82 protein-coding genes (2 of these 82 cut by a window edge) are annotated in these 115,343 nt (G+C 48.1%); 69 read left to right on the plus strand and 13 right to left on the minus strand.

Annotated elements, in window-relative coordinates:
• The 7 genes from GCU39_RS02435 to GCU39_RS02460 all read left to right on the plus strand — a co-directional run.
• Nucleotides 1-461 carry the 3' end of a cache domain-containing sensor histidine kinase gene (locus GCU39_RS02435; RefSeq protein ID WP_152392049.1) on the plus strand. Its footprint begins 1,321 nt before the window's first position, so only the last 461 of its 1,782 coding nucleotides appear in the window; its start codon lies beyond the left edge, outside the window; it ends in the stop codon at nt 459-461.
• A gap of 206 nt (nt 462-667) precedes the next feature.
• Nucleotides 668-1,990: an ABC transporter substrate-binding protein gene (locus GCU39_RS02440; protein WP_152392050.1), complete on the plus strand. Its 1,323-nt coding sequence runs from the start codon at nt 668-670 to the stop codon at nt 1,988-1,990.
• 119 nt (nt 1,991-2,109) lie between these two features.
• On the plus strand, nt 2,110-3,000 hold the full coding sequence (locus GCU39_RS02445) for a carbohydrate ABC transporter permease (RefSeq protein ID WP_152392051.1): 891 nt from the start codon (nt 2,110-2,112) through the stop codon (nt 2,998-3,000).
• Nucleotides 3,000-3,821, plus strand: a complete 822-nt coding sequence (locus GCU39_RS02450) for a carbohydrate ABC transporter permease (RefSeq protein ID WP_152392052.1) — start codon at nt 3,000-3,002, stop codon at nt 3,819-3,821. The genes GCU39_RS02445 and GCU39_RS02450 overlap by 1 nt, the downstream gene beginning before the upstream one ends.
• Nucleotides 3,822-3,859: 38 nt before the next feature.
• Nucleotides 3,860-6,922 (plus strand): beta-galactosidase, LacZ type, encoded by a 3,063-nt coding sequence (locus GCU39_RS02455; protein ID WP_152392053.1) that lies wholly within the window; start codon nt 3,860-3,862, stop codon nt 6,920-6,922.
• 29 nt (nt 6,923-6,951) lie between these two features.
• A complete protein-coding gene (locus GCU39_RS31330) occupies nt 6,952-7,149 on the plus strand; it encodes a hypothetical protein (protein WP_193726737.1) in 198 nt (65 codons plus the stop codon).
• 719 nt (nt 7,150-7,868) lie between these two features.
• Nucleotides 7,869-8,222 (plus strand): Ger(x)C family spore germination C-terminal domain-containing protein, encoded by a 354-nt coding sequence (locus GCU39_RS02460; RefSeq protein WP_152392054.1) that lies wholly within the window; start codon nt 7,869-7,871, stop codon nt 8,220-8,222.
• 91 nt (nt 8,223-8,313) lie between these two features.
• On the opposite strand, the gene GCU39_RS02465 is transcribed toward GCU39_RS02460, so the two are convergent.
• Both GCU39_RS02465 and GCU39_RS02470 read right to left on the minus strand, forming a co-directional pair.
• Nucleotides 8,314-10,026, minus strand: a complete 1,713-nt coding sequence (locus GCU39_RS02465) for a cache domain-containing sensor histidine kinase (protein WP_193726738.1) — start codon at nt 10,024-10,026, stop codon at nt 8,314-8,316.
• Nucleotides 10,004-11,572, minus strand: coding sequence for a response regulator (locus GCU39_RS02470; protein ID WP_152392056.1), 1,569 nt, complete (start codon nt 11,570-11,572; stop codon nt 10,004-10,006). The genes GCU39_RS02465 and GCU39_RS02470 overlap by 23 nt, the downstream gene beginning before the upstream one ends.
• 226 nt (nt 11,573-11,798) lie before the next feature.
• On the opposite strand from GCU39_RS02470, the gene GCU39_RS02475 reads away from it, so the two are divergent.
• From GCU39_RS02475 to GCU39_RS02495, 5 genes are all read left to right on the plus strand, one after another.
• Complete coding sequence (locus GCU39_RS02475) at nt 11,799-13,514, plus strand: extracellular solute-binding protein (RefSeq protein ID WP_152392057.1); 1,716 nt, start codon at nt 11,799-11,801, stop codon at nt 13,512-13,514.
• 21 nt (nt 13,515-13,535) lie between these two features.
• A complete protein-coding gene (locus GCU39_RS02480; protein WP_152392058.1) occupies nt 13,536-14,426 on the plus strand; it encodes an ABC transporter permease in 891 nt (296 codons plus the stop codon).
• Between the two features lie 15 nt (nt 14,427-14,441).
• A complete protein-coding gene (locus GCU39_RS02485) occupies nt 14,442-15,320 on the plus strand; it encodes a carbohydrate ABC transporter permease (RefSeq protein WP_152397053.1) in 879 nt (292 codons plus the stop codon).
• A 135-nt stretch (nt 15,321-15,455) separates the two neighbouring features.
• Nucleotides 15,456-17,123 (plus strand): glycoside hydrolase family 13 protein, encoded by a 1,668-nt coding sequence (locus tag GCU39_RS02490; protein ID WP_152392059.1) that lies wholly within the window; start codon nt 15,456-15,458, stop codon nt 17,121-17,123.
• Between the two features lie 40 nt (nt 17,124-17,163).
• Nucleotides 17,164-19,395, plus strand: coding sequence for an amylo-alpha-1,6-glucosidase (locus GCU39_RS02495; protein WP_152392060.1), 2,232 nt, complete (start codon nt 17,164-17,166; stop codon nt 19,393-19,395).
• Nucleotides 19,396-19,585: 190 nt separating this feature from the next.
• Here GCU39_RS02495 and GCU39_RS02500 read toward each other — a convergent pair whose 3' ends face one another.
• Nucleotides 19,586-21,190 carry a helix-turn-helix domain-containing protein gene (locus GCU39_RS02500; protein WP_193726739.1) on the minus strand — a complete coding sequence of 535 codons (1,605 nt, stop codon included), beginning with the start codon at nt 21,188-21,190 and terminating at the stop codon, nt 19,586-19,588.
• A gap of 239 nt (nt 21,191-21,429) precedes the next feature.
• Here GCU39_RS02500 and GCU39_RS02505 point away from each other — a divergent pair, with 239 nt between their 5' ends.
• The 4 genes from GCU39_RS02505 (at nt 21,430) to GCU39_RS02520 (ending at nt 25,296) form a co-directional block, all read left to right on the plus strand.
• Nucleotides 21,430-21,888: a hypothetical protein gene (locus GCU39_RS02505; RefSeq protein ID WP_152392062.1), complete on the plus strand. Its 459-nt coding sequence runs from the start codon at nt 21,430-21,432 to the stop codon at nt 21,886-21,888.
• A 72-nt stretch (nt 21,889-21,960) separates the two neighbouring features.
• Nucleotides 21,961-23,193, plus strand: coding sequence for a stalk domain-containing protein (locus GCU39_RS02510; RefSeq protein ID WP_193726740.1), 1,233 nt, complete (start codon nt 21,961-21,963; stop codon nt 23,191-23,193).
• A 67-nt stretch (nt 23,194-23,260) separates the two neighbouring features.
• Complete coding sequence (locus tag GCU39_RS02515; protein WP_227793420.1) at nt 23,261-24,262, plus strand: FecCD family ABC transporter permease; 1,002 nt, start codon at nt 23,261-23,263, stop codon at nt 24,260-24,262.
• Nucleotides 24,259-25,296, plus strand: coding sequence for a FecCD family ABC transporter permease (locus GCU39_RS02520; protein WP_227793421.1), 1,038 nt, complete (start codon nt 24,259-24,261; stop codon nt 25,294-25,296). The genes GCU39_RS02515 and GCU39_RS02520 overlap by 4 nt, the downstream gene beginning before the upstream one ends.
• A gap of 20 nt (nt 25,297-25,316) precedes the next feature.
• Here GCU39_RS02520 and GCU39_RS02525 read toward each other — a convergent pair whose 3' ends face one another.
• On the minus strand, nt 25,317-26,204 hold the full coding sequence (locus tag GCU39_RS02525; RefSeq protein ID WP_152392065.1) for a helix-turn-helix domain-containing protein: 888 nt from the start codon (nt 26,202-26,204) through the stop codon (nt 25,317-25,319).
• A gap of 130 nt (nt 26,205-26,334) precedes the next feature.
• Here GCU39_RS02525 and GCU39_RS02530 point away from each other — a divergent pair, with 130 nt between their 5' ends.
• Entirely contained in the window at nt 26,335-27,171 is an 837-nt protein-coding gene (locus GCU39_RS02530) for a phytanoyl-CoA dioxygenase family protein (protein WP_152392066.1), read from the plus strand.
• A gap of 272 nt (nt 27,172-27,443) precedes the next feature.
• The gene (locus tag GCU39_RS02535; protein ID WP_152392067.1) at nt 27,444-29,795 is read left to right on the plus strand and encodes a M13-type metalloendopeptidase; all 2,352 of its coding nucleotides are present in this window, start codon (nt 27,444-27,446) and stop codon (nt 29,793-29,795) included.
• Between the two features lie 63 nt (nt 29,796-29,858).
• Here the strand turns inward: GCU39_RS02535 and GCU39_RS02540 are convergent, their stop codons facing one another.
• Entirely contained in the window at nt 29,859-30,368 is a 510-nt protein-coding gene (locus GCU39_RS02540; RefSeq protein ID WP_152397055.1) for a GbsR/MarR family transcriptional regulator, read from the minus strand.
• Between the two features lie 238 nt (nt 30,369-30,606).
• Here GCU39_RS02540 and GCU39_RS02545 point away from each other — a divergent pair, with 238 nt between their 5' ends.
• From GCU39_RS02545 to GCU39_RS02560, 4 genes are all read left to right on the plus strand, one after another.
• Nucleotides 30,607-31,377: an HAD family hydrolase gene (locus GCU39_RS02545; protein WP_152392068.1), complete on the plus strand. Its 771-nt coding sequence runs from the start codon at nt 30,607-30,609 to the stop codon at nt 31,375-31,377.
• 46 nt (nt 31,378-31,423) lie between these two features.
• Nucleotides 31,424-33,904: a metallophosphoesterase gene (locus tag GCU39_RS02550; RefSeq protein ID WP_152392069.1), complete on the plus strand. Its 2,481-nt coding sequence runs from the start codon at nt 31,424-31,426 to the stop codon at nt 33,902-33,904.
• A gap of 33 nt (nt 33,905-33,937) precedes the next feature.
• Entirely contained in the window at nt 33,938-35,701 is a 1,764-nt protein-coding gene (locus GCU39_RS02555) for an S-layer homology domain-containing protein (protein WP_152392070.1), read from the plus strand.
• 211 nt (nt 35,702-35,912) lie between these two features.
• Entirely contained in the window at nt 35,913-37,103 is a 1,191-nt protein-coding gene (locus GCU39_RS02560; protein ID WP_152392071.1) for a multidrug effflux MFS transporter, read from the plus strand.
• 119 nt (nt 37,104-37,222) lie between these two features.
• On the opposite strand, the gene GCU39_RS02565 is transcribed toward GCU39_RS02560, so the two are convergent.
• Both GCU39_RS02565 and GCU39_RS02570 read right to left on the minus strand, forming a co-directional pair.
• Complete coding sequence (locus GCU39_RS02565) at nt 37,223-37,879, minus strand: L,D-transpeptidase family protein (protein ID WP_193726953.1); 657 nt, start codon at nt 37,877-37,879, stop codon at nt 37,223-37,225.
• 226 nt (nt 37,880-38,105) lie between these two features.
• On the minus strand, nt 38,106-38,324 hold the full coding sequence (locus tag GCU39_RS02570) for a glycine zipper domain-containing protein (RefSeq protein WP_152392073.1): 219 nt from the start codon (nt 38,322-38,324) through the stop codon (nt 38,106-38,108).
• A gap of 476 nt (nt 38,325-38,800) precedes the next feature.
• Between GCU39_RS02570 and GCU39_RS02575 the strand changes: the two genes are divergently transcribed.
• From GCU39_RS02575 to GCU39_RS02590, 4 genes are all read left to right on the plus strand, one after another.
• Nucleotides 38,801-40,129 (plus strand): ABC transporter substrate-binding protein, encoded by a 1,329-nt coding sequence (locus GCU39_RS02575; protein WP_152392074.1) that lies wholly within the window; start codon nt 38,801-38,803, stop codon nt 40,127-40,129.
• Between the two features lie 77 nt (nt 40,130-40,206).
• Nucleotides 40,207-41,118, plus strand: coding sequence for a carbohydrate ABC transporter permease (locus GCU39_RS02580; protein ID WP_152392075.1), 912 nt, complete (start codon nt 40,207-40,209; stop codon nt 41,116-41,118).
• Entirely contained in the window at nt 41,118-41,954 is an 837-nt protein-coding gene (locus GCU39_RS02585; protein WP_152392076.1) for a carbohydrate ABC transporter permease, read from the plus strand. Before GCU39_RS02580 ends, GCU39_RS02585 begins: the two co-directional genes overlap by 1 nt.
• A 40-nt stretch (nt 41,955-41,994) precedes the next feature.
• Nucleotides 41,995-43,161: a trans-sulfuration enzyme family protein gene (locus GCU39_RS02590; protein WP_152392077.1), complete on the plus strand. Its 1,167-nt coding sequence runs from the start codon at nt 41,995-41,997 to the stop codon at nt 43,159-43,161.
• A gap of 56 nt (nt 43,162-43,217) precedes the next feature.
• Here GCU39_RS02590 and GCU39_RS02595 read toward each other — a convergent pair whose 3' ends face one another.
• Nucleotides 43,218-43,910, minus strand: coding sequence for a FadR/GntR family transcriptional regulator (locus tag GCU39_RS02595; RefSeq protein ID WP_152392078.1), 693 nt, complete (start codon nt 43,908-43,910; stop codon nt 43,218-43,220).
• A gap of 158 nt (nt 43,911-44,068) precedes the next feature.
• Here GCU39_RS02595 and GCU39_RS02600 point away from each other — a divergent pair, with 158 nt between their 5' ends.
• Nucleotides 44,069-45,124, plus strand: a complete 1,056-nt coding sequence (locus tag GCU39_RS02600) for a bifunctional transcriptional activator/DNA repair enzyme AdaA (protein ID WP_152392079.1) — start codon at nt 44,069-44,071, stop codon at nt 45,122-45,124.
• Nucleotides 45,125-45,210: 86 nt separating this feature from the next.
• On the opposite strand, the gene GCU39_RS02605 is transcribed toward GCU39_RS02600, so the two are convergent.
• On the minus strand, nt 45,211-46,254 hold the full coding sequence (locus GCU39_RS02605; RefSeq protein WP_152392080.1) for a PocR ligand-binding domain-containing protein: 1,044 nt from the start codon (nt 46,252-46,254) through the stop codon (nt 45,211-45,213).
• A 305-nt stretch (nt 46,255-46,559) separates the two neighbouring features.
• Here GCU39_RS02605 and GCU39_RS02610 point away from each other — a divergent pair, with 305 nt between their 5' ends.
• From GCU39_RS02610 to dhaK, 10 genes are all read left to right on the plus strand, one after another.
• Nucleotides 46,560-48,326 (plus strand): sensor histidine kinase, encoded by a 1,767-nt coding sequence (locus GCU39_RS02610; RefSeq protein WP_152392081.1) that lies wholly within the window; start codon nt 46,560-46,562, stop codon nt 48,324-48,326.
• A gap of 13 nt (nt 48,327-48,339) precedes the next feature.
• Nucleotides 48,340-49,974: a response regulator gene (locus GCU39_RS02615; RefSeq protein WP_152392082.1), complete on the plus strand. Its 1,635-nt coding sequence runs from the start codon at nt 48,340-48,342 to the stop codon at nt 49,972-49,974.
• Between the two features lie 118 nt (nt 49,975-50,092).
• Entirely contained in the window at nt 50,093-51,439 is a 1,347-nt protein-coding gene (locus tag GCU39_RS02620) for an ABC transporter substrate-binding protein (protein WP_152392083.1), read from the plus strand.
• 102 nt (nt 51,440-51,541) lie between these two features.
• A complete protein-coding gene (locus GCU39_RS02625) occupies nt 51,542-52,417 on the plus strand; it encodes a carbohydrate ABC transporter permease (RefSeq protein ID WP_227793423.1) in 876 nt (291 codons plus the stop codon).
• Nucleotides 52,414-53,250, plus strand: a complete 837-nt coding sequence (locus tag GCU39_RS02630) for a carbohydrate ABC transporter permease (protein ID WP_152392085.1) — start codon at nt 52,414-52,416, stop codon at nt 53,248-53,250. The genes GCU39_RS02625 and GCU39_RS02630 overlap by 4 nt, the downstream gene beginning before the upstream one ends.
• Nucleotides 53,251-53,732: 482 nt before the next feature.
• Entirely contained in the window at nt 53,733-58,166 is a 4,434-nt protein-coding gene (locus GCU39_RS02635; protein WP_193726741.1) for a discoidin domain-containing protein, read from the plus strand.
• A gap of 47 nt (nt 58,167-58,213) precedes the next feature.
• Complete coding sequence (locus GCU39_RS02640; RefSeq protein ID WP_152392087.1) at nt 58,214-62,644, plus strand: discoidin domain-containing protein; 4,431 nt, start codon at nt 58,214-58,216, stop codon at nt 62,642-62,644.
• Between the two features lie 402 nt (nt 62,645-63,046).
• Nucleotides 63,047-68,662: an endo-alpha-N-acetylgalactosaminidase family protein gene (locus tag GCU39_RS02645; protein WP_152392088.1), complete on the plus strand. Its 5,616-nt coding sequence runs from the start codon at nt 63,047-63,049 to the stop codon at nt 68,660-68,662.
• A 306-nt stretch (nt 68,663-68,968) separates the two neighbouring features.
• Nucleotides 68,969-70,105: a glycerol dehydrogenase gene (locus GCU39_RS02650; RefSeq protein WP_152392089.1), complete on the plus strand. Its 1,137-nt coding sequence runs from the start codon at nt 68,969-68,971 to the stop codon at nt 70,103-70,105.
• 1 nt (nt 70,106) lies between these two features.
• On the plus strand, nt 70,107-71,870 hold the full coding sequence (gene dhaK, locus GCU39_RS02655) for a dihydroxyacetone kinase subunit DhaK (RefSeq protein ID WP_152392090.1): 1,764 nt from the start codon (nt 70,107-70,109) through the stop codon (nt 71,868-71,870).
• 68 nt (nt 71,871-71,938) lie between these two features.
• On the opposite strand, the gene GCU39_RS02660 is transcribed toward dhaK, so the two are convergent.
• Complete coding sequence (locus tag GCU39_RS02660) at nt 71,939-76,774, minus strand: S-layer homology domain-containing protein (RefSeq protein ID WP_152392091.1); 4,836 nt, start codon at nt 76,772-76,774, stop codon at nt 71,939-71,941.
• A 221-nt stretch (nt 76,775-76,995) separates the two neighbouring features.
• Here GCU39_RS02660 and GCU39_RS02665 point away from each other — a divergent pair, with 221 nt between their 5' ends.
• The 5 genes from GCU39_RS02665 (at nt 76,996) to GCU39_RS02685 (ending at nt 84,848) form a co-directional block, all read left to right on the plus strand.
• The gene (locus tag GCU39_RS02665; RefSeq protein WP_152392092.1) at nt 76,996-78,078 is read left to right on the plus strand and encodes a Gfo/Idh/MocA family protein; all 1,083 of its coding nucleotides are present in this window, start codon (nt 76,996-76,998) and stop codon (nt 78,076-78,078) included.
• A gap of 190 nt (nt 78,079-78,268) precedes the next feature.
• Entirely contained in the window at nt 78,269-79,132 is an 864-nt protein-coding gene (locus tag GCU39_RS02670) for an alpha/beta fold hydrolase (protein WP_152392093.1), read from the plus strand.
• 237 nt (nt 79,133-79,369) lie between these two features.
• Nucleotides 79,370-80,539: a metallophosphoesterase family protein gene (locus tag GCU39_RS02675; RefSeq protein ID WP_227793424.1), complete on the plus strand. Its 1,170-nt coding sequence runs from the start codon at nt 79,370-79,372 to the stop codon at nt 80,537-80,539.
• Between the two features lie 326 nt (nt 80,540-80,865).
• Nucleotides 80,866-84,048: a beta-N-acetylglucosaminidase domain-containing protein gene (locus GCU39_RS02680; protein ID WP_152392094.1), complete on the plus strand. Its 3,183-nt coding sequence runs from the start codon at nt 80,866-80,868 to the stop codon at nt 84,046-84,048.
• A 143-nt stretch (nt 84,049-84,191) separates the two neighbouring features.
• A complete protein-coding gene (locus tag GCU39_RS02685; protein ID WP_152392095.1) occupies nt 84,192-84,848 on the plus strand; it encodes a hypothetical protein in 657 nt (218 codons plus the stop codon).
• A gap of 79 nt (nt 84,849-84,927) precedes the next feature.
• Here the strand turns inward: GCU39_RS02685 and GCU39_RS02690 are convergent, their stop codons facing one another.
• The gene (locus tag GCU39_RS02690) at nt 84,928-85,527 is read right to left on the minus strand and encodes a nitroreductase family protein (protein WP_152392096.1); all 600 of its coding nucleotides are present in this window, start codon (nt 85,525-85,527) and stop codon (nt 84,928-84,930) included.
• Nucleotides 85,528-85,798: 271 nt separating this feature from the next.
• On the opposite strand from GCU39_RS02690, the gene GCU39_RS02695 reads away from it, so the two are divergent.
• The 17 genes from GCU39_RS02695 (at nt 85,799) to leuS (ending at nt 102,290) form a co-directional block, all read left to right on the plus strand.
• Nucleotides 85,799-86,695 (plus strand): aldo/keto reductase, encoded by an 897-nt coding sequence (locus tag GCU39_RS02695; RefSeq protein ID WP_152392097.1) that lies wholly within the window; start codon nt 85,799-85,801, stop codon nt 86,693-86,695.
• A 191-nt stretch (nt 86,696-86,886) separates the two neighbouring features.
• The gene (locus GCU39_RS02700; RefSeq protein ID WP_152392098.1) at nt 86,887-87,870 is read left to right on the plus strand and encodes an MFS transporter; all 984 of its coding nucleotides are present in this window, start codon (nt 86,887-86,889) and stop codon (nt 87,868-87,870) included.
• Nucleotides 87,867-88,142, plus strand: a complete 276-nt coding sequence (locus GCU39_RS02705) for a hypothetical protein (protein ID WP_152392099.1) — start codon at nt 87,867-87,869, stop codon at nt 88,140-88,142. The genes GCU39_RS02700 and GCU39_RS02705 overlap by 4 nt, the downstream gene beginning before the upstream one ends.
• Before the next feature lie 53 nt (nt 88,143-88,195).
• Nucleotides 88,196-88,546 (plus strand): stage V sporulation protein AE, encoded by a 351-nt coding sequence (gene spoVAE, locus GCU39_RS02710; RefSeq protein ID WP_152392100.1) that lies wholly within the window; start codon nt 88,196-88,198, stop codon nt 88,544-88,546.
• 220 nt (nt 88,547-88,766) lie between these two features.
• Nucleotides 88,767-89,720 (plus strand): AAA family ATPase, encoded by a 954-nt coding sequence (locus GCU39_RS02715; RefSeq protein ID WP_152392101.1) that lies wholly within the window; start codon nt 88,767-88,769, stop codon nt 89,718-89,720.
• Between the two features lie 9 nt (nt 89,721-89,729).
• The gene (locus tag GCU39_RS02720) at nt 89,730-91,022 is read left to right on the plus strand and encodes a DUF58 domain-containing protein (protein ID WP_193726742.1); all 1,293 of its coding nucleotides are present in this window, start codon (nt 89,730-89,732) and stop codon (nt 91,020-91,022) included.
• Nucleotides 90,985-93,207 carry a transglutaminase TgpA family protein gene (locus GCU39_RS02725; protein WP_152392103.1) on the plus strand — a complete coding sequence of 741 codons (2,223 nt, stop codon included), beginning with the start codon at nt 90,985-90,987 and terminating at the stop codon, nt 93,205-93,207. Before GCU39_RS02720 ends, GCU39_RS02725 begins: the two co-directional genes overlap by 38 nt.
• 108 nt (nt 93,208-93,315) lie before the next feature.
• Nucleotides 93,316-93,840 carry a YqeG family HAD IIIA-type phosphatase gene (locus GCU39_RS02730; RefSeq protein WP_152397057.1) on the plus strand — a complete coding sequence of 175 codons (525 nt, stop codon included), beginning with the start codon at nt 93,316-93,318 and terminating at the stop codon, nt 93,838-93,840.
• Entirely contained in the window at nt 93,837-94,973 is a 1,137-nt protein-coding gene (gene yqeH / locus GCU39_RS02735; RefSeq protein WP_152392104.1) for a ribosome biogenesis GTPase YqeH, read from the plus strand. Before GCU39_RS02730 ends, yqeH begins: the two co-directional genes overlap by 4 nt.
• A 57-nt stretch (nt 94,974-95,030) precedes the next feature.
• Nucleotides 95,031-95,894 carry a shikimate dehydrogenase gene (gene aroE, locus GCU39_RS02740; protein ID WP_152392105.1) on the plus strand — a complete coding sequence of 288 codons (864 nt, stop codon included), beginning with the start codon at nt 95,031-95,033 and terminating at the stop codon, nt 95,892-95,894.
• Between the two features lie 39 nt (nt 95,895-95,933).
• The gene (gene yhbY, locus GCU39_RS02745; RefSeq protein WP_018756787.1) at nt 95,934-96,224 is read left to right on the plus strand and encodes a ribosome assembly RNA-binding protein YhbY; all 291 of its coding nucleotides are present in this window, start codon (nt 95,934-95,936) and stop codon (nt 96,222-96,224) included.
• Between the two features lie 30 nt (nt 96,225-96,254).
• On the plus strand, nt 96,255-96,848 hold the full coding sequence (locus GCU39_RS02750) for a nicotinate-nucleotide adenylyltransferase (RefSeq protein ID WP_152397058.1): 594 nt from the start codon (nt 96,255-96,257) through the stop codon (nt 96,846-96,848).
• Entirely contained in the window at nt 96,832-97,404 is a 573-nt protein-coding gene (gene yqeK, locus GCU39_RS02755) for a bis(5'-nucleosyl)-tetraphosphatase (symmetrical) YqeK (RefSeq protein ID WP_152397059.1), read from the plus strand. Before GCU39_RS02750 ends, yqeK begins: the two co-directional genes overlap by 17 nt.
• Nucleotides 97,405-97,407: 3 nt before the next feature.
• Nucleotides 97,408-97,752 (plus strand): ribosome silencing factor, encoded by a 345-nt coding sequence (gene rsfS / locus GCU39_RS02760; RefSeq protein ID WP_152392106.1) that lies wholly within the window; start codon nt 97,408-97,410, stop codon nt 97,750-97,752.
• Nucleotides 97,749-98,660: a CvfB family protein gene (locus tag GCU39_RS02765; protein WP_152392107.1), complete on the plus strand. Its 912-nt coding sequence runs from the start codon at nt 97,749-97,751 to the stop codon at nt 98,658-98,660. Before rsfS ends, GCU39_RS02765 begins: the two co-directional genes overlap by 4 nt.
• Nucleotides 98,657-99,439, plus strand: a complete 783-nt coding sequence (locus tag GCU39_RS02770; protein WP_152392108.1) for a class I SAM-dependent DNA methyltransferase — start codon at nt 98,657-98,659, stop codon at nt 99,437-99,439. Before GCU39_RS02765 ends, GCU39_RS02770 begins: the two co-directional genes overlap by 4 nt.
• A gap of 409 nt (nt 99,440-99,848) precedes the next feature.
• Nucleotides 99,849-102,290, plus strand: coding sequence for a leucine--tRNA ligase (leuS, locus tag GCU39_RS02775; protein WP_152392109.1), 2,442 nt, complete (start codon nt 99,849-99,851; stop codon nt 102,288-102,290).
• Here the strand turns inward: leuS and comER are convergent.
• Nucleotides 102,271-103,116, minus strand: coding sequence for a late competence protein ComER (comER, locus tag GCU39_RS02780; RefSeq protein ID WP_152392110.1), 846 nt, complete (start codon nt 103,114-103,116; stop codon nt 102,271-102,273). The genes leuS and comER overlap by 20 nt on opposite strands.
• A gap of 231 nt (nt 103,117-103,347) precedes the next feature.
• Here comER and GCU39_RS02785 point away from each other — a divergent pair, with 231 nt between their 5' ends.
• The 6 genes from GCU39_RS02785 (at nt 103,348) to holA (ending at nt 110,465) form a co-directional block, all read left to right on the plus strand.
• Nucleotides 103,348-103,866, plus strand: coding sequence for a ComEA family DNA-binding protein (locus GCU39_RS02785; protein ID WP_152392111.1), 519 nt, complete (start codon nt 103,348-103,350; stop codon nt 103,864-103,866).
• A gap of 100 nt (nt 103,867-103,966) precedes the next feature.
• The gene (locus GCU39_RS02790) at nt 103,967-104,473 is read left to right on the plus strand and encodes a deoxycytidylate deaminase (RefSeq protein WP_152392112.1); all 507 of its coding nucleotides are present in this window, start codon (nt 103,967-103,969) and stop codon (nt 104,471-104,473) included.
• 103 nt (nt 104,474-104,576) lie between these two features.
• On the plus strand, nt 104,577-107,165 hold the full coding sequence (locus GCU39_RS02795; protein WP_152392113.1) for a DNA internalization-related competence protein ComEC/Rec2: 2,589 nt from the start codon (nt 104,577-104,579) through the stop codon (nt 107,163-107,165).
• Between the two features lie 168 nt (nt 107,166-107,333).
• Complete coding sequence (locus GCU39_RS02800) at nt 107,334-107,879, plus strand: RNA polymerase sigma factor (RefSeq protein WP_152392114.1); 546 nt, start codon at nt 107,334-107,336, stop codon at nt 107,877-107,879.
• 26 nt (nt 107,880-107,905) lie between these two features.
• The gene (locus GCU39_RS02805) at nt 107,906-109,141 is read left to right on the plus strand and encodes a zf-HC2 domain-containing protein (RefSeq protein ID WP_193726743.1); all 1,236 of its coding nucleotides are present in this window, start codon (nt 107,906-107,908) and stop codon (nt 109,139-109,141) included.
• 298 nt (nt 109,142-109,439) lie between these two features.
• Nucleotides 109,440-110,465, plus strand: a complete 1,026-nt coding sequence (gene holA, locus GCU39_RS02810; protein WP_152392116.1) for a DNA polymerase III subunit delta — start codon at nt 109,440-109,442, stop codon at nt 110,463-110,465.
• Nucleotides 110,466-110,521: 56 nt separating this feature from the next.
• Here the strand turns inward: holA and rpsT are convergent, their stop codons facing one another.
• A complete protein-coding gene (rpsT, locus tag GCU39_RS02815) occupies nt 110,522-110,794 on the minus strand; it encodes a 30S ribosomal protein S20 (RefSeq protein ID WP_018756772.1) in 273 nt (90 codons plus the stop codon).
• A gap of 190 nt (nt 110,795-110,984) precedes the next feature.
• Here rpsT and gpr point away from each other — a divergent pair, with 190 nt between their 5' ends.
• The 4 genes from gpr to lepA all read left to right on the plus strand — a co-directional run.
• The gene (gpr, locus tag GCU39_RS02820; RefSeq protein ID WP_152392117.1) at nt 110,985-111,992 is read left to right on the plus strand and encodes a GPR endopeptidase; all 1,008 of its coding nucleotides are present in this window, start codon (nt 110,985-110,987) and stop codon (nt 111,990-111,992) included.
• 357 nt (nt 111,993-112,349) lie between these two features.
• Nucleotides 112,350-113,618 (plus strand): stage II sporulation protein P, encoded by a 1,269-nt coding sequence (gene spoIIP, locus GCU39_RS02825; RefSeq protein ID WP_152392118.1) that lies wholly within the window; start codon nt 112,350-112,352, stop codon nt 113,616-113,618.
• A 23-nt stretch (nt 113,619-113,641) separates the two neighbouring features.
• Complete coding sequence (locus GCU39_RS02830; RefSeq protein ID WP_152392119.1) at nt 113,642-114,055, plus strand: DUF3679 domain-containing protein; 414 nt, start codon at nt 113,642-113,644, stop codon at nt 114,053-114,055.
• An 88-nt stretch (nt 114,056-114,143) separates the two neighbouring features.
• Nucleotides 114,144-115,343: the 5' portion of a translation elongation factor 4 gene (lepA, locus tag GCU39_RS02835; protein WP_152392120.1), read on the plus strand. Its footprint extends 615 nt past the window's final position; 1,200 of the gene's 1,815 nt are visible here — the first part of the coding sequence; it begins with the start codon at nt 114,144-114,146; its stop codon lies beyond the right edge, outside the window.

Consider the following 115,343-nt stretch of genomic DNA (forward strand, 5'->3'; position numbering starts at 1 on the left):
AGACCATCACAGTTGAGCAGGAACTTGTGAACTTGAAGCATTATGTGCTCATTAATCATGTACGTTATGGGGAACGGATCCGTGCGACATATTTCGTAGCCCCGGACTGTATGAATTGCCATGTGCCGAAGCTAATCATTCAGCCTTTTATCGAAAATGCCTTTTTCCACGCCTTTAATGTGAAGGGGGAAGGTGTGATTCATGTACTCATCTCCAAGACATCACAACAATTAATATGTGAGGTGATGGATAACGGGGATGGGATGGATATGCAGCAGCTTGCAGAAGCGAAATCGAAGAGACGTAAAGGATCTAGGCAGTTGTTCTCCGGCGTAGGTGTTGCCAATGTGAATGATCGCATTCGGCTTCTATACGGTGATGATTATGGCGTGACGATGACGAGTGAGTTAGGCGAAGGGACACGGGTGAGCATCACACTGCCAGTGATCGAAATCGAATAAAAATACCATTATCCAAACAAATGACAAGAGTATTTTTGTAACCGCATTCATACAAGTGATAAAACGACAAATCTGCACAAAGAAATTGCTAACAATCGTGAAGTGCCCGGTGCTACGATGATTTCAGAACTTCCGGTAAGCGTTTACAGATGAGATGAGCGACTGTCGGAAGGTCATGGACAACTAATGAAAGAGGGGCTGAAACCATGAAGAAGGCATTGGTATTATTCCTGACCTGCATGCTGCTGCTAACGGCTTGTTCTTCAGGAACCAAAGAAGCAGAGAAAGAAAAAGAGCCTGCTGCATCAGGCGGCACAACCAGCACGCAGGAGGCTGGTGATAAGGAGATTACGATTTGGGCGTGGGATCCGAACTTCAACATCGCTGCACTGAATGTCGCGAAGGAAGCTTATAATGCGAAGCATCCTGATGTCAAAATCAACATTGTCGAATACGCGCAAGCGGACATTATCCAGAAGCTCAATACAGGATTAAATTCGGGCACGACGAAGGGTCTGCCGAACATCGTTCTAATTGAAGATTATCGAGCGCAAGGTTTCCTGCAATCTTATCCAGATTCCTTCACAGACTTGACGGGTAAGATCAAACCAGAAGACTTCGCAGATTATAAAATCGGACCGACGAGCTTGAACGGGAAGCAATATGGTGTGCCTTTCGACTCCGGTGTAGCAGGGCTGTATGTCCGTAAGGATTATATCGAACAAGCGGGATATAAGCTGGACGATCTGAAGGATCTCGATTGGAAGCAGTATATTGAAATCGGGAAGAAAGTTAAAGAAAAAACAGGCAAAGACATGATTACGCTAGATCCGAATGACCTCGGCATTCTGCGCATGATGATTCAATCAGCGGGTTCTTGGTACTTGAAGGATGATGGCAAGACACCGGACCTGAAAGACAATGCAGCGCTTAAGAAGGCGTTTGAGCTGTACAAAGAAATGATGGATGCGAACATTGTCAAAGTCAATGCGGACTGGAGTCAATTCATTGCGGCGATCAACAATGGGGACGTTGCAACGGTTCCGACCGGCAACTGGATTACGCCTTCGGTCAAAGCGGAAGCAGCTCAATCAGGCAAATGGGCGATCCTCCCAATGCCGAAGCTGCCGGATACCAACGGCTCTGTCCATGCAACGAATCTTGGCGGAAGCTCCTGGTACGTTATGAACATTCCAGGCTCTGAGACAGCAGCAGATTTCATGGCTCAAACGTTCGGCTCAGATGTAGATATGTATCAGACATTATTAACTAAAGTAGGCGCTCTTGGAACATTGAAAGCGGCAAGTCAAGGCGAAGCTTACGCGAAAGCGGATGAGTTCTTCGGCGGTCAGCAGATCGTGACGGATTTTGCAAAATGGACGTCCGAAATTCCAAAAGTGAACTATGGCATTTCAACCTACGCGATTGAAGATATTCTCGTTGTTGAAGTTCAGAATTATTTAGGCGGCAAAAATATTGACCAAGTGCTTAGCGACGCGCAATCCCAGGCCGAAGCGCAGATTAAATAATCCAGCTCCAGGTCACCGTTAGATCGAAATGAACCATAACCCTAGGGCGCGTTGAGGCAAGTCGTTATGAAAAGCGTCCTAGGGTTTATTTATGTGGGCGGAAAGGAGCTCTGGCAACAATGAGAGCGGACAAACAAGGAGTTAGCATTCGCGCCAAAAACGCGTTTACGGGATGGAGCTTTATACTCGTTGCAGTTCTAATGATTATAGCTTTTTACTTCTATCCGATGCTTGAAGCACTTATTTTATCCTTCAAGACGGGGACAGGAGCGAATCTTTCTTTTACAGGCTGGTCGAATTACGAACGATTGTTAACGGATAAGACATTCTTGACTGCACTAACAAATACGTCGATTTATCTGATTATTCAAGTTCCGATCATGATTGTGCTGGCATTGTTCATCTCGGTGCTGCTGAATGACAACACGCTAAAATTCAAAGGTTTCTTCCGGACGGCGATCTTCCTGCCGTGTGTAACATCCCTTGTAGCCTACTCCGTCGTGTTCAAATACTTGTTCGGCATCAATGGACTCGTGAACACGATGTTAATGAAGCTGTCTATCATCTCTGCCCCGATTGAATGGATTACCGATCCGTTCTGGGCGAAAATCACGATTATTATCGCGATTACATGGCGGTGGACCGGCTATAATATGATCTTTTATTTATCAGCGCTTCAGAATATCGACAACTCGATCTACGAAGCAGCTCGCATTGACGGCGCATCGTCGGTGACGCAATTTTTCAAAATTACGATTCCGATGTTAAAGCCGATTATCCTGTTCACTTCGATCACCTCCACGATCGGTACGTTGCAATTATTCGACGAGGTGCTGAATATTACGAAGGGCGGCCCGGGGAATGCGACCCTCTCGATCTCGCAGTATATCTATAACCTATCGTTCAAATATACGGCTGATTTCGGGTATGCGGCAACCGTATCGTATTCGATCGTACTGCTCATCGTGGTGTTATCGATCCTTCAATTCAAAGTGGCAGGTGAAAAATAATGAAGGTTAAGCGCATATTTACTTATCTATTTCTCAGTATTACAGCGCTGGTGTCCATCTTTCCATTCTTATGGATTGTTATCAGCGCAACGAATAAATCCGTCGATGTGACCAAAGGAAGACTGCTTCCAGGCACGTATCTCGTTGAGAATTTTAAGAAATTGCTGGATACGACGGATCTGGGAACGGCCCTATGGAATTCGGCGAAAATTTCGATTCTGACGACGATTCTTGCCATTTTGTTCGCATCGCTTGCGGGCTACGGGTTCGAGATTTTTCGGAGCAAGATGAAGGATGTTGTGTTCAACATCCTGCTGTTGTCGATGATGATTCCTTTTGCGGCCTTGATGGTGCCTCTGTACCGGATGTTTGCCCGCATTTCGAATGCTGCGCCGATGATCGGGATCGATACGATGGCTGCGGTGATGCTGCCGACGATTACGACGGCGTTCCTGATCTTCTTCTTCCGGCAGAGTTCGAAGATGTTTCCGAAGGATATGGTGGAAGCGGGACGTATCGACGGTCTTAGCGACCTTGGCATTTTCTTTAAAATTTTCATGCCGACGATGAAAACGACCTATGCGGCTGCCGGCATTATCACGTTCATGTCCAGCTGGAACAACTATCTCTGGCCGCTGATCGTACTGCAGTCGCCTCAGCAGCGGACGATTCCACTCCTCATCTCGAATTTGGGTTCGGGTTATGCGCCGGACTATGGTCTTATCATGCTGGCGATCGTTATTGCAACGCTGCCGACGGCGCTGGTCTTCTTCTTGATGCAGAAGCATTTCGTCGCTGGTATGACGGGTTCGGTGAAATAGTAAAGTGAGTGAAGCATAGAACAGGAGGAGCGATAAAAATGAAGATCAAGACACCTACCTTAGATTGGCTGAGCGATGTGCATACCTTTGCGGTGAATCGGCTGCCCGCCCATTCGGACCATCGCTATTACCGGACGGAGGAGGAAGCTCTTAAAGATTCGGACATGTTACTTCGGCATAGTCTGAACGGAAGATGGCGGTTCGCTTATTCGGTGCATCCGGACAGCCGTCCAGTCGATTTCTATCAGATGGAGCACAATAGCAGCGGTTGGTCCTTCATCGAGGTACCAGGACATATCCAGCTGCAAGGGTATGATCATCCGCAGTATGTGAATACACAGTATCCATGGGATGGGATAGAGTCGCTTCGGCCGCCGCAGCTGCCGCAGAAGCGAAATCCGGTCGGGAGCTATGTGAAGGAGTTTGAAGTTCCGCCTCATTTTGCCGGACAGCCGCTATATATTTCCTTTCAAGGTGTCGAGTCAGCATTCTATGTGTGGTTGAACGGACAATTTGTCGGGTATAGCGAAGACAGCTTCACGCCTGCGGAATTCGATCTGTCTGCTTTCGTTCAAGATGGCGTCAATAAACTGGCTGTGGAAGTCTATCAACGTAGTACGGGCAGTTGGCTCGAGGATCAAGATTTCTGGCGGTTCTCCGGTATATTCCGGGATGTCTATTTGTACACGGTGCCAAAGGTACATGTTCGTGATGTAGCGGTGCAGACGGAATTGGATGCGGAGTATACTTCGGGACAGCTGAAGGCGCAGTTCAAGTTGGAAGGTCACATAAAAGGGCATATCGTGGTCGAATTATTGGATACGGATCGTCGGCCTGTCGAGGCGGTGCGCATGGATGCAGCGAAGGAAGTTTCTGTTCAAATCGATGTGCCACAGGTGAGACGATGGAGCGCCGAGGATCCGCAGCTTTATCTGATGTTGGTCTCTATATGTGACGAGCATGGCGAGCTCGTGGAAGTCGTGCCACAGCAAGTCGGCTTCCGTAAATTCGAGATGATCGATAAGGTCATGCATCTGAATGGGAAGCGAATCGTCTTCAAAGGTGTGAACCGCCATGAGTTCAACAGCCATCGCGGCCGTGCGATTACGAAGGAAGATATGCTGTTCGATATCCGTACGCTCAAGCAGAATAATCTAAATGCAGTTCGTACCTCCCATTATCCGAATCAAAGTCTCTGGTACGAATTGTGTGATCAATACGGCATCTACGTTATTGATGAGATGAATCTGGAGAGTCACGGTTCGTGGCAGAAAATGGGCGCCGTCGAGCCGTCATGGGTCGTTCCGGGCGACCGGCCGGAATGGAAAGACATCGTCATGGATCGAGCTGTGTCCATGTTCGAACGGGACAAGAATCATCCATCGATCCTGATCTGGTCTTGCGGCAATGAATCGTATGGTGGTGAAGTGATCTATCAGGTATCTCAGTATTTCCGGTCTGTGGATCCGGGACGATTGGTGCATTATGAAGGGGTATTCCATGATCGCCGGTTCAATGACACGAGTGATATGGAGAGCCGAATGTACGCGAAGGTCGCCGATGTGGAGGCTTATCTGAACGACAATCCGACGAAGCCGTACATTACATGCGAGTACATGCACGCCATGGGCAATTCGCTCGGGGGTATGCACAAGTACACGGAGTTAGAGCAGAAATACCCGATGTATCAAGGCGGATTCATCTGGGATTTCATCGATCAATCCTTAATTCAAGTTGATCGCTTCGGCAACGAATATCTCTCCTATGGCGGCGACTATGGCGACCGGCCAACGGATTACAACTTCTGCGGCAACGGGATCGTCTATGCGGATCGGACGTTGTCGCCGAAAATGCAGGAAGTCAAATCGTTGTATCAAAATGTGAAGCTGGTGCCGGGTCGGGACAGTGTGAAGGTTATTAATGAAAATTTGTTCATCGGTACGGAAGGGTATGAACTCGTATGCGTGCTATACCGGGAAGGCATCGCGATCGATCGTCACGTGCTTCACCCGTCGGTTGCACCCCAAACGGAGGCAACGCTGTCGATGTGGTTCGATATGAGCACGCTCGGTTCGGGTGAATATTGGATCGATGCTTCTCTCAGGTTGAAAGTGAGCACGTTATGGGCTGATGCTGGGCATGAGGTAGCGTTCGGGCAATATGTGTTCCAAGTGGAAGAGACTGCTACGGCAAGGTCGGCGTCGACGTTGGCTGAGGGTGGTGTTATATCAGAACTGAACGTCGTGCATGGAGATGTCAACATCGGTGTCCACGGCAGAGACTTTTCGACCATATTCTCCAAGCAGCTCGGCAGTCTCGTCTCGGTGAACTATGCGGGGCGCGAAATGATCGCCGTGCCGCCTAAGCCGTTATTCTGGCGGGCATCGACGGATAATGACCGAGGGACGGAGATGAGCTTCCACGCGGCGGCTTGGTATGCGGCGAGCCTGGCGCCGAAATGCGTCGACGTGCAGTGCGCAGAGGGGGCGGACGGGGTAACGGTCACGTTCATCTATGCACTGAGCGTGAACGCGAATGCGCGGACGACCGTAACGTATATGGTATATGGCGACGGCAGGATCCGCGTGCAAGCGGCGTATCCAGGCATGGAAGGATTGCCCGACCTGCCGACCTTTGCGCTGAGCTTCAAGGTGCCAGCCGCATACAATCGATTGCAGTGGTACGCGATGGGGCCGGAAGAGAACTATGCGGACCGCTGTCACGGGGCAAGGCTGTGCTGCTTCGAGAATCGCGCGGAGGATAATGTCGCTGCGTATCTCGTTCCGCAGGAGTCAGGTAATCGGATGGGCGTGCGCCGTGTTCGGGTGCTGGATGAGGATGGCACGGGAATCGCGATTCTAGCAGATCCGCAGCATCCGGTAGAATGCGCCATCTCGCCGTATACGGCGTTTGAGCTGGAGCATGCGCTGCATCATTATGAGCTGCCGCCAGTGCATTACACCGTCATCACCGTTGCCGGGCGGCAAATGGGCGTCGGCGGCGATGATAGCTGGGGTGCGCCGGTACATGAGGAGTACCGGATTCCAGCGGATCAGCCACTGCAGTTCGAGTTCTGGCTGAAGCCGGAAGGAAATAGGTAGGTAGATAGCCGAACCGGCTAGGCAGCCAAATGACCAAGAGCCTCCAATTCCGCGATGATCGTGGAGTTAGAGGCTCTTGTTGTTGTGTCGCTTGCGGGGCTGAGTGCTCGCTGCGGCGCAGGATGCGTCGAGTGGGGACGGCGCTATTCCGCTCCATCATGGCGCTAACGAATCTAACGAATCGTACGAGCCTTATCCGCGCCAAAAGAGCCACTTTCCGCATCTAACGAATCCTAATAACGCTATTGTAGCTTTTGGCGATGAAATATCGCGCCAAAACCAAAAATAGCGTGCGTAGGATTCGTTAGAATCTGAAAAGTGGCTTTTTGCGCCAAATAAGGCTCTCAGGATTCGTTAGGCTGTGCGAGGGGACCGCATGCACACCGTGCGATGCTCCCGATATGCCCGAAGCCCCCGTTGCTGCGACGATGTAACGCCCTCATACCTTGGTAGGGCGCTAACGAATCGTACGAGCCTTATCCACGCCAAAAGAGCCATTTTTCGCATCTAACGAATCCTAATAACGCTATTGTAGCTTTTGGCGATGAAATATCGCGCCAAACCAGAAATAGCGTGCGTAGGATTCGTTAGAATCTGAAAAGTGGCTTTTTGCGCCAAATAAGGCTCTCAGGATTCGTTAGGCTGTGCGAGGGGACCGCATGCATGCCGTGCGATGCGCCCAATATGCCCGAAGCCCCCGTTGCTGCCACGATGTAGCGCCCTCATACATTGGTAGGGCGCTAACGAATCGTACGAGCCTTATCCGCGCCAAAAGAGCCACTTTCCGCATCTAACGAATCCTAATAACGCTATTGTAGCTTTTGGCGATGAAATATCGCGCCAAAACCAAAAATAGCGTGCGTAGGATTCGTTAGAATCTGAAAAGTGGCTTTTTGCGCCAAATAAGGCTCTCAGGATTCGTTAGGCTGTGCGAGGGGCACCTAAAATGAAAGTTGATGTAGCTGTACGAGGAAATGATCCGAAATTTAAACTGAAAATCGGTATCCACGGCTACGTAGATGAAATAACGGGTAACTTGACGAAAGATGAAATGATCTCGTTAGCTGAACGGAAAATACGTGATGAAGTGAAGAGTACCTTTGAAAAAGGAGTTCAGCATAAGACGGATCTATACTCGTTGCGGAACGACTTCTATCATAAAAATTTTAAGGAATGGAAAAGAAAAAAAGAGGGGCAATTGTTGCAATTAACGCCAGACTCGCTTGAATCGGTCGAGGTCAACGTTGAACTTGAACATGCTGGGATGAATCGATTGCACCGTTCGCAAGCTAGTAACTGAAAATTCGGCTCTACCAACAACGTTAGCAGAAAAAATGACGTCGGCATCGTGCCGACGCCATTTTGCTGTCAAAGTGTTTTTCTTTTGTGGGTTATCTGTTTTGTTCTTTTAACGGGATCCGAAGCATAACCTGCGTACCTTCACCCTCCACGCTATGAATCGTGAGCCCATATTCCGGCCCGTACATCAGCTTCGCCCGATCGTTCACATTCTTGAGCCCGTAGCCTTTGGCTTGGGTCTCGAGCAGGTGCGACAGACGATCCGGCGGGATGCCCACACCGTTGTCTTCGACATGGAAGACGATGCAGTCGTCCTCCATACAGCCGGAGAGAATAAGTTTGCCGCCGCCTTCTTCGCGGTTCTCGATGCCATGCAGGATCGCGTTCTCGACGAGCGGCTGCAGCAGCAGGTTCGGCATCTGATAGGTGCAAATCGCATCATCGATGCTGTAATCAACCTCAAAGCTGTTGCTGTGCATATTCAGCTGGATCTCAATGTACGATTGGACATTGAGCAGCTCATCCGAGACTAGCGTCATGTTCTTCCCTTTGTTCAGCGTGGTTCGATAATACGTCGAGAGCAGCTGCGCCATGCCGCTTATGTCCGAGGCGCGAATACGGATCGCGCGCCAATTGATGATTGATAGCGCATTGTACAAGAAATGCGGATTAATCTGCGCCTGCAGCGCCTTCATCTCGGATTCTTTGCGAGCAATCTCCTCGACGTACACCTTATCGATTAACATCTTGGTCTGATCAACCATGTTACCGAAGCCACGGATCAAGTCACCGATTTCATCCTTGGAGTGACTGGATACGGTGACCTCCAGCGATCCCTGCTCGACTGTGCGCATATTATTGCGCAGCTGTTCAATCCGGTGTATGAACTTCCGGGAGAACAGGCTGCCGGCAATAGCGACGGCGGCAATACACGCGATGATCATGATGATCACGGTGGATATGATCCACCAAGCTGAGCTTGTAATCACGCTTGTCGGCTTGCACAACATCACGCGCCATCCCGAGTTAGGAACATCCGATTGCAAGACGGTGTAATTCGTCCCATGCCACTGCAGCTTGTCCATCGTCATGCCTGCGTCCGTGGGCGGGATATATCCCTTCATGCCAGGCGATGCATAGATTGGCCGACCGCTAGCGTCCGTTACGAGGATCTCCGAACCTTGCGCCTGCAATGGCTCGAACGGCTTGAACAGCGTATCATAATTGATCCGCGCATACAGGACATTGTCCTTCGGATTCCGCTGTTTCGTATTAATGATACGGCGAACGCTGATGATATCTTTGTTTTCAGCGTACCATAGCACATCGACGGACTTCATGACGAACGGATACCAGGCTTTTCCCTGGATTTCTTCCAGTGGCCTAACCGTATTCCCGTGCTGATGCAGGTTCGTTCCCGTGTATAGCGTGATTTGTTCGACGCCTGTATTCAGATAACGCGCGATATAGAAGTTCTGATCGATGACATTGGTTAATTGATCGTACATTTCGTATGTCGTCGTATACGTATGGTTCGCGGCATTGATAATTTCCTGATTAAAGCTGAGGAAGTTCATCAGTTTGTTGTAGACGTCGAGCTGACCATTTAATGTTAAGGCACTCTGATGCAGCGTCGCCTGCAAATCCGATTTGGACTGGCTAATCAGGAGTGACCGGGTCTCTTGAAAGACGAACCCCCCAAGCACAATAACCGGAATCATACTGATGAGAAGAAAAGAAAGCTTAATCTTGGTCTGAAACTTTAAGTCATGAATGTGCTGCTTAAGGGCTTGCCACGAACGCATGCTGTTCCTCCCGCTGCTCCGGCGATTTCTGGTTGAACTGGCGATATTTCTCCGGCGTGTGACCATAGAAATCCCTGAAGTTCTGGCAGAAGTACGAGATGTTGTGATAGCCCACGGCGGTACAGATCTGTGAGATTTTGAGATGCGTATTCGTCAGCATATCTTTCGCTTTTTGCATCCGAACGTTCTTCATGTATTTGTTGAGTCCGCAGCCCGTCTGTTTTTTGAAAATCGAACTGAGGTAGTGCGGAGATAGATACACCTTGGCCGCGAGCAGCTCCAGACTAAGATCGTCGGCAAAATGGGCATCAATATATTGCTTAACGGCTTCGACATCCCGGTTGAGAGCAGGTACATGTTCCGGCTGCTGCTGTTCAAGCTGAACAATTCCTTCGACAATAATATCCTTCATATCCCGCAGATCTTCCGCTTTGTAGAGGCTCTCGACGGCCGACTGCAGCTCCATCTCCGACTTCGGCGCGACGTGCATCATAATCTCTTGGTAGATCGTCGCGAACATGTATTTGACATATAATTGCGAGAATTGAACCTGTCGCACATATTTCTGATAGAGGATTTCCGTATTGGTGCGCAGACTGAATAGATCACCCTCACGCAAGTTATGGCGAATTTGATCAACGAGATAGCTGTCCGTATGGTCCGGGTTCATCTGCTCGGTGAAATACAAGTCGTTCTCCGCATCGAAAATATACGTGTCTGGCAGGAAAAACCGGTACTCCATCAATTCCTCGAGCGGAGGCAGCAGCTGAGCTAAATCTTGAATTGGCGTGACGCCTTCCGTCATCGCTAGGTAGCAGTTGACGCCATACGCTTCCAATATACTGTTATGCAGTCGTTGTGCGAGCGTCGCATTCGTATGCTGCGAAGGCTGTGGTTGCTCAGGGAATAACAACAGACTCTGGCATGCATTCAGGTTGAGATAGTCGGCTGGCGCATCGAGCTGGTCAAGCAAGAAATCCTCGAATTCCGCACCCGCATGTTCGAAAAAATTCTTATCCAGCTCAAGCAGCATCATGCGATGATAATGGCTTGGTAAGCCAATCGACAGTTCGGAATAGGGTGAAGGATTACCGATGCCGTTCATGAGCGAGAAGAGAACATGCTTCCTGGCGTAGGATTGCTTCTTCTGCGAAGCGGCTTCCTCTTGCCGCAAGTTCGTCACATCGCGAATGACCTTCTCCAGTGTACTCTGAAAAGCATCGATATGAATCGGCTTGAGCAAATAATCCGAGACGCCGAGCGAGAGGGCGGTCTTGGCATATTCGAATTCAGCGAACCCGCTGAATAGAATGACTTTCAACTTCGGATACAGACGCAGCGCTTCCTTCGTCAGCTGCAATCCGTCCATGATCGGCATGCGTACATCCGTGAACAGAATATCGATCGCATGCTGCTCCAGACATTGAAGCGCCTTGCGGCCGTTTTCGGCGACATGCAATTGGAGGGGGAATCCGAGTTCTTCGATTAAAAAGGTAATCCCTTCTCGTTCCTCCAAGTGATCGTCCACGATCAATATGCTTAACATAAATGTCCACCTTTCAAATCTTAGAGGTTGTGCTTCTAGTATACCACCTGGGTGCGAGGGGGCAATTTGCCGCAAGAATTGGAGTATTTTTTTGCGTAAAACACAATTTTTTTGCGTTTACGATCCTTTGACAGGGGCGATAAAATTAAAATAGTTACGAAATGATATGTTTTGAAGCAAGCCGGCGCTTTGAAACCGTTTTCCATAATTTAGGGAGGTTCTTGTGATGACAGTGAAATTCAGACGTAAATGTTCCATCCTAATGGCAGCGCTGTTGGCGGTTGCAGTGGTTGGCTGTTCGAGTGGCGAAAGTGGTGCGCCGAATACGGCAACAAGCGCCAAGATGGATGATCCAAAGTGGAAAGAGGCAATCACAACGCCTTTTGGCGCATATCCAGAGACCGTAACGTATTCCGTAGGTCAGATGGCGACGAACTTCTCGCAGCTTGCGGGATCGCCGTACGCGAAAGACAACGCCACGAACAATGTATGGACAAGATATTTCAAGGATAAGCTCAATGTTCAGAATACATCGAAGTTCGAAGCGAATGATGGTACAGACTACAACCAGAAAGTGTCGATGGCCATCGTCAGCGGAGATATTCCAGATATTATGGTCGTGCCAGATTACTCTACCTTGCAGCAGTTATATGAAAATGACCTGATCGCAGATCTGACGGATGTTTACAACAACGCAGCGAGTGATCGGATCAAAGAAATCTATGATTCTTACGGCGGCCGTGTCCTCGATAGTGCTAAATTCGATGGCAAGCTGATGGCATTGCCAACAACGGAAATCTCGCATGGACCTGGGATTCTCTGGCTGCGCAAAGACTGGATGGACAAGCTGGGGCTGCAAGAGCCGAAGACATTAGCGGATGTCGAGCACATCGTATCGGAATTTGTTGCGAAAGATCCAGGCGGCAACGGTGCTGGCAAGACGGTAGGTCTTGTTGTAGACAATGAGAATGTTGCAGGGATCTCTGGCGGTCAATATTCCTTCAATAATATTTTTGCACTATATGGGGCTTACCCAAAACAGTGGATGGATGATGGCAAAGGCAATGCGGTCTACGGATCGATTCAGCCTGCGATGAAGCCGGCACTCACGAAACTGTCTGAAATGTACAAAAAAGGCTTGATCGATCGTCAATTCGCGGTACGTACGGGTGATGATCGCAAAGCGTTGCTCACGAGCGGCAAGAGTGGTTCCTTCCTGGACAACTGGTGGGGAAGCTGGATCGTGGCAGACTCGCTCAAACTGAATAAAGACGCGAAATGGGTATCCTATGTCGCACCGCAATCCGAAGACGGTTCGCTCACGATGTTCACAGGCAACCCATCCAGCAGCTTCCTCGTGGTACGCAAAGGCTTCGAGCATCCAGAATTGGCAGCGAAAATTGTAAGTCTTCAATATGACTACCAACGTTACCAAGAGAAAGACGAGAAAACGCTCAAGGAATTCTCCGATTATAATTCGATGAACGTTGCAGGTTCACCAATTGTGATCAATATCGACTATTACGACGCATTTTACCGCAATGTGGGCATTATGCGTGACGCGCTAGAGACGGGAGACACCAGCAAATTGGTGAGCAACCAAGATATTAATGCTTACAACTCCTATAAAGGCTACATTGATAGTATCAAAAAAGGAGATAAACCAGATCCAAATGCCTGGGCTGGATATACAGCAAGTATCACGACCGCTAGCTTAGTTGAGAAATCGAATATTAAAGAAGTGAATCCTCTCTTCTTCGGAAGCACGCCGTCCATGGCATTGAAATGGCCGACGCTCACCAAAATGGAACTTGAAATGTACCTGAAGATCATTACAGGGGAACAGACACCGGATGACTTTGATAAATTCGTCGAGAGCTGGAATAAGACAGGCGGCGAATTAATTACGAAGGAAGTCAACGAAGCGATTGCGGCGAAATGATGTTGAAAGAGATGATTCGAAATGAAAAATAAAAAAGATCAGACGGCGTTCCATTTCATGCTGGCGCCTAGCATGATATTTCTCATCATATTTTCGTTCATTCCGATGTTCGGTATTGTGATGGCTTTTCAGAACTATATCCCGGCGAAGGGGATTACAGGTTCGTCTTGGGTGGGGCTGGACAACTTCAAGTTCATGCTCCAAATCCCGGACAGCAAACAAATTTTCGCGAATACGATCATCATCGCGGTGTGGAAGATCATTGTCGGCACGATTGTGTCGATCGTGTTCGCGTTACTTCTCAATGAAATTCGCGTACGGTTCGCGAAGCGGTTCATGCAGACGGTGGTCTATCTACCGAACTTCTTGTCATGGGCGATTCTCGCGACCGTCGTGATGAATATTTTCTCTTATGAAGGTCCGGTGAATGCGGTCCTAAGCTGGTTCGGCATTGATCCTGTCTTGTTCATGGCCAGCAACACATGGTTCAGACCGATGCTCGTCTTGACGGATGTCTGGAAGGGCTTCGGCTACGGTTCGATTATTTATTTGGCATCCCTAACAGCGATTGATCCGGGATTGTATGAGGCGGCTTCGATTGATGGCGCGAACCGATTCAAGAAACTGTGGTACGTTACGTTACCCGGTCTGATGCCAACGATCCTGCTCGTTACGACGCTCAATCTGCCGAACGTACTCAATGCCGGATTCGATCAAATCTTCAATCTGTATAATCCGCTGGTTTACCAGACGGCCGATATCATCGATACGTATGTCTATCGGGTGGGTCTTGTGGAAAGACAATATAGCTTAGGTACGACCGTGGGTCTATTGCGATCCGTTGTCGGCATCATCTTGATTCTTTCCGCGAACAAATTGGCTCAGAAGCTTACAGATTATCGTATTTTTTAGAAGGGGGTGCCTCCCATTTACGCACATACCGTCAAGAGCCGCATCGCGGATGTTATCATCTGGGTACTGCTGCTGGCTTTTACGTTGTCCTGTCTTATTCCTTTAGTCAACTTAGTCGCGATTTCCTTCAGTGACAATGCGGCGGCTTCCGCCAATATGGTTAGTATTTTTCCGGTGAATCCGACATTCAGCTCGTATGAGAAGCTGCTCTCGGATACCCAATTCTGGCGTTCCTTCATGATCTCGGTGGAACGGGTTGTCTTAGGTTTGCTCGTGAATATGGTCTTGATGATTCTCACAGCCTATCCGTTGTCGAAGAGCTCGAAGCAATTCCGCGGCCAGAAAATTTATATGAATCTCGTCATTTTCGCGATGTTATTCTCGGGTGGCTTGATTCCGACGTTCATGGTGGTAAAGGAGCTTCATCTCTTGGACTCCATCTGGGCGCTCATCCTGCCTGGGGCGGTGCCGATCGGGAATGTCATCTTGCTGATGAACGCCTTCCGCGCCGTACCGAAATCGCTGGAAGAAGCGGCGAAGATCGATGGGGCTTCCCAGTGGCGAATTCTTGCCCGCATCTATCTGCCGGTCGTGAAGCCCACGCTGGCGACGGTTGCGTTGTTTACGATCGTTGGGCATTGGAATGACTATTTCGGCGCTTTGGTGTATATCAGCAAGACGATGAACTACCCGCTTCAGACGTATATTCAGCAATTGAGCGTAGAAGTTCAGAACATCACGGATCCTGAGAAACTGATGGAACTTGCGAAAATCTCGAATAAGACGCTGAACGCGGCGAAGATCGTCGTCTCGACATTGCCGCTGCTGCTCATTTATCCGTTCATGCAGAAATATTTCGTATCCGGAATCGTCGTAGGTTCCGTGAAAGAATAAGCTTGGCAGCCGGCCGCTATGAGGAATCATGGCGGTCTGCTATTTGAGAAGAACTATTGTACAATGGAGTAGAAGAACATAAACAGAAGCCATGCAGGCATTGCGATGGTGATAGGAGAAAGGTTTGAAAATACGATGAAAAAAACATGGTGGAAAGAAGCGGTAGCCTATCAGGTATACCCGAGAAGCTTCATGGATTCGAACGGCGACGGGATCGGCGATTTGCAAGGGATGATCTCGAAGCTCGATTATATTAAGGAGCTTGGCATTGATGTCATCTGGATTTGTCCGATGTACAAGTCGCCGAATGACGATAACGGCTATGATATTAGCGACTATCAAGACATCATGGACGAGTTCGGCACGATGGCCGATTTCGATCAGCTCCTTGCAGAAGTACACAAGCGCGGCATGAAGCTGATCATCGACCTAGTCATTAACCATACGAGCGACGAACACCCATGGTTCATCGAGTCCCGTTCCTCGAAGGATAATCCGAAGCGGGATTGGTATATCTGGAGAGACGGAAAGAACGGGCAAGAGCCTAACAACTGGGAGAGTATCTTCAGCGGCCCGGCATGGGAGTATGACAAAGCGACGGATCAATATTACATGCATATTTTCTCGACGAAGCAGCCTGATCTGAATTGGCGTAATCCTGAAGTGCGTCAGTCGCTCTATCAGATGATGAACTGGTGGCTCGACAAAGGCATTGACGGGTTCCGCGTCGATGCGATCAGCCATATCAACAAAGAAGATGGACTTCGCGACATGGATAACCCGAACAACCTGAAATATGTGCCGTCGTATGACAAGCACATGAATGTTCCGGGCATTCAGGCGTATCTAGAGGAGCTGAAGCAGGAGACGCTCGCGAAATACGACGTGATGACGGTCGGTGAAGCGAACGGCGTGCGAAGCGATAACATCGAAGATATTATCGATTGGGTTGGCGAGGACAAAGGAAAGTTCAATATGATCTTCCAATTCGAGCACCTCGGCTTATGGAATGTGACAAGTGAAGGCAGCCGCCTCAATATACTAGGTCTTAAGAAGACGTTAACGAAATGGCAGAAGACGCTTGAAGGCATAGGCTGGAACGCGTTGTTCATCGAAAATCATGATCAGCCGCGCCGCGTCTCGACGTGGGGGAATGACAAGGAATACTGGTACGAGAGCGCAACGGCGCTGGCAACCATGTACTTCTTGATGCAAGGAACGCCGTTCATCTATCAAGGGCAAGAAATCGGCATGACGAACGTGCAATTCGCGACGATTGAAGAGTACGACGATGTCGCCGTCCATAATATGTATCGTCTGCAGCGAGAAGCCGGTGTGCCGCACGAGGAGATTATGAAGTCGATCTGGGTGACCAGCCGCGATAACTCGAGAACGCCAATGCAATGGTCTGCTGAGGAGAATGCAGGTTTCACGACAGGGAAGCCTTGGATCGGCGTCAATGCCAATTACACGCAAATCAACGTCGCGGATCAAATGAAGGACAAAGGTTCCATCCTTCATTTCTATAAGAAAATGATTCAGCTCAAGAAAGCGCATGAGCTATTTACATATGGTGCTTATGAGCTCGTGCTGCCAGAGCACCCGTCGGTGTTCGCCTATACGCGCACAATGGATGGGGAGCAGGCGCTTATCGTAACCAATTTGTCGGAAGAAGCGGTAGAACTAAGTGCGGAGGAATTCAGCCTCGAGGGTACGACGTTATCACTTGCGAACTATTCGGAAGGCGAGAACGCGTTCACGCTGCGCCCTTATGAAGCGAGAGTCTATCACAAGACCTTGTAAAGTACGGCGATATGAATATTGAAATGCTAGGAGGATCGGTATGATTCTGGATCAGACCCAAGCATCCAAGCTGGATGAGATGAAAATATATGTTCCGCGAGAGGCGAATCGCCAGATTTCGTTCACGAATAAAGAAGCGGCATTCTATTTCACCCAATCGCATGTTACGAATCATCAGGAACATGCTTATTTCGAAGGGATGAATATCGCGAAGAATCGCGTGTTTGGCGGATACACGTTATACGCTGGCGGATCGCTGCTGGATAATCAACAAGCCAAAGTATGGGTGTACCCGTACAAAATGGTGCGTCAACACGGAGGCGGGCTTACGGAAGAACTGTGGATGTTCGATCATAAGAATCTGCTCGAGGTCCGACTTACTGGCACATTGCAGACTACGATGGGAATTACGTTAAAGGGCGAGCAGCTGAGTGTGATGGAAGGACAAGAGCATGTCGCTACCTACCGTTCGATGGAAGGGAACTTCATCATCGCGGTGAGCGGCATTCGCGAGGTGCCGCTTCATCAGGAAGATCGCATGTGCACCGTGGATGCGGGTTCTGAAGGATTCTATATCGCGGTCGGCAAGACGGTAGAGGAAGCGTTGGAATTGATTCGTGAGGCACGGATACATGCATCGCAATGGAAACAAGAACGCAGGCAGCGCATGGAGCAATTCCTGCACTATAATGCATATGTCGTTAGTGACGACGCGAAACTGACGCTCGCACTCCAGTGGCTTCACCTGACGATGGACCAATTGGTTACGCGGCAGCAGGGTGACGGGATCTATGCTGGATTGCCGTGGTTCAATGAGTATTGGGGCCGGGATCAGTTCATAGCGATGCCAGGAGCGACGTTAGTAACGGGACAATTCGAGACGGCGCGCCATATTCTGCTCTCTTTCGCGAAGTTCCAGAATACGGATGAGACTTCCCTCTATTATGGCCGCGTGCCGAACATTCTGGCACCGGGGAACATCGACTATCATACGACGGATGGTACGCCGCGATTCATTATTCAGTTGCAGGATTACGTGAAATATTCCGGCGATACGGCAGTGATTGAGGAGCTCTATCCAGCGGTTGTCCGCAGCATCGAAGGCTCGGTCAAGTACTGGGTGGATGATAAGGGCTATTTGATGCATGCCGACAATGAGACGTGGATGGATGCGCGGGATGGGGAATTGAAGTCCTACTCGCCTAGAGATACGCGGGCGAACGATATTCAAGCGCTCTGGTATAACCAGCTGCGTTCGGGTATTTATTTCGCCGAATACATGAAGGAAGAGGCGCATGTGAAGGCGTGGACCGCGATTGCGGATCGGTTGAAGCAGCATTTTGAGGCAGATTTCGTGAATCCGGCCTATCCGTATCTTGCAGATCGGCTCAGCGCGGAAGACGAGCCGGAGTTCTCGCTGCGTCCGAACCAGCTGTTTGCGATGGATATGGTGAGTGACGATGACTTCAAAACGAAGGTTACTCGCACGGCATGGGAAGAACTCGTATATCCATGGGGCGTAGCGTCTCTGGATCGGCACCATCCATTCTTCCATCCATTCCATCTGACGCATCACTATCATAAGGACGCTGCTTACCATAACGGTGCGGTCTGGTTATGGCTGAACGGCATTGCGATGCAGCGGATGATCGAAGCGGGGCAAGAAGAGATCGCTTACGAGCTATTCAAGAATATGAACTGGCAAGCGCTCAACCTCGGCGTTGTGGGCGGATTGTGCGAGAATATGGATGCGTACCCGCATGAAGGCGCGGATTGGGCGACATTGACGGGAGCGTATCTTCAAGCGTGGTCCAATGCAGAGCATCTTCGCGTATGGTACCAGTACTTCCTCGGCATTCGCCCGGATCTGATCAGCCATACGCTTACGATCGCACCGCGCGTTCCTGCCGAAATTACGTCGCTGAACTATCATGCCAACATCGGGCAAGGCCGGGTTGAAGCTGCATTTACACGTGGCGTGGAGACGACGTACCGCTACGCGTTCAAGGAGGTAGGTCTTCGCGTCGTGATCGATCTTGCTGCTTATGACCTGATTACGGTTGATGTCGCACCGAATACGGAACTGATCGTGAAGCAAGCTGGTCCTGCGTTATCGGTAACGGCATACGATGCGGAGGGGCAGGTGCTCCAGACAATCGAAGCCACCGAATCGAAGGTGCGTGTAGAACAAGGGAAGCAATATGACCACATCATGAAGGGTGTTACGTTTGCGCAGCCGGTGGGGCTGGAGAATCATCCGGTAATGCATTAATCGAGCCTCCAACGATATAAGAAAAAATAAAAGATACCATTTCCTTTTGAGGATTTGGTATCTTTTATTTTTTTGCTGACAGATCTATCACTCGTATTTAAAAAATTTAAAAAGAATGATCATATCGTAAAAGCAATTTTGAAAATCATGTTTCTCTATCCTCCTAGGATAAATCGTTATTCTCGGATGTTCAGACAAATGATAGGAAATAATCCACCATCGCCTGCAACATCACCTCACGTCCGATCGGTCCCCACGGGTCCCATTCCTTTGATTCAGGGATATAAATATGGTTGTTCCGTACCGCTTGAAGCGATGACCAACGCGGGTCCTGCTGAACGGCTTCGATCTCGCGCGCCTCGCTCCAGATAATAAGAATATGCTCGGGATTCAGCTCGATGAGCCGTTCGAATGCATGGCTCTGATAGGCCGCGTGCGTGATGCGCTCATCGGGCTTAAATTGCAGTCTTTGGTAGAACAGATCGGTCAGCGTATGGTCCTTGATGCCATAGAGGCGACAGTCTCCCGGCATGAGGCGTATGATCACCCAAGAGCCTTGACGCGTGATTGGCGTGAGCATTTTACGGGTTTTCTGCTCTAGCTTAGCAAGATTGCGAATGATTCGTTCGGCCTCCGGTTCTTTCTCCATTCGTTTGGCTATGACGCGCAAATACTGCTCCCAACTGGTTGAGGCATGAATGAACAGTGTATTCCCCGCTCGGTTCCATTGATGATCGTTTGGGTGACTCAGCGTCTCTGCCTTGAAAATGATATCCGGGCCGAGATGCAGGACATCGCTGGATGAAATCGGTCGATCGGCATCGAGTGGAATCGTGCCTTGCAGGCGTTTATGTAGATAGCTAGGGAACCCGGAGGGGGTATCAAAATATTTCGGAAAAGCAGGTGCGGCGATCGGTTGATACCCGAGCGCGAGCAAATGATCCTGCAGTAGATATCGACTTACGACCGCAATTTTCTTATCACTCCGCTGCAGATAGGCAGAGGGCGACATGCCCTCTGTTTTTTTGAATACACGGCTGAAATAAAGCTCATCTTGATACCCGACGTGAACGGCGATTTCACGGAGTGTGGAATGGCGGTCCATCATCAGCTCCTTGGCGCGCAGCATTCGTATCTGCGTTAGATAGTTGCCTGGTGTCATCGTCGTTAATTTCTTGAATGCACGGCAATAGGAACTTTGGGTCATCCCTGCAAGCGAAGGCATTTCGTTGAGCTGAAGGGGCTTAGCATAATTTTCTTCCATATAGGTAATCGTCTTGCGGATATTGTCATCCATCGACAGCGTTTGTGTGGTCTGCTGATCCTGTAGGTACAATAGCATTTCGTTGAAATAGATTTGCAGCTTCAGGCGATTCCGTTCGCTCAGTTTTTGCATCGCGCTTCTGCACTTGTAGAGGAAGGTATCGATGAACGCGTGCGACACCTGCAGTGTAGGATCTTCACTGTCGTGGAACAGGGATGTCGCTGCCGAATGCGCCTCAATTATATCATAGGCAGGCTTGAACTGAATGGATTGGTAGTGCAGCAGATGCAGCTGCAGCAGCTTACGCGACTGATTAATGATCTGCACGCTGTCATTCGGATGGACGAGCACCGTAGTTCCAACAGTTAAGGGATATCGTGTGCCATTCACGAAGATGACGCCGGTGCCGCCTAATACGAAGACGATGCCTGACTGGCGGAAGCGATGTGGTTTCATTCGAAACCCTGCGGGGTATTCATGTGATTTCAATCGGGTAAGGATATATGTCGAGAACGGTTTCTTCTGAGTCAAACCGATGCCTCCCATTCATGCTGATATGAATTTAATGATAATGATTATCACTATAGTGGATATTGACGATTTTGTCCATGTGAATCGGACAATAGTGTGTATATTCAATGATAAATCAGATCGTTACAATGTTATTGAAAATGATTATCAATTAGCAAGGAGAGGGTTGAGTCATTATACATCTTAGAGAGAGATTCAAAGAAAAAAGTAAATGGAAGACCAGTTATCTGCTAACAGTGATGATTGCGATGATCTTCGTGCTCTCCCAAATGGGATGCAGTGCATCGGGGGAGAGCGGGAAGGTAGCGACACAGCAAGGTGCGAAGCAAACGGAGACAGCATCGAAGGGTGATCGGTTAGCGAAGGCTGCGCCGGCAACAATTACGGATGTACCAACGGCTCTATCCGATATGACGAGCAAAGTGAAAGCGTACAAGCAGGCGATCGAGTCCGATCAAGTAGAGGACGCGAAAAAACTGGCAGACGAAATCGGCAGCTTATGGAATGCCGTGAAGTCTAAGCTTTCGGCTGATCTAGCTGAGGGACAGCAGACCATTCATGAAGATGTGAGTGCGCTAATGGAGGAGACCTATCAAGAGCTTTGGGATAAAGAGCGGCTCATTCTGCTAGATTATAAAATCTATCAAAATCTGCGAGATGTTAGACAAGCACAGGAAGATCAATCAACGAACAATTGAACAAAGGAATGGTGAATAGCAATGCAACCGGTATTCAGAAAAATAACGATATTTACAGTACTAGCAGCTCTTATGCTCACAGTATTTCCGATGGCTGCGATGGCAGCTTCCAAGTCGATTCAAGTGACGGTGAATGGGAAGGCGCTTAAGTTCGATGTGGCACCGCAGGTGATCAGCGGGAGAACCTTTGTCCCGTACCTTACCATTGCCGAGAGTCTTGGCGGTACGGTGAAGTATGACGAGAAGACGAAGAAGGCGACCATCAATAAAGGAAACAGCAAGGTCGAAGTAACGGTTGGCAGCAAACAAGCAAAGATTAACGGTTCTTCCGTATCGCTAGAGGCGGCTCCTGTAAGCGTAAAAGGCGCTGTCATGGTTCCCCTTCGTTTCGTTGGTGAATCGCTCGGCGTATGGGTGAATTGGAATAGTCAGCAATCGACAGCTGCATTGTTGACGAAGAAGACGGTTAGCCATGCCTTAGGTTCGACAACCTTGAACACTGTACCAAAACGTGCAGTCGTTCTGTTCAACGGAGCGGTAGATATCTCTGTACTTCTAGGCGTTAAGCCTGTCGGCGCTGTTGAATCCTATGTACAGCAGCCATTCTATGATTACCTCCGTTCCGATCTGATCGGTACGAAGACATTGGGTGATGAGACGCAGCCAAATCTGGAAGCGATTGTTAAGTTGAAACCGGACGTCATTATCGCAACCAAAGATCGTCACGAGAAAATCTATGATCAACTGAGCAAAATTGCGCCGACGATCGTAACGAAGGATCTTGCGGATTGGCAGGATAATCTGAATATCGCGGCATCGATCTTCAATAAAGAAGACAAGGCGAATCAATTCCTTACGGAATGGAAAGCGCAAATCGCTGACTTCAAGAGTAAGTTATCTGCAAAGGATCGCGGAGCGGAAGTATCCGTCATCCGCATTAACCCGAACGGCAGTGCGCGTGCTTATAATACAGGATTTGCTTATCAAATTTTCCAAGAGCTAGGCTTCAAAGTGCCGAAAGAGCAGCTTGCAGCAAAGAAAGAAATCATTACGATCACGTCGAAAGAGCAGGTTAAACTGCTGGATGGCGATTACATCTTTGACTTTACGGTAGATTGGGACGGCGACGGCGCGGTGCTCAAGCTGCAGAAGGAATGGATCGACAGCCCGCTGTGGAAGAACTTGGACGCTGTGAAGAACAAGAAATATTACAAAGTAAATGCGGTAACGTGGAACCTATCCGGCGGGGCGATTGCGGCAAAACGGATGTTGAATGACCTTTATTTCTACTTTGATTTGGAATAGGTATATCACAGGAGAATGGGCTATTGGCCCATTCTTTTGCAATGTGTGAGAGAGGATGAAGGACGGGATGCGAAATACAGCCGGTAAAATCCTTGGGCTGATGATCGGTCTGATTCTGCTGGGGATCAGCTTCGTCATGAGTATTCGATTTGGGTTTACGAAAATTTCTTGGGGAACTGTGCAGGCGGCCTTGCTGCATTATGACGAGACATCAATGGATCAGGTCGTCGTCCGCACGTCACGATTGCCGCGGGCCTTGATTGCGGCTGCGATTGGAGCAAGTCTGGCGGTTGCCGGCGTCATCATGCAAGCGGTCACCCGTAATCCGTTGGCATCGCCAAGCGTGTTAGGCGTCAACGCCGGGGCGAGCTTCACGATCGTGCTCTTCATTATCGTATTCGGATGGAGCGATATGAGGGCATTGGTGTGGATATCTTTTGCAGGAGCGGGACTAGCAGCGGGCACAGTCTACGTACTAGGATCCTTGAGTCGGGAGGGACTGTCGCCGCTTCGTGTCATTTTGGCCGGTTCGGCCATGATTGCATTATTTATGTCTGGGACCCAGGGGCTGCTCGTGTTCAATCAGAACGGATTGCAGGATGTGATGTTCTGGTTAGCAGGATCGATTGCCGCAAGAGATCTCAGCATGCAGCTCATCGTGCTGCCGTATCTTGCCATTGGTTGGATCACAGCATTCTGTATTACCAGTCAATTGAATCTGATGGTGCTCGGTGAAGAGACGGCGAAGGGACTGGGGCAACGGACGGTGCGTTTCCAATTGATCGCCGGCGTTATCGTTGTTTTGCTGGCAGGGGGTTCTGTAGCGGTCGCAGGACCGATTGCGCTCATTGGGATTATCGTGCCGCATATGGTTAGGTTTCTAGCGGGACATGATCATCGCTGGCTTATTCCTTATTGCTTGGTGTATGGGGCAGTGCTGCTCCTGCTTGCGGATGTTGCGGCGAGGTTCGTTATTTTGCCGGAGGAAGTGCCAGTCGGAATTATGACGGCTGCCATTGGCGCGCCATTCTTCATTTATCTTGCTCGTAGGGAGATGAAGAGAGGATGAAGCGAATGGTTAACAATAGGATGCAGCTTCATGACGGCAGGCGATTCCACCGTTCTACGAGACGAGCGTTGGTCGGGTTGTCCCTCGGTGCGCTGCTCGTCACGATCTTAAGCCTGTCGCTCGGTGATCAGCCTATTGGCTTCCTTCATGCGGTCCGCGCATTATGGGGCGAGGGGAATCCGGATCATGTACTCATCGTTCAGACGCTCCGAGCACCAAGAATTCTGGTTGCACTTATGGTGGGTGCTGCCTTTGCGGTGTCGGGTGCGATCCTGCAGGGGGTTATTCGCAATCCGCTAGCGGCACCGGATGTCGTGGGCATTACGGGGGGCGCATCGGTCGGCGCCGTTGCGTTCATTACTTATATGCCGAGTACAGTGAGCATCCATTGGATGCCGATCGCCGCCATTGTCGGGGCCTTTATGGCGACGATGCTCATTTACTTCATCGCTTGGAAGCAAGGCGTGAATCCCTTAAGGCTCGTTCTTGTCGGAATTGGAATTTCTTCCTTACTGTCCGCGATGACGTCATTTATGCTCGTATTTAGTCCGGCCTATTCGGCGAGCTCAGCATACATCTGGTTAACGGGCACCATATATGGTTCGACGTGGGTGCATGTCTGGGTATTGGCTCCGTGGCTTGCGGTCTGCATCATCATGATGGGGTTTTCTATGAAAGCGATGAATTTGCAATTACTGACGGATGAGACGGCGATCGGGCTCGGTGGTCATGTCCAGCGATATCGGATCGTGCTGATCTTGATCAGCGTCTGCTTGGCAGGCGCCGCCGTGTCTGTGGGGGGCGTCATCGGGTTTGTTGGATTAATTGCACCGCATGTCGCGCGAAAGCTGGTTGGGCCGATGTACAGCAGGTTGATACCGGTCTCCGCATTATTCGGGGCCATCGTGGTGGCCTTGGCCGATCTCGTAGGCCGAACGGCGTTTCTGCCGCTCGACATTCCGGTTGGCATATTCACATCGGGCATTGGCGCGCCCTTCTTCATTTATTTGCTGTATCGATCTCGTAGAAAGTAGTACGGCCGGCTGGCATCTGCTTAGATGTTGTCTGTGTTCGGGAAAGGTTTGCTGCTGAGCACGCCAGATTTTCGCCAACCCGTTGGGGTGACGCCGACGAACCGTTTGAATACCGTCGCGAAATGCTGGCTTGATTGATAGCCCAGACGATGTGAGATCTCCGTGATCGAATCCTTAGTTTCTGTTAGCTGTCGGCATGCCATCTTGACCCGTTGCCTTTCGATGAAGGTCATAGGCGGCTCACCGGTATACTCCTGAAAGGTGCGATAAAAGTGAGAGGCACTCACGCCAGCGGACGCGGCTAGTTCATCGACGGAGGGCCGCCATTCCGGCTCATGGCCGAGTCTTGCGATGATGCGATCGAATTGGAGCAGCAGATCATCGGCGACGCTCCGAGAACCGGTGACAGGCTGCGTGATCATGAGCAGCAAGTCAGTTAGCGCATGCCGGACCTTTGTGCTGCGCAGGAGACTTGCCTCCGTCAGCGCATGCTGGAGCTTTTTGAACGAATCGACGGGGTGTAGGCCGATCGGTATGACTCTTGGCAATTGCGCAAGTGATTGTTCGATCAGTCGGCACTCTTCGGACGGCAGCCGCAGCCAGCCTTCATGTTGGGGGGCGGTGATGATGACCCACCAGAATTTGCATGGTTCAATGACGTTGAAGCCGCCGCGATGCTTCTCCCCAGGGCGGGAGTAGAATAAGTCGCCCGCCTGCGTCTCATAGATGGCGTCCCCGATCGCCCAGCTGGCTTGGCCGCGTTCGATGAGGACGAATTCATAACAGCCGGGATGCTCGTGTTCGAACAGCGGCATCGCTCGGCGAATTTCGTCGCTGCCGAACATAACGAATTCGGGGACGCTTAGAATCGGCGAATCGTTCTCGATATGATAAGTCCAACGAGGCATGGGGATCCTCCTCTAACGATGTTTCTTTACATACTCATATGTTTCTCATCCTACTTCGTAATCTTGCGAACGTCAATGGAGTCCATGCGAGGTTACTATGAGGTTAATCACATTATTGGAGGAGATCGCATTGACATTACAAGCAGAACGTCAGTATAGGATTACAGCGCAAGATAAGGACACTTTCGAACGGGACGGCTATTGGATTAGTCCGAAGTTAATTAATGATGAGCAGATTGAACGACTCCGGCAGGCGCATGAGCGGGTTTGGTCCGGACAATTCGACGGGGATGGGGAACCTATGAATCCCCTCTACCTCAGCAGCAACCCGGATGCGCTGCGTAAATTCGATAACGGCTGGTGGATTAATGATGAGGTGCGAAATGTCGTGACCGATCCGTTGATCGGGCAGCTGTGCGCCGACTTATTAGACACCGATGAAATTCGTCTGTGGCATGACCAGGTGATCTATAAGCCGGGTGTTGGGGATAAGGCGACGGAATCCGGCAACGTTGGTTGGCATCAAGACTATGCATACTGGCAATGTTCGGACACGCCTGACATGATTACGGTGTGGATCGCGTTGCAGGATACCGATTTAACGAATGGCGGGATGATGACGATTCTGGGATCCCACAAATGGGGGATGATCCCAGATAGCAATTCCTTCTTCAATCAAGACATGGTGCAGTTGAAGCAGAAATACTCTGGAGGACGGGATTGGATCGAAGAGCCTTGCATTCTCAAAGCGGGTCAAGCGAGCTTCCATCATGGGCTGACGTTCCATGGTTCAGGTCCGAATATGACGAATGATCCACGTCTGTCCGTTGTTGCGCATGTGATGAAGGGCGGAACTGGTTACCGTGCAGGCATTCAGCGTCACGATAATATCCGATTGCTAGGACCTCGTCCGGTGAACGGGCAAGCGTTCGCCAATGATTACTTCCCGGTATTGTTTAAAAGATAAGCACATAGACAAGACCCTGCCTGAATCGGCGGGGTCTTTTTGTATGCAAAGTGAGAGCGAACAGACCGGATTCCTATGGATTTAGGGTTCTGGTCTTTTTTACATGTGGTTGGAATGAAAGTTGATCAAGCCCTATTTTTCACAAAATATCCAAATCCATTAGAGGAATGCTGGGTATACTTGGAGAATAAATAGGATTGACGATGTTGACAAACCTATATTTACATCATGAAGGTAACAGCATTGAATTGATTATGGGAGGTTTTTTACGAATGAAGAGGAGATTAGCCATTCTGTTGTCTGCGAGCATGCTGCTGGCGATGCCGGTATCGGCGTTTGCGCAAGAAGCGGACAAGTATGCAACGCGCGGGGACGTCGTGGATTATTTGCTGAATGCGGCGGATGATTACAATCCGGGTGTGAAGAAAGAAGATATCGTTAAGGGTGATGTCAAAGGGGATCTGAAGCTCGATCAATCGGTATCCCGAATCGAAGCGTTGATCATGCTTAGCCGCGCGTTCTCGAATCTACCTGCACCGCAGGGCAATGACCTGCGTGTGGGCAACTCGGCTGCAGTGTTTACGGATGTACCGAAATGGGCGCAAAATGACATTGCCAAGCTGGCGTCGGCTGGCATCTTGAGCGGTTATCCAGATGGCAAACTTGGTGTATCGGATCGCGTAACGAAGGATCAATTGCGTACTCTCGCAAATCGTATTTTCGCGCTGAACGGCACGAATCCGCGTGATGATTACTATGAATTCATCAATAAGAAATGGTTGAATGCCTCGAAGATTCCTGCGGGCGAAATGGGCAACGGCGTATTCAACGAACTCATGAATTCGAATGAAGTGAAAGTGAGTGGCATCATCAATGAGTTGGTGAAGCAGCAGAATCCAGCAGGCTCCAAGGAGCAGAAGATCGCGGATTTCTACAAGTCCGCTCTTGATACGAAGAGCCGTAACCAAGACGGCATCAAGCCGATTGCGCCGTACTTAACAGCGATTGACAAAGCGACGACGATCAAGGAACTGTTCGAGGCGAACCATGAGATTAACAAAGCGACGGAAATGGGGCCTTTGCTCTCCTTCGGCGTGATGGCCGATGCAAAGAACAGCAGCGTTAATGCGCTTTATTTCATGGGGCTCGGGACGGGACTCGACAAGAACAGCTATGTCTCCGGCGATGAGAAGACTAAGAAAGTATACATCAATTACATAACGAAGCTTTTCGTCCTATCAGGCGATAAAGAAGAATCCGCCAAAGCGCAGGCTGAAGCCGTATTTGCTTTTGAGAAAGAGCTGGCAATAGCATCGATGGATGTTCAGGACAAAGGCAACGTGAACAAGTATTACAATCCATACACGAAGGATAAATTCATTGCTTTGTTCAAGACCGTCGATATGGCGAAAATGTTGAAAGATCTTCAATTGGATCAAGCCGATAAAATCATCGTGATGGATGTTGGGTTAGCGAACAAATCGGCAGAGCTTCTCACGGAGCAAAATTTGAATACCCTCAAATCGTATGCCAAGTCAATGTTCTTAATGAAGACAGGCGGCATGCTATCGGCTGATTTCAGTGAAGCAAGCAATCAATTCAGCGCCGACCTGTACGGCGTCGTTGGCGAGAAAACGGATGAGCAAATTGCAGTAAGCTCGACCAAAGAGATGATGAGCGAGTACCTCGGACAGGAGTTCGCGAAGCGCTACTTCACGAAGGAAGCGAAGCAAGACGTCGAGAAAATGGTACAACAATTCATCGCGACGTACGAGAAGCGTATTCAAGCGTTAGATTGGATGTCTGATGCAACAAAGGCGAAAGCCATTAAGAAGCTAGAGAAAATGACGGTTAAGATCGGTTATCCGGATCAGTGGAGCAACGCGTTAGACAAGATCTCCATCAAGACGGCTGAAAATGGCGGATCCTTGTTCTCCAATACGGTTGCGATTACGAAAGCTTACACGGATATGATGAAAGCATCCCTTGGCAAAGAAGTAGATAAGAGCGCATGGATTATGGCTGTGTACGACGTCAATGCCTATTATAATCCGGTGAACAACGAAATCGTGTTCCCGGCAGGAATTCTGCAAGCGCCGTTCTACGATATTCATGCGAAGCATGAGACGAATTTGGGTGCGATCGGCATGGTGATTGCGCACGAAATCAGCCACGCATTCGACAATTTGGGCTCTGCTTATGACGAGAATGGAAACGCAGTGAACTGGTGGACGGAAGAAGACCTTAAGAAATTCCAAGAGAAATGTGCCGAAGTGATTCAGTTCTACGATCACATTGAAGTCGTTCCTGGCTCTTACAATAACGGTCAGTTGACGGTTAGCGAGAACATTGCGGATATCGGTGGTATGGCGACATCCCTGCAAGTAGCATCCCAGCTTCCGAATCCGGACTATAAAGCATACTTCGAAGGCTATGCGACGATCTGGCGCTCCACCATGACCAAAGAAATCGCCGCTTATATGACGACGATCGACACGCACTCCGCGAATAAGGTTCGTGTCAACCGTACGATTTCGAACTTTGAAGAATTCTACAAAACGTATGGCGTGACAGCGAAGGATGCTCAATATGTGGCTCCTGAGGACCGCGTGAGCATTTGGTAGGAATAATTGTATAAACGCATGAAGCCAGATCCTTAGGGGTCTGGCTTTTTTGATCTGTCGTGCTCATTCTTTGCCAGCGCCGTTTCGAAACATCGCACCGCTTCGCAAGCGATCGACGAACTGCTGCAGCCATGTGTAATAGGCCTCGGCATGTTCTAGTTTATGTAGATCCTGTTCCGTCAATCGCTTCTCTTCGCCGGATACATCGCCTTGCAAAATTTCTCGTAAGGCTGGGAGTGCTTGTTCGATCACGCTCGTCATCACGTCCACTTCGCGCTGCAGTTTGTGGGTGAAGAAATGTTGAAAGGCTTGGAAGAAGTCTACCTCGGCAGCGAACAGCTCTTTACGCTCGAGCTTCTCCTCCAGCTTCTTCACCATTTGAGATTCGATCAAGGAACGAACTGCATAGCTCATATTGCTCTTGCTCATATTCATCTTCGTCTTCATCTCGTCCAGCGTCATCGGACGATCCTCGAAGAACATAATGCCGTACAACTGACCTGATGAGTAGGTCGCACCATATAAGTCCATCGTCTTCGCAATGGCTTCGATGACTTGCGTGCGGGCCTGCATCCGTCGTTCGGATTCTACCTCTGTACCTGCTTCAACATCTACAACTGCATCGTTAGGGGGCATTCGTCCTTCACTTCCTCCGTCAAATTTCTCACCATTATAGCAAACGCGAGCGTAAAGAAGTCGGATTTACATAATCTCCATGTTCAGTTAACCGTCCGTTGACACAGGCGTGTGAAATCGAGTGTACAATTTTTATTGAACAGTCAAGTTGAATTGGAAGACAGGAGAGATGGACATGGCGGATTTGATCGTGAACAAGATGCGATATGCTGTGAAAGGAATATTATTCGATAAGGACGGTACGCTGCTCGATTTCATAAGCCTCTGGGGCTCATGGAGCGAATCCTTGTACAGGCATTATGCCAGCCAGCTCCCCGCAGAAATTGCGCCGTTATCAGAGCTGTGGGGCATCGTTCATGATGATGCGGGTCATGTAAGCGACTATAACCGAAGCGGCCCGCTCGCAATGGGATCGATTCATGATCTGGTAGCGATACTGGCGTGGCAGGGGTACCGTCTTGGACTCTCTTGGGGCGATTCGATACGACTTGCTTGGGAGAGTAAGGCATTTGCAGATCGTGAGATGGAGCAACTGCGCCCGGCATGTCCGCTGCCAGGCATTATGGATCTATTACAGCAATGTCATGAGCACGGATTGGTCATGGGGATCGTGACAGCGGATGAGACGGCCGAAGCGATCAAACATATGAAATGGACGGGATTGTATCGATATTTTCATGTGATCCTTGGTCATGATTCGGTGGAGCGCGGGAAGCCTTACCCAGACATGGTGGAGCAGGCTTGTCTCGCCTTGGGACTCGTACCGCAAGACGTTGCTGTTATTGGCGACACCAACGGCGACATGCAGATGGGGAATGCAGCTGGGGCGCTCGTAACGATTGGACTAGGGAGCGTTGCTACTGCAGCAGCGGATCAACAAATGCTTCCAGATGCGCAGGTCATCATTGCCTCGTACGCGCAAATTCATGTGGAAACTGCTCAATAAATAGGAATCGAACCAAACCAATCTTAGAAATCGAGGTGCCAAGTTCATGAAGAAGTTTACGCGCAAGACGATATCCATGATGCTGTGCATCACCCTGGCATTCATGGCGATCCTTCAGGCAACGCCGGACCGTATCGCGCATGCAGCTGCACAGACCGTGACGATGGACAAGCCAGCCTATTTGGAAGGACAGCCGATCACGTTATCTTATACAGGCGCATCCAAAAAAGACTGGATTGGACTCTATAAGAAGGGGGCCGTCCAAGGAGGCAGCAACCCGTCCCTGACATATCTTTATGCATCCGCGCAGCCCGATGGACGATTATCGTTCGCCAAGCAGCTATCGCCCGGGGAATACGAGGCGTTGTATATGGAGAACGACGGGTACAATCTTTTTCAGCGCGTGCCTTTCTCGGTGATCCGATTGAATCCGCCGGCTGGAATTACCTTCGAGGATACGGATCTGGCAACAGAGTTCGTGGCGGGTGAAGTGAAAATTACACCGCCTGCCGATCCATCCAACGTAACGGATTATACGCTCTATTGGGGGAATCAGGTTGGCAAACTGCCGGGTCAATCGGTAATTGCCTCGCTGCCGCTTACCGTAACTGGTGTAACCTATGCGACCTATACCTTCCCGGCGCAGACGGTTATTCCGGCGGGGGCGACGAAGCTGCTCGCTTATTCCAACTCGGTTGCAGGGGAGTCGGTGAACGGCGTTGAAGTAGCGCTTCCGGGTCTCATCATCAAGAAGCCGAACATGAGCTTTGAGGTATTGACCGACATGCACATTACGAGCAATGCGAGCCATACCCATAACAAAAATCTGGAGCGTGTCCTGCAAGATATTCTAGCAACGAATCCTGACAGCGACGGCATTATGACCATCGGTGATAGCACAGATAACGGAAAAGAAGCAGAATACCAGGAGCTGAGCCGAATTTTCGGCAAATACCAGCAAGACCTGCCGCCGACGTATTTCGTCCAAGGCAACCATGATGTTCGCTGGAGTGATTGGAGTAAAGTATCGGAGTACTTTACGAAATATACGTCTATGAAATCGAGCTATTATGACGTATGGGTCAAAGGGTATCATTTTATTTTCTTAGGCACGGAAAAAGGGTTGAAGGATTATTCTTACTTGTCCGACGCGCAGCTGAAGTGGTTCGAGGAGAAGCTGGCTGAGCATGCATCGAGCGGTAAGCCGATCTTCGTGTTCCATCATCAGCCGCTTAAGAATACGGTCGCGGGCGCGAACGAGAGCTACAATAAAAATTTCTACTGGTACGGTGTAAGGCAGGATAAGGAATTTAAGACGATCTTAGCCAAATACCCGCAAGCCATTCTGTTCAGCGGACATACGCATTGGGAGCTCGGCGCGAAGGACACGATGTACAATGCCAAGTATGCCACGATGTTCAACGCGGCAGCTACTTCTTATCTCTGGACGGATAGTGATACGGGCAAAGATGGCAGCCAAGGCTATTATGTCGAAGTATATGATGACAAAGTATTGGTGAAAGGCAGAGATTTTCAGAATCGAAGCTGGATTCCGAACGCGCAGTTCGAGCTGAATATGGCGAATCAAATTCCTATCTTTGATCCGGCTGCCGATCCTGATTTGACGTTTGGCAATCCGACGGTTCATATGGTCAAAGGCACGTATCGGCCCATCGATGCCATTCAGGTGGCGTACACCGGCTCGGTTCGCGAGGATTGGATCGGGATTTTTCCAGCGGGAACGAAGCTTGGTGTAAACGTGAAGGCCATTGCGAAGCAAAAAACGAACAGCGTGAAGCAGCCCGACGGCACAATCACCTTCAGCGGATTGAATCTCGCGCCGGGTAAATATGATGCAGTGTATGTAGGCGAAGCGGAATATCGGACGGATAACGATAATATTGAGCTTGGCCGTGTCACCTTTGAGATTTCCGATGTACCGGCTGAGATTGCGGTAACAGGGGTTCAATTGGATAAGCAGCAGCTCGACATGTTGCCAGGCGATTCATCAGCGCTTGTCGCAACCGTGACACCCGAGCAAGCAACGAATAAGGCGGTGACTTGGTCCTCGAATGATGAGAAGATTGCCAAGGTTGAGGTGAGTGATGGCCGAGCAGTGGTCCATGCGCTGAAGGCAGGCCGCGCGGAAATCACGGTGACGACGGTCGATGGCAATTTTAAGGCGGTTAGCACCGTGACGGTACATGCGCAACCAGCTGGATATCCATTTATCATAGAGCGTGCAGCGCTCGCAACGAACACCTCACTCGTCGATGCGACGGTTACGGTCAAGCCAGCAATGAGTCAGAACACGGCGGTTGTCGTCTTCCAGCTAATGAAGGGGAATACGCCGATCGGCATTGCGGCATATCAAGCAGAAATCCCGGCTGCCGGCGGCACATTTAACGCGAAATTTAATGTCAACCGCAAGGACGGCTACCATGTCAATGTGCTCGTATTGTCCGATTTCACGGCAGATTTGACGAGTGTAGGCACGGTGCTTGCAGAGCCGGTAACGCTGAGATAAATGATCTGATGCAGGCTCCTGCAGCCTAGAACAATGATGAAAGAGGAGATTGCCTTGGTAAGTAAGAAACACGTCATTTCCTTCCTCCTGACAGCTCTGCTGTTAACCTCTATTCCCGTTCCGGCGGGAGCTGCGGCTCAGCCTGGATTGGTGCTGGATGCTTCGGTGAAGGCTGCCGGGGATACAGTGAAGCTGTCCGGTACCTCGTCTTACAATGAGGTTGTTATAAAGGTCGTTCGTCCGGATGGAACGGTGCTATATATTAACGTGGTGCATGTCACGCAAGGGTCATTTGCTGATGCATTTACGTTGCCAGCAGATGCGATAGTGGGGGAATATACGGTGGTTACCGGGCAAGGACGCGATGCTGAGCTTTCCAGTCGTTCATTCACCGTGAAGAAGAAGGCGGATGGTGGCGACAACGGGAACACAGGACATGTCGGCGGAAGCGGGGGTGGGCAGAGCCAAATTGGCGGATCGAAGCCAAATCCGGATGCTGGACTGCCGGCCGTTAAGGTAACGGATACGTCGATCTCAACTGAAATCCCCGCCTCAGCGCTAACGATGTCTAAAGAGATGGAGAATGGACTTGCGTATGCGAAGGTCGCGGTGGATCAAGCGGCGCTGTTGAAGGCGTTTCAAGCGTTACAAGCTCATTCGGATGCCCAAGAGAAGGCGGAAATTATTGAAATTTCCGTCCCTCGTGAAGGCAACGGATCGAAGGTCGAGCTGCCTGCCGCGGCCTTGAAAGAGGGACAGAGTGCCTTGCCTCAAGCGATGCTATCAATCCAATCCGGCGCTTCCGTGCTGGAGCTTCCGCTCCAATCGCTGGCTGTATCACAGCTGGAGAAGTCTATGCATGCGCAAGCTTCGATGATCAAGCTCGTCGTAGCGATGCAATCGAAGCCGGACCTGCTCTTGGAGAAGGAACGGAAGGCGATGACGCAGCGAGGGATGACATTATGGAATGATCCGTCATCTTTTGTTGTGACGGCAGTGGCGAATGGGGGGCAGGCGGCAGTTGACATCGGTTCTAAACCGGTTCGACAGAACATGTCGTTCGCTTCGAAGATCGATCCGAGAACCTCAACGGTCGTAGCGATCGATCCGAAGACGCAGGAGCTGCGCTTCGTGCCTGCTCAATTCCAGCCCGCGGCTGACGGGGGCGGGACTACCGTGATCTTCCAAGGCTACGCGAGTATGGAATATATGGTTATTTCCTCTCGTCCGACCTTCGGAGATACGGCTGGCCATTGGGCGCAGCCATCAATTGAGCATTTGGCTGCGAAGCAAATTGTTCAAGGGACTTCCTTGCATGCATTTGATCCGAACGGTCAAGTGACGCGTGCGGAATTCACGGCGATTCTTGTAAGAGCCTTGAGCCTTCCATCGACAGATCAACCTGCTTCAACGGCATTCCGGGACGTTCAGGTTGGAGATTGGTTCGCGGGAGCCGTGCATACGGCCAGCCAAACTGGGCTGATTGACGGGATGCCTGACGGCACATTCCAGCCGAAAGCTCTAGTGACGCGCGAGCAGATGGCCGTCATGATTGAACGTGCGATGGTTCACTTGGATCACAAGCCTACAAATGGGCGCATCGAACTTACAAGCCGTTATAAAGATGCAGGACAGATTGGCGAATGGGCGAAAGAGTCGATGGCGCTGCTCGTAGCAGAGAAGGTGATGGAAGGTGTTCGTTCAGATCAATTGGCTCCGAAAATGGCGGCGACGCGCGCTGAAGCGGTAACGCTAATGGAACGTGTCATGCAATTTGCCAAGCTGTTGGAAGATTAGTATGTGATGAGAGCCCGAACCTTGATGGTTCGGGCTTTTTTGTGAGAATGATGCATTCCTGCTATAATGTCTAATAGATTTACCCCCCTATTACATTGCAAGGTGATATTAAGATGCTCTCATTTGCTAGATTGATTAAATGCAAACCCCCGATTCCCTGACAACCCTTAATCTTTTTTGAGATTTTCGAAAATGATAGGGGGAGTTTGCAGTGGAAAGAAAAATCTCAACGACGTCGTTGTTCTTATTTATTGTTCTTGTGGGATTCCCACAAATTAGTGAAACCATTTATACACCATCGTTACCGGATATCGCGGATCAATTCCATGCCAGCAGCAACATGATCCAGCTCACGCTCAGCATTTATTTTCTAGGCTTTGCGCTTGGTGTCTTCTGCTGGGGGAGGTTATCCGATTCGATCGGTCGACGTCCTGCGATGCTCTGGGGAATTGCTGTCTATGGCTTGGGCAGTCTAGGTTGCTATTTGTCTGGTTCGGTCGAATGGCTGCTCGTCAGTCGATTGATTCAAGCCTTTGGCGCGAGTACAGGCTCCGTCGTGACACAGACGATGCTGCGCGAGAGTATCGATGGCGCGAAACGGCACGCCGTGTTCGCTCAAATCTCCGCCGCACTGGCCTTTACGCCGGCGATCGGCCCGCTGATTGGCGGATGGGTGGATCAATCCCTTGGCTTTCGAGCGGTGTTCCTCACCTTGGTGGTGATGAGTGTGGGCATCTTCGCCTATGCCTTCTACGCCTTAGCTGAGACGAGAGAAGCGTCAGCGATCACCAAGATCAGTACGGTTGCCGTGGCAAGGCGTTTACTGAAGGATCGTAGAGTCTGGGGATATGGTTTTCTCATTGGTGCGACGAATGGTATCCTGTTCAGCTATTACGCGGAAGCGCCCTTTATTTTTATCGGCTATTTCCGGATTCAACCGGGCGTGTTCGGGTTCCTTGGGATCTTCGTGGCTTTGTCCTCCATCATCGGGGCGATGATATCCCGCCGTATGTTAGCCCGATATTCGGCCGTTCACATCATTCTGCTCGGCTGTCTTGTCACAACGGCAGGCGCCGCATGTCTTACAGCACTCGTGCTGTGGGGCATTAGCCCTTCCGTGATCGATATGGTGCTTATGATTGCTTGTATTTTCATTCTCTTGTTGGGGATTGGCATGGCGATTCCGAACTGTTTGAGCCTGGCATTGGTTCAATACGGCGACGTATCAGGTACGGCAGGCGCGATTTTTGGACTAGCCTATTATTTGCTGGTTAGTCTGATTACGAGCGGTATGAGTTATCTACACAGTGGCTCTTTGATGGTGATGCCCGTGTACTTTCTAGTACTTGCCGTTGGCATGGTGCTCGTGAGCAAGCGGATTGGTCGCCATGAAATTAGGTAAATATTAAGTCTGTAAGCAAAAAAGGTTACGCCCGTTAGGGCATAACCTTTTTTGGCGTTATGAAATCTGAACATGACGAGCATGGCTCAGGGAACGTCACGCTGGTGTGGAGTTGTCATCTATTCCAACAAGCCAAGCTTCTCATATACCTCTGCTGTAATAACACCATCTTGTTGCATATCATGATCCCTCTGAAAATGTTTTACGGCTAACGTTGTATCTGAACGAAATTTGCCGTTACTCGTGCCTCGAAAATATCCAGCACTTTTCAAACGTGATTGGACCAACTGTACATCGCCCCCTACATCACCCTCTGCCAATCTTCTCGGTTCATGATTGCTATCTCCAAGAACATGACCATAGATGGTTACTTTGGATCCAAGGGGAATCAGCTCATATAATTCAAGTACATCATAATTACGCATCCGAATGCACCCATGGCTGCGATGACTTCCGATGGAGTCCGGCCGGTTGGTCCCATGAATACCGTAAGCACCCCAAGGAACATTTAATCCAAGCCACCGAGGACCGAAGGAAGGCCCCCAGTTCTTCCCTTTGTATATAATTTGGTATTCTCCAACAGGGGTTGGCGTTGTTGGATTGCCGACAGCGACAGTATAGGTCTTCACGATTTTGTCTTTGGTTCGTACGACCATTTTGTGGCGCTCGGGATAGATGTCAATGGAATAGATTCCTTGTTCCGCTACAATAGGCAACGAAGGTTCTGCCACCGCTCGATTTCGATGTGTTGCATAGGAGAACAATATTATGATCATGAACGAGATGACTACCTTATGTACCTTAGGAAGCAATATTTGATTTATGGAATCCTTCACATTTCTTAGGGCTTTCTTGTTGAGCATGCTTGTTCACTCCGCAGTATACTGGATCAAATGATTTGTTCTAGCTGGAACAGCCATTGGGAGATTTTGCGCTAAAAAGAGGTTATCAACGTGATATGATGATAACCCCTAGGAATTTTTTACGTTCCTAAATTGTTGCTTATTCTTCTGTAGGGTTCGCCGTGTAGTCGCCATCCTCAACGGTATCACCAACTTTGTTGCCCAAAGCCGCACCAACAATACCGCCTACCACGGAACCAACGGGACCTAGCACAGAACCGATGACAACACCCATTGCACCGCCGCTTACAGTCCCCAATGCTTCGCCATTACCAATGTGATCTTCATCGTTGTTTGCATGTTCTTTATTTGGTGCCATATCGTTCACTCCTCATGAATTCATTACGCTCTCATGTGACCCCTCATACTATTGCCAATAGGGCTCGTGACTATGCAAAAAATCAGGCTGTACATCCTTTTTTCGTTAACCCTGCTGTTTCTGTCGAGGTGCTGGGGGCAGTATATTTCATTTTAATATTACTAAAATATTTTAATTTTTTAGTAAAAATAAATTGACAATCGAGATGAAAATGGATTATTTTTGAACTAAAACTATATTTTAACTTCATAATATGGCGGTGTTTACCGGTTATCTAACTTCTTCAACCTTATTTGGTTCTTGTTACTTTAGTAAAAATCTCTCTCGAAAATTAATATTGTCGGCAGTATTGACAGCAATAAGTGAATAGACTATATTTACCTGTAATACAGGTATACAGTTATATAGTTGGCATGCTCGCGCATACCATGAACTTAACTGTGCTGTGTCCAATACAAATGGGGAGGTCTTCTGAAATGGTTCGTACAAAGAGTAGGTTGGGGTTCATTTTTGCATGCACGATACTGGTCTCTACGGTTTTATCCGGGTGTGGTTCATCTTCTGACGAGAAGATTGACAGCGCTTCCAAAGGAGGAGCGACGGTTACACTTAAGATGATCGAGAGTTTGACCAGTCCGGAGCGAACAGAAACGCTGAAGAAAATGCTGGCTGTATTCGAACAACAGAATCCGGGGATCAAGGTTGAGCTCATCTCGCCGCCGCTGCAGAATGCAGATACGAAAATCGCGACGATGCTCAGCGCCAAAGAAGATTTGGATGTGCTCGAAGTTCGCGATATTACAGCGAAGCAATTTGTAACGAATAAATTCATTGAAGATCTGAAGCCTTATACGAGCAAGTGGGACGACTACAAGACGCTGAATGACAGTGCGAAGATGTCAGCGGAGTACATCGACAATACGCCATATTACATTCCTTATGGCCTGTATCAGAAAGTATTGTTCTACCGTAAAGATTGGTTCGATGAGAAAGGCATGACCCCTCCGGCAACCTGGCAGGAAGTCTATGAGAAGGGGAAAGCCCTCACAGACCCGGCGAAAAATCGCTATGGCTATGCTTACCGCGGCGGCGCGGGTGGCGATAACTACACGTTAATGATCACACAGGCATTCAATGCGGATCAGATCAACCCCGATGATTCGATGTTCTTGAAGGACGGCAAGACGATCTTCTCGACGCCAGAAGCGAAGCAAGCGATGGACTTGTTCACGAAGATTTATAACGAAGCATCACCGAAGGATTCACTCAACTGGGCGTTCTCCGAGACGGTGGAGAGCTTCGTATCCGGCGTTACGGCGATGCTTATCAACGACCCGGATGTCATTGCGGTGACCAAGGAGAAGATGAAGGAAGGCACATGGGCAACAGCGCCGATCCCGCTTGGTCCTACCGGCAAAGCCCCTCGTTTCGTCGGCGCGGCTGGTTGGGGAATGACCTCTTATAGCACACATAAGGAAGAAGCATGGAAGCTTATCTCATTCTTGTCGAATCCTGAGCAGAACTTGGTGTTCTCCAAAGCTGTCGGCTTGATTCCGATCCATACGACGGCAGCGGAAGACGAATTCTTCAAGAAGGGCGCGTATCAGCCATTTATCGAAATGAACAACAAACCGGATGCCTACTTCATGATGAGAGACGCAACGGATTATCAAGGTTATGGCGAATCGAAGAAAATTGCCGTGGAAGATAATCAGGCGCTGATCTTGAAGCAGCGGTCGACGGAAGATGTGCTTAAGAACTGGGATACGTATTGGACAACGCAAAAAGCAAACCAGAAAAAATAGGTGGACTTCGTGCGGGGAGATTGGAGCGAATGCGTCTCTGATCTCCGTCGTAAACGTCACCCGCAAGGAGGAAAGTCATGAAGAACACGGCAAAAATCAAAAAGCCACTATCTGGTCAAAGCAAATTCATATTCTTCTGTTTGCTTCCGGCGATTGTGCTCGTGGGCATGTTCACGTTCTACCCGTTCTTTCGGGGAATTGGGATGGCGTTTCAGAAATATACGTTATTCGACTTAACGGATATCCACTTCATAGGGCTTGAGAACTTCAGGACGATTTTTGCACAGCCGCAATTTCTACAAGCGTTATCCAATAGCTTTTACTGGGTGTTTATATCCTTAATTTGTCAGTTTGTTATCGGGTTCATCCTCGCACTTCTCCTGAAGAAGCCTTTCAAAGGGCGTGGTATCTATCAAGGCTTCGTCTTCTATTCTTGGGCGATGTCGGGGTTCTTGATCGGGATCATCTGGCGCTGGATGCTGAATGGGCAGATTGGCGTCATGAACGACTTACTGTTAAAAGTAGGACTTATCGAAGAGCGGATCGGATTTCTATCCGATCCGAAATGGTCGCTGGCTTCGGTCATTGTCGCGAATATATGGTATGGCATTGCGTTCTTTGCCATTATGTTGCTCGCAGCGCTGCAATCGATTCCGGATGATTTGTATGAATCGGCGGGGATCGATGGGGCGAACTGGCTCCATAAGCTGTTCTACGTGACGATTCCATACATCATGCCGACGATCATTGCTTCGACCCTGCTGCGCGTCATCTGGATCTTCAACTTCCCGGATATCATCTATGCGATGACCAATGGTGGTCCAGCCGGCTCCACGCATATTCTTGCTACGTATATGATGGACAAAATTATGTTCGGCGGCGATTACGGTCAAGCAGCGGCGGCCGGCGTCATTATGATCATTCTACTCGCGATGTACACGATCTTCTATCTGACAGCGACGAAGTCTGGGAAAGGGGCTGACTTCTAATGAGACATCGATTTCAGACGCTCGGTACTTCCATGAAAGTTCTCGTTCTGGGGTTATTCCTGATCGTGATGGTCTTCCCGCTCTACTGGATTACAATTACGTCGTTAAAACCATCGGATGAGATTTTCTCGATACCGCTTAAATATTGGCCTGCGAATCTTTCATTTGATAATTTCATTAATATTTTCAATATTTCGAATTTTCATATTTATATTATGAATAGCCTGATTGTATCGCTGACGGCTGCGTTAGCCGTACTGATGGTGGCGGTTCTTAGTGCGTATGTCCTCGCGCGGCATCAATTTCGAGGCAGCAAGCAGATTATGTACGCGTTCTTCATGACGCAGATGATTCCGGCTTTTATCGGCTTCGCGCCGCTCTATATTATGATGTCGCACTTCGGCTTACTCAATAAGCTGTATTCCCTGATGATCGTCTACACTGCGGGGTTAATCCCGTTCTGTACGATCATGCTGCGCGGGTTCTTCCACCGGATTCCATCCAGTCTGGAAGAAGCGGCGATGATTGACGGGTGCTCTCGGCTTACTGCACTAATTCGAGTGATTCTGCCGGTCATGCTGCCAGGGATTGCGGCGACGTTCATCTTCGCTTTCGTGCAGAACTGGAACGAGCTGTTCCTATCCATTATGTTCATCGATCAAGAGAGCTCGAAGACGATCCCGGTAGCGATGAATGGGTTCATTACGAAATTTAATATCGATTGGGGTCCGATGTCTTCGGGCGCGGTACTGTCTGTAATTCCAACAATTATCATTTTTGCATTCTGTCAGAAATTGATTGTCGGCGGACTAACCCAAGGAGCAGAGAAAGGATAGACCATACAGAAGGAAGTCGGAAGAGGAGGGATGAAAGAACATGCAGGAACCGGTGAGATTGAACAAAGAGACCCTCGTCGTGCACGATTCACATGATGAAAGGCATTATGGCGCGGTATCATTTCCGGTGTATCAGAACAGCTTATTTACTTTTAAGACGCATGAAGAACTCGAGACGGCGCTCAGCCTCGAAGTGAGCTCCATGATCTATACAAGAGGGAATAATCCGACCGTTGCGCTGCTCGAAGACAAACTTGCGAAGCTGGAAGGCGGGGAGAAGGCCCGCTGCTTCACTTCTGGTATGGCCGCAATTACCGCAGCCATTCTGTCCGTGGTGCGATCTGGTGATCATATCATTTGTGTCGACGGGGCCTATGGTCCGACGAAGAAATTTTTGGAGCAGTACCTGAACAGATTTCATATCCAGACAAGCTTCGTGGATGGGAGAGATGTCTTGCAGATCGAGGCGGCCGTTCAAGCCAATACAAGACTGATCTATTTGGAGAGTCCGACCAGCTTTACCTTCGAATTGCAGGATATCCGCAAGTGCGCTGCGCTCGCATCTCGGATAGGAGCGACGACGATTATCGATAATACATGGGCGACGCCGATGTTCCAGAATCCGCTTGAACTTGGTATCGATCTGGTCGTTCATTCGATGACCAAATATATATCGGGGCATAGCGACCTGATTGGCGGTGTCGTTATTGGCTCGCAGCGGCATATGGACGAGTTGTTCGCAGGAGAATTCCAGCTGCTTGGCGGCATATTACATCCGCAGAGCGCAGCGATCTTCATGCGCGGCTTGCGCACATTGCCGCTGCGAATGAATAAGCATGAGCAGAATGGACTTCGTGTTGCGCAGCATTTGCGTGAGAGGCCGAACATCATTCGGGTGAATCAGCCTGGACTGGAAGATCATCCGCAGCATGAGTTGTTTAAGTCACAAATGCGGGGAAGCAGCAGCGTATTTTCGTTCGAGACGGATATTCCGATGTCAGCGATGAGACGATGGGCGAATGCCCTGCTATTGTTCCGAAAAGGGATTAGCTGGGGCGGTTATGAAAGTCTGGTCTATATGCGAGAATGGTCCGATGGCACGGTCATCGTGCGACTCTATGTCGGATTGGAGGAACCTGAGGATCTCATGCAGGATATGGAGCAAGCCTTCGAGAGCATCGGTTATCGGTGCGCAGTGAAGTCATAGCGGAGCAAAAAAAAGTCCCGATGGCAGCGGTAAATTCGTTGTCATCCGGACTTTTCTCATTTATTCTCTGTGGCAACATTCTGAATGTTTTGTTCAATCGCATCCATTAAGCGGTTGAATTGAACTGCGGCTTCTTGTTTGTCACGGTTCGCAATTGCTTCGGCAATGGCCGGATGGAACGGGAACGTATCTTGGAACAAGCTCTGCTGGCCGAGCGGCGCTGATTCCCAGAACGTATCGAATAATGTGGATAAGGATGTAATGATGCTCTGCAGGACCGTATTGCGGGATGCTTCGTAGATCGTCTGGTGAAAATTTTTGTCAGCGAGATTCGTAATCGGGCCATCGGGATTGTTCTTAATCTCGTCCAAGTAACGCATCATCCGTTCGATTTGCTCTTCGGTCGCATATTCGGTTGCGAGTTCAACCGCCAGACCTTCGAGTGCCCTGCGAACTTGGCAAGCTTGTAGGAGAAGCGTCTTCTCGTTGCTGACATCAATTTTGGTCGAGAATCGGTAAGAGGAAGGATCATCGACATAGACGCCTTTACCATTGTACATCTTGACGAATTCCATGGCCTCGAGCGCGCGGAGCGCTTCGCGAATCGATGTGCGGCTCACGTCGAGCAGCTTGCTCATCTCCTCCAGCGAAGGGAGCTTGTCTCCTTTTTGCATGCCGTTCTCTTGGATGTAGTTCACGATTTCTTGCGCAGCGATTTCGTGCAGCTGCATTTTTTTAATCTTCTGCAAGGAATGATCCTCCTTATCTAGTAAGCTGTCATACTGTATTATAGCCCCAATGTTACAAGGAAAATATATGCATGTCAAATTGCTGCCTGATTTTCGGTTACGGCACTTCCCGGTTATGGCTATAATTAGGATAACAACACATAGTAGGGAGTGCTGGTATGATACCGACGTCGCGATACGGCGAATACTATAAGGCTTTGATCGAGAAAAATTCGGAGTATGAGGGCGTATTTTATGTAGGCGTCAAGTCAACCGGGGTATTCTGCCGCCCGACTTGTCCCGCACGGAAACCGAAGTTCGAGAACTGCGAATTCTATGAGACGGCGAAGGAGGCGCTGCTGGCATCGTTCCGACCCTGCCAACGCTGCCGACCCTTATCCCATCCGAATCAAGTATCAGACGTTGTCCGCCAGCTCGTGGAAGCGGTGGAACAGAACCCGGAGAAGCGGTGGAAGACTCAAGATTTTCGGAATCTCTCGATGGATGAATCAACTGCACGACGGCAGTTCAAGAAACGCTTCGGCATGACGTTCATCGAATATGCGCGCTCCCGTCGGATGGGACTTGCGCTCAAGCATATCAAGGCAGGGACCTCAGTCATTGATACCCAGCTCGCATCAGGTTATGAATCCAGCAGCGGCTTTCGCGACGCGTTCTCGCGTATCATGGGCGCAGCGCCGACGATGCTGGATGAGAGCAAGGTGCTAAAGGCCGCTTGGATCGATACGAAGCTTGGTCCGATGGTTGCGATTGCAGATGAGCATGAGTTATATTTATTGGAATTTGTGGATCGTCGGGGCTTGGAACGTGAGGTAGAGCGGCTGCGATTGCGGACGAAATCAGCGATCATTCCTGGTACGACGAAGCCGATTCAATCGATTGAGGAAGAATTGACGCAGTACTTTGATGGCAAACTGAAGTCGTTCAAGACGCCGCTGCATCTGATCGGATCTCCGTTCCAACAGAGCGTGTGGAATCAACTGGTGCAGATTCCGCCCGGAGAGACGCGCTCTTATTCGGATCTCGCCGTATCGCTTGGCAGACCGACGGCTTTCCGGGCCGTGGCTCAGGCTAATGGAGCGAATCAGCTGGCCATCGTGATTCCTTGTCACCGTGTCATTAACGCGAATGGCGAATTGGGCGGATATGGCGGCGGATTGTCGCGCAAAAATTGGCTGCTCCAGCATGAGAAGACAATTGCGTACGAAGGATAGGTTCGTAGGAGAAGCGCAGCTGCGTTAAGGAATGAAAGGGCAACCTGGTGATCGGGTTGCCCTTTTCTGCTTGAATGATTCGGTTGTTACTCCGTGGCCTTGTTCTTATACACGGTGCGATAGACGGCGGGCGTCAAGTTCTCGAATTTCTTGAAGGTTTTGATGAAGTACCCGGCATCGCAGAATCCGAGTTCATCACTGATCTGATTCACGGCGAGATCGGAGGTTTCGAGCAGCTGCTTGGCCCATTCGATTTTGAGTCTCGCCGTGAAGACGGAGAAGTTCTCGCCCGTCTCCCTCGTGAACATCCGGCTGAAGTAGCTCGGACTCATATGGCAGCGTTGTGCCATCCCTTGCAGGGTGAAGTTCTCGCTTTTGTGGGCATAGAGATAATCGAACGCCGGTTGCAGCGCCGCATTGGTGGCATGAAAGGTCTGGGATGCGGAATGTCTGACTTTGGTCTCGATCAACGCGCTGGACAGCTCATGCTGAATGGCTTGAATATTGCGATACGTACGCTCCGCGGTGTTCAGTGGTTCCAAGGCAGGGTCTGCCTCGAGCGCCAGAGCTTTTTTGTACATATCGATCGTAGCATTCTTATGAATCGCCTCTTCGACGATATAGGTGCACAAGTGGAACAGCATATCCGCGATCGTCGTCACCTCTTCGTAAGACAGGACAGGCAGCGCAAGGTAATCTTCCTTCAAATGCTTGAATTTATTGTTCGTCTCCGCATTCGATGGACGAGATACGATTCGCTCCAGCAGAGGGGCATCTTCGTCTCGCAGCTTGATCTGACCCGCCATAATCGCGCCGATGTATTGGTTATCGATAATGATAGGGATCGCGATGTCCAGAATATCGAAATGACAGCGATAAATATAAGGTTTATTTAGCCGAACGGCTTCAAGACCGCCGCGCGCATCGCATTTCTGGCAATATTGCGCGAGTGAGGGATCTTGTCGAACGCCTTGGCAGAAGGATTGGCAGTAGCTGTGCTTGGTCACGGGGATCCCTTTGTAATCGACGGTGATGATCGCCATTTTGGTTACCAGAGAGAGCGAGTCCTGCAGCTTATGCCATTTGTCCATATCAATGATGCGTTCGAGATCGTAGCGTGATTTTACCATGATCGTGTGTTCTCCCTTTGCCAATGGATATATTCATCATAGTCGACTTTCATAAGCAAGTAAATTGATCGTTGTGAAGGTATGATTGAATCGTAGATAGAAGGATTATTTTATGTGATTAACGAAAAATATCATGTAACCACAAAAAATATCATTAAAACGATCTCTCTAAATTTTTATACTGTACTTAGCAAAATAGATCGCCCTGCTCTAGTGTTCAATTGAAGGCGATCTTCTTCGTTATATAGTTTGTTATTGAAGTAACAATGACCAGATAATAATTTGCTTCCGTATGGAGGGTGTCCATGTTCAAACAAAAAGACAGAGAGATTACGATACATTTTATTAGAACATTTGTATTGATTATCATTATTCCATTCATCTTATTTATTAATATTTTCTATAAATACTATTCCACCTCATTAATTCATAAGTCCATTGATCAAATGGATCAGCAGTTGGATGTCGCGTCTAAAAATATGAACTCTGAGCTGAAACGAGCCTCCCTTACCATCGCTACAATCGCGAATGTAAATGACCACACAATTCTAGATGCCGTCTCCGCGTGGAGCAAAAGCTCAAGCTCGGTAGAGAAAATTCAACTTGCGCGTGAAATTGACTCCTACTTAAATATTATCTCGAATTATAGCAATGAGATCGTCAGTGTTATTTTTACACTAAAGAGTGGAGGATACTATTATTTCAAAAACCCCCCAACGATATCCGATTCTTCCATTCGCAATCTGCCATGGTATCAAGAAGCGCTGAGGAAAAGCGGTGGAGCGGCCATCATTGTTGATAGCCTGAACGGTATTACTTCAAATAAGCAGGACATGTTTACCTTATTGCTTCATCCGGATCAGTCGCTCGAATCAGAGATTGAGATGGTTTATTTGATTACCCACGCCTCTCTGCCAGATTACATTCATAAGAATCCAGAAATTGAACAATTCATGATGGATCGAAATGGTCATCGAATTGTGAATCAGAACAATCATAATAAGGTAGATCCAGAAATTTTAATGGAAGTATCGAGCATGATGAAGAAACCATCTCATGATCGTGACAAGGATTATACCTTTATTAATATCAATGGCGTAAATAAGCTTATTAAGCTGTATTCGTTCGAGAAGTCAGATTGGATTATCGTTAATGTGTTGGATGAGAACATGGTTACGAGGGAAGCAAATCAATTTTTAAAGATATCTATCATCTTCATATTTTGTAGTTTTGTTTTATTTTTATTGTTTATATTTAGTTTTTTTCGAAATATACTTAGCCCGTTGCAGAACCTCATTCGAGCGATGAGAAAAGTGGAGACAGGTGATTTTATGACGGAGGTAAAGGCAGACGGAAGAGGTGAGATTAAGCGGCTGGGTTATTCCTTCAATCGCATGGTTTCTCAGATCAGAGATCTTATGCAGGAACGTGATTTGAAGGAACGAGCGCGCAGCCAGGCTGAAATCGAAGCTTTGCAATCACAGATTAATCCGCACTTCTTATCGAATACATTGAATTCCGTTCGGCTTATGGCCATGATTGCGAAGACAGACAATATTCGTAAAATCATTGAGAGCCTGTCAGCGCTTCTGACGCATGTATTTCGCGCGCCGAACTCGCTAGCTCCGATCGGTCAGGAGATCAAAGTACTAGAGTCCTACGTACATATTATGCAGGTTCGTTATGGAGGCAAGCTTAATATTCAATTTCATGTTGATGATACCCTTTTGAATTACAATATGCCCAAAATGCTGCTTCAGCCGATTCTTGAAAATGCCATTTTTCATGGACTTGATCAACAAAATATGAATGAGCTTATTGAGGTGAACGCGATTCGGCATGAGCATGGCGTATGCTTTACCATCACGGATTATGGCAAAGGAATGACAGACGAGCAAATTAGGGGATTGCTGCAGCAGGGTGAAAAATACGAGCGTGGCACTTTTAGTGGGATAGGCGTATATAACGTGTTACAACGAATCGAGCTGAATTATGGTCATCCATACGGTTTAAAAATTGATAGCAAGTTAGGTGGAGGAACTACCGTTACGATTCTGCTGCCATTGGTATGAACATGATCTTTTCATGGAAAGGACGAACCGTATGATGAATGTGATGATCGTAGAAGACGAGACGATTATGAGATTGGCACTATCTACGCTGATTGAATGGGAGTCGAACGGATTTCGAATTGTATATGAGGCGAGTAATGGCTATCAAGCACTTCAATATATCAAGGAAAACCGAGAGATTGACATTGTCATTACAGATTTGAAGATGCCTGTGATGGATGGTTTAGAGCTGATTGATGAGCTTAACCAGTTGAAAGGAACATCTCCGCATGTCGTCATTTTAAGTGCGTATGATGACTTTGAATATGTAAGGAAGGCATTTAAGCGGGGAATTCATGACTACATTCTTAAATCGGAGATGGATCCGAATGTTGTTCTGGATCTCTTGCATCGGATCAAACACGATTGTGAAGTTGAACAGACGAAGTCAATACAATCGAGTGAAATCCGTCATGGGGAACGGATAAGGCTGAAACAGCAGACCATTCGGGAATGGCTTGAAATTGGCGTGAATGCACCGTTCGATCCTTTGATGCTGGAGGATCTGAATATGAGGCTGGAAGGGTTCTACATGACCGTCTCCTTGATTCGAGTAGAGGGCTTTGCTGAAGTGCAGGAGCGGTATGGTTCGGCAATTGGGGAGTTTGTAAGTTCAGTAGTCAAGTCTATCGATCAGGTGCTTGCGGAGGCAGGGACTGGTGAAGTTATTAGCTGGAACACGTATGAGTACGCGGTGCTGTTATCGTTTCGAACGAGTAGTTTATTGTATGTGCGGCAGAATCTATCGCAGATCATGGATCAAATTATCTTTGTACTGAAGGAGTACATCAATATTCAAGTGACGATCGGCGTAAGCGAGTTGTGCGAAGAGCTAAAGCAACTCCCGGAATTTTATCTTCAAGCTCGAAAAAATGCTGATTTACGCTTTGTTATTAATAAGCATCGAATTATTTACCCAGAGGATGCCATACATTTCTTGAAGCAGTCGGGGGAGACCTTGATCGGGAAAGAGCAAGCCTTGCTGAATGCATTGCGAGAGGGCGATGAGCAGAAGGCGCTGCAAGAACTGGACCACATGTTTGTACGGATTAAGCGTTCGGCTTCCATGGGAAATGAGGTACTGCGTACGCGGTATATGGAGCTCTTAATGATATTGGTAAAGTTCATGTTTGATAACGGTTACGCAAATAATCACGAGCTGAATAAGATCGAGGACGTCTATCAAATGGCCTGGCAGATCGACTCAGCCGATCGTCTGCAAGCAAGGATATTAAATGTAGCTCAGCAGCTTCTTCAAGAGATCGATAAGAAGGCGGGTCAGATGAATCGGGTTGTGGCTATAGCACAAGCATATATTATGGAACATTATGATGAAGAGATTACGCTTGGGCGAGTAAGCGAGATCGTACATTTAAGTGAAAGTCATTTCAGCACATTGTTCTCGAAGGCAGTTGGAGAGACGTTTAAGGAATTTGTTACAAAAGTGCGTATGGAAAAGGCTATGGAGAGCATGAAGAAGGAGCCTTATCTCAAGATATACGAGATTGCAGAGCGTACAGGATATGCGAGTACGGAGCACTTTAGCCGAGTGTTTAAGAAGGCGACGGGCATGAGTCCAAATCAGTACATAAGGTCGGTTGCCAAATAGCCTAAAACTATATCATGATTTCGAATGATTTATCATTCTGACCGCTTAACGGAAGGGCTATGATAGAAACAGCAAATGAGCAATAGCTTATATCCAATAAGTATAGGAGGAATGTTATATGCAACAGGTTCGACCACGGATGACACGCATATTATGTACGCTCATGATCACAGCCTTAATGGTACCCTTATTCTCCGCATGTGGATCGAAAGAGAAATCAGACGTCGAGAAGGAGCAATCCGCTCAGCCGGCTACGCAGCAGGAGCAGAAAGTTGAAGAGAAGGAACCCGTCACGTTAAAGTTCCCGATCTGGTCCACGATTACGGAGGATTTATTCAACAAGCTGGATCTTGTAAACGAATACAAAAAGGAACATCCGAATGTCACGATTGAATTGGAGCTGTTAAAGGATACAGAGTATGAAAATACGATGAAGATCCGGAATTCAGCGAACGAATTGCCGGATATTCTGCCTTTGAAATCGGCTTGGTTGATTAATTTCAAAGATAATATTTTGCCGCTGGATGACTTGGATGCAGCCAAGAACAATATGTTCGCAGCTGATTTTAAGGTGAATGATCATATCTATGGTGTACCCGAAAGCCAATTCAATGAGTTCGTATGGTATCGGAAGAGTGTGTTCCAGGAATACGGACTTGAGATTCCAAAGACTTGGGGAGAGTTCGTAACGGCTGCTAAAAAGATTAAAGACGGCGGCAAATATATTCCTATTGCGATGGGCGGAAAAGATGCATGGCCGGATTATCCTTTTAACGAATTTATGCCTTCGCTTGTAGCGGGTGATGGGGATTACTGGTCAACAATGGCTACGATCGATGAACCGTTCACGAAAGGCCAGGCCTACTATGATGCTTATGCCAAAATCCAAGAGCTGTACGATGCAAAGGTGATGGGTCCAGATCCGCTCGGTATTGGCTTTGATCAATCCAAGTTGATGTTTGCTTCCAAGCAGGCGGCGATGATTGGGCTTGGTCAATGGTTCGGCAGCGATTTGAAATCGATGAAGGATGTAGATATGAATGATGTAGGTGCCTTCTTGTTGCCGGTTCGTGATTCCGAAAGTGATCCGTTTAATACGATTTCGATGGTCGATACGTTCTTTACGATTCCAAAAACGTCGAAGTACCCAGAGGAAGCAAAAGAATTCATTAACTGGTTCTTCAGTGATGCATGGTATTCCAAATATTTGACCGAGGCTCAACTTCAATCGACGGTGAAGGATGTGAAGATTGATCTAGGTCCAATGTTCAAGGGTGCTTTTGACATGTCCAATCTAAATTATGTGTTGTATAAAGGCGGCAGTGAGGATTATAAGAAGATTGAATCGGCAATCAAGTTCGATGTGAAGAAAATGGGTCAGGACATGATGGCAGGCAAGGATTTCAATAAGATGATGCAGGAAATGAATAACAGCTGGAAAAATGCCCGTTCCAAATTAAAATAAATCTCAATTTGATAGTTGAGTAATGAGGAAGGTGGCTGCCATTTGGATTAGCCACCTTCCTTATATATAAGGACTGGAGGGGTAGAAATGAGAACGGTTTCTATGCAAAGAAACATACTGTTATTCAGCTTTTTGTTTGTTCCTGTATTGCTGTTATTGATGTTCGTGCTGTACCCGTTGTTCGAACTTATTCGATTAAGTTTTACCGATTGGAATGGCATGGATGCGAAGCAAGTTTACATTGGGTTCGACAATTACATGAAGATGTTTACCGATTCATCCGATGTATGGCTGTCCCTTCGCAATAACGGATTCTATTTCCTCTTTCATTTGATTATGATTCCGCTTGAATTAGCGGTTGCGGTTGTGTTGGACAGTAAGATTCGTGCCAATAAGTTTTTTAAGACCGTCGTATTTATGCCTTACATTATCAATGGGGTAGCGATTTCGTATATGTTTGCCTTCTTTTATAGTCCTATCAATGGGGGGTTAAATGGCATTCTTGAGGTGTTGGGGCTTGAGTCGCTCATACAGAATTGGCTCACGGATGAATCCATCGTGAACCTTAGCTTGGTGTTTGTATCGATCTGGCGATTCTCAGGGTTCCATATCATCTTATTCTTGGCGGGTTTGCAATCGATCCCTCAGGATCAATTCGAGGCAGCTAAAATCGATGGCGCGAGCAGCATCCAGAATTTCTGGTATATTATTGTTCCTGGTGTGAAAAAGGTGTTAGAGGTTCTTTTGTTCTTAAATGTCGTTGGGGCGCTGCAAGTGTTCGATATTCCATATATTATGACACAGGGCGGCCCGGGTCATGCGAGCAGTACATTCACATTATATACCTTGGAGACGGCCTTCAAATTTAATAACTTCGGTATGGCTTCCGCGATGGGGATTACGATGTTAGTTCTCATTATTGTCCTGAATAGTGTACAGAAGAGGCTGTTCAACCTGAAGGGAGTGGATGAGGAATGACGCCTCGATTGGGAGTAGCTGTGAAGAAGCTCGCCGTGTATGTTATACTCATTGCGATTTGTCTGATGATCTTCATTCCTTTACTCATCACGTTATTCGCTTCGTTCAAAACGTCGATGGAGATTGGTTCGGAATTTTCGCTGAAGCCGCCTGGAAGTTTTGATTTCGATAACTATAGCGTGGTATTGGAGAAAGGGAAGTTTCTGCAGGGGTTTGGGAATTCGATGTTCCTGGTTGCAGTCAGTGTCGTCATTAATGCTTTATTAGGAACGATGACAGCCTATGCGATTAATCGATTTGATTTTCGCTTGAAGAAGATCATTCTTGGTCTCTTCGTAGCCGGAATGATCATGCCTGGTATGATTACTGAAATTTCACGGTTTACGGTCATTAAAAATCTCGGACTGTATAATACCATCTGGGCTCCGATCGTGATTTATGCAGCAGCCAATTTAGTTCAGCTCTACATTTATACACAGTTCATCAACGGGATACCGAAAGAATTGGATGAGAGTGCCATGCTCGATGGATGCTCATACTTTGCAGTCTTCAATAAAATGATTTTCCCACTTCTGCTGCCGGCAACGGCAACACTTGGGATAATAAAAGCAGTCGATGTGATGAACGATATGTATGTTCCATACCTGTACATGCCATCAAGCACACTACGAACGTTGACGACGACCTTGATGTATTTCAGCAGTTCAAAGTTTGGGAGTTGGGACTATTTAAGTGCTGCAATTATATTGGTCATGTTGCCGACGCTTGTGATTTACCTGCTGTTTTCAAAGTATATTTTCAAAGGAATCGTTGCAGGTGCCGTAAAAGGGTAACATTAGGATCCCTGTATTCAAGAAACGGATAGCGTCTATGAAGGACGGTATCCGTTTCTTTTTATAAAGTAAAAACGAGATACAAAAGTCTTGAAAGGATATAAACTGCATTTCAGTCCTATTTATAGAACATAGACGCAATTTAAGGAGCATTTTGCTGAAGGTGGATATGAATTCACCTTTTTTTGTTGTTGCCGGAACGATCGGAAAATAGATCATGAAATCCAAATTATCGTCATTTAGTTATTGGCGGCAGCAGGGTATGATGAAACCAAAATACTCGATTTATTCGCGATCTTTATGTTCCTTCCTTTATATACTTCCACTCAATTTCTTTTAGCAAGCGCTTTCTTCCAATGATTTATTCATTTATTCGCATCCTAACCTTGGAGGTGATGTCATATAAGACCTTAGTTAGATGGGCCAGAGGCCGCCACGGCCTCTTCAAAGCTATCGTCTATTATATTTTAAAGAGGTGTACGATGAAGAGAATAACTTTATGGCTTGTCATCTTCTCCTTTATAATCGGAATGGAAAATTCAAGTACAGCCGTTTACGCACAGCAAAGCAGTACCGTTCAGACAACGGAGCATACCAATGGCAGAACCGTTTTGAATTTCAATAGCGACTGGGGATTCTACAGAGGTGATTTAGCGGGTTCAGAGGCTATTGACTTTGATGATCAGGCATTTGCCAATGTAACGATTCCGCACACGATGAGACTGGAGAAGAAACATGCCAATGGCGGTAAGGCCGTATATCAAGGAATTGGTTGGTACAGACGTTATTTTACGGTTGACGAGATGTACAGAGGAAATACGATCAATATTGACTATGAAGGTGTCATGACGGACAGTGACATCTATTTGAATGGAGAAAAAATATATACGCGCAATGGCGGCTATGTCGGATTTTCTATAGATATTACGGATAAGGTGAAATTTGGCGAAACCAATGTGTTAGCAGTAAGGGTATCTAGCATTGACAGTCCGGATACGCCGCCAGGAAAGCCAGTAGCTAATCTCGATTTCCATTACTACGGCGGGATTTATAGAGATGTAACCATACGAATCACAAATCCGCTGCATATTTCAGATGCATTGCAGGCTGATACAACAGCTAGCGGCGGAGTTTTCGTGACTTATCCCGAAGTGAGCCGAGCTTCTGCCAAAGTGAATGTAAAAACCCATGTCGTTAACAAGAATAATACATCGGTAGATACGAAAGTCGTAAGTAAGATTGTAGACAAGGAAGGGAATACAGTTGCTCAGGGTGAAGCTGAAGCGGCAAGGATACCAGCAGGTGGAGATAAACAGTTTAATCAGGATTTGACGGTAACCAATCCGAATTTATGGCATCCAGATACGCCTTATCTCTATTCTTTAGTCAGTGAAGTATACAACGGGTCAACTTTAGTCGATTCGGTTATGACAAAGATCGGCATTAGAACGATTGCGTACAAGGCAGACGGCTTCTATATCAATGGTGAACGATTATATTTGCGCGGAGCCAATCGTCATCAAGCCTATCAGAATATTGGAGATGCTGCCCCTAATTCAATGCAGTATCGTGATGCCATGCAAATCAAGGAAAATGGATTTAATGCGGTTCGTGCGACACATTATCCTAATGATCCGGCTTTTCTAGATGCAGCGGATGAACTAGGGTTATTGGTGATTGAATGTCAACCTGGCTGGCAGAACTTCACGAGAACGCAAAAGTTCTATGATCTCACATTAAGAGATACACGAGAAATGATCCGACGCGACAGAAATAGACCATCCGTCATCCTATGGGAAACTTCACTGAACGAGACGGGCTACTCTGCCCAATGGGCTAAAGAAGCAACGGATATCGCTCATGCTGAATACCCTGGCAATCAGATGTATACCGCGGCTGATCATGGGCTTCAGGGATCTTACTATGATGTGAACTACAAAGTCGTGGATACGAATTGGGATGCTAACCCTAGCAAATGGACGGATTTTGATCCCAACAAGCCATTTTTCACACGTGAATGGGGAGATTTTGAGGAATCCAGTAAGGCGCTCAGAAAAGAAGGCGAAGGCGCAATGAATACGCAGATTTTGACGCGTCAGAGATATTTGAATGGCGATGGTTACTCGGACTGGGGCGGCCTCGATGCAAATGACCGAATAGGAGGTTACTTCTTATGGAGTTGGAATGACTACGCGCGAGGATCCACAACGAAGACCTTAGGAAGCGGAACCGTCGATATCGATCGATACGAAAAATATGATTACTACTGGTTGCAATCCATGCAATCGGCTAGAAATTCGGTTGTTGGTCCAATGGTGTTTATCGCAAGCACATATTCGCAGGCCTCAAGCCTAAATATCAATGTATTCAGTAACAGCGACAGTGTGAAGCTATATCAGAATAACGTATTGGTGAAAGAACTGACAAGGGAAGAGGCCCTGAACTCCGTTCCAAACATCGCAAAAAAAGGCGGCAGCCCCATTTTTACATTTACATTAGATAAGTTTGCGGCTGGTGAGCTTAGAGCCGAAGCGGTTTTAGATGGGAAAGTTGTGAAAACGCATACCGTGAGAACGCCAGGTCAAGCTGCTGGAATCGAAATTGAAGTTCGTGACAGAGGCATAACGCCAGTAGCAGATGGTTCAGATGTCATTCCTGTATACTTCAAAGTCGTGGATGCACAGGGAATTGTCGTACCGAACTACGACGGTAAGATTCAAATTTCTGTAACAGGTGAAGGGGAACTCGTCGGCAAAAATATTGAAAGAATCGGTGTGGAAGAACAAAGTGTAGAAGGCGGTATCGGCTTTGCATTTGTAAGAACTACAGACGTTAGTGGAAATATCAATATTCATGCTGTAGCAGAAGGGCTTCAAGCGGGAGACAAGACGGTAAGTACAGTCCCTTACGAAGGAAAGTTTGCCCCTGACGGACAGCATCGGCCATGGGTTGGCGGCGTTGAAAAGCTAGAAACGATAGAACAGACCTATAAAAATATCGCAATCGGTAAACCTGTGACAAGTTCTTCTGAACAATCGGGTAACTTTGCAAAGCATGCAGTGGATAACGACGAAGGTACAAGATGGTGTGCGAGTGGAGCATCCTTACCGCAGTGGATTCAGGTTGATTTACAGAAGAGCAGCGCTATAGCTGGGTTCCAGGTGATGTGGGAGCGAAGTACAAATGCTTACAAGTACTTTATAGAAGTGTCGGAAGATGGTGTCCAGTGGAAAAAAGTGATGGATAGAACATCCAATACGACACCTAACGGATATGAAGAAACGCAGTTGACAGAGACAAAAGGGAGATATGTCAGATTAACAATTGTGGATCGGATTACCAATGGAGATTGGGCGTCTTTATATGAATTTAAAATCATCCCTTCGGACAATGAAGAACCAGGTGACATCATTACGGATGCGAAAATTGAAGCCATTACATCATCTTCTGCAAGTGAAGCTGACAGAGGTACGGATAAGCTTAGAGATGGTATAACGACGATCGGAACAGGCTGGTTGTCTAAGGAACTCACTTTTCCACAATCCGTTACCGTCAAATTCAACAAACCTCAGTCGGTTGTTGGAAGTCGTATTTACTGGGAGAAGGACAGTAACTGGTACACGTATGATTTAGAAGTATCTGCGGATGGTCGCATATGGCAGAAGGCACTCGATAATCGCTATGTCGGCGGACAGCACTTCACACCTGAAAAATTTGCTAAGTCATTTGACAACATCAAATATGCTCGTGTAACGATCAAGGTCATCACGGCTGGCGGCGGGTTCAGAATTGGGATGGCCGAATTGATCTTATATGGGAAAGATTATGTGGAACCAGAGAAGAATGAGTATGACTATGTTAGCGATCTGGAATGGGTGTCGGCACACAGTGATTATTATGCGGTTCTTAAGGATAAACCACAGTATGGCGGTTCGACCCTTGACTTGAACGCTGCAGCAGGAGTTAAGACCTTTGCCAAAGGATTATCAGCAGATACAAATTCAGAAGTCGTCTACCGTGTAGACGGACGTGGGTATACAAGATTTCAAGCCTATATAGGAATTGACAAGAAAGCCCCTAAAATGGGTGGAGAAGCGATCTTTAAAGTGTATAAAGATAATGAACTAATCTATACAAGTCCTGTCAAGATGAGAGACGACAACTGTGAATTTATTGATCTTGATATCACAGGAGCCAAGCAGATGAAGCTTATTGCTGAATGGCACAACAATCCTGCTAATCCTGAAGCAAGGTACAATACGCATGTGGACTGGGCAGATGCCAAATTCATCTATGGCGCAGCGGTAACAACACCGTCCGGCTCCATCTCGGCGCCAGTTACAGTGACAGCTGGCCGAGCGTTCAACGTGCAAGTCGGCCTCAGCAGTGTAACGCAAGAGGTATATGCGCAGGATCTATCGGTAGATTTCGATCCGGGTACGTTCGAGTTTTTGTCTGCGAGCTCTCTCATTCCGGGGGTTAGCATCATCGATAAGAAGACGACGCCGGATGGCAAGCTGCGGTTCATCGTCGCAAGCACTGGTTCAGGCTATGCCGTAACCGGCACGAGGAATGTCCTTGAACTAACGTTCAGAGCGAAGGAAGTCGCTGAAGCGAGAGTCAATCGTGTCATCTCGCTGACGAAAGTTATGATTTCTGATGCAGAAGGTGTTGAGACGACCTTAGGAAATGCGAGCTCCACCGTACAAGTGGTGAAGGAGCAACCGCCGGTTGCAACAGGCGATTTGAACGTCGACGGCAAAGTAACGATCGGTGACCTTGCGGTAGCTGCTGCGAACTATGGCGCAACGAAGGATAGCCCGAACTGGAGTAAGCTGCGAATGGCTGACTTTGACAACAACGGCGTCATTGATATCAGTGACTTGGCGGCGATCGCGCGGAAGATTATTCAATAATGCATTAACGTTAATGTAATTATTCCGTTTCAAGGAGGAAATTTAATATGTCTAATACAAGGCAAAGAGCAAGGAAAGCGATGATACTGGCCGTACTCATTGCATTGTTTGCCAATTTCCCAACCTATGCGAGAGCTGCAGACAATGGAAATGGTACATACACAAATCCGATCATGTGGGGGGATTATCCGGATAATGACGTGATCCGGGTGGGAGACACCTATTATATGTCATCGACGAGTATGCACCTCTTCCCCGGAAGCCCAATTATGAGTTCCAAAGATTTGGTCAATTGGAAATATGAAAGCTACGCTGTTGATAGAATGGTAGGAGACATGTACGACCTGAAGAATGGGCAGAATGCTTACGACGAAGGTCCGTGGGCAACCAGCTTAAGGTATCATAACGGTAAATTCTACTTGCTGTACAACATTAATCGAGATGCGGCATACGTAAGCATTGCCAATAGTGCACAAGGTCCGTGGACGATTTACAAGTTAGAAGATGAACTCTACGATCCCGGTCTATTTTTTGACGATAATGGTAAGGTGTACGTTGTGCATGGTCAAGGTCAACTCTACCTAAGCGAAATGAAAATTGTAAATGAAGCAACAGGTCAACTTTCGATTATTTCTAAGAGAGCCCCCGGTGCATCAAGAAATGGAAAGATGATCTACGACTATAAGGGTGGTTATTATAACGAAGGATCACATGCTTATAAAATTGGAGAATACTATTACATCTTAAGTACGCCGACCTGGAATAAAGGCTCGAAGAAGGAAATAGCGATTCGAACAAAAGACTTGGCGAACGGCCCTTATGAAGTAAAGGATATTATGACCAGCTTTATGAATTTTACCGGCAATGGCATACACCAGGGAGGGATTGTAGATGTTCCTCAGGGTGAAGGCAAGGAAGCAGAATGGTGGTCGGTCATATTCCAGGATCGCGGCAAGCTGGGGCGTGTTCCAACATTGCAGCCGGTGCAGTGGAAAGATGGATGGCCGTATATGGGAGAGCTGGATGGAGAAAAAGCGGTCGTTACGTTTAAGAAACCTAATATCCCAGGTTTGAGCACAACGGAACCGAAGGCACCTGCAACAACCGATGATTTCAACAGCAGCGCGTTAGGCTTGCAATGGCAGTGGAATCACAATCCTGACAATGACAAGTGGAGTCTTGCGGAAAGACCGGGATATATTAGACTTAAGACATCCAGTGTAGCCACTACGCTGGCCTATGCAAGAAATACACTGACGCAGAGAATCATTGGTCCGGATTGTATAGGAACTGTCAAGATGGACATCAGCCATATGGCTGACGGCGATCAGGCTGGGTTGTCTGTCATCCAACGAGATTCTAATTTCATTGGCATAAAGAATGAAGATGGAAAGAAGAGAATCGTAGTGCAAGACTTATGGAACGAACAGGCATCCATTGATCTTCCCAAAAGAACTTCGAATATCTGGTTTAGAGCTGAAACTCCAAGATTTGAGTACAGAACGGAATTCTCATACAGCTTAGATGGAGCTAACTTCACTAGATTGGGCGGAAGATATGACATGCGTTATGGAACCTATGTTGGGATGAGGTTTGGTATTTTCAATTATGCAACAAAAGACCTTGGCGGATATATTGATGTCGATTCATTTGACCTGACAACGACGGAAAACCAAGGGAATGTATTCGGGATAGATAAGAAGATGGATGCTGAACGTTATGATGATCAAAATTATGTTACGGATAAAAATCTTACGATCAACGCAAAAACAGAGTGGACCCATGATGATGTGAACAACGGTTATGACCAAAGTATAGCGAATATCAAGAACGGCGACTGGCTGCGTTACGATCAAGTAGATTTTGGTGATGGTGCGGCCAAATGGTTCAACGCAAGAGTAGCAAGTCATAAAACGAGCGGTACAATCGAGGTTAAGCTAGCTGATGCACAAGGCAATCCAGCTGAAACGATTGCAACACTGCAAATTCCAAATACCGGTGATTTGAATACGTATGTTAATGCGAAGGTAGAGCTTTCAAGAAAAGTCACCGGCAAGCAAAAGATTTTTCTCGTATTTAACGGTGCGGATAAGGAAATAAGCAAGCTCAACTGGTTTATGTTCGGGTCAGGCGATTATCCAGCGATTGCAGCAGTTCCAACTCATGTTCAAGTGGGTTCAACAAAGAGCTCAACGATCGATATCGCATGGGATGCCGTATCCGGCGCATTACAGTATGATATCAAGATTAACAATAAGATCATAAGCAATGCGACAAGCTCATTTTCGGAAACAGGCTTACTTCCTGGAGCAACGTATACCGTACAGGTTCGATCCAAGAACTTTGCGGGGTTCAGTGAATGGAGTGAGGGTATAAAAATAACAACCAAAGCTGACCCGGAAATGATTCCTTCCAGTGGCATGACGGTAACTGCTTCAAGTGAAGAAACGCAAGCCGAAGATAATAAGGCAGCAAATGTCTTAGATGGAAACTTAGATACGATCTGGCATACCAAATGGAGCGGTGGAAATACGCCTCCTCATACATTGGATTTCAACTTAGGACAGACGTATGACGTATATAAGCTGAAATATACACCAAGACAGTCCGGTGGAGATAACGGTGTTGTAACCAAATACAACATCTACACAAGTATGGATGGAGTAAACTACACCTTGGTCAAGGAAAATGGAACATTTGTAAATGATTCCACGCCAAAGACAGTAACATTTAGACCCACTCAGGCTCATTACCTGAGATTTGAAGTATTGGCTGGTCATAATGGCTTCGGTTCTGCTGCCGAAATGAACCTTTATCAAAATGCAGACTCCATACCGGCCGTGTCTGGCAACAAGCCAGCTGCTGCAAGCAGTGAACAAGCAGGTTATGAAGCTTCTAAGGCTAACGATGGCGATCTAGCTACCGCATGGAAAGCTGCAGTTCAAGATACTATGAAGACGTGGACAGTAGACTTGGAAGAAAAGTATGATTTGACAGGGATCGAGCTTGAATGGGCTACTGAAAACGCAAGCAAGTATAAGGTTGAAGTGTCAAGCGATAACAAGGTGTGGACGCGTGCCGTTGACAGAACGGTAGATACAGTATCCAGCAAGATTAAAAAAGACAACGTTTCAAGTAATGCAGTAAGGTATGTCAAGGTAACCTTTACGGAAGGGATCGCTACCATTGATGAAATTAGAATTCGCGGTACCAAGAGCGTAATCATCCCGGAATCTAACAACATTGTATTAAACAAACCTGTTGTTTCTGACAGCCAGCAGAGCAGCAATCCCGCATCCGCAGGTAACGATGGGGATGAGTCGACGCGTTGGTGTGTGGCGGATGATAAGCATCCACATTACTGGCAGGTGAATCTCGGTGGAAAATATGATTTAACGGGTTCAAAGGTCATATTTGAGAAAGCCGGTAAGGCGATGATGTATAAGATTGAGGTTTCAAGTGACGCTGCAACTTGGACGACAGTGGTTGACCATATGAATAACACGAGCAACACGGAACAAGTCAGAACAGATAACTGGACGGCGAAGGGCGTAGAATATATCAAGGTCACAGTTATGGGATACCCGGATCTATGGGGAGGTTTCCGCGAGTTCGAAGCGTACGGTGCTAAATCGCCATTAGTGGATACAATAGCGCTGAAAACAGCGATCGAAGCTGCTCAAGTCAAAGTGGATCATGCCGCCGTTGGCAATCAGCCAGGACAATATCCGCAAGCAGCCGTTGATGCATTAAAAGCAGCGATTGCAGCAGCACAAAGCGTTGTCGGTACGGCAACCACACAAGCAGAAGTGACAGCAGCGATCGAAGCGCTTCAAGCCGCAGTTCAAACCTTCGATAAGGCCGCAACAGCTGCATCGTCCGGCTCCATCTTGGCGCCAGCTACAGTGACAGCTGGCAAAGCGTTCAACGTGCAAGTCGGTCTCAGCGGCGTAACGCAAGGGGTTTATGCGCAGGATCTATCGGTCGAGTTCGATCCGGCTAAGCTCGAGTTCTTGTCTGCGAAATCCCTCATGCAAGGAGTTAGTATCATTGATAAGAAGACGACAGCGGATGGCAAGCTGCGGTTCATCGTCGCGAGTGTTGGTTCAGGAAACGCCGTAACAGGTACGAAGAATGTCCTGGAACTGACGTTCAAAGCGAAGGAAGTAGCGGAAGCGGCGGTAAATAGTGTCATCTCGTTAACGAAGGTCATGATTTCGGATGCCGAAGGAGCAGAGATGACCATCGGAAATGCGAGCTCCACCGTACAAGTGGTGAAGGAGCAGCCACCGGTTCCATCAGGCGACTTGAATGGTGACGGCAAAGTAACGATCGGTGACCTTGCAATTGCTGCTGCGAACTATGGTGCAACCAAGGATAGCCCGAACTGGAGTAAGCTGCAAATGGCTGACTTTGACAAGAATGGCGTCATTGATATCAGCGACTTGGCGGCGATTGCGCAGAAGATTATTCAATAAAGAGTTGAGAGCAGCCTGAGGGGATCTTGGGCTGCTCTATTTTCAGTGCTTAAGAATCAATTTGGGCTTACCGTAAAATAGATCAAGAAATCAAAATTATCGTCATTAACCTCTCATTGGCGGGAGAGTAAGATGTAACCATACATAATTTTGTAATCCTTCCTAAGAATCCTTCCACGAATTTATATTTCATCAGGGGATAGAGAACTGCGCCCCGACATTACATGTTCAACAAGTGACTTACTTCACCTATAAGACCAAAAGCAAGGGGATTGACAGTAAAATTGTAAGCGGTTTCCCATTGTTTAACTCAAAGGAGGTGATGCTGATCGATGGCAATTGCACGAAAGATCAATTAGGAGTGATTGGCAAGTCATAGATTGAACTCGAAGGAGGATGAAAATGTCACTGTCTAAAGTCATTAGAAACTTAGCACTCGTGGTAGCCTCTGTACAAATGATTAGTATTACGATTCCTGCATTTTCAGGAACTGCGGATGCTGCAGCTTATGATGGAATCATAGAATCCAATCAAATGAAAGTTCAAGTCGATCAGAAATTCCCAAGAATCATCAAGTATGAGTTAAATAATAAAGTGTTGAATGGCTCGGAAGATGTATTAGACAAAATAAGAATCAACGGTAAAGACTACGTACCCAAAGTAGAATACATGGAAAGTGCAAATGAAGCGGATTATACGCTTACGATTAGCGAATTGAATGTAGTTCTGAAAGTATCCATTACTGTAAAAGACAATACGCTTGACTTTTTAGTAACAGATGTGAAAGAAAATGGCGCAGCAAGAATACATACCATTGAATTTCCAGACCATAGCTTGGTTTCGGTGAGAAGTACAGAAGGGGGTGCCAAATTCGCCGGTTCCCGAATGGAAACTGCTGTATATAAAAAAGGCGATGTGTACCAGGATGTATCGGGAACGCCTGCCGTAGATAGCACGCCAAAAAACTATATGTACGCGTTTGTTAATAATGATGCATTAGCAGCGGGTGTCTGGTCAAATGCATATGGTGATACCAATCAAGATGCAGACAATGATAATCACCGTATTGTAAAGCAGACGATGAAGAAAACGGATTACTCTCGTACGGCTTTATGGAGTGCATCATGGGTATACCGTGGGAATAGCATGCCAAATGATATAACGGAGCCCTTACCACATACGAAAGTCGTGATCACAGAGGACGCAAATGCGGATACAAAAGTGGATTGGCAGGATGCAGCCGTTGCATACCGCGATATCATGAACAATCCCGTAGGCAGCGATCGGATGTCTGAACTTGTTGTTCACCGGATCCCAATGAACTTTGGCAGTCAGGCAACTAACCCTTTCTTGAAGACATTAGATGAAACAAAGCGAATCTATCAATCGACAGACGGGCTAGGACAGTGGGTGGAGTTAAAGGGGTATCAAGCAGAAGGGCACGACTCCTCACATCCGGATTACGGCGGACATATCGGTGTACGGCAGGGCGGACAGAAGGATATGGATACGCTCGTAAGAGAAGCGCAGAAATATAATGCTTTTATGGGTGTACATATTAGCGGTACAGGTGCTCACCCGGAAGCCAAGGCTTTTGATGATCAATTAGTTAATGTCAACAAAGGCGGCTGGGACTGGCTTGACCAATCTTATGACTTCGATGATCCGACTTACCGTAGAGAAGTCACCACCGGAAATCGTAAGAATCGGTTGCAGATGTTAAAGGACGATGCTCCGACGCTTGATTTTATTTATGCGGATGCATGGTATGAACAGGGCTTTAATGGAAGAAGATTTGCTAGTGAAGTGAATGCTATGGGTTGGACGCTTACGACGGAGTTTCCCAACGTACTAGAGGATGAAGCGGTGTGGAATCACTGGTCCGTTGACTATGATTACGGCGGAAAGAGCACCAAAGGTTATAGCAGTGACATTGCAAGATTTGTGCGTAATCACCAAAAAGATACTTGGATTGTTCGTCATCCGATCCTTGGCGGTACGGAGGCGAATGATGCGGAAGGATGGCAGGGTAGAGTAGATTACGATGAAATGATCAATATTGTATTCAAAACAAATCTGCCAACAAAATATCTACAAAGTTTCCCTATGACGAAGTACGACGTCAATAACAATGTAGGGCGCGTTGAATTCGAAGGAAATGTCGTCGCACAGCGAACAGCAGATGGGAAAAGAACTTTCACGAAAGATGGCAAGAAGCTGCTAGAAGAAAATGTGACGATTACGAAAGCAACGGAAGGCGGCAACACGTACGATAAGGTTACGTACTCCAACCTCAAATATTTGTTGCCATGGTCGCCAAATGCCGAAAAGACCAAAAATGAACTAGCTAGCGCTGAAGAAAAGTTGTACCACTACAATGAAAATGGCGGATCAACGACATGGGAACTCCCAACAAGCTGGAACAATGTATCAACTGTAAAGTTGTACACTTTAACAGATACAGGGAAGAAAGATGAAAAGGTATTAAACGTCGTAAATGGCAAAATTACGATTGAAAATGCAGCAGCAAAACAAGCTTACGTTGTTTACAAAGGGGACGTTACACCAAAGGTTGAAGAGATAAATTGGGGATTTGCGATGCCTGCTAAGGATCCAAGTTTCAACAGCGGGAAGCTGGATCACTGGAATGTAAAGAGCGGAGCAGCAACCGTAGAACGTAACCCTCGTGGACAGTATGAATTAGTCGTCAAAGAAAATGCGGAAGAAACGGTACTAGAGACTGGGTTATCAGGATTGAAACCGGGAACCTACTCCGCATCTATATATGTTCAAGTAGGAAATACACCAAACAGTACAAATGCTAGTGATCCCAACACAGCAGGAAATGCAAAACGTAAAACGACGATTGGTGTGAAAGATTACGCCGGAGCAGACATCACGAACTATACGGAGAGTTCACCGCTTAAGAACTATATCTCAGCTGACTCCAAGCACAGCACCAATATGCAGAGAATGAGAGTCGTTTTTGATGTAGCCGCAGGACAGGATACAGCAATATTGTATTTGAAAGTAGCTCCAGGAACAGCGGCTGTAACCTTTGACGATGTTCGTGCTGTACCTACGAAGCGAGTTGTACCTCAATCTCCAGAGGTAGTCGTAGCTGAAGATTTTGAGAATGTGGACCAAGGTTTGACGCCATTTGTTATCGCAGATGCTGACGGCGTAAGTGATCCACGTACGCACCTATCTGAATTACACGCGCCATACACGCAAAAAGGATGGAATGGCAACCAAACGGATGACGTATTAAACGGCAACTGGTCCATTAAGACCCATAAATCTGGTGGCGGTCTTATTATGAGAACATTACCGCAGACGTTAAGATTCGATAAAGGAACAACATACGAAGTAACTTTCAAATATGAGAGCCAGTTCGATAAGAAGATTAACTTCGTTGTAGGCAACGGCACGAAGGAAGTGTTGAATGTACCGATGCCGCAGGCCACCGTTCCTACGCCGTTTACGGTTAAATTTACAGCAAGCACTGAAGATTTCTGGATCGGAACAAGAAATACGGTTGGCAGTTCGGCAGGGGACTTCATCCTTGATGATCTAGTTGTGAAAGAAGCGAAGGATGCTACCATCGAACCGCCGCAAATTTCGCCTGTTGACTTAACGATTATCCCTGTAGATGGGATCAGAGCAAGTGCAACGGGTTATCAAGAAGGTGATAACCCTGAAAATGTTCTTGATGGAAACACAGGTTCACTCTGGCACACAGCTTGGGATGGAAGCGATAAATTACCACAATCCATTACGCTAGATTTAGGTAAAGCTTACAATGCAAACAGAGTAGATGTTACACCAAGACAGCAGACGAATAGTAGCGGTGTAGCGAATGGTAATGGCTTTATTACAAAATATGAATTATATGTGAAGGTTGCAGATGCTCAAGATTTTGTGAAAGTTGCAGATGGAACATGGGAAAAGACGATTGCAACGAAACAAATTGCTATTGATAGTTCAAAGCCAATCACTCATGTGAAGTTAACAGCATTAGAAGGGATTAATGGTTGGGCGAGTGTCGCTGAGATGAGAGTGGCTCAACAAGCTCCTTCCATCACTGGACCAAAGACAGTAGAAGTCAGCACGACAGCTGGCATGCATCCGGAAATGCCTTCAACAGTAAAGGCAACAATGAGCAATGGCACCGTCATGGAATTGCCAGTTCAATGGCCAGCCATTGCCCCTTCCAAATATGCTGAAGTAGGAACCTTTGAAGTTATAGGTCACATTAATGGCGCTCAGGATGCTGCGATTACAGCGACCGTAACCGTAACAGCCAGCGGAGAAGTAGAGATCGTAGATGCCAAAGTGATGAATGTTTACACTTCGGTAGGAACTGCACCTGTTATGCCTGAAAAAGCTAAAATGGTCACTTCAAACGGTACAGTGATCCAAGTGCCAGTCACTTGGGAGACAATTGCTAAAGATCGGTATAGCCAAGCTGGATCCTTCAGCGTAACGGGAACTGTAACGGGATCTACGATCAAAGCGCAGGCTATTGTTATTGTGACAGATAGCCAAGCCACAATTCGAGAAATTCCAGAAATAAAAATGAACACATTTATTGGTACCAAACCGCTTTTACCCAATACGATTGAAGTCACCATGAGCGATAATTCAAAGCGATTTGTAGCTGTGACGTGGGATTCTATAAAGGATGAGCAGATCAGCAAAGCAGGTCAGTTTAATGTAAATGGTACGATTGAAGGTACGGATAAGAAAGCCGTTGCCGTCATCACCGTCAAAGAAGATCCGAACATTGCATTGAAGAAACCTGCTACGGCAAGCAGTCAGCAGACTGGCAATACGGCAGCGATGGGTAACGATGGTCAAACATCAACGCGCTGGTGCGTAAGTGATCCCAAAACGGAGCATTGGTGGAAGGTTGACCTCGGAGCACAATACGATGTTACGAGTTCTAAGATTACTTGGGAATCCGCATCAAGTACGCTGAAGTATAGAATCGAAGTATCTTCTGACGGCGTAACATGGCAAAAGACGGTGGATAAGTGGGATACACCAGTGACTGAAAGTGTTACAGCAGATACTTGGTCAGCTGAAAAAGTTAAATTTATTCGGGTGACAGCTCTAGGTGTAGGAACTACTTGGGCAGGGTTCCGTGAGTTTGAAGCGTACGGCGTTAAATCACCGGTCGTGGATACAATTGCGCTAAAGGGAGCCATCACGGCAGCTCAAGTCAAAGTTGATGGAGCCGTCGTAGGCAATCAACCAGGACAATATCCGCAAGCAGCCGTCGATGCATTGAAAGCAGCGATCGCAACGGCGCAACGTGTTGTCGATACAGCAGCAACACAAGCAGAAGTGACAGCAGCGATCGAGGCGCTTCAAGCCGCGGTCAAAACTTTCGATGATGCCGCAACAGCTGCGTCGTCCGGTTCCATCTCGGCGCCAGCTACAGTGACAGCTGGCCAAGAGTTCAACGTGCAAGTCGGCCTCAAAGGCGTAACGCAAGGGGTATATGCGCAGGATCTATCGGTCGAGTTCGATCCGGCTAAGCTCGAGTTCTTGTCTGCGAAATCCCTTATTCATGGAGTTAGCATCATCGATAAGAAGACAACGCCGGATGGCAAGCTGCGGTTCATCGTCGCAAGCGAGGGTCCAGGCCATGCGGTAACCGGCACGAAGAATGTTCTTGAACTGACATTCAAAGCGAAGGAAGTAGCAGAAACGTCGGTAAATAGTGCCATCTCGTTAACGAAGGTCATGATTTCGGATGCTGAAGGAGCAGAGATGACGATCGGAAATGCGAGCTCTACCGTACAAGTAGTGAAGGAGCAACTGCCAGTTGCGACGGGCGACTTGAATGGCGACGGCAAAGTCACGATCGGTGACCTTGCGATTGCTGCTGCGAACTATGGCGCAACGAAGGATAGTCCGAACTGGAGTAAGCTGCGAATGGCTGACTTTGACAAGAATGGCGTCATTGATATCAGCGACTTGGCGGCGATTGCGCAGAAGATTATTCAATAATGCAGTAAATAGGAATTCATACTGGGATAGCAGGTTCGAAGAAGATCGTCAGCACTCGTGCAGGCGATCTTCTTTATTCGTGTTGCTATTCTAAAAGAAATTGAAAATTTAATGTACGCATAAGACGTCGAGTTTACATCATCTATGATTCGATTTCTTCAATAAACAGGACAAGATTCTACGATTCTGCAACAAAATGACAAAATAATTCGATCTGAAAACGCTTGAATTCGCGCGGATCCTTCCATGTATCTCCTGAAGCATACGACTATAATAGAGCTATATTCAGCTAGGGAGGAATTCGATATGAGAAGAGCGTTTATTAGCCCAACGAAGTATGTGCAAGGGGAAAATGAGCTCCTGAACCTGGGGTACTTTGTACGGACATTTGGCGAATCCGCCTTATTGATCGCCCATCCAGATGATGTTGCGCGTGTGAAGGACAAGCTCGCCGCTACAAGCGACAAATATCAAATCAAGTTCATTGAAAGCGGTTTCCACGGTGAGTGTTCACGGCAGGAAGTCGAGCGTCTGCAAGCCTTGGCGAAGGAGCATCAATGCGCTTGCACGATCGGATTAGGCGGAGGCAAAGCGATTGATACGGCGAAATGTGTCGCCGAAGGCCATGCGCTGATTATCGTGCCGACGATTGCCGCGACGGATGCGCCAACCAGTCATTCGGCCGTGCTGTATACACCGGAAGGCGCGTTCGATGACTATGCTTATTTCAAGCAGAGTCCAAGCGTGGTCATGATCGATACGACGGTCATCGCGAATGCGCCGACACGCTTCCTCGTTGCGGGCATGGGGGATGCGCTATCGACATATTTCGAAGCGAGAGCGACAGCGAGGTCATTCTCGAATGTGAATGCGGGTCTGCCTTGCGGCGTACGTGAAGGAGCATGCGGTGATGCGAAAGGCACGAAGACGGCCTTGGCGTTAGCCAAGCTATGCTATGAGACATTGCTGGAGGATGGCGTGAAAGCTAAGCTGTCCTGCGATCAGAACGTCGTGACGACAGCGCTGGAGAATATTGTTGAGACGAATATTTTGCTATCAGGTCTTGGGTTCGAGAGCGGCGGGCTTGCGGCAGCCCATGCCATTCATAACGGATTAACGGTGTTGGAGGGCACACATCATTACTACCATGGGGAAAAAGTAGCCTTCAGTACGCTCGCGCAATTGGTGCTCGAAAATGCGGATCAAAGTGAAATCGACGAGGTGCTCGGGTTCTGCGCGTCGGTAGGACTACCTATATGTCTTGCGGATATTGGTGTGGACGCGGTGACGCAGCAGGAATTGCTGCAGGTGGCCGAGAAAGCATGTATTGCGGAAGAATCCATCCACTCGATGCCATTCCCGATTACGGTGGAAGCGGTAGCGGCGGCGATCCGAGTGGCAGATCAGATAGGGTGTGAATATCGACGGAATCGAGGCGAATAACATGAAGAAAATTATCAACGAGCCCGAGACGCTTGTCCGGGAAATGTGCAACGGATTGGTGCTAGCGCATCCGAGTCTTGCGTTCGACAGCAAATATAAGATCATCTCGAAGAAGGCATTGAACCGTGAAAAGGTGGCACTGATTAGCGGGGGAGGCAGTGGGCATGAACCTGCGCATGCAGGCTTCGTCGGGAGAGGCATGCTCGATGTTGCGGTCTGCGGAGATGTGTTCGCTTCACCATCGCAGATCCAAGTCTATCAAGCGATCCGGAACTCGGCGAGCAGCCAAGGGACGCTGCTAATCATCAAGAACTACAGCGGCGACATCATGAACTTCAAGAACGCAGCGCATCTCGCGGGCGAAGATGGTATTGAGGTGGACTACGTCAAAGTCGACGACGATATTGCCGTGGAAGACAGCCTCTATACTGTAGGTCGAAGAGGGGTGGCTGGGACCGTTCTCGTGCATAAAGTGGCTGGTGCAGCGGCGGAAGCGGGTCTATCTTTGCAGGAAGTAAAGGCGGCGGCACAGCATGCAATCGATAACGTCAGAAGTATTGGGTTTGCGTATACTTCTTGTACCGTTCCGGCCAAAGGCACGCCGACCTTTCAACTAGATGCGGGAGAGATGGAATACGGCGTCGGGATTCACGGGGAACCGGGGATCCGTCGCGAACGGATTATCTCCGCGGATGAGCTGGCACAGCGAATGGTAAATGCGCTGGTTGAGAATTTGCAAATAAATGAGGCTGCTAATGAGGAAGTAGCGGTTCTCATTAATGGGTTTGGGGCGACGCCGCTGCAAGAATTGTACTTACTTAATAATTCGGTAATGCGTGAGTTGACGGCGAAGGGCGTGAAGATCTACAAAGGGTTCGTCGGCAACTATATGACGAGTATCGATATGGCGGGGGCTTCCGTGACGTTGATGAAGCTGGATGCGACCTTGAAGCAGTGGTTAGCGGCGCCTTGCGATACACCTGCGTTAAGCGTTCGTGAGCCGTTTGAACCGGTAGAATATGTGGAAGTGGTGCATCGTTCTTCTTCAAGCGATGTGGAGGTCTCTTATAAGAATGAGACGGACCCTGCTTGGGCGACGATTTCAGATAACAAGCTTTCTCTTCAAAATATGGTGTACCTCATTGATCAGATGAGCGAGATCATCATTACGAATGAAGTGCCATTCTGTGAGTTGGATGCCCACGCAGGCGATGGAGACTTCGGTATGAGCGTTGCCAAAGGATTTAAGCAGCTGAAGGCAGAATGGAAGGACATCTTGGCGAACAACAGCTGCAGTATTGGCAGCTTCTTGGATGCCTGTTCGCTTGTCATTATGGAGCATTGTGGTGGCGCATCCGGTCCAATCTGGGGATCAGGCTTCCGGGCTGCGAGCAGGTTGGCAGGAGATAGAGAATCCTTATCGATCGAGGAATTCGCCGACATGATGGCAGCCGTCGTGACTGGCATTCAAGATACAGGTGCTCGTTCTTTTGGCCGCGGCGCCGTCGTGGGCGATAAGACATTGATCGATGCGCTCGTTCCGTATGCGGAATCGTGGAGGGAGAGCGTAAGCCAAGGCGACGATCTGAAGACCGCGTCGACCAAAGCGGCCGAAGCTGCGGTGCAGGGCGCGAAGCATACCGAGTCGATTGTGGCGCGGATGGGACGCGCCGGGACGGTAGGCGAGCGCAGCATCGGTTACCCGGATGCGGGGGCTTATGCACTGGGAGTGATTTTCACGGAGCTGGCGCGGGTGATTCGGTAGCAGCGCGTATTGCATCGAACGGAAAAAACAAAGAACCTTGCTGATTCAGCAAGGTTCTTTGTTTTGTATTATTTTTTGGCTAGTAGGTTCAAGATGACTTTGGCTGCTTCTGCGCGCGTCGCATGCTGCTTCGGCGCGAATGTCTGCGCATTCGTTCCTTGCAGCAATTGGATTGCTACCGCTTGATCGATCGCGGACTGCGCCCAGCTGCTGGCTTGCGAACGATCTGAGAACGAAGCTGCAGCAGCAGCTTGTAGTTCTTGCTTCGTCATGTTCCGGTACGCTTGGGTTACGATGACAGCCATTTCTTCCCGCGTGATTGCTTGGTTCGGCCCGAACTGCTCGGCGCTTAACCCACGGACAATTCCATGCTCGACACCTGCCGCGACTGCATCCGCATACCAAGATGCAGCTGGGACGTCTTTAAACGTTGGTGTCGTCGACGCTGTGAGATGCAGCGCGTTCACGAGGAATTGAACGAATTCCGCTCGCGTAATTTCACGGCTAGGTGCGAACTGATCCGCCGTGAATCCTTTTGCGATTTGTTTTGCTGTTAATTCCCGAATCGCCTGGTAGGCCCAGTGCGAAGCAGGAACGTCAGAGAACGTCTTATTAAACTTAAGGACGCCGTATTTGCCGCTGTGCGTAAGCTCTGCGACGAGTTTATCCCCGTTGAGCTTTCCGCCGACATACGTAGGTCCGTTGCTACCGTCCATTCCATAGATGCCGATGATCTCGCGGTCGGAGGCATCGGTCACGTTGAGTATGACCTTGATAGGTGTACTGAACTGCTTAAGCGGCAGTTCTCTGCCATTCGATGTGATGCTGAGGCCAAGTTCAACGATTTGGCCGGCTTGCGTCATTTGGCTTTGCCATGGTTTCAGAAGCGCCGCGGCCGCCTCTTGCGTTACAGGTTTGAGAGTTACCTTTACCTTCACATCTTTTGTATCAGCCATATTTACGAGCCCGGCTAGCTCTTTCAGGACGCTGGAAGGAATTTCAACGTCACCGTTCGGCGTGCGAATGACGAGCGTGTTACTGCCGACGGTGCTGGTGATGCTGCTTGGCAGCTGAATTTGCGTCGTGTCCTTGGATGATACGTTAATCTCAACTTTTCCGTTCACAGCTTGCGGAACATTGGCGCTCGCGATGTCGACGATGTCTTTATTTTCTTGATTCGCATCCGGCTTTGCTGGAACGGCTCCACCTGGCAATGCTGGAGCACCACCGCCTCCACCACCGCCACCTGGGTTACCGCCACCATTGTTGCCCCCACCTGTGCCTGGACTTGGACCTGTACTGCCACCATTGTCGCCTCCGCCTGGGTTCGTGTTAGGGTCACGGATCTCAAATGTCTTAGAAAGCTCGATGCTCTCACGCGGTCCTGTCGGCAATTGATAGGTTAGCGTGTAGTTTCCCGGCTTGATGTCGGACGGGAGGGTGATGTTGAAATAGTCAAGATATTCATTGTTTTCTTGCTCCACGATTACTTTGCCGCTGCGATCTTTTACGGTAATGATCGGGAAGACCTGGTTCACTCGATCAAATTGTCCGTCATAAGGTTTAATGACGCTGACGGCAGGGCCGTCTAGCGAACGGGCAGAGAATGAATTGAAGTACTCTCGGTATACACCAAGGGAAGTTAAGGTAAAGTCTCTGCTGGTAAGATGAACTAAAGAGCTTACACTGTATTGATTCTTCTCATCCTTATGTATATTGAAGTATTCTAATGATTTTTGAACGATGTCGTTCGAAAGCTTAAGTTCTGTTTCTTGTTGAATATCGATTGGACTTGGTTGTTCCCAAGTATAAGACCAAGGTGTTTCATATGGGCGAGATTCTTTCGTAATGAACCCATAACGTCGTTCTCCCGGATTGGTGTACAAGGTATTATACGGCATATCGCTGATCAAACCTGTACTCATATCGAAGAAAGCATCAATCGACGTCGAAGATTTTTCAGTTTGGATCGTGATGGGTACCGCTGCTTTTTGCTCATTTTCAAAAGAAAATTCGACTTTCTTTGAACCATTGCTGTGAATGGGTTTCGTCAAATGATAAATTGCACGTTCACTATGATAGATCGATTGGGCGAGGATATCTTTCGCATCGGTAACCAACTTACTGCGGTTCATAATACTGAATTTATATGATACATTTGGAATGCTTATCGAATATACTAGACTCGAAAAAGGAGCGTCCGCTGTCTGCGAGTAAGTGGTTAATTGTGAAGAAGCTTCTATTTTTCTCATCTGAAGCAATTCTTGGCCTTTAATAGCGAGTTGTTTGTAATACAAGTCTCCACTTGATAATCGCATCACAAGATGTACGACATAATCACTGTTGGGCTTAATCCCGTTAGGAACCATTAATTTATTATTTTTGATTGACGCATAAGAGGTGTAGATGTAATTGGGACCTTTGTCCGTGTTGATAATTTCGCCAATTTCTCCTTTATTCATTTCATCATCGTTTACAAAGTTTTCTCCTGCAGGGGCTTGAATAGGGATTTCCGCTAAGGTACCGGCAGTTTGCTCTGCAATGAAGGTCGTATCCATCGATAATTCTAGCAGGTCTGCCGGGAATAATTGTTTCTCTAGTCTGACCCGATACTCCGATCCTTTGGTCAAGTTCGTATTCAATTGGAACTGATATAGATTCGATCGAACGGGGCTCCCTAGTTTATTGCCTTGCAGATCATATAGCTGATATTCCACAGCTTCCGAACCAGGTACAGAATTAACATTCACGGTAGGCTCAGGCTGGGATGCCGACGAAAAGATCATTTGATTCGTATGGATATCTTCAATATACGAGACATTCAGATTGTTTGAAGGGTTCTGATACTGGATAAGCACCCTGTTCTCATACCATTGATGTTGATAGATGTTCCCTTGCATTTTAATTTTCTCAGGGAGTTGTACATTTGAGTTTACATCATAGTATCCATAGATAAAGTAACGATAACCATTTTTCTCAACGACGTAGTCGATGCTGGCTTTCGAACCTTTCTGAATGTAATATTTACTTGCATAAATGGATTCGGTATCAATACCTTCGTCAATCGATATCGTTCCTATTAAGCTGGGTGGTAAAGTGATCTCGGCTAGATCCGTAAAAGGATGTACCGACAGTGTACTGTCAGATAGCCGGAGTTGGTCTCGACGATCATAATAGCCTGTCTTCTGCATTGAATTATAAAAGTTAAATTGCATGTCAACAGACGGAGCTTCTGTCGCAATATAAAGCTGGCGAATCCCCTGCTTTGTTTGCTGAATATCACGTGAGAAGGAAATAGTTAATGGCGCATGTTGGTCATCATAGAGAATCAATCCGATTTGTTCTTTATCAGCTGCTATTTGTGTATTCGGGTTGATATGTAATGAACGTAGCTCCTTGGATGTGAAGGTGAGCTCACCTTCATTGCTAGCAGTAAAAATACGATGATAAATGATTGGGCTGCCGTCTTCCGATTTCGCTTGAATCAGCAATTGATACTGTTTGCCGTTCAATAAATAGGCATGAGGTATAAAAGAGATGCCGTCTTGAATCGTGTTTTGAAATATTTTTTCAAGGTTTTCATCGAAGAAAAAGTCCGTCTTTTTCATTTCATACAACTCGACCGTCCCGTTTTGAAGGGGCTGTCCTTTTTCGTTCTGAACAGAGACAGGCAGGCCGCCAATTTCATTACTTTGTATTCGCAGAGCATTCGATTTCCCTTGGATGAGCGTCCCATTCATATTGAAGGTCACTTCAGCGGTATAGTCGCCGGATACTAAAGATTCAGTCGGTGTTCCTACAATGTTATTCGGAATGTTGAATCGAATATCTTGTAAGTTCACGTCTTGTAGTCCATGCTTGATGTTTACTTGGAACTGCGAGCGCAGAGGGTATATACTATCGAAACTAAACTTTCCTCTTTGTAAGATCGGAACAATTGTAAATGATTTTTGAGTTTGATTGTAATTGAAAAATGGGATGATCAACTGCGTCGTGTCGGTAGCAAAGGCGAGCTTTTCCCCAGGTATCACGTTACCATTAAAGTTCCAAGTCATACCTTTTTGTTGATTGTCAGCCATAACTGGCGTAGTTACTTGAATATTTTGTTTTCCGCCAGTAAATTTCAGTTCGTTTAATGCATTAAACATGGATTGATGATGGCGTTCCGTGCTTGTGATGTTAATTTCACTGACGTTCGGTGGAAGCGTTAATGAAGCGGCGTTATTCTTCTCAGCCTGAAAATCATAATAGACGGATTCGCTGACGGAGGAGATGTCTTTCATAGGGAGTTCCTTTTGAACATGGTATCCGATTCCGTTATTCGATTCCGTCAGTTGCACTTGCATGTTGCGAGGAGAAGTGATGAGACTGTTAGTGCTCGCTGCCGGAATTTTAAAGGATTGATCATTGGCATGAGGCACCATGATGTCATAAGTGATTCTAGCATCACTATTAGCAGAGAATGCTTGCGAACGGGGTTGAATCAGTTTGCGGTCAGCATCTAAATTCCACAGACCGAGGGTCAACAGCTCGCTTCCTGATAGTTCTTGATTGTCATAATAGAAGAGTCGGGATTGTGTGACAGGATCCTTATACTGCATTAAGAGTTGAACCAGGTATTGAACGTTGGGTTCAATGAAGTTGTTATTAAGATTGAACGTACTTGTTCCTTGAAGATCAAGTGTGTTTTGTACAATCGGAGCATCCACACGATTGATGCGTAGACTCCCGTTCAGTACGTCAACATCAGGTAGCAGTTCGACTGTCAATAAGCCTGCCCCGCCCCCCGTAACCTGAGCTGCCCCTGCATCCTGCGCAAAAGCCGAACTTGGCAGAACAAGGCTAATCATTAAACACATTATTAAAATCATTCGAAACGCTCTTGAACCATGATTGCGAATCATTTCCATCCTCCTAATTTTTTATCATGCGAGGGATATTATACCAATTTTGAAGATGGTTCGATATACTTATTTTGGTAGAACTATAATAAGATTTGTTAAAGGTGACGCCTTGAGCCAATTTTTTATGAAAACGCTATATTACCCATTAAATTATGCTAGAATCATGGGTAGAAAAAATGTGATATAAGTCGCATTTGCCAATTGGCAGAGGGGGAAGTCGCATGGAAAAGAAAAAACTACGCGTAGGGATTATCGGCGCCGGCAGTATCGGCGCCATACATGCCGAAGCATATCAATCGCTTGCAGAGAGCGAAGTGCTTGCGATTACGGATGTTCATCTTCCGCTGGCACAGAAGGTTGCGAATACATATGGGATTGAACAGGTCTATGAACGGATGGAAGACCTGCTAGATGATGAGCGCATTGATGCCGTCGTCGTTGCGGTACCGAATAAATTCCATGAATCGATTGCCGTCGCGGCGCTTGAGAAAGGCAAGCATGTCATGATCGAGAAGCCGCTCGCGATCGATACGGCAGGTGCACGTAATATCGTGAAGGCACAGCGGACATCGGGCAAAGTTGTCATGATCCCGCACCAGCTGCGCTGGGATGCCACAGCACTTGCGGTGAAAGAAGAAGCGGCCAAGGGTTCGCTGGGTGACATTTATTATGCGAAGACAGGCTGGTTCCGCAGAAAGAGTATTCCAGGCTGGGGCTCATGGTTCACCCAATCCGCATTATCCGGCGGCGGCCCGCTTATCGATGTCGGAGTTCATATGCTGGATTTAGCGATCTATCTGATGGGCAATCCGAAGCCGGTCTCCGTCTTTGCAACGACCTATGCGGCATTCGGTGAACGCAAGCTGGGTATTGGCAGCTGGGGAACGCCGAACTGGGAAGGGACGTTTGACGTAGAGGATCTTGCCACGGCGCTGATTAAATTCGATAACGGCGCATCATTGCAGCTCGAAGTTAGCTGGGCGGCACACACGGTTGCAGAAGGCAACGTATCCTTCCTGCACCTGATGGGAACAGAAGGCGGCGCAGTCATCCAAGGCAATAAAGGGAAATTCCTGATGGAACGCTTCAACCGCACAGCCGATATTGAGATCGCGGTCCCGACGCAGGCCGAAGATTCCCGCGTGCTGCTGAATCGTCATTTCATCGATTGCATTGAGCGTGGAACGGAACCGATGACCAGCGCTTATAGTGGATTAACGAATCTAGCAATCATTGAAGCCATCTATGAATCGGGCAAAACGGGCAAGCAGGTCGATGTGAATATAGATGGAGAGCTAGCGTAGGACAAGAAGCTGTTCTGAGAGTCATCTTATTTGACTTTTGGGGCAGTCTTTTTTATTTGGCTTTTCCAGCAAATAGTGTTGTCTGTAATATTAATTGCGCAGGCTTTATAAGCCTTAAGAATTTTACCATTCCATTTAACGCATAATATAGCAGAATCATTCATTCTTTTGACTAAAGGAGTATTAGTTGATGCCTCTTCAGAACATTAACGGGACCATGCTGTATTACGAAGTATCCGGTCAAGGCATTCCGATCGTGTTTATCCATCCACCGCTGTTGACTAGCGCGAATTTCAAATACCAACAGGAATATTTGTCACATCAGTTTCAAGTGATCACTTTCGACATTCGCGGGCATGGAAGAAGCCATGCTTCCCCCGTTCCGATCACCTATGAACTAATTGCTCAAGATATTATTCAATTATTAGATCATCTGCAGATTCAACAAGCTTTTGTAACGGGGTATTCTACCGGCGGATCTGTGGCATTAAAAGCGATGCTTGATTATCCGGACCGTTTTGCTGGGGGCATTCTTATCAGTGCGATGTCAGAAGCAAGTGATATGAAGCTTCGTAGTCGCATCAAGATTGCGATGGGTCTATCTGCTTGGAACCCAACGCTTCGACTCTTGATGTGGGGGATTGCGTGGGGGAATTCCGACCAGATCAATACATTTAGGTATCTATTAAGTGAATCGCGAAGAGGCACGATCCAGAATATTCATGAGTATTACCAATATAGTCTGAATTACAGCTGCACGGATCAGCTTGCGAGGATCAGCTCTCCTGTCTTAATGCTATATGGAGCAAAAGACAAAGACTATGAACGCTACCGTAAAATACTGCAGCATCATCTTAGGCAATGGAAGCTGGTGATATTGCAGCAAGAAAATCATCAGCTCCCAACAAAAGCGGCTGCCGAGATCAATCGTGCAATTAAAGCCTGGATATTAGAAGAGGATCACCAAAAGCTTGCGGAAAAAACAACCACCTCGTATACGAGTCATACGGCGACAATCCCCCAGGAAGATACTTCGGTTGATAATCATGTATAAGATATGAATTCGTCCAGCTTGGACATTAGAATTCCTTTTGGTTGACAGTGAAGGAGACTTCATGCTGTTGGCCGAAGGGTTTTTCTCATTAACTGTATTTGATTAAAGCCGACGATAAAATGTCGTATTATTGGGTTAACATGCTGTATTCGATATAATAAAATGAGTGTAAGCGTCACCATGCTGATCACCTTTATCAAATTTGGGGGTGAGCATTCAGGAGGAGAGTGTAAGAGGATGAAACCGCATATGAGCTTTCAAGTGATGTCAGACACGCATGTTGCTGAAGATCCGAGCCATGTCAATTCTATCAACTTCGATCAAGCGCTTAAGGATATTTTGAAGACGGCACCGGACAGTGACGGCATTATGCATGTGGGCGATGTGACCGACAGTGGTCATCCAGGGCAATTCAAGACGATGGCATCCATTTGGGAGCGCAATAAAGCAGGATTGCCGCCCGTGTATTTTACGACGGGCAACCATGATGTTCGCTGGGCTGATTTTGAGGAGAGGATGGCAAGCTTCCGAAATGCGACGGGCATCGATCAGTTGTATTATGATGTATGGATTAAAGGCTATCATTTTATTTTCCTAGGAACAGAGAAGCCGTTGAAAGATTGCGCCTACCTCTCTGCAGACCAGCTCGCTTGGTTTGATATGAAAATAGCGGAGAACTCAGCGCCAGACAAGCCGATTTTTATTTTCGTGCACGAGCCGATGATGAACACGGTTGCCGGTGCGCAGACGCGGAACGGTTGGCATGGCATTCGGCAGGATCGTGAATTGAAAACCATTCTATCGAAGTATCCGCAATCAATCCTATTTACAGGGCATACCCATTGGGAGCTGGGTTCGAAGGATACGATCTATAACGCCAAATACGCTACCCTATTCAATGTTCCGTCGGTAGCTTATTTGTGGACGGATGAAGATGCGTACAAGGACGGATCGCAGGGCTACTACGTGGATGTGTACGACGATCATGTGCTGGTCAAAGGCCGGGATTTTGCGAACGGATCATGGATTAGCGAAGCGACGTACCGCATTCCGATGCCACCGCAAATTCCTGTCGTCGATCCGAAGACAGACCCGGATATGACTCTCGGCAACCCGACGATGCAGCTAGATAAGCGTCATTATCTCGTAGGGGAGCCGATTCACGTTACATACGCGGGTTCCTTGAATAAGGATGCGTTCGGTATATTCCCGAGAGGAGCCGTGCCGAATGAAGTTCGCCAGATTGAGCCTCTGGCATTCATCCTGACGAATACGGTTCAGCAGCCGGACGGGATGTTGACATTCGAACACCTAACGCTTCCTCCGGGGGAATATGACATGATTTATCTAGGGGAGACGATGCATGTAGAATTGACACGGTTGCCGTTTGAGGTTACGGCGGGATAATTGTAAATCGATAAGAACCTTTGTCGAATGTCTTGCAATGGATTCAAATCTTGATTACTTTAACATTGAAGACTGTAAGCGTTACATTTTTTCGGTGCATCGTCTTGGATCTTAGGTTTCGATGATGAAGTGGGATTGCGACATATCGATAACGAATACGCCTATCCAAGCGTGTAACCGGATGAAGCCGGGCACGAGCTTAAAGAGGTCACTCTTTGGTTCGTGCTTTTTGCGTTTGCCGTGACGTGGAAAGGGGGGAGAATAAGCGCATCCTAGATCACTCATGATGGCAGGTCATAATGAATTGATAGAGAGGTGCTCTGTTCATGAACGTACCCTTGTTCCATGTGAAGATGCGTAGGCCTAATCAAAGTTCCTGTACGCTGTCTTTCGTGCTTGCTCTTGCGCTTGCGATTCCGATGTTCACCCTGCATGCTTCACCGGCCTCTGCTGCAGATGTTGTCCAAGTGCCTGATATTTCTCCGATTCCGCAATCGATTCAATCTATAGGTGAGGGATTCGTCATTCCGTCTGAGGTAGGACTAGTTACCGGCAGCGGATCTGATCCTGCGGCGGTTCAGCTCGTCGAGGAAACGCTCAGGAAGGCGGGCGTGCAGGAGTTAAAACGTGTCCAGGATACAGCGACGCCTAGTTCTCCTGTTAATGTCTGGGTCGGGGGTCCGTCAGAGAATCAAGCGACGTCAGCAGCCCTGCAATCCATTGGCGCCTCGGGACCAGATGATCTAAAGGATGAAGGATATGTTCTAGCTTCGGGTATGGACGCATCAGGCAAGAAAAAAATTGTGCTGGCGGGGAAGACGTCATTAGGCACATTCTACGCGGCACAAACGCTCCGTCAGCTCATTACAGCGAAGGATGGTGCTTACCGGATACCGTCCGTATCGATTCGCGATTGGCCGAAAATGGCTTGGCGCGGTTCAATTGAAGGCTTCTATGGCGATCCTTGGTCGCACCAAGATCGGCTTCGTCAGATTGACTTCTATGGCGAGCAGAAAATGAACATGTATATCTATGCCCCGAAGGATGACCCTTATCATCGGGACAAATGGCGTGAGGCGTATCCAGCGGCAAAGGTGGCAGAAATCGGGGAGCTCGTTCAACGCGCGAAGCAGAATCATGTGGAGTTTGTCTTTGCCATCTCACCAGGTAATAGTGTCTGCTTCTCGGATGATACAGATTTCAGAGCGCTGACGACTAAAGCACAAGCGATGTGGGATCTTGGGATCCGTTCTTTTGCAATCTTTTTAGATGACATTGATAAGACCTTGCGGTGTAATGCGGATAAGACTAAATTCAACAGTGATACGAATCCAGTCGCCGCGGCCCAAGCGTTCCTGTTGAATCGCTTCAAGACAGAATTCATTGACAAGCACGAAGGTGCGCATCGCCTGATCACGGTGCCTACGGATTATGCGAATATTACGGCAACGGCGTACATTAACCGCTTCGCAGCTTTGGTGGATCCAAGCATTATCGTGCAATGGACGGGGTCGGCTGTCGTTCCTGCAGGCATTTCGGCATCGGATGCAGATAAGGCAAATGCGATCTATAAGCATGATCTATTGATCTGGGATAACTTCCCGGTGAACGATTACGCAAGGGATCGGTTGTATCTTGGCCCATTGTACAATCGGGATGCTGGTCTCGCGGATCACGGCATTATCGGCCTGACGACGAATCCAATGAATGAAGCGGAAGCATCCAAAATTGCAATTTTCACCATTGCCGATTATTTGTGGAATCCTGCGAAATATAATCCGGAGACATCATGGCAGCTGAGTCTGAAGCGCTTTGGCGGAGAGGTTGCCGACGCCCTTCGTATTTTCGCAGAGAATAATTATTCCTCGCCTCTGAACGCTAAGGAATCGCTCACGATCAAACCGCAGATCGATAATCTATGGACGGTCTTCATTGGAGGCGGCAGCATTACCAACGCGGCGAACCAGCTTGTTGCAGAATTTACGAAGCTGCAGCAGGCGCCAGCGACGCTTCGCAGCGGACTCCATAATCCGGATTTTATCGATGAGACCAAGGAATATCTGAATAAATATGAGCTGTACGGCCAAGCGGGGATCGAAGCGACGCAAATGCTGTTATCTCAGAAACGGAACAACAAGCAGCAGTCGGCTGCTCACCGTACAGCATTGAACAATGTAAGAACGCAGATCAATGCGATTACCAAAGCAAAAGTAAACCAAGTATTCGAGGACTTTATGTCACGAGCGATTCGCGAGAATGATACGTGGCTCGGCGTCGGCACCTCCAAACCGTTCCCGATTACGACGATGGGCACCTATCAGACGAATACGCCAGACAAAATGCTCGATGGCAACCTCAATACGTACTTCTGGAGCAATAACTCCCCGGCGATCAATGACGTGATTGGCGTGGATTTGAATGAAGTGCGCAACATTTCCAATGTCCAAGTCTTGATGAGCAAAAGTGGCAGCGTCAACGACTATGTCCATCATGGCATTCTAGAATATTCGGTAGATGGTGCAAACTGGACGCAACTTGCGACGTTGGAGGAGAAATCGGAGATTAATGTTCCAGTTGATCAACAGAAGGCGAGATTCGTTCGCATTCGCGTCACGGGCACACAGGAATACTGGGTTATTGTACGCGAATTTATCGTGACCTCGACGGCGATTCCGAAAGTACCAACGACTGTTCTTGGGGGAGACGATACGGTTCAGAGTGACAAGGAATTCACAATCCAGCTTGGTATTGAAAACGTTACGCAGAGCGTATATGCCCAAGACTTGACGATGAATTATGATGCGAATGTGATGGAGTTCGTATCAGCCAAGTCGCTGGAAGACGGGGTGAATCTCCTCCAGACAGGCAAGGATACTCCAGGGAAGCTGCGTTTTATTCTGGCGAGCGAAGGCCCGGGCCATGCAGTTACAGGTGATAAGCAGCTGTTGGAACTGACTTTCAAAGCGAAAAAAGTATCGCAAGTAACGGAAGGGAAGCTGTCCATTAGCCAAGCGACATTAGGTGACCAGTTGGGTGCGGAATCAAACATTGCGGTGTCATCAATGGAGGTTGAGGTCAATCCTGCTCCAGTGGATAAAACAGAGCTTAATAACATGATTCGCACAGCACAAGCTGTATACGATGCAGCGGTTGAAGGTACGCAAATCGGTCAGTACCCAGCAGGATCGAAGGCGAAATTGCTCACAGCCATTCAGGCGGCTCAAGCAGTTGCGAATCAGTCCAATGCGACGGTAAGTCAAGTATCTGCGGCGATCCAAGCTCTTCAGCAGGCGATTGACACCTTCAAAGCTTCTGTAATCACGACGAAGCCAGGCGATATCAATGGTGATGGCAAGGTCAGCATCGGTGATCTGGCGATGGTGGCAGCGCACTATGGCAAGACTTCATCCAGCTCGGATTGGGCACAGGTGAAGAAGATGGATGTCAATGGCGACAATGTGATCGATATTAAGGACCTTGCTGCTATCGCTTCGAAAATTATAGAATAAGCTAAAATCGATAACTTGCGATAAAGCCGGCCTTAGGCAGCTTGATATGCTGCTTAAGTGTCGGCTTCTCGTTTTTGCGTGTACATATTTTGTTCATATCCTTCTGTTATGCTAGTCGTTGCATATTCTCTGAAGGAATGGTGATGGAAATGAAGCTACATATCTATGGAAAAATGGTGTATATGGCAAGTCTAATGATCGCATTGATCTGGGTAGGAGGTTGCAGCAGCGTCGCCGAATCCCCGGAGCAACCCTTAGCATTTAATCAGGCCTCTGATGGACAATCCGGCCCGGACGGACCGCATCGTAGTGGCATGTTCCAGAAGGCGCCGGATCAGCCTGACCGCAATGCAGATGTCATGGCCAAAGTGGTCGCCGTGGAAGGAACGGACATTACAATACAGCGTTCCAAGATGGACCCCGGCGCAAGGATGGGCGGTGGACAGCGGAGTCAAGGCAATGGTGAGGAGGGCCGGCAAGCGCCGGCGCAATCAAGCGGCGACGGCGGCGAAGCAGCCGACAAGCGACGGGTGGGAGGCGGCGGACGAGAAATGCAGTTCAACGAAGAGAAACAGCATATTCAAATCCCTGAGGGAACGCCAATCTATACGATGAGTTGGACGGATGGCACAATGGCATACAAGCAACTCACGGTGAAGGAGCTCAAGGCAGACGATGTGATCACAGTATGGATAAATCCGGATGCGCAAGAACAAGCCTCGTATGTGACCGTTCGTAGTGGAGGGACAGGATTCCCGCCAATGAACAAAGGAACTGAATCGTCCTCTTCGACGCAATAACAGACAAAAAGCCGACCATGGACAGCGTAAGCGGCTGAGCCCATAGTCGGCTTTTATTTTAACGTTGTTGATCGTCGTATTAGTTGAATACTTTCACACGGCTGTCAAGCGGTTGGAACTGCTTCTCGCCCACTTCGCCAACCGGTTTGCCGAATGGCATTTGAGCAACCAATTGCCAGCTTGCAGGAATGTTCCATTCTTGCTGTACTTGCTCATCGATCAATGGGTTGTAGTGTTGAAGCGATGCGCCGAAGCCTTCTGCTTCGAGTGCTGTCCAGATCACAAGCTGCAGCATGCCGTTCGATTGTTGCGCCCATGTAGGGAAACGGTCTGCGTAGGCTGCGAAGTTGCTCTGAAGTCCTTCGATCACCGTGTTGTCTTCGAAGTACAATACTGTGCCATAACCGCTGCGGAAAGATTCCATTTTTTGTGCAGTTGGCTCGAATTGATCCGCAGGCACGATTTTACGAAGGGTTTCTTTTGTCAGATCCCACAATTTATTGTGCTGCTCGTTCAAGAGAACAACGACGCGAGCGCTTTGGGAGTTGAACGAAGACGGTGTATGTTTTACCGCAAATTCAACGATTTCTTGTATACGTGCATCGGATACGACCGCTTCTTTCGAGATGCCGTATACGGAACGTCTGTTTTCAATGGCTTGCAATAATGTTTGTGTCATGATTTTCAATTCCTTTCGATTCGTTAATATATTTTTGTTTGTTACTTTATTAATTCCATGTACTTAGTATAGTTGCGATAAAAAATAAAGTCAATATATTTTTTGTTGTTATTTTTGCGGTGCAGCACAAAGAATAGTGTCTGCGGAAATTCTCTACCTATACATGAGCACGAAAGGGACAGTATAGGAACGGTGGCACAATCCGCGAGAGAAGTGTATGCTTATGAATATCTTGAAATGAATCTAACCTATACATAAAGGAGCGATCGAAGTGAAATATCGTAGATTAGGCAAGACAGAGTTAAATGTATCCGTGGTCGGTCTGGGTACATGGCAGTTCGGAGGCGAGTGGGGGCAGCAGTTCACGCAGGATGAAGTCGATGCGATTTTGGATCAAGGAAAAGAGTTAGGTATTAATCTTATTGATACAGCAGAATGTTATGGCGACCATCTCTCGGAGCAGTTCATCGGGAACTACATTGCACGCCGTAATCGTGAGGATTGGATCATTGCCACGAAGTTCGGGCATCATTTCCATGAGCGCTTCACACGTACTGATTCATATGGTGCGGATGATGTCGTGAAGCAGCTTGACGCTTCCCTCAAGGCGCTGCAGACAGAATATATTGACCTTTATCAGTTCCATTCCGGTCCCGATGCAGCATTCGATAACGATGCGCTCTGGACGGTGCTCGATAAGCAGATTCAAGCGGGTAAGATCAGACATCTGGGAACATCCATCGGCAGCAATGATAACCTGCATCAGACGGCTGCTTCATCGCAAGTGAATTCACAGGCGATTCAAGTGGTGTACAACCGTCTTGACCGTACGCCGGAGAATCGGGTATTCCCGTCATGCCAAGAACAGGATCTCGGCGTGCTGGCGCGTGTACCGCTCGCGAGTGGCTATTTGAGCGGCAAATACAAGCCAGGGGCGGTATTTGATGCAACGGATGTACGTCACCGTCATGATGCGGATTTGGTTAGACGCAAGCTCGAAGAAGTCGAGCGTATTCAGAAGGAAGAGGTGCCGGAAGGCGTAGATATGGCGAAGTGGGCGCTAGCATGGTGCTTGAAGCATCCAGCGGTCACGGCTGTCATCCCTGGATGCAAGAACCCGGCGCAGGTGATTGCGAATGCGAGCGCAGTAGACCTCGTCGAAGGTTAATTCCTTCATACCATCGTAAGAATAGAGCTAGCCCGATCGTCACGTTGTTGATCGTTCGGGTTAGCTTTTTTCATGCGCCTGCATGGTCATTCTTACAATATCGTAAGGTGGAATGCATAGTCAGATGCGGAGGGTTATGTTATATTTCTGAATAGTAAAAAATAGGAACTTGGATAAGGAGAATTGTTACAATGATTCACACACGAGAGTCTGCTCGTCCGCCACGACGTTGGCTAAATCCAGTGAATTCGGTCGTGTTGACCCAATTCATGAGCGCTTTCTCCGATAATTTGAACTTCTTCATCATTATCGGCATGCTGAAGCGGCAAGGCTTAGAGAATCCAGATCAAGCCGTCACTTACATACAGATTGGTTTTCTCGCGGTGTTCCTCATCTTGGCGCCGTTCGTCGGTTCCTTCGCGGATCGCAATGCCAAATCCAGCGTACTCATGGTCGGTAATCTATTCAAAGCAGCGGCTATTCTGCTGCTCATTTTCGGGCTTCATCCAATCCTCTGTTATGCCATTCTCGGAATTGGAGCTGTGATCTACTCTCCAGCGAAATACGGGATCCTAACCGAACTCACCTCCACCGAGGAGGAGCTGCTTCGCGCAAATTCGAAGGTGGAAGGTACGACCATACTGGCGATTCTCTTAGGTACGGTGATCGGCGGTTTCCTTGCTGAGTATTCAGATCTTCTGGGTTTAATTACTTGCTTTGTCGTCTATGGGCTGTCCTTTGCGCTAACGTTCCTTATTCCGAAGCATCCGGGAAATTCGCAAATTCAGTACATGGCCGCAGCCAAACGTTTCTTTCAAGACACACGTACGTTGTTCCGGCATCCGCAAGCTCAATTTTCACTTATTGCGACAGGGGCGTTCTGGCTGACAGCTGCTGTGCTTCGGATTGCGCTTGTCGCTTGGATTCCAGCGAATCTGGGCATCACGAATACCGATCAGCAATCGATGATTATCGGCAGTACTGCGATTGGCGTTGTTCTCGGTTCGGTGCTCATGCCCAAATTGATTCCGGCAGGCAAGATGTATTTATCCTATTATTTCGGGTTCCTGATGGTGTTCTGCGTACTGATTACAGCTTTTATGCACAATATCATCCTCTCCGTCATCATGTTGTTCTTCATCGGGGTATTCGGGGGATCTTCCTCATTCCGATGAATACGATTTTGCAGACGGTTGGCAAAGATTTAGTCGGCGCAGGCAAGACAATTGCCGTTCAGAATCTGGTTGAGAATTCCTTAACGATCATTGGGCTATTTATTTATCTATACTTAAGCACTAGGGTGCCGATTCAAGCAGCTGTCATCGGAATGGGCGTAATCTTACTGGTCTTTATTCTTATCCTGCTGCCTAAGCTCGCCTCGCTTCGGCGGTTTAATCCTGATGAATATCTTCATGGTTCGCATAACCAGACCTCGAATAACTCATAATGTAATTGTTGGTGCAGTATGCAGCAGGTTGAGGAAGTCTGGAGGGATGAATCGTGCAGTTTCTTTGGGCCTTTGTTATTGGGGGTCTGATCTGCGTGATCGGGCAATTAATGTTTGATGTGTTCAAATTAACGCCTGCACACACGATGACGACACTTGTCGTTGTAGGCGCTGTCCTGGATGGATTTGGCTTGTATGAACCATTGATTGATTTTGCAGGCGCAGGGGCGACCGTACCGATTACTAGCTTTGGTAACGCCCTTGTTCACGGTGCCCTAACGGAGCTGAAACGAGACGGGTGGGTAGGTGTAATCACGGGGATATTCGAAGTCACTAGTGCAGGAATATCGTCTGCGATTATATTTTCGTTTCTCGCCTCGCTCTTCGTGAAGCCTAAAGGCTGAGGGGCATGGAGTGTTATGAAATAGGCAAAGAGATGTGATGAAATATTCGTCACTACGCTCTTTGTCTATTTTTTTGTTCATCTGCAAAAAAAAGTCTTCATCTTTTTTTGTGGGAAACAACACATAACGCTGTAAAACTCTACTATATACGCCTTATTATTCATCAGGTAAAATATATGAAATGGAATATTTTATCAGATGATGAAGGGGTTGTTGCGCCATGAATATGAACTCGTATACGCACTCGATTTCAGCGATTCAGACCCAGCTTGAAGGATGCATCCTTGGCAAGAGCCTAGAGATTAAGCTGCTCCTTACAGCTGTGTTAGCAGGAGGGCACGTGCTTGTAGAAGATGTGCCGGGTACAGGCAAAACACAATTAATCAAAGCCCTAGCCAAAACCTTACATGGCCAATTCAGACGCATTCAATGCCATCCGGATCTACTCCCTAGCGATATTACAGGCGTATCGATCTTCCACCCGGGTGAGGAACAATTCGTATTCCGCAATGGTCCGGTGTTCACGAATATATTACTGGTAGATGAAATTAACCGTGCGACGACGAAAACGCAGTCTGCCCTTCTCGAAGCGATGGAAGAAAGGTATGTGACCGTTGACGGTGAGAGTTATGCGCTGCCACAGCCGTTCATGCTCTTTGCGACGCAGAATCCCATCGAATTTGATGGGACCTATATGCTGCCGGAAGCGCAATTGGATCGGTTTATGATGCGTATATCGCTCGGCTACCCAGATGCAGCGACAGAGAAGCAGTTGCTGTATTCCCATCAATATGGACAACCCATTGATACCGTAGAGAGCGTTACGGATCTCGAGCAATTATCGGCCATGCAAGCGGAAGTTCGCAATGTGCATATCGATCCTGCAGTCGGTGACTATTTGGTTCAGATTGTGCGGAAGACCAGAGATCATGCACTGTCATTACTTGGCGCAAGTCCAAGGGCGTCGGTATCTTTCATGTCAGCGGCAAAAGCATTCGCATTCCTGCATGGCCGCGATTACGTACTCCCGGATGATCTGAAGCAGCTTGCGCCGTATATTCTTGCACACCGCATCACCCTTCGTCCTGAAGCGCGTATGGAAGGGGTGTCGCCGCAATCTTTTATCGAACAAGTCTTGAAGCAGGTGGATGCTCCCATAAGAATGGAGCGATGAGGCATGCGCATGAAGCCATTTGCGTCTCGGTTGAAGCTCCGGCCTAGCGGGAAGTCAGGATACTCGCTTCGGTTCTGGATGATCGTCACGATGTGGTGTGTTTGTCTGCTCTTCTTTCTCTTTCAAGGGGGCAAGACCTCCTTCATGCTGCTCGCCATGATGACCCTCTTATGTCTCTATCTGTTGATTGGCAGGTGGAGCGGGATATCGAAATCGACGGGGAAACGTGAGCTGCTCTATGAGGGCGAGCATCGATTAGTGTTTCATGCAGGCGATTCGATTGAGGCCAAACTAACGATTAAAGTTCAACCGATCGGGATTACACCTTATGTGCTGCTTCGTGATCAATTGGTCCGAAGACATGGGGAGACGAGAACGTTCGAATCACTTGTACTTCCGGATTGGAACCGTCAGTGTGTCATGCGATATCCATTATCGAATCTGCGGCGAGGGTTCTATAGCTTCGGCGAATCGGAGTGTGCGATGGAAGATGTTATTGGATTGTTCCAGCATAAAGGCGCAATTACGGTACCAACGCAGTTCTCCGTGCTCCCCCACACGATTCGGATTCCCAAGTGGAAAATATTCGATGCCAGAGAGCAAGGTTTTGGCCGAAATGCTTTTATTCAGCGATCGACAAGAGAGACGACCCAAATTAATGGCGTGCGGGAATACATCTATGGCGACCGGATATCACGCATTCATTGGAATGCGACGGCGAAAACAGGGCACTGGAAGTCCAAAGAATTCGAGCGCGAATCGTTGCCTTCCATGATGTTGATTCTCGATCGGACGCAGCGGCATTACTATACGGAGGCGCAATTCGAGCTTGCGATTTCAGTGGCGGCTTCACTGCTGGCCTACGGGCGAGAACGGCACATTCCAATAGGACTCATTTCCCTTGGCAAAACCGCAGAAGCATTTGATGCAGGCAGTTCAGCGCATCACCACAAGCTGATGGGCGATCATCTCATGGAGACAGAAGCGGATGGCTACCAAGATATGAGTGTCCGATTGCAGCAGATGGGGGCGAAATCGGTTCACGGGAGTTTCTATGTATTGATCAGTCCAAATGCGAATGACAAGGTCTTGAGGCTCTTTAGCTTCCTTCAGCAGAAGCAGATGGGTGTGAGCCATATTCACTTGGCAGACCCGGACGGCACATCGCAAGACAACTGGAGTGCTTTTCTCATGTCCAGAGGCATTCCAGCGTATTCGATTCGTCAATTGCAAGAACTTCCTGTGGTGTTAGGAGGGTGGGCTAATGGGCAAGTGGCTGCCAGTATTATTTCGAAATCTTAGAACCGATGGACTTCATCAACTCATGATGCTGTATGCGGCAGCCATGCTGTGGCAATGGACCGAGCCCTTAGAGACGATTTGGTGGGAGGAGACGATGGAGATTGTTCGCCTGACGCTGATCAGTGCGGTAGTGATCCATTTCTTCATCCCACTTCGTCTGTGGATTCGACGAGTGCTGATCGTTCTGGTTATGCTGCTGATTCATTACCAGGTGCTGCGCGCCTATCATTTGTACGCTGCAACGTCCGAACATGCGCTGGAGAATACCGTTGAGTTTGCCAAGAGCATGTTTCCTTATATCCTATTTGCGCTTGGCGCATGGGTCTTGCTGGAATTCATGATGGGATGGGTGCGCAGCCGCGTGCGGATCGTGGCGCTTATCGTCCTCCAGATGATAGGACTTGCTATTCTGGATTCGTTCACGACTATGAACTTATGGCTTGCTGCTGCCTGGACGATGCTGCTCGGACTTGCTTGGTTAATTACGGCGCATTGTGTGGTGCTAAGGGACAAGTATCCCGAGGGATGGCGGCATTTGGCGTCCTATCCGCTGCGACTGATCACGACAGTCGGGCTTCTGCTCTCGATTATTTTCTTGGTTGGGATCAGCATGCCTTCGACGGCGCCGCTGGTAACAGACCCTTACACTCTATGGAAGACTTGGAAGGGCGAAGCGGTGCCGGTGTTCTATAACGCGAAGGATGGGGAGAAAATTCAGGTCGGCATCTATCGGTCGGGGTATGGCCGGGATGATAGTGAACTCGGCAGCGGGTTTACTTTTGACTATAGTAATGTCATGCAGATCACGACGAATCGGAAGAGCTATTGGCGCGGCGAGACGCGGTCGATCTATACCGGAAAAGGCTGGGAGCTTCCGCCTGAGAAGAATCGCGGTGACCTCAACTTCGTCACGTTAAATCAGCCTTTAGACTCTAAGGGCGTCAAGTTCTCCAAGGGCATCGAGTTGACGGCGACGGTAACCGTAACAAGGGCCGAGCCTTATCCGGTCTTGTTCGGCGCCTATCCTATCCGTCAGGTCAGCGCGATCGGCGGGGAAGGAAACATGTCGAACCTGCGCTGGGATTCGAATACGTCAACCTTGACCTGGGCTGAGACCGCAGCGCCAACGTATCCGAAGCAATATACGATCGTATCGCAGATCCCGGAGATCGATGAACAGGAACTGCGCCGTGTCTCCGCGATGGAGAGAACTTCGTTACCGACGGATCTCGTGGATGATCTAAAGCTGCCGAATGAACTTCCTCGTCGTGTCCATGATTTAGCGCAGTCGATTACGAAGGGGTTAAGCAATGATTACGATAGAGTGAGCGCATTGAAAACGTACCTAACGACGAGCGGCTTGAAGTATACGAACGAACCTGATTTAACGTGGAAAATGAGCAACGATTTCGTCGACAGTTTCTTGTTTGAAATCAAAGAAGGGTATTGTGATTACTTCTCGACCTCGCTCGTCGTGATGACAAGATCGCTCGGGATCCCAGCGAGATGGGTGAAAGGTTATATGACTGGTGCCAAAGCGGGTCCGCGACCCGATCAGATGTCCTCTTATGCCATGCAAGAGGAAATGCAGCGTGAAGAAGGGACCTATTATATCAGCAACGCGGATGCCCATTCCTGGGCAGAGGTTTACTTCGAAGGGTATGGCTGGGTCCCTTTTGAGGCAACGCCAGGCTTTTCTATTCCGGTAGCGTCTCCGCAGGCAGAACAAGAAGCGTCTACCCTGCCAATCCAAGCAGACGAGACCTTGAAGAACGAAGTAACGAATTCAGGCAAGCCAGCTGAGGTTTCACCGCTCATGATTTATGGTGCAATATCCATCGTCCTGATCTTTGCGCTGTGGTTCCTCGTTTGGAAATATCGGTTATTAGGGACAATCTGGTGGCGGGCGATGCTTGCAGGCCGCAGGCCGTCCAGCGGCCAGAAGCTCGTCGTGCTAACTGAGCATTGGATTCGATATTGCAGACGTAAAGGACTTCGCCGTGAAGATCATGAGACGCTGCGCGAGAGCATCACAAGGTGGGAGCAGGAGATGGAGGGCCTGCGTGGGTCTTGGAACGTTCTGCTCGCATTGTTCGAACAAACGATGTACAGTACGAAGCAGGTGACCGAACAGGATTGGTTCCGGGCGCAGCTGGAGATGAAGAAGCTTATGGAACGTTTATAAATGAAGCAGAATCTTGCCGCTCGTCGTTCATTCGATTCGGGCGGCAATTTTTTGCACGAAAAACAAAGAATATGGTATAGTTTGTCGTATGAAACAGAGGTGACGTATTTGTTAGAGAAGTTTATACCTAAGCTTCGGGTAAACACCGTATACGATATTGATCTTAAGTCGTTATACGCGAAGGGGTATCGAGGAATCATTACCGATTTGGATAATACGCTTGTTGGGGCGAAGGAGCCGTCCGCGACGCCAGAGTTGATCATATGGCTCGAGGGTGCGAAGGAGATCGGGTTTCAGATTATCATTGTATCCAATAATGATGAAGGACGGGTATCCAAATTTACGAATCCCCTCCAGATCCCGTTCGTGCATGCAGCACGCAAACCAAGGATCAGACCTTTCCAGAGAGCGCTGACGTTGATGAAACTATCGGCAGCGCAGACGATTGTAATTGGTGACCAGATGATGACAGATGTGCTCGGTGGAAATCGATCGGGCTTGTTTACCATTTTGGTAAGTCCGATTGCGATTCATGATGAAGGAGTCATGACGCGATTTAATCGGCGGATGGAAAAGTTGATATTACGAAGATTACGGAACAAGGGCCTTTGGCACGAGGAGGAGAAGCAATGACAGAACAACAACGAGAGCAGGGCGCGGTAACCTCGTGCGAAGGCTGCGGAGTGAAATTACAGACAGAACGGCCGGAAGTACCGGGATATATCCCACAGCAGGCATTGGAACGGGAACCCGTCATATGTCAGCGCTGCTTCCGGATTAAAAATTATAATGATGCGGCATCCGTGACGCTCGAGCAAGATGATTTTCTTCGTCTATTGAGTCAAGTAGGCGCATCGAAGAATGAAGCGCTTGTGATTCATATCGTTGATTTGTTTGACTTTGACGGCAGCTTGATCTCAAGCCTGCAGCGGTTCGTTGGTAACAATCCCGTGTTGCTCGTCGTGAATAAGATCGACTTGTTGCCAATTGTAACGAACTGGAACCGATTAACGAACTGGGTGCAGAAACGGGCCAAGGAGCATGGTATCAAAGTCATCGATGTCGTCTTATGCAGCGCCAAGAAGAATCAAGGCTTCGAACGATTGATTGATAAAGTGGCGGAATATCGTCGCGGTCGCGATATCTACGTCGTCGGTGCGACCAATGTGGGGAAATCTACGCTTATTAATCGTTTGATTCGTGATTATAGCGATATGGAACGGGAATTAACGACTTCACGGTTCCCGGGGACTACACTGGATCTCGTGAAAATTCCGCTTGATGACGGGAAATTCATTATTGATACGCCAGGGATTGTGTATCCGTCACGTCTTACAGAGCTCGTGAATCGCAAAGATTTGGGCGCGATCATGCCTGACAGGCCGCTTAAGCCGACTGTATTCCAGCTTAATGAAGGTCAGACGTTGTTCTTCGGCGCCATGGCACGATTTGATTTCGTCCAAGGGGAACGCCAATCCTTTACCTGCTTCGTGTCGAATGGATTGAAGATTCATCGTACGAAGCTGGAGCGGGCGGATGAATTGTATTCGGAGCATCGCGGCGTCATGCTTGCCCCGCCGAATCAGGAGCACATCGACGATCTGCCGGCATGGTCCAAACATGAGATTCGCGTGGCGAAAGGCAGCAAGATGGATCTATTTATTTCCGGTCTAGGCTGGATTAAAGTAAACTCCGATGCAGGCGCGCTAGTGAATATTCATGCACCGAAGGGTGTTAAGGTTCTCTCGCGTGATGCAATGATCTAAAAATAATGGGACTCAGGCGGCCTGAAATGCCGCTTCGTTAGAGGAGAGACGGAATCAATGGGGGATCATCTCATCAATCGAATAAGCAGTGAAACCATGCTGCTCGGGGTTATTGGCGATCCCATTCGTCAATCCAAATCCCCGCTTATGCATAACAGCGCCCTTCAAGCTGTTGGATTGGATGGCATCTATACTGCAATGCATGTCCTGCCTGACAGGCTGGAGGATGCCATCCGCGGTGTGCGTGCGTTGGGTTATCGTGGGATTAACGTCACCATTCCTCACAAGCTGGATGTCATTCCATTATTAGATGAAGTGGATGAAGGAGCGCGGGTTATTGGCGCGGTGAATACAATAGTCAATGACAATGGGAAGCTGATCGGCTATAATACGGACGGGATTGGTTATGTCAGATCGCTTCGGGAGGAAGCAGAATCTAATTTGCGAGGTAAGCGAATATTAGTCATTGGCGCAGGCGGTGCTGCTCGCGGAATCGTCTATGCCTTGTCACAAGAATTACCTGAGGTAATCTGGATTACGAATCGAACGGTCGAACGAGCCGAAGAATTAGCAGCAGATTTACAGCCATATGGGAATATTCGCGCGATTGAACTAGGACTTGTCCCAGAGATTCGCTCCGATGTCGACATCGTCATTAATACAACGTCGGTTGGCATGTACCCGCATGTGGATGCATCACCGCTTGCTCTAGAAGGATTCCGCACAGATCTAATCGTTAGCGACCTGATTTATAATCCGCTTGAGACGGCCATTTTACGAGAGGCTCGGTTACGCGGCAGTCGTACACATTGCGGACTTGGGATGTTCGTCTATCAAGGGGCTTATGCATTTGAATACTGGACAGGTCAGGCTGCGCCTGTCGAAGTGATGCGGCAAACTGTGCTGCAATCCCTAACGTAAGAAGCAGCTCAAAGTTAAAATTGGAGGTTTATCATACGCATGTTAACAGGAAAACAAAAACGCTATTTACGCTCGCTCGCCCATCATTTGAACCCGATTTTTCAAGTCGGTAAAGGCGGCGTTAACGATCAATTGATCCGCCATATTGATGAAGCGATTGAGACGCGTGAACTGATTAAAATATCGATCTTGAACAATAACATGGATGATCGTGATGAAGTTGCTCGTGATCTTGCCGAGGGTTCAAATTCGGAGCTCGTGCAAGTGATTGGGAAGACGATTGTCTTGTATAAGGAATCCCGCGAACATAAGCAAATCGAGCTTCCTTAAGGCTCTGGAATAGAGGCGACAAGTCACATGGTGAAGGTCGGTTTATTTGGGGGGACATTCGATCCCATTCATATCGGACATTTACTCTTGGCAGAACATGCATGTGAAGCCTTGGCATTCGACGCCGTATGGTTCATGCCTGCGGCAGATCCGCCGCACAAGTCTCGTCAGCCTCTCGCGACGGGTGTGCAGCGGCTAGAGATGATCCGACTTGCGATTGAAGGAAATGCATTATTTCATGTCACGGATATCGAAATGGAGCGCGGGGGCGTATCCTATACGATCGATACGATTGAAGAATTGCAGCGGAGATTCCCGGATCATGCATTTTCGTTCTTGATGGGGGCCGATATGGTGAATTATTTGCCGAAGTGGCACCGGATTGATGAACTCGCCGAACGCATTAACTTTGTTGGCGTGGGCAGGCCTGGAACGACCTTGCAGCTCGATCATCTTCCTGCGCATATTCGAGATCAAGTGACGATGCTGGAGGTGCCGCTATTCGAATTGTCAAGCACGACGATTCGCGAGCGCGTCAGCGAAGACAAGTCGATTCGGTACCGGGTGCCGGATCGCGTTCATGAATTCATTCAAAGGAATGATCTATATGAATCGAAGCCGTGAGGCCATTATTGAAGCGGTACGTGGACAAATGCCGGAGAAGCGCTGGGCGCATACGTTAGGCGTGATGCAGACTTCAATCGAGTTAGCGGAGCGATTCGGAGGAGATCCGGTTCGCGCAGAGCTCGCAGCCATCTTGCATGATGTGGCCAAATATTGGTCGACGGATCGGATGGAACGCATCATCATCGACGAGCAGCTGCCTGCGATACTCCTGGAACATGATAAGCAGCTATGGCATGCGCCAGTAGGCGCCGTGGTAGCTGAGCAAGAGTTCGGCATCACCGATATCGAGGTGCTTGATGCGATTCGTTATCACACATCCGGCCGTGTACAGATGACGTTAATGGATAAAATCGTCTGCCTTGCAGACTATATCGAACCTGGAAGAGATTTTCCAGGGGTGAATAATATTCGTCAGTTAGCCAACCATAGCTTAGAAGAAGGCTTAATTGCCGGATTCGACTCGACGATAGAACTATTGGTATCCAGAAAAAAACGGATTTTCCCGCTCACGATTGATGCGAGAAATGATTTAATTCAACAATTGGGAGGTTGACGCATGCCCGTTCAATCCAAAGAAATATTAAACCTCGCCGTTGCTGCGGCAGAAGATAAAAAAGCGATGAATATCGTCGCACTTGATTTACAAGGCATTTCCTTGATTGCTGATTATTTTGTGATTTGCCATGGTAATTCCGATACCCAAGTGAACGCCATCATGACAGAAATTCGCAAGCGCGTTCAAGAAAAAGGAGGCATTATTCGCGGTATTGAAGGGACTGACACTGCACGCTGGGTGCTGATGGATCTTGGCGATGTTATCGTGCATATTTTCCACCGTGATGAACGTGAATACTATAACATCGAACGTCTTTGGTCGGATGCGAAAGTTGTGAATCTATGAGTCTAATTGCAGGAACGATCAATCATTTACCAATCGACCGTGAGGTTTCGCCTTACGGCTTTTTTCTAACGAATGGGGAGCAGGATGTTCTCCTTCACTATTCCGAGATTATCGGCAAAGTAGAACCGGGGATGATCGTTGAGGTCTTCATATTCTACGATACAGAAGATCGATTGGCTGCGACCATGAAGAAACCTTATCTGACGCTTGGCGATATGGCGATGCTGGAAGTTGCTGATGTTCATCCAAGACTTGGATGTTTCCTCGAGATGGGACTTGGTCGTCAGCTGCTGCTGCCGATTCGTGAGCTTCCCGAGCTTAAAGAGCTGCATCCGAAAGTTGGCGATAAAGTGTTCGTCATCATGGAGCATGACAAGCAAGGCCGCTTGAGAGCGAAGCTTGCTGGCGAACGGGAACTCGCGCCGCTTGCGTTTCATGCGCCGAGCTCTTGGCTCAATCAATGGGTAGAAGGTACCGTCTACAAGACGCTTCAAATGGGAACATTCGTCCTCGTCGACGGGGGTGTGCTTGGTTTTGGCGCGATCGGTATGATTCATAGCTCGGAGCGTCTGCAAATGCTTCGACTTGGTGAACGTGTGAAAGCGAGGGTCAGCTTCGTCCGTGAGGATGGCCGTGTGAATCTCTCCATGGCAGCGCGCAAAGAAGTTGGACGTGATCAAGATGCGGATCGTCTCCTAGCGTTCTTGAAGGAACGTCCGAATGGCGCAATGCCTTATTCCGATCAGACCCCACCGGACATTATCAAGCAGCGGTTCGGCATTAGCAAGGCAGCATTCAAGCGGGCGCTTGGCAAGTTGATGCGGGAAGGCCTTATCACGCAGAAAGACAATTGGACGCATTTGAAGCCTGCCGATAACGCATCACCGTCCGATTCGGAGTCCAAATGACGACCTCTTATGCCCAATTCGCCTATGTCTATGATGAACTGATGGCGGACATGCCTTACCCGGAATGGTTGGCATTTGCACGTGAAGCATGGGCGCGGTACGGTAAGCCGAAGACGATCGTGGATCTAGGCTGCGGGACGGGAAGCCTGATGATTCCGCTCGCAAGCGAAGGGTATCACGTCACAGGGATCGATCTTTCGTCAGATATGCTCGCCGTAGCTCAGCAGAAGCTTGAGAGCTCCGTGGTGGGCAGCCGCTTGCTTCGCGAAGGTAAGGTTCGGCTAATCGAGCAAGATATGCGAGAGTTCGAGTTGCCTGGGCCAGTCGATTCCGTGATTTCCTTTTGCGATTGTCTGAATTATCTGCTGGAAGAGGAGGATATCCTTCAGACGATGCAGCGCGCCTATGCATCGATCAAGCCAGGTGGAACTTTTATCTTCGATGTCCACCATCCGCGGCAGTTCGAGCAGTATGAAGCGGAGCAGCCGTTCATCTATAATGAAGACAACGTCGCTTATTTATGGACTTGCGATCTCGATACCGAGCGGTGCGAAATCGAGCATCATCTTACGATTTTTGCGCGTCAGGCTGAGGCTTCCGCGAAGCAGGATCTCTTCCAACGTTTTGAAGAGGTACATATCGAACGGGCGTATGATCCATCTTGGATCACGGAGCAGCTTCAGGCCGTTGGATTTAAGGAAGTGCATTTGTTCGGGGACTTTACGTGGGAAGCGCCGGATGAGGAGACAGGACGCCTGTTCTATATCGCGGTGAAATAGCGGAGCAGCCTTGACATATGCGATGTCCTTTTTTTATAATGCAAAGAAGGTATATGTAGTAGGATATAGAAGACTATGAAGAGGAATATACGTTTTTGATCGAAGTCTGTCAGAGAGTCGGCGGGTGGTGCAAGCCGATGGTTCGTCAAAATCTACTCGCCTCTGAGTCATACGATCAACTCCGGTAACCGGATCAAATCGTATCGTCTGGCCCGCGTTAAGGGCATCGAGGGAGCACTCGGCAAAGCATGCCAAGGGCTAACTAGGGTGGTACCACGGGAGATTCGCCTCTCGTCCCTAGCGACATTTTTTCGCTATGGATGAGGGGTTTTTTAATGCAACTGGAAGGATATGTTTCCGGGTTGCTCATTGCAAATTGCGCTAGTTACTGTAGGAGGATGAAGGATTTATGACACAAGAGATTCAGCAATCACAAGGGTATAACCCGTTCCTGATCGAGCCGAAATGGCAGAAGTTCTGGGACGAGAACAAGACGTTCAAGACCGTCGACGATTCCAGCAAGAAGAAATTCTACGCGCTGGATATGTTCCCCTATCCGTCGGGTGCAGGGCTTCACGTAGGTCATCCGGAAGGCTACACCGCAACGGATATCGTGTCGCGTTATAAGCGCATGCAAGGGTATAACGTTCTTCATCCGATGGGATGGGATGCGTTCGGCTTGCCGGCAGAGCAGCATGCCTTGAATACGGGTGAGCATCCACGCGATATTACGGTGAAGAATATTAATAACTTCCGCCGCCAGATTAAGTCGCTAGGCTTCTCGTATGATTGGGATCGCGAGATCAGCACGACGGATCCAGAGTATTACAAATGGACCCAGTGGATTTTCATCCAGTTGTACAAGATGGGCTTAGCTTATGTTGCTGAAGTGCCGGTGAACTGGTGTGAAGAACTCGGAACGGTGCTGTCGAACGAAGAAGTCATCGATGGCAAAAGCGAACGTGGCGGATTCCCGGTTATTCGTAAACCGATGCGTCAATGGATGCTGAAGATTACGGCTTATGCGGATCGTCTGTTAGATGATCTAGAAGAGCTGGACTGGGCAGAGAGCATCAAAGATATGCAGCGTAACTGGATCGGTAAATCCAAGGGTGCAGAAGTGAACTTTGCAATCGATGGTCACGAGGGCCAATTGACGGTCTTCACGACGCGTCCAGATACGTTGTTCGGTGCTACTTATTGCGTGCTTGCACCTGAGCATGAGCTGGTTGCTGCGATTACGACAGCAGAACAAGCGGATGCAGTGAAGGCTTATCAAGATAAAGCGGCGCATAAGAGCGATCTGGAGCGTACGGATCTTGCGAAAGAGAAGACGGGCGTATTTACGGGCGCGTATGCGATTAACCCTGTAAATGGCGTGAAAGTGCCAATCTGGATCGCCGACTATGTACTTGCGGGTTACGGTTCCGGTGCAATTATGGCAGTTCCTGCACATGATGAGCGCGATTGGGAATTCGCGAAAACATTCGGCCTGCCGATTATTGAAGTCGTAGAGGGCGGAAATGTTCAGGAAGAGGCTTATGCGGGGGAAGGCGCTCACATTAACTCTGGATTCCTTGATGGCATGAACAAAGAAGATGCGATGGCCAAGATGATCGAGTGGCTTGAAGCGAACGGCAAAGGACAAGGTAAAACCACGTACCGTCTACGCGACTGGTTGTTCAGCCGTCAACGTTATTGGGGCGAGCCGATTCCGGTCATCCATCTGGAAGATGGCACGATGAAGACGATCCCTGAGGATCAGTTGCCGCTGCTTCTACCGGACGTGGAGAATATCAAACCATCGGGTACAGGTGAATCGCCGCTTGCGAATGTAACGGAGTGGGTGAATACGGTTGACCCAGAGACAGGCATGAAGGCTCGCCGTGAGACGAACACGATGCCGCAATGGGCGGGCAGCTGCTGGTATTACCTACGTTTCATCGATCCGAAGAACAATGATGAGCTGTGCGCGAAAGACAAGCAACAAGCTTGGCTTCCGGTAGACTTGTACATCGGCGGTGCAGAGCATGCGGTGCTTCACTTGTTGTACGCACGTTTCTGGCATAAGGTTCTCTATGATCTAGGGATCGTAGAAACGAAGGAACCATTCCATAAGCTTGTTAACCAAGGGATGATCCTTGGAACGAATAATGAGAAAATGAGCAAATCCCGCGGGAATGTTATCAATCCGGACGAGATTGTGAATGAATTCGGTGCAGATACACTTCGTATGTATGAAATGTTCATGGGACCGCTTGAAGCGACGAAGCCATGGAATACGAGCGGCGTTGAAGGTTCATATCGCTTCCTAGCTCGCGTATGGCGTCTAATGATTACGGATGACGGTCAACTGAATCCGAAGATCGTCGATGGCGAAGGCAGCGAATCCTTCAAGCGCACATGGCATCGCACCGTGAAGAAGGTAACCGAGGATTTCGAAGGGTTACGCTTCAACACGGCGATCAGCCAATTGATGATTTTCATTAATGATGCATACAAAGCCGAAGAGCTTCCGCGCCAAGCGATGGAGAACTTCATCCAAATGCTGTCCCCACTTGCACCGCATATGGCGGAAGAGCTATGGGAGCGGTTCGGACATTCCGGCAGCATCTCTTACGTGGCATGGCCAACGTATGACGAAGCATTGACCGTTGATGCAGAGGTTGAAATTGTCGTTCAAGTGAACGGTAAAATTGTCGAGCGTATCATGATCGGCAAAGATCTAGATGAAGCAGGCATGCAGGCCAAAGCCATGGATCAAGCAAGTGTTCAAGCAGCGATGGCTGGCAAATCTGTTCGTAAAGTGATCGCGGTTAAAGGCAAGCTCGTTAATATTGTCGTCGGTTAACCTCTGGCAGGTGAAAGAGCTCATTTAGTTTATCGAGATCTTCATTGTACTTGTCATGCGTGGTGCGGATCAGTTGATGGAATACGCCTTGCATCTCTTGGTCGAGCAGACGGATCGCTTCGGCAGTTATGCCGCCGGGAACGGATACTCGCTCCTGAACTTGTTCAGGGGTGAGTCCGCCTTCGGTGAGCAGCTTGCCGGTGCCAAGGATCATCTCGCTGACGAGACAGGTTGCTTGCTCGCGGTCAATTCCTGTCATCTCAACTGCCGCATCAATCCATTTTTTTACGAAAAAAGCAATGAAGGCCGGTCCGCAGCTGGAGAAATCCGAAGTCACCCGTGTGTTATGTTCCTCAATCAGCACAGGGCGACTAATGGATTGCAGTAAATCTTCCAGGAGCAGCCGGTCTTCTCCTTTAATGCGACTACCATACATACACAATGTAGCACCGCTAAGTACGGAATTCGTGATGCTCGGTATGATTTTGGCGATCTTACATCGCAGATGATCTTCGAGATGTCGAATTTGTACCGGACTCGTAATGGAGACAAGAATTTGATGATCGGTGACCACCGATTCAATCTCTTCTGTGACTCTCTTAAATTGCGACGGTTTAACGCATAGAAATATCATGTCGCTCCCAATCACCGTCTCGGTATTGGTGCTGGCAATCTGTAACCCCGGATATTGAGAAGCCAATTGATGAACCTTCTGCATGGTTCGATTACTGGCGATAATTTGCCCCGGTTCAAGTGCACCGGATTCAATGAACGATTCGATCAGCGTCTTGCCCATACTCCCCGTTCCGATGAATCCTACTTTCATCCCGATTCCTCCTTTATGCCATTCCTTAAGCACAACATTATCTCACCACAATAGAATTTTATAAGTTTCGTTAGAAACGAAACACCCATATTCTGTTTGGCGATAAAACCTACCTCTAAACGCGGTCGCTCATCATTGAATAAGCCCCGAAAGAGGTTTTCTCACAATATATGCAACACAGTTTGACCAACATGCGAGTTTTATTGAATATTTAATGAAGAAGGTGAATGAATGGAACCGTACGGACAACCCGTATCAGGCCCAAAAAGTTGGATTTTGTTCAGTTGTGTATGCATTGGTGTATGTATACTCGTATTTGCGTGGATACATTCGACATCTATCACAGGGATTCCAGGCTGGACGAAGCTGAATGAGCCGATGGCCCAAGCACTCGCTGTCGAACCTCCGAAACCGGATGTCAGACCTGTGAGCGCGTCAGGACAAGCTGTGCAAGAGACGCAGAAGCCCAAAGCTGCCGCATCGACGATACCAGAACCGGTAACAAGTTCGGGAAGTGCAAATGCTACAGCAGCGGAAGTCTCGCATAACGATACATCAGGCCTGATTCATATTAACACGGCGACGATGGAGCAGCTCATGGAGCTACCGGGGATTGGTGAGAGTAAAGCGAAGGCGATTATCGCATATCGTGAGCAGCACGGGAAGTTCAGCACGATCGAAGGTCTGCGCAAGGTGAAGGGAATCGGACCGAAGATCTATGCGAAGATGCAGTCGAAGCTCGCGCTCTAATCTTGTGTTCTGAGCGATCTGTCATCGAATGGAATTATACACGCGTCTCAAAAAATGCTACAATGATCCCATATGAATAGCTGCTGGAGATGAGACGAACATGCGTAAAGATTGGGACACCTATTTTATGGATATTGCTTATATGGTATCAACCCGCTCCCGCTGTCCAAGGCGCCATGTCGGTGCCGTACTGGTGCAAGGGAAGAAGTTACTCGGCACGGCTTATAACGGGGCTCCGATGGGTGTACCTGATTGCGAAGAAGCCGGATGTATGATTGCGGAAGAATACGAACTGAAAATGGTCGACGGCCGTGAAGAGATGATCAAGAAGCAGCGCTGCGTACGGACCATTCATGCCGAGCAGAATCTGCTATTGTTCACGGATCGGATTGATCGCGAAGGTTCTGTTGTCTATGTGACCGATCAGCCTTGCTGGACCTGTGCGAATATGCTGGCGAACAGTGGTGTTGTCGAAATCGTATATCACCGCCCGTATCCAAAGGATAGTGAGAAGGTAATCACGATGATGAAGACGAAAGGTATTGTATTCCGACATTTGGCGGGCTATCAGCCGCCGCAGGATACGATTATGCAAGTATCCAATTAACTCGAAAAGTTATTATGAGGAAGAACCTCTATTCATCCTCCTGAGTGAGATCAGGCGGGATGGGTAGAGGTTTTTTTGTCGTATACAGAAAGGATGAATAAATATGATCGATCGACGCCCACTCGTCGGGCTCGTCAGCTGCTTCGTGCTCGGTACAGGATTCGCAAGTATGTGGCAAGGAACTTTACTCATGATGATTGGTTGCGGGGTGCTGTTCATCGGCATCCCGCTTCTTCTATGGATGCGGGCCGCTTCAGTGAGACTGGCAATGCTCTGCGGTGCAGCGGTCATCTTCGGCATACTGAATTATTGGTGGGCTGATCAGCGGAATACGAGTCAGATTACCGAAATGATTGGACAGGCAGGTATAGAAGCAGCAGCGCTAGAAGCTGTGCAAGGGACAGGCATTATTGATTCGAAGGTAGAAGTGGATGGAGATCGGGTAAGCTTTGTTCTTCGATTACATCAGCTGTCCGTTGGCGGGAAGCTGGACCAACAGGCATTATCGGAGAGGGTGATGGTTCAGGTCCAATTGACGGAGCAGACACAGCAGACTGCAGCCGGCTTGTGGCAGCGCGGGGATACCTTACGTATGACAGGATCGCTCAGTCTTCCAGCCGTCGCACGAAACTTCGATAGCTTCGACTATCGTGCGTATCTTCGGCTGAAACGTATCCATTACACCCTTCGTGCCAAAGGGCTCGCTTCTATTCAAGTCGCATCGGCTTCTGGATGGAATGAGCAGACGCTGCTGCGAATCAATGATAAGCTGCGAGAACAATTAGGGAATCAAATGTCGGGCATCTTCGCCCCACCGCATGATGGCTATATGAAAGGTCTGGTCATCGGAGATAGTGGGGACCTTGATCCTGAGAAATTTCGTGATTTCTCGAAGCTTGGGCTTACGCATATTCTCGCGATATCGGGAACTCATGTCGCCGTCTATGTCGGGTTCTTCTTGTGGCTGTTCCGGCGTCTTCGTCTAACGAGAGAGACAAGCCTTCTTATTGTTATTGGCCTTATCCCTCCCTATGTATTGCTCTCAGGTGCTTCGCCGTCCGTTATTCGTGCGGGAATCATGGCGATGATCTCGCTCTATGCGCTCCGGCGGCAATGGCTTAAGGATGGATTGCACATTCTAAGTCTCGCAGCATTCTTGATGCTGCTCTGGAATCCGTATCAAGTGCTGGATGTAAGCTTCCAGCTTTCCTTTATTGTCACTGCTGGACTGATCTTATGGGTTCCGCCACTGCAGCGATTGCTGCCCATCAGGTCGAAGGCGATCGCGAGCCTCGTGTCGATTACTTGTGTCGCCCAGATTGTATCGTTTCCAGTAACCATCTATTATTTCAACCAAGTGTCATGGCTCTCATTGATCGCTAATTTTGTGCTCGTTCCCTTCATTAGTCTGATCATCTTACCGCTTGGGACATTCGCTCTAGCGGGGAGTTACATTCATATTGCCGCTGCAAAAGTTCTCGTATGGCCGACGGAATGGTTAAATGGGTGGACGTTTCAATTGATCGAGTGGCTCAATGCTTCGAGGCATTTTATTATGACTTGGCCCACGCCACCGGTGTGGTGGATTGTGGTCTATTATGGGCTTATTGGGCTTGGATTCGCTCATCTCAACAAGATGTCATTAACGGCTGTTCAAAGGACACCGGCGCAGGCCGTGTCCGAAGAAGAGACAGTACCTCTGACGTCGTCCGAATCGTTGTCCAAGCGTCTTCACCCAAACAGGATCGCATTACGCACAATTTTGCTGCGCACTTCATATTTTATCGCGATCGCCTTGATTCTTGTCTATGCATACCAACCAATGCTCTTGAATCGGGAAGGTAATGTTCAATTTATTGATGTCGGACAAGGAGACAGTATTCTGATTCGGACGCCGTCTGGGAAGATAATGCTGATCGATGGCGGAGGAACGGTACGGTTCAATAAACCAGCAGATCGCTGGAAGGCTAGACAGGATCCTTATGAGGTAGGCCGTAAGACCTTGGTCCCGTTGTTGAAGCAGAGAGGGGTTCAGCAGATCGATGTATTAATCATGACGCATGAAGATCAAGACCATGCTGGAGGACTGCAAGCAGTAATAGAAGAAATTCCTGTTCATGCTTTTGTATTTAATGGTACGCTGAAGGAAAATCAACCGATCTCGAAGCTGTTCCGGACCGCAATTGCATTAGGTATTCCACTCTATGCTGCTGGTGAACCCGCCTCGTTGCGTATGGATGATGAGACGTCGCTTACATTCCTGTCTCCCTCCGCAACATTCATGAATAATGCGCGTATAACGAAGATGGATGAACAAAACGATGCGTCTGTCGCCTTCCTATTACATATCAAACAATCTACTTTTTTATTTACAGGCGATATGGGCGTTAACGTTGAGCAGGAGATTCTGGATCGATTGGGCTTAGAGCAAGGGGGATCCCAGCGAATCGACGTCCTTAAGGTTGCACATCACGGCAGCAAGACATCATCCTCTGACGCATGGCTTCAGTTCTGGAGGCCGCAAGCGGCAGTCATTTCCGTCGGAGAGAAGAATTTGTACGGACACCCGAGCCCGATCGTGATGGAACGATTGCAGGCGAACCGCATTCAAGTGTTTCGTACGGATCAACAAGGTGAGATTCAGATGAAAGTGACAAATGTGGGGATTCAAGTTCGGCAGAAGAATCCATAGGAAAGTGGTCGTGCCTATCATTTTCTGATATCCTTAGACAAGACTCTAGTCGTCATCTCGTGACGAAATGAAGATTACCAAATTTTTATGAAGAAATATCGAAGCAACATTGCAACAAATTGAGGCATCATGCCGTCTGTAATGTTGCAAGAGAGGAGGATCCTAGTAGTGGTAGAGCAACAACTCATTCGAGCTGCTCAGTCGGGCGATCGCGACGCACTCATTACTCTATTGCGCAATATTGAAACCCATGTATATCGCACGGCCTATTATATTCTAAATAATGAGCAGGATGCTATGGATGCTTCTCAGGAGGCATTAATCCGTATCTATACGAAAATTAATTCTTATGAAGAGAAGGCTCAGTTCAAGACTTGGGTGCAACGCATTGTAACGAATATTTGTATTGATAAATTTCGACGCACAAAGCCATCGGTCTCTATTGAGGAACATGAACTCGTGTTCAAGGGGGACGACAATGTGGAACGTGAGGTTCTATCCACATATGTTGCCAAGGACATTCAAGAGGCGATCGAGAAGCTTCCCGAACACCATCGTGCGGTCGTCGTACTGAGATATTTACAAGATTTCTCCTACAATGAAATTGCAGATTCACTGAACTTGCCCTTAAATACAGTGAAGTCGTATTTATTCAGGGCAAGGCAACAATTACAAAGCTTACTTCAAGATTATCAGAAGGGTGGTGTTCGATGATGAATTGTCCAGAGGTGATGGAATTAATGAATAGATATTTGGATGCTGATCTTAATGAGTTGGAATCCACTCACCTGATGGAACATCTGAAGCAATGTTCGGATTGTTCCGAAATGTTCGAACGCCTGAGACACCTATCTGCTGAACTCGAGAATATGCCGAAAGTTATGCCGAAGTATAGTCTTGTCGATGCCATCATGCCACAGCTTGACCAAATTGATCGAGAACGTGAACATCAAATGATGCCAGAGAAATCGCAGAAGGTTGTTCCGATGAAGCCGCGTTTCTGGGAACGTCTCTCCTTCCGGTCTATTGGCGGCGTAGTTGCAGCCGGCATTATCGTAGGACTATTTATGGTTACGTATAAGCCGGATACCGCTCAACAAGCAGACATGGAGTTAATGAGTTCACAAGAATCAGCGGCAGTGGATAAGAAGGTCGAGATGCAGATCGATGCGTCGTCTCCTTCAACCAGCCAAGTTCCAACGGGATCAGCCGAGCAAGCTGTCCCCCAAGATGACGTGACGGGTACCGAGAAAAAGGATGCGGAGAATCCGGACGCCCGATCTGCAGATGCTGCTTCGAAGGAAGAGCCGACAGTTGCTGGCACCAAATCGGGAACGACAGGTGACGCGTCAAAAGCTCATCAAGGCAATACGGATTCTACCGGCGGTACGTCTGGTAATCAGGGGATAGCTGATACGAAGCCCGCTGTGGGATCCAAATCAGGCAATGACAGCTCTAATACAGGTGATTTGGCGAACCCGACGCCTCCAACGAAACAAGATCAAGATCAACAGGGTCAACAGGGTACGGGCGGTGACTCGCAGCGCAATGATGGGGGTACATCCAGTAATGCAAACCTTGAGGAAGGACAGCCCGTGACGGTGGAGATTGAAACGGGTGAGCCACGCAGCTTGAAATCCGATGGGGGAGATCAAGGCTTAACTTCGTTCTTGGCCGTCGACGAATATGACACGGCGAATCCGGATTCCCGCGTGGAGGCGACCACATCGAACGGCGCATTCCGAGCCGTATTTGAGAAGAACAAGTTCGTCATATACAATGCCAAGAACAAAGAGCTTTATACACAGAAGCTCCTAGACGGCGTATTCGCAAACCCGGTGTGGGCGAAGGACAATAAAACGTTAACCTATACGTTTACCCCTCGCAAAGCAGACGGTCAATTGGGTGAGGAACAAGTGGTACAAGTTAAAGTGAAAGAAAAAGAGAAAGAAAAAACCAAGAAGTCCAAATCATAATTTTTATTCGAATTGTATGCACACATTGCTGCGGCCGCCGTATACTATACCATGAAGTCTGCGGCGCCCCTTGCGTCGTATGACCGTTCGCTAAGAAGAACCGGACTTCTTCGCGAATGTTTATATAGATGCTGTGGGACAGAGGGATTATGCTGATGGTTCAGTGTAATCCCTTTGTTGTTGTGCGGCGAATCGGAATGAGGTCATTTCCTTTGCGAGGGATGGCCTTTTTTGATAGTATAGATTTTATAAGTTTTCGGGGTTATATTGTTGCTAGCCTTGCAGAGGGGGAACGGGCTTGGATGCCAAAACAGCATTAAGAGATATTCACAAAGGTAATATACAGCCGGTTTATGTCTGCTACGGGACCGAAAAATATAGAATGGAAGAGTTCGTCCAGACGCTTACGAAACAACTCATTGAAGAAGAGCATCGAGATTTTGCGCTCAGCAAATACGATCTTGGCGAAGTGCCAATTGATACGGTGATCGATGAAGCGCAAACGTTGCCTTTTCTCGTTCCGCGTAAACTGATTGTCGTACGCGATCCTTCCATCTTTATGGCTGGAGGGAAAGAATCTGGGAAAATTGAGCATCGCGTTGAGCATTTGATGGCTTATCTGAGTAGTCCTGCCGAATACAGCGTCATTGTCTTCATGATTCAAGGTGAGAAGCTGGACGAGCGGAAAAAAGTAGTGAAGACGGTGAAGGAAAAGGGAGCTGTCATTTCATTCATGCCTCTCAGTGCGGAGGAGCTGCTGAAATGGGTGGAGAAGGAAGCGGAGAAGAATGGAGCTCAGATGGCTCCACAAGTCGCTGAATTACTCGTGAATCATGCAGGAACGCATCTGCAGACGTTAGCGGCGGAGATTCGTAAGTTAAGTCTCTATGTAGGAACAGGGGGAACAATTGAAGCACAGGTCGTAAGAGAACTGGTCGTTCGGAATACTGAGCAGAACATCTTCGCACTCATCGAGGAGATCGCGAACCTTCGCGTGGACCGTGCGTTATCGATTCTCTACGATCTGCTGAAGCAGCGGGAAGAGCCGATCAAGATCATCGCGCTCATCGCCAGACAGTTCCGCATTATGCTGCAGGTGAAAGAACTGACGAGACAGAGCTATTCCGCTCAACAGATTGCTTCCCAGGTAGGTCTGCATCCTTATGCGGTCAAGTTAGCGAGCGAACAAGCTCGGAAGTTCGAGGCGCAGCGGCTTGCTGCAATCTTATCCAGCATTGCGGAATTGGATTATGAGATTAAGACAGGCCGAAGAGATAAGGTACTTGGCCTAGAATTATTCCTGCTGCGTCTTGCTGCATCGTAATAAAACACAAAAAAGTCCTTGAGAATAAATTCTCGAGGACTTTTTTCTTCGCTTCCTTACGCTTGTGCGGAAAGAGCGTTTAATTTTTTCGCTAAGCGAGATTTCTTACGAGCTGCTGCATTTTTATGGATTAAGCCTTTAGTTACAGCTTTGTCCAGCTTTTTGGAAGCAACTTGAATTGCACTTTTAGCAGCTTCAACTTCGTTACCAGCTACAGCTACATCAGCAGCTTTAACAGCTGTACGAAGAGCGGATTTTTGAGAAGCGTTAAGTAAACGACGTTTTTCGTTTGTTTTCACACGTTTAACAGCGGATTTAATGTTTGGCATTGCATTCACCTCCTGTAAGGCATCACTACCTACAATAACTAGAATCCAAAAGAGATTCCACAACTTAAAACATTCTATCATGCAGGTTATTAAAAATCAAGGAAAGAATCCAGGCTTGTCTTACAGCGGGTTGAATAATCGAAGCGTGCAACTCGCACACTAGGGGAAATACCTACAGAGGAGAATATCGATGAACGATAATTTAGACTTGCAGCAATACTCCGTGCGAACCGATCTGGCTTTAGAAGCAAAGGAAATGGCTGCGGCCACGCATGGTTCTCAAATTCCCGGCGTGCTTGAACAAATCGAAGAAGATCGCGGAATCAAAGTGACACGTATCGATGTCGAGAGCGAAGCGGGTGCAAGGGTGCTTGGACGTGTGCAAGGCCATTATATTACGCTTGAAGTACCTGAGCTTCGGAATAAAGATACCGATCTTCAGGATCGTGTCGCGACGAAGTTCGCTCAAGAGTTCGCTGCCTTTCTGACGAAGCTTGGGATCAAGGAGATGGACAAGGTGTTGATCGTGGGTCTCGGTAACTGGAACGTTACGCCGGACTCCCTCGGGCCGCTTGTCGTCGAGAATACCATGATTACGAGGCATTACTTTGAATTAACACCGGATCAAGTGAGTCCAGGATACCGACCTGTGAGTGCGGTCGCACCAGGCGTGCTCGGGATCACAGGAATCGAATCGAGCGAGATTGTTCAAGGGATTATCGATAAAATCAAACCGGATCTGGTAATTGCGATCGATGCACTGGCCTCGAAGGCGCTCGAACGCGTCAATACGACCATTCAAATTGCTGACATCGGCATTCACCCGGGATCTGGCATTGGCAATAAACGAAGAGGGTTAACGAAAGAAATTCTTGGCATTCCGTGCATCGCTATAGGTGTGCCAACAGTCTGCTATGCATCCACCATCGTGAACAATGCGATTGAGATGATGCGTGCGCATTTCCAACAGGAGACGAATAAGACGAAGGAAATCATGGGCATGCTCGATGATATCCCTGAGAACGACCGCTTGATGCTCGTGAAGGAAGTATTGCAGCCACTGGGGCATGATCTCATCGTCACACCGAAGGAAATCGATGAATTCATCGAGGATATCGCGAATATTATCGCCAGCGGATTGAACGCAGCGCTGCACCAAGCTGTGGATATGGACAACGTTGGGGCATATACGCACTAAGCCCCTCCTCCCCTTCCCTCCTCCCCTCTCCAAAATCGAATCCCTCCGATTGCAAAAGGGGGGGAGGTATAGGTTGAAAGCCTTTGAAATGAATATGAAAGGGGGAGGGGGCATCTCACGGAGGAGTTTACGTCCGCTCTTTGGTAGCCATTTGCATCCTTGTGTCTAATCAAAAAGCAAATGGCGGACAAGAAGCGGCAGGAGTGAGACGCCCCTTCCCTGCAATCCATTCATTTCTATTAGTCTTTCATATTTCCCCCTCTCTACTTTTTCAAACCTATGGATTCGATTTTGGTTCTACTTGCTAGATTCTCCTCATAGGCTTAAGTATCGCTAGATTTACAGGAGGAGATATGAATGAAGACCACCACATTTCAGACGATACATATTCCTAAACTAAAGCGGCGGATGATGCAGATGCTCGTCACGGGCAGAACGTTTGCGGTCCTAACCATTTGCTCGATGCTCTTTTTTATATTGCTAGGACTTGGAACGATGCTGCATAAGCAGGTCAATACGTCGCCAAGCACTTCCATGAAGGGATTTGCCGCAGCGGTTTCAAGTCACTTCTTTCTGGATATGATAGGAATGGAGATTCCGCATATGAATGTCGCCTCAGAAGAGCCGATTCTATCAAAGCAAAAGATTGGCGCATTTCTGTTCCAAATGCTCACGAATGTGAATCCCATGGATCCCAAGAGCATGTTGTCGCATGAGATGCCTGGACTTGGCCGCGATGATGCCGTTCCGCTGCGTATTGGGGTTGGGAATGACACCATGACAGGTCCGGAAGATTATCATGATGCAGCATTGCCGAAGGATGAGGCGCATCCGAATGATATGCCAACACCGACCGTAGACATTCCGAAGAAAGACGTCCCGACGATCCCGGAGAAAGTTCCAGCGAAGGATACGGATATTGGTAAAGCGGGGAATGATCCCAAGCAAGCAACCTCAGGTAAAAAGGTCGTATTCATCTATCACTCGCACAACAGAGAATCGTGGAATCCCGTCTTAGGGGAGACCGTCAAAGAACCATCGTCTTCGAAAAAAAATATAACACTCGTCGGAGAACGTATGGCGAAAACGCTCGAGAAGCTCGGTGTCGGTACCTTGCATTCGTCGACGGATTATATGACGACAATGAAATCGTACAGTTGGAATTATTCTTATAAATACTCCCGTGCAACGGTGAAAGAAGCTATGGCTCAGAATCAAGAACTGCAATACTTCTTCGATATCCATCGCGATTCGCAGAAGCGCGAGAAGACAACCGTTAGAATCAACGGCAAAGATTATGCACAGGTGTTCTTCATTATTGGCCATGGGAACAAAAACTGGCGTCAGAACGAAGCATTCGCCAGCAAAATTCACGACAAACTTGAAAAGGAATATCCAGGTATATCCCGTGGCGTATGGGGAAAGACATCGGCCAACGGCAATGGGGAATATAATCAATCCCTCTCTCCGAACAGCTTCCTGATTGAAATCGGCGGAGTAGATAATACGCTCGAAGAGAGTTATCGAACAGCAGATGTGCTAGCGCAGCTGATCGCAGATACGTATCGCAATGCAGAGAAAGTGAGCAGTCCTGCGAGCAGCAGCTCGGGGGCGAAGAATAAATAGAAGCACAAAAGGAGGCGTTCTCCATGTCTATTTTTAAGCGGAGAGTATTTGTAATGGTTGCCATGATCGCGGTTGGGGTAATGTTAGGTCTGAATCTCGCTTCATCGGGGATTGAACGAATTCAAGGTCCAGCCGAACTTCAGAATAATCCACCAGCTTGGACGGTTCAGCAGCCGTTAGATACGACGGCACAGGCAGAGGAGGACGCCGCACAGGAGCGAACCGCTAATAAGAAGGTACACGAGGTTCAGCAGACCGTCGTCAAAGACGGTGTTCTGGATGGGGTGCATACCCCTCAGCAGGATGCTACAGCGATGAATAACCGGAAGGAACCCGCAGTAGATCGGTTAGCCAGCACGACGGGAGGCGTCCTCGAATCCGTGTCGCACAAAGGAATTGAATGGGTCGTATCCTTGTTCAGCTCGATTACCAGTTGAGGATTTACCCCCCACCATTGAAGGGTTTTCACACAACTGCTATAATGAGTAAATTGAAAACATTTTGGCTGCGTAGTGGGGGTAAGGAATGACGGACATTCGGGCAAGACAAGAGAAAATTAGAAACTTTAGCATTATCGCACATATCGACCACGGGAAATCAACCCTGGCGGATCGTATCTTGGAATATACAGGCGCGTTAACACAACGCGAAATGCAAGCACAGGTTCTCGACCAAATGGATCTAGAGCGTGAGCGCGGAATCACCATTAAGCTGCAGGCTGTAAGACTCGCTTACAAAGCAGACGACGGCGAGACGTATATTTTGAACCTGATCGACACACCGGGGCACGTCGACTTCACGTATGAAGTGTCGCGCAGTTTGGCGGCATGTGAGGGCGCGTTGCTGGTTGTCGATGCGGCGCAAGGGATTGAAGCACAGACACTCGCTAACGTGTATCTAGCGCTTGATAATAATCTTGAAATTTTGCCGGTGATTAATAAAATTGACTTACCAAGTGCAGATCCAGATCGGGTAAAAGAAGAGATCGAAGAAGTGATCGGCCTTGACGCAAGTGAAGCGGTACATGCTTCTGCAAAGGCTGGTATCGGCATTAAAGAAATTCTGGAGCAAGTGGTGCAGAAGGTCCCGGCACCAACAGGTGATCCGGATCAACCGCTAAGAGCTTTGATTTTCGATTCACATTATGATGCCTATAAAGGCGTTATCGTTTATGTTCGGGTGCTCGATGGGGCCATTCGTGCAGGCTCCAAGATCAAGTTCATGGCGACGGACAAGACCTTCGAAGTCATCGAGGTCGGCGCATTTATGCCTCGGATGGGAATTGTAGATGAGTTATCCGTTGGCGATGTTGGTTTCGTTGTCGCAGGGATTAAGAACGTGAAGGATACACGTGTTGGGGATACTATAACCGATGCGAAGAACCCAGCACCAGAACCATTGCCGGGTTACCGCCGAATCAATCCGATGGTCTATTGCGGACTATACCCGATCGAATCGTCAGATTATACGGACCTGCGCGAAGCGCTTGAGAAGCTGGAGCTGAACGATGCATCGCTTCGATTTGAGCCTGAGACTTCGAGCGCATTAGGATTTGGATTCCGTTGCGGATTCTTGGGACTTCTGCACATGGAGATCATTCAGGAGCGTATTGAGCGTGAATTTAATATTCCACTCATTACAACGGCACCAAGCGTTATCTACCGTGTTACTTTGACGAATGGGGAAGTTATCAATATTGATAATCCATCTAATTATCCAGAAGTT

The sequence above is a fragment of the Paenibacillus guangzhouensis genome (assembly GCF_009363075.1).
GTDB classification, from domain to species: Bacteria; Bacillota; Bacilli; order Paenibacillales; family Paenibacillaceae; genus Paenibacillus_K; species Paenibacillus_K guangzhouensis.

What these genes read in the sequence shown, in the direction of transcription:
- GCU39_RS02465 (WP_193726738.1), bottom strand. Translation starts at nt 10,026, where the DNA reads ATGCGTTCGTGGCAAGCCCTTAAGCAGCACATTCATGACTTAAAGTTT.
- rpsT (WP_018756772.1), bottom strand. Translation starts at nt 110,794, where the DNA reads ATGCCAAACATTAAATCCGCTGTTAAACGTGTGAAAACAAACGAAAAA.
- gpr (WP_152392117.1), top strand. Translation starts at nt 110,985, where the DNA reads ATGAACGATAATTTAGACTTGCAGCAATACTCCGTGCGAACCGATCTG.
- yqeK (WP_152397059.1), top strand. Translation starts at nt 96,832, where the DNA reads ATGAATCGAAGCCGTGAGGCCATTATTGAAGCGGTACGTGGACAAATG.
- GCU39_RS02830 (WP_152392119.1), top strand. Translation starts at nt 113,642, where the DNA reads ATGTCTATTTTTAAGCGGAGAGTATTTGTAATGGTTGCCATGATCGCG.
- GCU39_RS02660 (WP_152392091.1), bottom strand. Translation starts at nt 76,774, where the DNA reads ATGATTCGCAATCATGGTTCAAGAGCGTTTCGAATGATTTTAATAATG.
- GCU39_RS02555 (WP_152392070.1), top strand. Translation starts at nt 33,938, where the DNA reads ATGATGAAAGAGGAGATTGCCTTGGTAAGTAAGAAACACGTCATTTCC.
- GCU39_RS02620 (WP_152392083.1), top strand. Translation starts at nt 50,093, where the DNA reads ATGCAACAGGTTCGACCACGGATGACACGCATATTATGTACGCTCATG.
- rsfS (WP_152392106.1), top strand. Translation starts at nt 97,408, where the DNA reads ATGCCCGTTCAATCCAAAGAAATATTAAACCTCGCCGTTGCTGCGGCA.
- GCU39_RS02700 (WP_152392098.1), top strand. Translation starts at nt 86,887, where the DNA reads ATGATTCACACACGAGAGTCTGCTCGTCCGCCACGACGTTGGCTAAAT.
- GCU39_RS02665 (WP_152392092.1), top strand. Translation starts at nt 76,996, where the DNA reads ATGGAAAAGAAAAAACTACGCGTAGGGATTATCGGCGCCGGCAGTATC.
- GCU39_RS02525 (WP_152392065.1), bottom strand. Translation starts at nt 26,204, where the DNA reads ATGCCTCGTTGGACTTATCATATCGAGAACGATTCGCCGATTCTAAGC.
- GCU39_RS02600 (WP_152392079.1), top strand. Translation starts at nt 44,069, where the DNA reads ATGATACCGACGTCGCGATACGGCGAATACTATAAGGCTTTGATCGAG.
- GCU39_RS02480 (WP_152392058.1), top strand. Translation starts at nt 13,536, where the DNA reads ATGAAAAATAAAAAAGATCAGACGGCGTTCCATTTCATGCTGGCGCCT.
- GCU39_RS02510 (WP_193726740.1), top strand. Translation starts at nt 21,961, where the DNA reads ATGCTCACAGTATTTCCGATGGCTGCGATGGCAGCTTCCAAGTCGATT.
- GCU39_RS02650 (WP_152392089.1), top strand. Translation starts at nt 68,969, where the DNA reads ATGAGAAGAGCGTTTATTAGCCCAACGAAGTATGTGCAAGGGGAAAAT.
- GCU39_RS31330 (WP_193726737.1), top strand. Translation starts at nt 6,952, where the DNA reads ATGACCAAGAGCCTCCAATTCCGCGATGATCGTGGAGTTAGAGGCTCT.
- spoIIP (WP_152392118.1), top strand. Translation starts at nt 112,350, where the DNA reads ATGAAGACCACCACATTTCAGACGATACATATTCCTAAACTAAAGCGG.
- GCU39_RS02570 (WP_152392073.1), bottom strand. Translation starts at nt 38,324, where the DNA reads ATGGCACCAAATAAAGAACATGCAAACAACGATGAAGATCACATTGGT.
- GCU39_RS02475 (WP_152392057.1), top strand. Translation starts at nt 11,799, where the DNA reads ATGACAGTGAAATTCAGACGTAAATGTTCCATCCTAATGGCAGCGCTG.
- GCU39_RS02645 (WP_152392088.1), top strand. Translation starts at nt 63,047, where the DNA reads ATGTCACTGTCTAAAGTCATTAGAAACTTAGCACTCGTGGTAGCCTCT.
- dhaK (WP_152392090.1), top strand. Translation starts at nt 70,107, where the DNA reads ATGAAGAAAATTATCAACGAGCCCGAGACGCTTGTCCGGGAAATGTGC.
- GCU39_RS02515 (WP_227793420.1), top strand. Translation starts at nt 23,261, where the DNA reads ATGCGAAATACAGCCGGTAAAATCCTTGGGCTGATGATCGGTCTGATT.
- GCU39_RS02680 (WP_152392094.1), top strand. Translation starts at nt 80,866, where the DNA reads ATGAACGTACCCTTGTTCCATGTGAAGATGCGTAGGCCTAATCAAAGT.
- GCU39_RS02790 (WP_152392112.1), top strand. Translation starts at nt 103,967, where the DNA reads ATGCGTAAAGATTGGGACACCTATTTTATGGATATTGCTTATATGGTA.
- GCU39_RS02640 (WP_152392087.1), top strand. Translation starts at nt 58,214, where the DNA reads ATGTCTAATACAAGGCAAAGAGCAAGGAAAGCGATGATACTGGCCGTA.
- aroE (WP_152392105.1), top strand. Translation starts at nt 95,031, where the DNA reads ATGGGGGATCATCTCATCAATCGAATAAGCAGTGAAACCATGCTGCTC.
- GCU39_RS02440 (WP_152392050.1), top strand. Translation starts at nt 668, where the DNA reads ATGAAGAAGGCATTGGTATTATTCCTGACCTGCATGCTGCTGCTAACG.
- GCU39_RS02630 (WP_152392085.1), top strand. Translation starts at nt 52,414, where the DNA reads ATGACGCCTCGATTGGGAGTAGCTGTGAAGAAGCTCGCCGTGTATGTT.
- GCU39_RS02610 (WP_152392081.1), top strand. Translation starts at nt 46,560, where the DNA reads ATGTTCAAACAAAAAGACAGAGAGATTACGATACATTTTATTAGAACA.
- GCU39_RS02575 (WP_152392074.1), top strand. Translation starts at nt 38,801, where the DNA reads ATGGTTCGTACAAAGAGTAGGTTGGGGTTCATTTTTGCATGCACGATA.
- GCU39_RS02795 (WP_152392113.1), top strand. Translation starts at nt 104,577, where the DNA reads ATGATCGATCGACGCCCACTCGTCGGGCTCGTCAGCTGCTTCGTGCTC.
- GCU39_RS02625 (WP_227793423.1), top strand. Translation starts at nt 51,542, where the DNA reads ATGCAAAGAAACATACTGTTATTCAGCTTTTTGTTTGTTCCTGTATTG.
- GCU39_RS02505 (WP_152392062.1), top strand. Translation starts at nt 21,430, where the DNA reads ATGATTGCGATGATCTTCGTGCTCTCCCAAATGGGATGCAGTGCATCG.
- GCU39_RS02785 (WP_152392111.1), top strand. Translation starts at nt 103,348, where the DNA reads ATGGAACCGTACGGACAACCCGTATCAGGCCCAAAAAGTTGGATTTTG.
- GCU39_RS02670 (WP_152392093.1), top strand. Translation starts at nt 78,269, where the DNA reads ATGCCTCTTCAGAACATTAACGGGACCATGCTGTATTACGAAGTATCC.
- leuS (WP_152392109.1), top strand. Translation starts at nt 99,849, where the DNA reads ATGACACAAGAGATTCAGCAATCACAAGGGTATAACCCGTTCCTGATC.
- GCU39_RS02540 (WP_152397055.1), bottom strand. Translation starts at nt 30,368, where the DNA reads ATGCAGGCCCGCACGCAAGTCATCGAAGCCATTGCGAAGACGATGGAC.
- GCU39_RS02765 (WP_152392107.1), top strand. Translation starts at nt 97,749, where the DNA reads ATGAGTCTAATTGCAGGAACGATCAATCATTTACCAATCGACCGTGAG.
- GCU39_RS02545 (WP_152392068.1), top strand. Translation starts at nt 30,607, where the DNA reads ATGGCGGATTTGATCGTGAACAAGATGCGATATGCTGTGAAAGGAATA.
- GCU39_RS02470 (WP_152392056.1), bottom strand. Translation starts at nt 11,572, where the DNA reads ATGTTAAGCATATTGATCGTGGACGATCACTTGGAGGAACGAGAAGGG.
- GCU39_RS02675 (WP_227793424.1), top strand. Translation starts at nt 79,370, where the DNA reads ATGAAACCGCATATGAGCTTTCAAGTGATGTCAGACACGCATGTTGCT.
- GCU39_RS02455 (WP_152392053.1), top strand. Translation starts at nt 3,860, where the DNA reads ATGAAGATCAAGACACCTACCTTAGATTGGCTGAGCGATGTGCATACC.
- GCU39_RS02520 (WP_227793421.1), top strand. Translation starts at nt 24,259, where the DNA reads ATGAAGCGAATGGTTAACAATAGGATGCAGCTTCATGACGGCAGGCGA.
- GCU39_RS02605 (WP_152392080.1), bottom strand. Translation starts at nt 46,254, where the DNA reads ATGGTAAAATCACGCTACGATCTCGAACGCATCATTGATATGGACAAA.
- GCU39_RS02445 (WP_152392051.1), top strand. Translation starts at nt 2,110, where the DNA reads ATGAGAGCGGACAAACAAGGAGTTAGCATTCGCGCCAAAAACGCGTTT.
- GCU39_RS02770 (WP_152392108.1), top strand. Translation starts at nt 98,657, where the DNA reads ATGACGACCTCTTATGCCCAATTCGCCTATGTCTATGATGAACTGATG.
- GCU39_RS02720 (WP_193726742.1), top strand. Translation starts at nt 89,730, where the DNA reads ATGAAGCCATTTGCGTCTCGGTTGAAGCTCCGGCCTAGCGGGAAGTCA.
- GCU39_RS02590 (WP_152392077.1), top strand. Translation starts at nt 41,995, where the DNA reads ATGCAGGAACCGGTGAGATTGAACAAAGAGACCCTCGTCGTGCACGAT.
- GCU39_RS02580 (WP_152392075.1), top strand. Translation starts at nt 40,207, where the DNA reads ATGAAGAACACGGCAAAAATCAAAAAGCCACTATCTGGTCAAAGCAAA.
- GCU39_RS02460 (WP_152392054.1), top strand. Translation starts at nt 7,869, where the DNA reads ATGAAAGTTGATGTAGCTGTACGAGGAAATGATCCGAAATTTAAACTG.
- GCU39_RS02565 (WP_193726953.1), bottom strand. Translation starts at nt 37,879, where the DNA reads ATGATCATAATATTGTTCTCCTATGCAACACATCGAAATCGAGCGGTG.
- yhbY (WP_018756787.1), top strand. Translation starts at nt 95,934, where the DNA reads ATGTTAACAGGAAAACAAAAACGCTATTTACGCTCGCTCGCCCATCAT.
- GCU39_RS02705 (WP_152392099.1), top strand. Translation starts at nt 87,867, where the DNA reads ATGAATACGATTTTGCAGACGGTTGGCAAAGATTTAGTCGGCGCAGGC.
- GCU39_RS02585 (WP_152392076.1), top strand. Translation starts at nt 41,118, where the DNA reads ATGAGACATCGATTTCAGACGCTCGGTACTTCCATGAAAGTTCTCGTT.
- yqeH (WP_152392104.1), top strand. Translation starts at nt 93,837, where the DNA reads ATGACAGAACAACAACGAGAGCAGGGCGCGGTAACCTCGTGCGAAGGC.
- GCU39_RS02715 (WP_152392101.1), top strand. Translation starts at nt 88,767, where the DNA reads ATGAATATGAACTCGTATACGCACTCGATTTCAGCGATTCAGACCCAG.
- GCU39_RS02725 (WP_152392103.1), top strand. Translation starts at nt 90,985, where the DNA reads ATGGGCAAGTGGCTGCCAGTATTATTTCGAAATCTTAGAACCGATGGA.
- GCU39_RS02615 (WP_152392082.1), top strand. Translation starts at nt 48,340, where the DNA reads ATGGAAAGGACGAACCGTATGATGAATGTGATGATCGTAGAAGACGAG.
- comER (WP_152392110.1), bottom strand. Translation starts at nt 103,116, where the DNA reads ATGAAAGTAGGATTCATCGGAACGGGGAGTATGGGCAAGACGCTGATC.
- GCU39_RS02690 (WP_152392096.1), bottom strand. Translation starts at nt 85,527, where the DNA reads ATGACACAAACATTATTGCAAGCCATTGAAAACAGACGTTCCGTATAC.
- GCU39_RS02490 (WP_152392059.1), top strand. Translation starts at nt 15,456, where the DNA reads ATGAAAAAAACATGGTGGAAAGAAGCGGTAGCCTATCAGGTATACCCG.
- GCU39_RS02805 (WP_193726743.1), top strand. Translation starts at nt 107,906, where the DNA reads ATGAATAGATATTTGGATGCTGATCTTAATGAGTTGGAATCCACTCAC.
- GCU39_RS02450 (WP_152392052.1), top strand. Translation starts at nt 3,000, where the DNA reads ATGAAGGTTAAGCGCATATTTACTTATCTATTTCTCAGTATTACAGCG.
- GCU39_RS02685 (WP_152392095.1), top strand. Translation starts at nt 84,192, where the DNA reads ATGGAAATGAAGCTACATATCTATGGAAAAATGGTGTATATGGCAAGT.
- GCU39_RS02635 (WP_193726741.1), top strand. Translation starts at nt 53,733, where the DNA reads ATGAAGAGAATAACTTTATGGCTTGTCATCTTCTCCTTTATAATCGGA.
- GCU39_RS02495 (WP_152392060.1), top strand. Translation starts at nt 17,164, where the DNA reads ATGATTCTGGATCAGACCCAAGCATCCAAGCTGGATGAGATGAAAATA.
- GCU39_RS02550 (WP_152392069.1), top strand. Translation starts at nt 31,424, where the DNA reads ATGAAGAAGTTTACGCGCAAGACGATATCCATGATGCTGTGCATCACC.
- GCU39_RS02535 (WP_152392067.1), top strand. Translation starts at nt 27,444, where the DNA reads ATGAAGAGGAGATTAGCCATTCTGTTGTCTGCGAGCATGCTGCTGGCG.